110 protein-coding genes, 1 tRNA gene and 1 other RNA gene (2 of these 112 cut by a window edge) are annotated in these 114637 nt (G+C 58.8%); 76 read left to right on the top strand and 36 right to left on the bottom strand.

The window, feature by feature from the left end:
- A protein-coding gene (zapE, locus tag AD669_RS22205; protein ID WP_053123668.1) for a cell division protein ZapE crosses the window boundary here: on the top strand, positions 1-428 show its end. The gene continues 667 nt to the left of window position 1, outside the view; 428 of the gene's 1095 nt are visible here — the last part of the coding sequence; its start codon lies off the left edge, out of view; its stop codon occupies positions 426-428.
- 179 nt (positions 429-607) lie between these two features.
- On the opposite strand, the gene AD669_RS22200 is transcribed toward zapE, so the two are convergent.
- Positions 608-1504 carry a GlxA family transcriptional regulator gene (locus tag AD669_RS22200; RefSeq protein WP_172680158.1) on the bottom strand — a complete coding sequence of 299 codons (897 nt, stop codon included), beginning with the start codon at positions 1502-1504 and terminating at the stop codon, positions 608-610.
- 250 nt (positions 1505-1754) lie between these two features.
- Here AD669_RS22200 and AD669_RS22195 point away from each other — a divergent pair, with 250 nt between their 5' ends.
- Positions 1755-2891 (top strand): acyl-CoA dehydrogenase family protein, encoded by a 1137-nt coding sequence (locus tag AD669_RS22195; protein ID WP_053123664.1) that lies wholly within the window; start codon positions 1755-1757, stop codon positions 2889-2891.
- A 201-nt stretch (positions 2892-3092) separates the two neighbouring features.
- Here the strand turns inward: AD669_RS22195 and AD669_RS22190 are convergent, their stop codons facing one another.
- The gene (locus AD669_RS22190) at positions 3093-4133 is read right to left on the bottom strand and encodes an NADP(H)-dependent aldo-keto reductase (RefSeq protein WP_008080271.1); all 1041 of its coding nucleotides are present in this window, start codon (positions 4131-4133) and stop codon (positions 3093-3095) included.
- Between the two features lie 245 nt (positions 4134-4378).
- Between AD669_RS22190 and rplM the strand changes: the two genes are divergently transcribed.
- From rplM to AD669_RS22155, 7 genes are all read left to right on the top strand, one after another.
- Positions 4379-4807: a 50S ribosomal protein L13 gene (rplM, locus tag AD669_RS22185; RefSeq protein ID WP_019693576.1), complete on the top strand. Its 429-nt coding sequence runs from the start codon at positions 4379-4381 to the stop codon at positions 4805-4807.
- A gap of 14 nt (positions 4808-4821) precedes the next feature.
- Complete coding sequence (gene rpsI, locus AD669_RS22180; protein WP_008080273.1) at positions 4822-5214, top strand: 30S ribosomal protein S9; 393 nt, start codon at positions 4822-4824, stop codon at positions 5212-5214.
- A 269-nt stretch (positions 5215-5483) separates the two neighbouring features.
- A complete protein-coding gene (petA, locus tag AD669_RS22175; protein ID WP_053123662.1) occupies positions 5484-6077 on the top strand; it encodes a ubiquinol-cytochrome c reductase iron-sulfur subunit in 594 nt (197 codons plus the stop codon).
- Positions 6077-7288, top strand: coding sequence for a cytochrome bc complex cytochrome b subunit (locus AD669_RS22170; RefSeq protein ID WP_016985147.1), 1212 nt, complete (start codon positions 6077-6079; stop codon positions 7286-7288). Before petA ends, AD669_RS22170 begins: the two co-directional genes overlap by 1 nt.
- Positions 7288-8067, top strand: coding sequence for a cytochrome c1 (locus AD669_RS22165; protein ID WP_053123660.1), 780 nt, complete (start codon positions 7288-7290; stop codon positions 8065-8067). Before AD669_RS22170 ends, AD669_RS22165 begins: the two co-directional genes overlap by 1 nt.
- A gap of 147 nt (positions 8068-8214) precedes the next feature.
- Entirely contained in the window at positions 8215-8832 is a 618-nt protein-coding gene (locus AD669_RS22160) for a glutathione S-transferase N-terminal domain-containing protein (RefSeq protein WP_047303097.1), read from the top strand.
- Positions 8833-8848: 16 nt separating this feature from the next.
- Positions 8849-9262 carry a ClpXP protease specificity-enhancing factor gene (locus AD669_RS22155; RefSeq protein WP_053123658.1) on the top strand — a complete coding sequence of 138 codons (414 nt, stop codon included), beginning with the start codon at positions 8849-8851 and terminating at the stop codon, positions 9260-9262.
- Between the two features lie 195 nt (positions 9263-9457).
- Here the strand turns inward: AD669_RS22155 and AD669_RS22150 are convergent, their stop codons facing one another.
- From AD669_RS22150 to AD669_RS22135, 4 genes are all read right to left on the bottom strand, one after another.
- Positions 9458-10036: a BON domain-containing protein gene (locus tag AD669_RS22150; protein WP_007917023.1), complete on the bottom strand. Its 579-nt coding sequence runs from the start codon at positions 10034-10036 to the stop codon at positions 9458-9460.
- The gene (locus AD669_RS22145; protein WP_008082788.1) at positions 10033-10626 is read right to left on the bottom strand and encodes a phosphoheptose isomerase; all 594 of its coding nucleotides are present in this window, start codon (positions 10624-10626) and stop codon (positions 10033-10035) included. The genes AD669_RS22150 and AD669_RS22145 overlap by 4 nt, the downstream gene beginning before the upstream one ends.
- A 104-nt stretch (positions 10627-10730) precedes the next feature.
- Positions 10731-11093 carry a YraN family protein gene (locus tag AD669_RS22140; protein WP_053123656.1) on the bottom strand — a complete coding sequence of 121 codons (363 nt, stop codon included), beginning with the start codon at positions 11091-11093 and terminating at the stop codon, positions 10731-10733.
- Entirely contained in the window at positions 11093-12904 is a 1812-nt protein-coding gene (locus tag AD669_RS22135; protein WP_053123654.1) for a penicillin-binding protein activator, read from the bottom strand. Before AD669_RS22135 ends, AD669_RS22140 begins: the two co-directional genes overlap by 1 nt.
- 177 nt (positions 12905-13081) lie before the next feature.
- Between AD669_RS22135 and rsmI the strand changes: the two genes are divergently transcribed.
- The 18 genes from rsmI to lpxC all read left to right on the top strand — a co-directional run bounded on the left by rsmI (position 13082) and on the right by lpxC (position 32636).
- The gene (gene rsmI, locus AD669_RS22130) at positions 13082-13987 is read left to right on the top strand and encodes a 16S rRNA (cytidine(1402)-2'-O)-methyltransferase (RefSeq protein ID WP_082341488.1); all 906 of its coding nucleotides are present in this window, start codon (positions 13082-13084) and stop codon (positions 13985-13987) included.
- A 73-nt stretch (positions 13988-14060) separates the two neighbouring features.
- Positions 14061-14414, top strand: an RNA gene (gene rnpB, locus AD669_RS22520) — RNase P RNA component class A.
- Between the two features lie 402 nt (positions 14415-14816).
- A complete protein-coding gene (gene mraZ, locus AD669_RS22125) occupies positions 14817-15272 on the top strand; it encodes a division/cell wall cluster transcriptional repressor MraZ (RefSeq protein WP_008147486.1) in 456 nt (151 codons plus the stop codon).
- Positions 15269-16216 (top strand): 16S rRNA (cytosine(1402)-N(4))-methyltransferase RsmH, encoded by a 948-nt coding sequence (rsmH, locus tag AD669_RS22120; protein WP_053123652.1) that lies wholly within the window; start codon positions 15269-15271, stop codon positions 16214-16216. Before mraZ ends, rsmH begins: the two co-directional genes overlap by 4 nt.
- Complete coding sequence (gene ftsL / locus AD669_RS22115; protein WP_053123650.1) at positions 16213-16506, top strand: cell division protein FtsL; 294 nt, start codon at positions 16213-16215, stop codon at positions 16504-16506. Before rsmH ends, ftsL begins: the two co-directional genes overlap by 4 nt.
- The gene (locus AD669_RS22110; RefSeq protein WP_172680157.1) at positions 16506-18245 is read left to right on the top strand and encodes a penicillin-binding protein 2; all 1740 of its coding nucleotides are present in this window, start codon (positions 16506-16508) and stop codon (positions 18243-18245) included. The genes ftsL and AD669_RS22110 overlap by 1 nt, the downstream gene beginning before the upstream one ends.
- A complete protein-coding gene (locus AD669_RS22105; RefSeq protein WP_053123646.1) occupies positions 18245-19708 on the top strand; it encodes a UDP-N-acetylmuramoyl-L-alanyl-D-glutamate--2,6-diaminopimelate ligase in 1464 nt (487 codons plus the stop codon). Before AD669_RS22110 ends, AD669_RS22105 begins: the two co-directional genes overlap by 1 nt.
- The gene (murF, locus tag AD669_RS22100; protein WP_053123644.1) at positions 19701-21068 is read left to right on the top strand and encodes a UDP-N-acetylmuramoyl-tripeptide--D-alanyl-D-alanine ligase; all 1368 of its coding nucleotides are present in this window, start codon (positions 19701-19703) and stop codon (positions 21066-21068) included. The genes AD669_RS22105 and murF overlap by 8 nt, the downstream gene beginning before the upstream one ends.
- Positions 21068-22150, top strand: a complete 1083-nt coding sequence (gene mraY / locus AD669_RS22095; RefSeq protein ID WP_008082775.1) for a phospho-N-acetylmuramoyl-pentapeptide-transferase — start codon at positions 21068-21070, stop codon at positions 22148-22150. Before murF ends, mraY begins: the two co-directional genes overlap by 1 nt.
- Before the next feature lie 5 nt (positions 22151-22155).
- Positions 22156-23502 (top strand): UDP-N-acetylmuramoyl-L-alanine--D-glutamate ligase, encoded by a 1347-nt coding sequence (gene murD, locus AD669_RS22090; protein WP_053123642.1) that lies wholly within the window; start codon positions 22156-22158, stop codon positions 23500-23502.
- Entirely contained in the window at positions 23499-24716 is a 1218-nt protein-coding gene (gene ftsW, locus AD669_RS22085; protein ID WP_053123640.1) for a putative lipid II flippase FtsW, read from the top strand. The genes murD and ftsW overlap by 4 nt, the downstream gene beginning before the upstream one ends.
- Positions 24706-25776 (top strand): undecaprenyldiphospho-muramoylpentapeptide beta-N-acetylglucosaminyltransferase, encoded by a 1071-nt coding sequence (murG, locus tag AD669_RS22080; RefSeq protein ID WP_053123638.1) that lies wholly within the window; start codon positions 24706-24708, stop codon positions 25774-25776. Before ftsW ends, murG begins: the two co-directional genes overlap by 11 nt.
- Positions 25769-27229: a UDP-N-acetylmuramate--L-alanine ligase gene (murC, locus tag AD669_RS22075; RefSeq protein WP_053123636.1), complete on the top strand. Its 1461-nt coding sequence runs from the start codon at positions 25769-25771 to the stop codon at positions 27227-27229. The genes murG and murC overlap by 8 nt, the downstream gene beginning before the upstream one ends.
- Positions 27226-28200 (top strand): D-alanine--D-alanine ligase, encoded by a 975-nt coding sequence (locus AD669_RS22070; RefSeq protein WP_053123634.1) that lies wholly within the window; start codon positions 27226-27228, stop codon positions 28198-28200. The genes murC and AD669_RS22070 overlap by 4 nt, the downstream gene beginning before the upstream one ends.
- Before the next feature lie 4 nt (positions 28201-28204).
- Complete coding sequence (locus tag AD669_RS22065; protein WP_053123632.1) at positions 28205-29071, top strand: cell division protein FtsQ/DivIB; 867 nt, start codon at positions 28205-28207, stop codon at positions 29069-29071.
- A 15-nt stretch (positions 29072-29086) separates the two neighbouring features.
- A complete protein-coding gene (gene ftsA / locus AD669_RS22060; RefSeq protein ID WP_053123630.1) occupies positions 29087-30346 on the top strand; it encodes a cell division protein FtsA in 1260 nt (419 codons plus the stop codon).
- Between the two features lie 69 nt (positions 30347-30415).
- Positions 30416-31612, top strand: coding sequence for a cell division protein FtsZ (gene ftsZ / locus AD669_RS22055; protein WP_053123624.1), 1197 nt, complete (start codon positions 30416-30418; stop codon positions 31610-31612).
- A gap of 112 nt (positions 31613-31724) precedes the next feature.
- Positions 31725-32636, top strand: coding sequence for a UDP-3-O-acyl-N-acetylglucosamine deacetylase (gene lpxC, locus AD669_RS22050; protein ID WP_008082763.1), 912 nt, complete (start codon positions 31725-31727; stop codon positions 32634-32636).
- Positions 32637-32784: 148 nt separating this feature from the next.
- Here the strand turns inward: lpxC and AD669_RS22045 are convergent, their stop codons facing one another.
- The 7 genes from AD669_RS22045 to AD669_RS22015 form a co-directional block, all read right to left on the bottom strand.
- Complete coding sequence (locus tag AD669_RS22045) at positions 32785-34293, bottom strand: sensor domain-containing diguanylate cyclase (protein ID WP_053123623.1); 1509 nt, start codon at positions 34291-34293, stop codon at positions 32785-32787.
- Between the two features lie 136 nt (positions 34294-34429).
- Positions 34430-35746 carry an OprD family porin gene (locus tag AD669_RS22040; protein ID WP_053123789.1) on the bottom strand — a complete coding sequence of 439 codons (1317 nt, stop codon included), beginning with the start codon at positions 35744-35746 and terminating at the stop codon, positions 34430-34432.
- Positions 35747-35940: 194 nt separating this feature from the next.
- Positions 35941-36162 carry a hypothetical protein gene (locus tag AD669_RS22035; protein WP_053123621.1) on the bottom strand — a complete coding sequence of 74 codons (222 nt, stop codon included), beginning with the start codon at positions 36160-36162 and terminating at the stop codon, positions 35941-35943.
- Positions 36163-36453: 291 nt separating this feature from the next.
- Entirely contained in the window at positions 36454-37818 is a 1365-nt protein-coding gene (locus tag AD669_RS22030; protein WP_053123619.1) for a heavy metal sensor histidine kinase, read from the bottom strand.
- On the bottom strand, positions 37808-38485 hold the full coding sequence (locus AD669_RS22025; RefSeq protein WP_053123617.1) for a heavy metal response regulator transcription factor: 678 nt from the start codon (positions 38483-38485) through the stop codon (positions 37808-37810). Before AD669_RS22025 ends, AD669_RS22030 begins: the two co-directional genes overlap by 11 nt.
- A 9-nt stretch (positions 38486-38494) precedes the next feature.
- On the bottom strand, positions 38495-41596 hold the full coding sequence (locus tag AD669_RS22020) for a multidrug efflux RND transporter permease subunit (protein ID WP_053123615.1): 3102 nt from the start codon (positions 41594-41596) through the stop codon (positions 38495-38497).
- Complete coding sequence (locus tag AD669_RS22015) at positions 41593-42753, bottom strand: efflux RND transporter periplasmic adaptor subunit (protein ID WP_053123612.1); 1161 nt, start codon at positions 42751-42753, stop codon at positions 41593-41595. Before AD669_RS22015 ends, AD669_RS22020 begins: the two co-directional genes overlap by 4 nt.
- Before the next feature lie 1030 nt (positions 42754-43783).
- Between AD669_RS22015 and AD669_RS22010 the strand changes: the two genes are divergently transcribed.
- The 4 genes from AD669_RS22010 to AD669_RS21995 all read left to right on the top strand — a co-directional run bounded on the left by AD669_RS22010 (position 43784) and on the right by AD669_RS21995 (position 45744).
- Positions 43784-44146, top strand: a complete 363-nt coding sequence (locus tag AD669_RS22010) for a DUF6124 family protein (protein ID WP_053123610.1) — start codon at positions 43784-43786, stop codon at positions 44144-44146.
- Positions 44147-44352: 206 nt separating this feature from the next.
- A complete protein-coding gene (locus AD669_RS22005) occupies positions 44353-44982 on the top strand; it encodes a nucleotidyltransferase domain-containing protein (protein ID WP_053123608.1) in 630 nt (209 codons plus the stop codon).
- Entirely contained in the window at positions 44945-45364 is a 420-nt protein-coding gene (locus AD669_RS22000) for a hypothetical protein (RefSeq protein WP_053123606.1), read from the top strand. Before AD669_RS22005 ends, AD669_RS22000 begins: the two co-directional genes overlap by 38 nt.
- Positions 45365-45504: 140 nt before the next feature.
- The gene (locus tag AD669_RS21995; RefSeq protein WP_053123604.1) at positions 45505-45744 is read left to right on the top strand and encodes a hypothetical protein; all 240 of its coding nucleotides are present in this window, start codon (positions 45505-45507) and stop codon (positions 45742-45744) included.
- Positions 45745-45892: 148 nt separating this feature from the next.
- On the opposite strand, the gene AD669_RS21990 is transcribed toward AD669_RS21995, so the two are convergent.
- The 5 genes from AD669_RS21990 to norR all read right to left on the bottom strand — a co-directional run bounded on the left by AD669_RS21990 (position 45893) and on the right by norR (position 50469).
- Positions 45893-46642 (bottom strand): YkgJ family cysteine cluster protein, encoded by a 750-nt coding sequence (locus AD669_RS21990; protein WP_053123602.1) that lies wholly within the window; start codon positions 46640-46642, stop codon positions 45893-45895.
- An 83-nt stretch (positions 46643-46725) separates the two neighbouring features.
- Positions 46726-47052 (bottom strand): hypothetical protein, encoded by a 327-nt coding sequence (locus AD669_RS21985; RefSeq protein WP_053123600.1) that lies wholly within the window; start codon positions 47050-47052, stop codon positions 46726-46728.
- Between the two features lie 148 nt (positions 47053-47200).
- Positions 47201-47659, bottom strand: a complete 459-nt coding sequence (locus tag AD669_RS21980) for a GNAT family N-acetyltransferase (RefSeq protein ID WP_053123598.1) — start codon at positions 47657-47659, stop codon at positions 47201-47203.
- Between the two features lie 27 nt (positions 47660-47686).
- Positions 47687-48589, bottom strand: coding sequence for a chemotaxis protein CheV (locus AD669_RS21975; RefSeq protein ID WP_053123596.1), 903 nt, complete (start codon positions 48587-48589; stop codon positions 47687-47689).
- 320 nt (positions 48590-48909) lie between these two features.
- Positions 48910-50469, bottom strand: coding sequence for a nitric oxide reductase transcriptional regulator NorR (norR, locus tag AD669_RS21970; RefSeq protein ID WP_053123594.1), 1560 nt, complete (start codon positions 50467-50469; stop codon positions 48910-48912).
- Between the two features lie 164 nt (positions 50470-50633).
- Between norR and hmpA the strand changes: the two genes are divergently transcribed.
- The 7 genes from hmpA (at position 50634) to cyoE (ending at position 58187) form a co-directional block, all read left to right on the top strand.
- Positions 50634-51815 carry an NO-inducible flavohemoprotein gene (hmpA, locus tag AD669_RS21965; protein WP_053123592.1) on the top strand — a complete coding sequence of 394 codons (1182 nt, stop codon included), beginning with the start codon at positions 50634-50636 and terminating at the stop codon, positions 51813-51815.
- Positions 51816-52013: 198 nt separating this feature from the next.
- A complete protein-coding gene (locus AD669_RS21960; protein ID WP_053123590.1) occupies positions 52014-52523 on the top strand; it encodes a disulfide bond formation protein B in 510 nt (169 codons plus the stop codon).
- An 825-nt stretch (positions 52524-53348) separates the two neighbouring features.
- On the top strand, positions 53349-54290 hold the full coding sequence (gene cyoA / locus AD669_RS21955; RefSeq protein ID WP_008084799.1) for a ubiquinol oxidase subunit II: 942 nt from the start codon (positions 53349-53351) through the stop codon (positions 54288-54290).
- A gap of 3 nt (positions 54291-54293) precedes the next feature.
- Positions 54294-56324: a cytochrome o ubiquinol oxidase subunit I gene (gene cyoB, locus AD669_RS21950; protein WP_053123588.1), complete on the top strand. Its 2031-nt coding sequence runs from the start codon at positions 54294-54296 to the stop codon at positions 56322-56324.
- A 3-nt stretch (positions 56325-56327) separates the two neighbouring features.
- Entirely contained in the window at positions 56328-56951 is a 624-nt protein-coding gene (gene cyoC / locus AD669_RS21945; protein WP_042560958.1) for a cytochrome o ubiquinol oxidase subunit III, read from the top strand.
- Positions 56951-57289 carry a cytochrome o ubiquinol oxidase subunit IV gene (cyoD, locus tag AD669_RS21940; RefSeq protein WP_053123586.1) on the top strand — a complete coding sequence of 113 codons (339 nt, stop codon included), beginning with the start codon at positions 56951-56953 and terminating at the stop codon, positions 57287-57289. The genes cyoC and cyoD overlap by 1 nt, the downstream gene beginning before the upstream one ends.
- A gap of 10 nt (positions 57290-57299) precedes the next feature.
- Positions 57300-58187 (top strand): heme o synthase, encoded by an 888-nt coding sequence (cyoE, locus tag AD669_RS21935; RefSeq protein ID WP_053123579.1) that lies wholly within the window; start codon positions 57300-57302, stop codon positions 58185-58187.
- Positions 58188-58251: 64 nt separating this feature from the next.
- On the opposite strand, the gene AD669_RS21930 is transcribed toward cyoE, so the two are convergent.
- A complete protein-coding gene (locus AD669_RS21930; RefSeq protein ID WP_053123577.1) occupies positions 58252-59421 on the bottom strand; it encodes an AAA family ATPase in 1170 nt (389 codons plus the stop codon).
- Positions 59422-59769: 348 nt separating this feature from the next.
- Between AD669_RS21930 and AD669_RS21925 the strand changes: the two genes are divergently transcribed.
- A complete protein-coding gene (locus AD669_RS21925) occupies positions 59770-60261 on the top strand; it encodes a RidA family protein (RefSeq protein WP_034156086.1) in 492 nt (163 codons plus the stop codon).
- 287 nt (positions 60262-60548) lie between these two features.
- Here AD669_RS21925 and AD669_RS21920 read toward each other — a convergent pair whose 3' ends face one another.
- The 3 genes from AD669_RS21920 to AD669_RS21910 form a co-directional block, all read right to left on the bottom strand.
- Entirely contained in the window at positions 60549-61250 is a 702-nt protein-coding gene (locus AD669_RS21920) for a hypothetical protein (protein ID WP_053123575.1), read from the bottom strand.
- Between the two features lie 118 nt (positions 61251-61368).
- The gene (locus tag AD669_RS21915; RefSeq protein ID WP_053123573.1) at positions 61369-62880 is read right to left on the bottom strand and encodes a HAMP domain-containing sensor histidine kinase; all 1512 of its coding nucleotides are present in this window, start codon (positions 62878-62880) and stop codon (positions 61369-61371) included.
- Positions 62877-63587, bottom strand: coding sequence for a response regulator transcription factor (locus AD669_RS21910; RefSeq protein ID WP_053123571.1), 711 nt, complete (start codon positions 63585-63587; stop codon positions 62877-62879). The genes AD669_RS21915 and AD669_RS21910 overlap by 4 nt, the downstream gene beginning before the upstream one ends.
- A gap of 151 nt (positions 63588-63738) precedes the next feature.
- Here AD669_RS21910 and msrB point away from each other — a divergent pair, with 151 nt between their 5' ends.
- The 3 genes from msrB to msrA are packed head-to-tail and all read left to right on the top strand — an operon-like array spanning position 63739 to position 66829.
- Positions 63739-64257: a peptide-methionine (R)-S-oxide reductase MsrB gene (msrB, locus tag AD669_RS21905; RefSeq protein WP_053123787.1), complete on the top strand. Its 519-nt coding sequence runs from the start codon at positions 63739-63741 to the stop codon at positions 64255-64257.
- Positions 64258-64300: 43 nt separating this feature from the next.
- Positions 64301-66109, top strand: a complete 1809-nt coding sequence (locus AD669_RS21900; RefSeq protein WP_053123569.1) for a cytochrome c biogenesis protein DipZ — start codon at positions 64301-64303, stop codon at positions 66107-66109.
- A gap of 15 nt (positions 66110-66124) precedes the next feature.
- Positions 66125-66829 carry a peptide-methionine (S)-S-oxide reductase MsrA gene (msrA, locus tag AD669_RS21895; protein ID WP_053123567.1) on the top strand — a complete coding sequence of 235 codons (705 nt, stop codon included), beginning with the start codon at positions 66125-66127 and terminating at the stop codon, positions 66827-66829.
- A 15-nt stretch (positions 66830-66844) separates the two neighbouring features.
- Here the strand turns inward: msrA and AD669_RS21890 are convergent, their stop codons facing one another.
- Complete coding sequence (locus AD669_RS21890) at positions 66845-67249, bottom strand: GNAT family N-acetyltransferase (protein ID WP_053123565.1); 405 nt, start codon at positions 67247-67249, stop codon at positions 66845-66847.
- 56 nt (positions 67250-67305) lie between these two features.
- A complete protein-coding gene (locus AD669_RS21885) occupies positions 67306-68211 on the bottom strand; it encodes a LysR family transcriptional regulator (protein ID WP_053123563.1) in 906 nt (301 codons plus the stop codon).
- A gap of 102 nt (positions 68212-68313) precedes the next feature.
- Here AD669_RS21885 and AD669_RS21880 point away from each other — a divergent pair, with 102 nt between their 5' ends.
- Positions 68314-69477 (top strand): aspartate aminotransferase family protein, encoded by a 1164-nt coding sequence (locus tag AD669_RS21880; RefSeq protein ID WP_053123561.1) that lies wholly within the window; start codon positions 68314-68316, stop codon positions 69475-69477.
- A 12-nt stretch (positions 69478-69489) separates the two neighbouring features.
- Here AD669_RS21880 and AD669_RS21875 read toward each other — a convergent pair whose 3' ends face one another.
- From AD669_RS21875 to AD669_RS21860, 4 genes are all read right to left on the bottom strand, one after another.
- Positions 69490-69744 carry a prevent-host-death protein gene (locus AD669_RS21875; protein WP_053123559.1) on the bottom strand — a complete coding sequence of 85 codons (255 nt, stop codon included), beginning with the start codon at positions 69742-69744 and terminating at the stop codon, positions 69490-69492.
- 180 nt (positions 69745-69924) lie between these two features.
- A complete protein-coding gene (locus AD669_RS21870) occupies positions 69925-71844 on the bottom strand; it encodes an alkaline phosphatase D family protein (RefSeq protein ID WP_053123557.1) in 1920 nt (639 codons plus the stop codon).
- Between the two features lie 72 nt (positions 71845-71916).
- Positions 71917-72648 carry a hypothetical protein gene (locus tag AD669_RS21865; protein WP_053123555.1) on the bottom strand — a complete coding sequence of 244 codons (732 nt, stop codon included), beginning with the start codon at positions 72646-72648 and terminating at the stop codon, positions 71917-71919.
- 130 nt (positions 72649-72778) lie between these two features.
- Entirely contained in the window at positions 72779-73132 is a 354-nt protein-coding gene (locus AD669_RS21860) for a hypothetical protein (protein WP_053123553.1), read from the bottom strand.
- Positions 73133-73331: 199 nt separating this feature from the next.
- Between AD669_RS21860 and AD669_RS21855 the strand changes: the two genes are divergently transcribed.
- The gene (locus tag AD669_RS21855) at positions 73332-73700 is read left to right on the top strand and encodes a PH domain-containing protein (RefSeq protein WP_053123551.1); all 369 of its coding nucleotides are present in this window, start codon (positions 73332-73334) and stop codon (positions 73698-73700) included.
- On the opposite strand, the gene AD669_RS21850 is transcribed toward AD669_RS21855, so the two are convergent.
- On the bottom strand, positions 73697-74026 hold the full coding sequence (locus AD669_RS21850; RefSeq protein WP_053123549.1) for a hypothetical protein: 330 nt from the start codon (positions 74024-74026) through the stop codon (positions 73697-73699). The two genes, AD669_RS21855 and AD669_RS21850, sit on opposite strands and share 4 nt — an antisense overlap.
- A 135-nt stretch (positions 74027-74161) precedes the next feature.
- A tRNA-Leu gene (locus AD669_RS21845) sits at positions 74162-74246 on the bottom strand.
- 108 nt (positions 74247-74354) lie between these two features.
- On the opposite strand from AD669_RS21845, the gene queA reads away from it, so the two are divergent.
- From queA to AD669_RS21815, 6 genes are all read left to right on the top strand, one after another.
- On the top strand, positions 74355-75419 hold the full coding sequence (queA, locus tag AD669_RS21840; RefSeq protein WP_053123547.1) for a tRNA preQ1(34) S-adenosylmethionine ribosyltransferase-isomerase QueA: 1065 nt from the start codon (positions 74355-74357) through the stop codon (positions 75417-75419).
- Positions 75420-75433: 14 nt separating this feature from the next.
- Positions 75434-76549, top strand: a complete 1116-nt coding sequence (gene tgt / locus AD669_RS21835; RefSeq protein ID WP_164979451.1) for a tRNA guanosine(34) transglycosylase Tgt — start codon at positions 75434-75436, stop codon at positions 76547-76549.
- Between the two features lie 43 nt (positions 76550-76592).
- On the top strand, positions 76593-76931 hold the full coding sequence (gene yajC, locus AD669_RS21830) for a preprotein translocase subunit YajC (protein WP_003227923.1): 339 nt from the start codon (positions 76593-76595) through the stop codon (positions 76929-76931).
- A gap of 65 nt (positions 76932-76996) precedes the next feature.
- Entirely contained in the window at positions 76997-78865 is a 1869-nt protein-coding gene (gene secD, locus AD669_RS21825) for a protein translocase subunit SecD (RefSeq protein WP_053123543.1), read from the top strand.
- Between the two features lie 9 nt (positions 78866-78874).
- Positions 78875-79789: a protein translocase subunit SecF gene (gene secF / locus AD669_RS21820; RefSeq protein WP_053123541.1), complete on the top strand. Its 915-nt coding sequence runs from the start codon at positions 78875-78877 to the stop codon at positions 79787-79789.
- Between the two features lie 120 nt (positions 79790-79909).
- A complete protein-coding gene (locus AD669_RS21815; protein ID WP_053123539.1) occupies positions 79910-80458 on the top strand; it encodes a glycine zipper 2TM domain-containing protein in 549 nt (182 codons plus the stop codon).
- A gap of 228 nt (positions 80459-80686) precedes the next feature.
- Here the strand turns inward: AD669_RS21815 and suhB are convergent, their stop codons facing one another.
- Positions 80687-81505 (bottom strand): inositol-phosphate phosphatase, encoded by an 819-nt coding sequence (gene suhB, locus AD669_RS21810; RefSeq protein ID WP_008084666.1) that lies wholly within the window; start codon positions 81503-81505, stop codon positions 80687-80689.
- A gap of 145 nt (positions 81506-81650) precedes the next feature.
- On the opposite strand from suhB, the gene trmJ reads away from it, so the two are divergent.
- The 21 genes from trmJ to AD669_RS21705 all read left to right on the top strand — a co-directional run bounded on the left by trmJ (position 81651) and on the right by AD669_RS21705 (position 100595).
- Positions 81651-82421, top strand: coding sequence for a tRNA (cytosine(32)/uridine(32)-2'-O)-methyltransferase TrmJ (gene trmJ / locus AD669_RS21805; protein ID WP_008084663.1), 771 nt, complete (start codon positions 81651-81653; stop codon positions 82419-82421).
- A 3-nt stretch (positions 82422-82424) separates the two neighbouring features.
- Complete coding sequence (gene cysE, locus AD669_RS21800; RefSeq protein WP_007916901.1) at positions 82425-83201, top strand: serine O-acetyltransferase; 777 nt, start codon at positions 82425-82427, stop codon at positions 83199-83201.
- 245 nt (positions 83202-83446) lie between these two features.
- Positions 83447-83938, top strand: coding sequence for a Fe-S cluster assembly transcriptional regulator IscR (iscR, locus tag AD669_RS21795; protein ID WP_003227911.1), 492 nt, complete (start codon positions 83447-83449; stop codon positions 83936-83938).
- Between the two features lie 47 nt (positions 83939-83985).
- Entirely contained in the window at positions 83986-85200 is a 1215-nt protein-coding gene (locus AD669_RS21790; protein ID WP_008084662.1) for an IscS subfamily cysteine desulfurase, read from the top strand.
- 101 nt (positions 85201-85301) lie between these two features.
- Positions 85302-85688, top strand: coding sequence for a Fe-S cluster assembly scaffold IscU (iscU, locus tag AD669_RS21785; protein ID WP_007916892.1), 387 nt, complete (start codon positions 85302-85304; stop codon positions 85686-85688).
- Positions 85689-85722: 34 nt separating this feature from the next.
- Positions 85723-86046 carry an iron-sulfur cluster assembly protein IscA gene (gene iscA / locus AD669_RS21780; protein ID WP_003227904.1) on the top strand — a complete coding sequence of 108 codons (324 nt, stop codon included), beginning with the start codon at positions 85723-85725 and terminating at the stop codon, positions 86044-86046.
- Between the two features lie 8 nt (positions 86047-86054).
- Complete coding sequence (gene hscB / locus AD669_RS21775) at positions 86055-86576, top strand: co-chaperone HscB (RefSeq protein ID WP_053123537.1); 522 nt, start codon at positions 86055-86057, stop codon at positions 86574-86576.
- Between the two features lie 51 nt (positions 86577-86627).
- Positions 86628-88493, top strand: a complete 1866-nt coding sequence (hscA, locus tag AD669_RS21770) for a Fe-S protein assembly chaperone HscA (protein WP_053123535.1) — start codon at positions 86628-86630, stop codon at positions 88491-88493.
- Positions 88493-88834 carry an ISC system 2Fe-2S type ferredoxin gene (gene fdx, locus AD669_RS21765; RefSeq protein WP_007916885.1) on the top strand — a complete coding sequence of 114 codons (342 nt, stop codon included), beginning with the start codon at positions 88493-88495 and terminating at the stop codon, positions 88832-88834. Before hscA ends, fdx begins: the two co-directional genes overlap by 1 nt.
- A gap of 14 nt (positions 88835-88848) precedes the next feature.
- Positions 88849-89049, top strand: a complete 201-nt coding sequence (iscX, locus tag AD669_RS21760) for a Fe-S cluster assembly protein IscX (protein WP_053123533.1) — start codon at positions 88849-88851, stop codon at positions 89047-89049.
- An 87-nt stretch (positions 89050-89136) separates the two neighbouring features.
- On the top strand, positions 89137-89562 hold the full coding sequence (gene ndk, locus AD669_RS21755; RefSeq protein WP_007916882.1) for a nucleoside-diphosphate kinase: 426 nt from the start codon (positions 89137-89139) through the stop codon (positions 89560-89562).
- Between the two features lie 28 nt (positions 89563-89590).
- On the top strand, positions 89591-90739 hold the full coding sequence (rlmN, locus tag AD669_RS21750; protein WP_008084652.1) for a 23S rRNA (adenine(2503)-C(2))-methyltransferase RlmN: 1149 nt from the start codon (positions 89591-89593) through the stop codon (positions 90737-90739).
- A 12-nt stretch (positions 90740-90751) separates the two neighbouring features.
- Complete coding sequence (gene pilW, locus AD669_RS21745) at positions 90752-91510, top strand: type IV pilus biogenesis/stability protein PilW (RefSeq protein ID WP_053123531.1); 759 nt, start codon at positions 90752-90754, stop codon at positions 91508-91510.
- Positions 91510-92544, top strand: a complete 1035-nt coding sequence (locus AD669_RS21740; RefSeq protein ID WP_053123529.1) for a RodZ family helix-turn-helix domain-containing protein — start codon at positions 91510-91512, stop codon at positions 92542-92544. Before pilW ends, AD669_RS21740 begins: the two co-directional genes overlap by 1 nt.
- Before the next feature lie 3 nt (positions 92545-92547).
- Entirely contained in the window at positions 92548-93657 is a 1110-nt protein-coding gene (gene ispG, locus AD669_RS21735; protein WP_008084646.1) for a flavodoxin-dependent (E)-4-hydroxy-3-methylbut-2-enyl-diphosphate synthase, read from the top strand.
- A 37-nt stretch (positions 93658-93694) separates the two neighbouring features.
- A complete protein-coding gene (gene hisS, locus AD669_RS21730) occupies positions 93695-94984 on the top strand; it encodes a histidine--tRNA ligase (RefSeq protein ID WP_053123527.1) in 1290 nt (429 codons plus the stop codon).
- Between the two features lie 41 nt (positions 94985-95025).
- Entirely contained in the window at positions 95026-95667 is a 642-nt protein-coding gene (locus AD669_RS21725; protein ID WP_053123524.1) for a tetratricopeptide repeat protein, read from the top strand.
- Entirely contained in the window at positions 95660-96811 is a 1152-nt protein-coding gene (bamB, locus tag AD669_RS21720; RefSeq protein WP_053123522.1) for an outer membrane protein assembly factor BamB, read from the top strand. The genes AD669_RS21725 and bamB overlap by 8 nt, the downstream gene beginning before the upstream one ends.
- 139 nt (positions 96812-96950) lie before the next feature.
- Positions 96951-98420, top strand: coding sequence for a ribosome biogenesis GTPase Der (der, locus tag AD669_RS21715; protein ID WP_053123520.1), 1470 nt, complete (start codon positions 96951-96953; stop codon positions 98418-98420).
- Between the two features lie 247 nt (positions 98421-98667).
- Positions 98668-99816, top strand: coding sequence for a pyridoxal phosphate-dependent aminotransferase (locus AD669_RS21710; protein WP_053123518.1), 1149 nt, complete (start codon positions 98668-98670; stop codon positions 99814-99816).
- Entirely contained in the window at positions 99804-100595 is a 792-nt protein-coding gene (locus AD669_RS21705; protein WP_053123516.1) for an amidohydrolase, read from the top strand. The genes AD669_RS21710 and AD669_RS21705 overlap by 13 nt, the downstream gene beginning before the upstream one ends.
- A 212-nt stretch (positions 100596-100807) precedes the next feature.
- Here the strand turns inward: AD669_RS21705 and leuA are convergent, their stop codons facing one another.
- The 4 genes from leuA to AD669_RS21685 all read right to left on the bottom strand — a co-directional run bounded on the left by leuA (position 100808) and on the right by AD669_RS21685 (position 106174).
- A complete protein-coding gene (gene leuA, locus AD669_RS21700; protein ID WP_053123514.1) occupies positions 100808-102487 on the bottom strand; it encodes a 2-isopropylmalate synthase in 1680 nt (559 codons plus the stop codon).
- A gap of 464 nt (positions 102488-102951) precedes the next feature.
- Positions 102952-103773 carry a peptidoglycan DD-metalloendopeptidase family protein gene (locus AD669_RS21695; protein ID WP_053123512.1) on the bottom strand — a complete coding sequence of 274 codons (822 nt, stop codon included), beginning with the start codon at positions 103771-103773 and terminating at the stop codon, positions 102952-102954.
- Between the two features lie 3 nt (positions 103774-103776).
- Entirely contained in the window at positions 103777-105156 is a 1380-nt protein-coding gene (gene xseA, locus AD669_RS21690; RefSeq protein WP_008082520.1) for an exodeoxyribonuclease VII large subunit, read from the bottom strand.
- A gap of 130 nt (positions 105157-105286) precedes the next feature.
- On the bottom strand, positions 105287-106174 hold the full coding sequence (locus AD669_RS21685) for a LysR family transcriptional regulator (RefSeq protein WP_053123510.1): 888 nt from the start codon (positions 106172-106174) through the stop codon (positions 105287-105289).
- A 100-nt stretch (positions 106175-106274) separates the two neighbouring features.
- On the opposite strand from AD669_RS21685, the gene AD669_RS21680 reads away from it, so the two are divergent.
- From AD669_RS21680 to guaA, 4 genes are all read left to right on the top strand, one after another.
- Complete coding sequence (locus AD669_RS21680; protein ID WP_053123508.1) at positions 106275-107042, top strand: sulfite exporter TauE/SafE family protein; 768 nt, start codon at positions 106275-106277, stop codon at positions 107040-107042.
- A gap of 139 nt (positions 107043-107181) precedes the next feature.
- Positions 107182-107730 (top strand): sugar ABC transporter ATPase, encoded by a 549-nt coding sequence (locus AD669_RS21675; RefSeq protein ID WP_053123506.1) that lies wholly within the window; start codon positions 107182-107184, stop codon positions 107728-107730.
- Between the two features lie 207 nt (positions 107731-107937).
- Positions 107938-109407: an IMP dehydrogenase gene (guaB, locus tag AD669_RS21670; RefSeq protein ID WP_053123503.1), complete on the top strand. Its 1470-nt coding sequence runs from the start codon at positions 107938-107940 to the stop codon at positions 109405-109407.
- A 99-nt stretch (positions 109408-109506) separates the two neighbouring features.
- On the top strand, positions 109507-111084 hold the full coding sequence (gene guaA, locus AD669_RS21665) for a glutamine-hydrolyzing GMP synthase (protein WP_053123501.1): 1578 nt from the start codon (positions 109507-109509) through the stop codon (positions 111082-111084).
- Between the two features lie 69 nt (positions 111085-111153).
- On the opposite strand, the gene AD669_RS21660 is transcribed toward guaA, so the two are convergent.
- The gene (locus tag AD669_RS21660) at positions 111154-114129 is read right to left on the bottom strand and encodes a membrane-targeted effector domain-containing toxin (RefSeq protein ID WP_053123500.1); all 2976 of its coding nucleotides are present in this window, start codon (positions 114127-114129) and stop codon (positions 111154-111156) included.
- 254 nt (positions 114130-114383) lie between these two features.
- Here AD669_RS21660 and AD669_RS21655 point away from each other — a divergent pair, with 254 nt between their 5' ends.
- Positions 114384-114637 carry the start of a multicopper oxidase family protein gene (locus AD669_RS21655; protein ID WP_053123498.1) on the top strand. The gene runs 1123 nt beyond the window's last position, so the window shows 254 of its 1377 coding nt (coding positions 1-254); its start codon is at positions 114384-114386; the stop codon falls past the right edge of the window.

Here is a 114637-nt window from a genome sequence, read left to right as displayed (position 1 = left end):
GCCTGCGCAAGAGCTTCCGCGCGCTGACGCCGGAGTGCACGGCAGCGGTCGAGAACGACGTGCTGATGATCGAGAACCGCGAGATCCGCGCACTGCGTACTTGCGACGACGTGGCCTGGTTCGATTTCCGCGAACTGTGCGACGGCCCGCGTAGCCAGAACGACTACATCGAACTGGGCAAGATCTTCCACGCCGTGCTGCTCAGCGGTGTCGAGCAGATGAGCGTCACCACCGACGACATCGCTCGCCGCTTCATCAACATGGTCGACGAGTTCTACGACCGTAACGTCAAGCTGATCATTTCCGCTGAAGTCGAGCTGAAGGATCTGTACACCGGCGGCCGTTTGAATTTCGAATTCCAGCGCACGCTGAGCCGTCTGCTGGAAATGCAATCGCACGAATTCCTGTCGCGGGCGCACAAGCCTTAAGCGGATTTCGGCAAATAAAAAGGGCCTGCAATTGCAGGCCCTTTTTTATGCGCTGAAGATCAAAAGATCGCATGCTTCGCCAGCTCCTACAGGTATACGCCATTCTGTAGGAGCTGCCGCAGGCTGCGATCTTGATCGTTCCCACGCAGAGCGTGGGAACGATCATCGGGGGGGGAGGGTTAGGCAGCTTGCTGAAACTGCTGCCGATACTGGTTCGGCGACAGCTCGGTGTGCTGACGGAACAACCGCGCAAAGAAGCTCGCGTCGTCGTAACCGACCTCATAACTGATGGTCTTGATGCTCTTGCGGCTGCCCGACAACAAGCCCTTCGCCGTCTCGATGCGCAGCCGCTGCAGGTAATGCAGCGGCTTGTCGCCAGTCGCAGTCTGGAAGCGGCGCATGAAATTGCGAATGCTCATGCCATGCTCGCGCGCCACATCTTCGAAGCGGAATTTGTCGGCGAAGTGCTCTTCAAGCCAATGCTGAATCTGCAGGATGATCACGTCCTGATGCAGCTTCTGCCCGCCAAAACCAATGCGCCCCGGCGAATAGTTACGCTGCACTTCGTAAAGAATATCGCGGGCCACAGCCTGCGCGACGTTGGCGCCGCAGAAACGCTCGATCAAGTAGATGTAAAGGTCGCAGGCCGACGTGGTGCCGCCAGCGCAATACAGGTTGTCGGCGTCGGTCAGGTGCTTGTCCTGATTCAGGTGCACCTTGGGGAAGCGTTCGGTGAAGGCGTTGAAGAAGCGCCAGTACGTGGTCGCCTCCTTGCCATTCAGCAGCCCGGCTTCGGCCAGCCAGAACACCCCGGTGGCTTCGCCGCAGAGCACAGCGCCGCGAGCGTGTTGCTCACGCAGCCACGGCATGATTTGCGGGTAACGGGTGCACAGGGTTTCGAAGTCGTCCCAGAACGCCGGGAGGATGATGATATCGGTGTTTTCCAGACCACCGTCGACGGGGATCACCACATCGCTGAAGCTTGTTACCGGTTTGCCGTCGGGGCTGACGATGCGCGTTTCAAACGCGGGTGTCAGGCCGTGGCCCAGTTGTTTGCCGTAGCGCAGGCTCGCCACATGGAAAAAATCCTTGGCTTGCATGAGGGTGAAGGCGAAAACCCGGTCGATAGCCAGGATGCTGACGCGCCGCAAGGGCGTGGAGACTTGCTTGGACATAATTCAACTTTTGTTTTGTTTTTATAAGGGAAAGTGGTCACCAGACGGCTGGATCGTCTTATTTTTTGTCGGATGTGTCCAGTGTCCTGTGTCGGAGGGGAGGCTTAGTCTCTGAGGGTCATCTCCCTCCAACAAGAAAGAAAGGTGCCGCATGATCCCCAGAACCTTGTTCAGCTCCGAGCACGAATTATTCCGCGACAGCGTACGAACCTTCCTCGAAAAAGAGGCCGTGCCGTTCCATGCGCAGTGGGAGAAACAAGGCCACATTGACCGCAAGCTGTGGAACAAGGCCGGGGAGGCGGGGATGCTCTGCTCGCACCTGCCGGAAGAATACGGCGGGCTGGGGGCGGATTTTCTCTACAGCGCTGTAGTGATCGAGGAGGTCGGCCGGCTGGGCCTGACCGGCATCGGCTTCTCGCTGCATTCGGACATTGTCGCGCCCTACATCCTGCATTACGGCAGTGAAGCGCTGAAACACAAATACCTGCCGAAACTGGTCTCCGGCGAGATGGTCACTGCCATCGCCATGACCGAACCTGGCGCGGGTTCCGACCTGCAAGGCGTGAAAACCACCGCTGTGCTCGACGGCGATGAATACGTGATCAATGGCTCGAAAACCTTCATCACCAACGGCTTCCTCGCGGATCTGGTGATCGTCGTTGCCAAGACCGATCCCAAGGCCGGCGCCAAGGGCACCAGCCTGTTTCTGGTCGAAGTGAATACGCCGGGCTTCGAGAAGGGCAAACGCCTCGAGAAGGTCGGGATGAAGGCGCAGGACACGTCGGAATTGTTCTTCCAGGACGTACGCGTGCCGAAAGAAAATCTGCTGGGGCAGGCCGGGGCAGGGTTTGCTTATCTGATGCAGGAGTTGCCGCAAGAGCGTCTGACCGTAGCGATTGGCGGTCTGGCCTCGGCCGAAGCAGCGTTGCAATGGACGCTGGATTACACCCGTGATCGCAAGGCGTTCGGCAAGGCGATTGCCGATTTCCAGAACACTCGCTTCAAACTGGCAGAGATGGCCACTGAAATTCAGATCGGCCGAGTGTTTGTCGACAAATGTCTGGAACTGCATCTGCAAGGCAAACTCGATGTACCGACGGCGGCGATGGCCAAATACTGGGGCACCGACCTGCAATGCAAGGTGCTCGACGAATGCGTGCAACTGCATGGCGGCTACGGCTTTATGTGGGAATACCCGGTGGCCCGGGCGTGGGCGGATGCGCGCGTGCAGCGGATCTATGCCGGCACCAATGAAATCATGAAAGAGATTATTGCGCGGTCGCTCTGATGATCGTTCCCACGCTCTGCGTGGGAATGCCGCCGGGGACGCTCCGCGTTCCGCTGTGGATGCGACGCGGAGCGTCGCGGGATGCATTCCCACGCGGAGCGTGGGAACGATCAGACTGGCCTCTTCGCGAGCAGGCTCGCTCCCACAGGTGATCACCGTACCTGTGGGAGCGAGCCTGCTCGCGAAACTTTTAGCGGCTGATCAGGGTGCGGGATTCGGATGATCCTTGTGAATCGCCTCAATCCCTTCCAGCACTTCATCGGAAAGCTTCAGATCAAAACTGGCGATGTTGCTGTCCAGTTGTTCAAGCGTCGTCGCACCAATGATGTTGCTGGTGACGAACGGTTGCTGGGTAACGAACGCCAGCGCCATCTGCGCCGGATCCAGACCGTGCTCACGGGCGAGGGCGACGTAACGGCTGCACGCTGCTTCCGATTGCGCATTGAAATAGCGGCTGAAGCGGCTATAGAGGCTCAGACGGCCTTTCGGCGGACGTGCGCCACCTTCGTACTTGCCCGACAGGAAACCAAACGCCAGCGGCGAATAGGCGAGCAGGCCGCACTGTTCGCGGATGGCGATTTCTGCCAGACCCACTTCGAAGCTGCGGTTGAGCAGGTTGTACGGGTTCTGGATCGACACCGCACGCGGCCAGCCACGGGCTTCGGCCAGTGCGAGAAAGCGCATGGTGCCCCACGGCGTTTCGTTGGACAGACCGATGTGGCGAATCTTGCCGGCCTTCACTTGCTCGTCGAGCGCTTCGAGAGTGTCTTCCAGTGGCGTCAGATTGGCTTCGATCTTGTGCTTGTAGCCCAGTTGTCCGAAAAAGTTGGTGCTGCGCTCCGGCCAGTGCAATTGGTACAGATCGATGTAATCGGTCTGCAGGCGCTCGAGGCTGGCATCCACCGCGGCGGTGATGTGTTGGCGGTTGTGGCGCAGGTTTTTATCGCGAATGTAGTCGATGGTGTTGCCCGGGCCGGCGATCTTGCTGGCGAGGATCCAGTCGGCACGATCGCCGCGACTTTTGAAATAATTGCCGATGTAACGCTCGGTGGTGGCGTAGGTTTCGGCTTTCGGTGGCACCGGGTACATCTCGGCGGTGTCAATGAAATTGATCCCGGCTTCCTTGGCGCGTTCGATCTGGGCGAAGGCTTCAGCTTCAGTGTTTTGCTCGCCCCAGGTCATGGTGCCGAGGCAGATTGCGCTCACGTTCAGGTCGGTACGGCCTAGCTGGCGATAGTCCATCGGGTACTCCTTGGGCAAAACAATCATAAAAGCAGGTTGAATTATTTTTCGCAATCTGCATAATTGCCGACCTCTTTCTGCAGTGGAAGTGATGCGCCGCCGCCGAAGAATCTTGCCGTTGAACGGACGCGCCGACCCGAGCCCCCGAAAGCGTCTGTATCCGGCTGCCTTTGACTTGTCAAAGTACGCACTATTCAGTAAGATCCGCCGTCTAATTTACAGGGCGGCCCCTGAGGCTATAAAGAATGAAAACTTTTACTGCTAAACCAGAAACAGTAAAGCGCGACTGGTTTGTCGTCGACGCTGCTGGTCAGACCCTGGGTCGTCTGGCCACCGAAATCGCGAGCCGTCTGCGTGGCAAGCACAAGCCTGAGTACACTCCTCACGTTGACACCGGCGACTACATCGTCGTAATCAACGCTGAGCAGATTCGTGTTACCGGTGCTAAAACCACTGACAAAATCTACTACTCCCACTCCGGTTTCCCGGGCGGCATCAAGTCGATCAACTTTGAAAAGCTGATCGCTAAAGCCCCTGAGCGCGTGATCGAGACCGCGGTTAAAGGCATGCTGCCTAAAAACCCACTGGGTCGCGACATGTACCGTAAGCTGAAAGTCTATGCGGGCGCTGCACACCCACATACTGCTCAGCAGCCCCAAGAACTGAAGTTTTAACGGAATAGTACATTATGTCGGCGACTCAAAATTACGGCACTGGCCGTCGCAAGACCGCAACCGCACGCGTTTTCCTGCGTCCGGGTACTGGTAACATCTCCATCAACAACCGTTCGCTGGAAAACTTCTTCGGCCGCGAAACTGCCCGCATGGTAGTTCGTCAGCCGCTGGAGCTGACTGAGACTGTCGAGAAGTTCGACATCTACGTCACCGTGATCGGCGGTGGTGTAAGTGGTCAAGCTGGCGCAATCCGCCACGGTATCACTCGCGCTCTGATGGACTACGACGAAACCCTGCGTGGCGCTCTGCGCAAAGCTGGCTTCGTTACTCGCGACGCCCGTGAAGTTGAACGTAAGAAAGTTGGTCTGCGTAAAGCGCGTAAGCGTCCGCAGTACTCGAAGCGTTAATTCCGCTTCCACGTTCAAAAAGAACGCCCGCCTCCTCACGGAAGCGGGCGTTTTTTTATGCCTGTGATTTATCAAAGAATTGCGCTGCGACAACTTGCCACTTCCGTAGACCCCCTATACTGCAAGGCTTGAGGGTAAGAGCTCCGGGTAATTCCCTTGTCAGAATTGGGGCTTTTCATTACCATTCGGCAAAATTTTTATAAGTAACATTGATTTATTTAGTAGATGCCTGATTTAACAGGCCACAAAAGCTGATGGGAGAGGACTGAATGAGCAATGACGGCGTGAATGCAGGCCGGCGTCGCTTCTTGGTAGCAGCCACATCCGTGGTGGGTGCTGCAGGAGCGGTGGGGGCTGCGGTCCCGTTCGTGGGGTCATGGTTTCCCAGTGCCAAGGCGAAAGCCGCCGGTGCACCGGTGAAAGTGAATGTCAGCAAAGTCGAGCCAGGACAGCAGATGATTGCTGAATGGCGTGGCCAGCCGGTGTTCATTGTCCGCCGTACCAAGGAAATCCTGGATAATCTGAAAAAGATCGAGGGCCAGCTCTCCGATCCTGAATCCAAAAACTCCACGCAACCCACCTATGTCGACCCTGAAGTGCGATCGATCAAGCCGGAAATTCTGCTGCTGATCGGGATCTGCACACACCTGGGTTGCTCACCGACCTTCCGTCCCGAAGTGGCACCTGCGGATCTGGGTAAAGACTGGGTAGGCGGTTATTTCTGCCCTTGCCACGGTTCCCACTACGATCTGGCTGGCCGCGTCTACAAGTCGCAACCTGCGCCTTTGAACCTGCCAGTTCCCCCGCATTCCTATGAGACCGATGACCTGATTGTCATTGGCGTCGATACGGAGAAAGCGTGATGAGCAAGTTCATGGATTGGGTTGATGCGCGCTTTCCCGCGACGAAAATGTGGGAAGACCATCTCAGCAAGTATTACGCGCCAAAAAACTTTAACTTCTTCTATTTCTTCGGCTCTCTGGCACTGCTGGTTCTGGTCAATCAGATCGTCACCGGTGTCTGGCTGACGATGAGCTACACGCCGTCGGCAGAAGAAGCGTTCGCTTCCGTTGAATACATCATGCGCGACGTCGAGTACGGCTCGATTTTGCGTCTGTTGCACTCGACCGGCGCTTCGGCGTTTTTCATCGTGGTCTATCTGCACATGTTCCGTGGCTTGCTTTACGGTTCGTACCAGAAACCGCGTGAACTGGTCTGGGTGTTCGGCATGCTGATCTACCTGGCGCTGATGGCCGAAGCCTTCATGGGTTATCTGCTGCCATGGGGTCAGATGTCCTACTGGGGTGCCCAGGTGATCATCTCGCTGTTCGGTGCGATACCGGTGATCGGTAACGACCTGACCCAGTGGATTCGTGGTGACTACCTGATCTCCGGCATCACCCTGAACCGCTTCTTCGCCTTGCACGTAGTTGCGCTGCCGATCGTGATTCTCGGTCTGGTGGTGTTGCACATTCTGGCGCTGCACGAAGTGGGTTCGAACAACCCTGACGGCGTCGACATCAAGAAGCACAAAGACGAAAACGGCATCCCGCTGGACGGCATCGCCTTCCACCCGTACTACACCGTGAAAGACATTGTCGGTGTCGTGGTGTTCCTGTTTATCTTCTGCTTCATTGTGTTCTTCTTCCCGGAAATGGGCGGCTACTTCCTCGAAAAACCAAACTTCGAGCAAGCTAACCCATTCAAGACACCAGAGCATATTGCGCCGGTTTGGTACTTCACACCGTTCTACGCAATCTTGCGGGCAATCCCGGACAAGCTCATGGGCGTTATCGCCATGGGCGCGGCGATTGCGGTGCTGTTCGTGCTGCCGTGGCTGGATCGAAGCCCGGTCAAATCGATGCGCTATAAAGGCTGGATGAGCAAAATCTGGCTGGTGGTGTTCTGCATTTCGTTCGTGATTCTCGGCATTCTCGGTGTGCTTGCGCCGACGCCGGAGCGAACCTTGCTGTCGCAGGTCTGCACCTTCCTGTACTTCGCCTACTTCATTCTGATGCCGTTCTACACCAGGCTCGAGAAGACCAAACCGGTTCCGGAAAGGGTGACTGGCTGATGAAAAAGTTATTTTTTGCTCTGATTTTTGCTGCGTTGCCTGTCTTGTCGTTCGCTGCTGAACACGGTGCGGAGCTGGAAAAAGTCGACATCGATGTCGCCGATAAAGCTGCTTTGCAGGACGGTGCGCGCACTTTCGCCAACTACTGCATGGGTTGCCACAGCGCCAAGTTCCAGCGTTACGAGCGCGTTGCCGATGACCTCGGCGTGCCGCACGAACTGATGCTGGAGAAACTGGTGTTCACCGGTGCCAAGATCGGTGATCACATGACCATCGGCATGCAGCCGGCGGACGCCAAAACCTGGTTCGGCGCAGCACCACCGGATCTGACGTTGGTGGCTCGCGTGCGTGGCACCGACTGGCTCTACGGTTACCTGAAGTCGTTCTACGAAGATCCGGCACGCCCATGGGGTGTGAACAACAAGGTCTTCCCGAACGTCGGCATGCCTAACGTACTGGTCGGCCTGCAAGGTCGTCAGGTGGTGGGCTGCAAACAGGTGCAGATCGTCGAAGACGGCAAGAAGCAATATGATCCGTTGACCGGTACGCCGCTGACCCATGAAGCGTGCGATCAATTGACCATCGTGCCGAAATCCGGTGCTCTGAACGAAGAGCAGTTCGATGAGAAGGTCAAGAATCTGGTAACCTTCCTGGCTTACTCGGCTAACCCGGTTAAGCTGCAACATCAGCGCATCGGTACCTACGTCTTGCTGTACCTGGCGTTCTTCTTTGTGTTCGCCTACCTGCTCAAGCGTGAATACTGGAAAGACGTGCACTGATACGCTTCAAAGCATTGCTGTTAATCGCGCGCGCCCAAGGGCGCCTCCGATAACGCAACGTCTGGTTCGCCGGATATTGCGGGAGGCGCCCTCTGGGCGCGCGCGTTTTTCCGGTTCCAATCATTTCAACAAGCGAGGAGGATCGCCATGGGCGTGACCAATCGGTTGGCCTGTTACTCCGACCCCGCCGACCACTATTCCCACCGAGTGCGCATCGTGCTTGCAGAGAAGGGTGTCAGCGCCGAAATCATTTATGTGGAAGCTGGACGTCAGCCGCCTAAACTGATTGAGGTGAACCCTTACGGAAGTCTGCCTACGCTGGTCGATCGTGACCTTGCGCTGTGGGAGTCGACTGTGGTGATGGAATATCTGGATGAGCGTTACCCGCACCCGCCGTTGTTGCCGGTTTATCCAGTGGCGCGTGCCAATAGCCGACTGCTGATTCATCGTATTCAGCGCGACTGGTGTGGTCTGGTGGATCTGATTCTTGATCCAAAGTCCAAAGAGGCCGCGCGTGTCGTGGCGCGCAAGGAGTTGCGTGAAAGCCTGACGGGCGTGTCGCCGCTGTTTGCCGACAAGCCGTTTTTCCTCAGTGAGGAACAAAGTCTGGTGGATTGCTGCCTATTGCCAATACTCTGGCGTTTGCCGATTTTGGGTATTGAACTGCCGCGGCCAGCCAAGCCGCTGCTTGATTACATGGAGCGCTCGTTTGCGCGTGAGGCTTTCCAGGCGAGTCTGTCTGGTGTCGAACGCGATATGCGCTAAGGCTTAAGGAGCCGCTATGAACTCCAGTCGACCTTATTTGGTTCGCGCGCTCTATGAGTGGATTGTGGATAACGATTGCACCCCGCACATGCTGGTCAATTCCGAGTACCCGGCGGTGCAAGTGCCGCAGGGTTTCGCCAGTGACGGGCAGATTGTCCTGAACATCTCGCCAAGTGCCGTACGGCATTTGCACATGGACAACGACGTGGTGACCTTTGAAGGTCGCTTCGGTGGCGTTCCGCACAGCTTGTACGTGCCGATTGGCGCCATCCTGGGGATCTACGCCCGGGAGAACGGTCAAGGCATGGTGTTTGATCTCGAGTCGCCGATGGATGACGAGGAAGAGATCGAGTCGGATGACGACTTGCCACCACCGGACAGCGAACCGCCGCGCCCAACAGGCCGGCCAAGTTTGAAAGTGGTGAAATAAAAAAAGGCGATCCGGATGGATCGCCTTTTTCATGCGCATCTCAAAACTGCATACGCATCTCAAACTGCATACACATCTCAAAACTGTAGGAGCTGCCGAAGGCTGCGATCTTTTGATCCTGATCTTTTAAAGCAAGATCAAAAGATCGTCCGATCGCGGCCCGAGCCTTCGGCAGCTCCTACACGAAGAGGCGTATCAGTCGATGTATTCGAACAGCTTCACAATCTTCTGTACGCCGGAAACGCCCTGCACCAGGTTAGTTGCCTGAGTGGCTTCCTGTTTGGTCAGCAGGCCCAGCAGGTAGACGATACCGTTCTCGGTCACGACCTTGATGCGCGAGCCGGGAATGCTGGCATCGGTGAGCATCTGCGTCTTGATCTTGGAGGTCAGCCAAGTGTCGTTCTGGCGAGCCAGGAAACCGGACGGCGGAATAACCTGCAGCTCGTTATGCACGGTTTTTACCCGTTGAACAGCGGCTGCGGCCTGTTCGGCCTTGGCTTTCAGGTCGGCACGAGGCGTTTGGCCGGCGAGCAGAACAACGCCGTTGAAACTGGTCACGACGATGTGTGAATCGTTGTCCAGCGCCGGGTCGGCCTTCGCCACGTTCACACCCACTTTGGTTTCAATCAACGAGTCGTCGATCTTGCTGCCGAAGGTGCGCGTGCCACGGTCGTCATCGATCGGTGCTTCACGGCTGGCGTTCACCACCGAGGTGCAGCCGCTGATGCCGAGGCACAGGGTCAAGGCCAGAAGGCCAAGGCGATTAGGGGTCATTCTTCACTCCCGAACAGTTGGCTGTCGATCAGATCGCAGAGGCAATGGATCGCCAGCAAGTGGACTTCTTGAATACGTGCAGTGACATTGGCCGGAACGCGAATCTCGACGTCCTCGGGCAGCAACAGCGAGGCCATGCCGCCGCCATCGCGTCCGGTCAAAGCTACGACAATCATTTCGCGATCATGTGCGGCCTGGATCGCTTGAATAATGTTCGCCGAGTTACCGCTGGTCGAAATCGCCAGCAGGACATCGCCTGGCTGACCGAGCGCACGGATCTGTTTGGAGAACACTTCGTTGTAGCTGTAGTCGTTGGCGATCGAGGTGATCGTCGACGTGTCGGTGGTCAGGGCAATGGCCGGCAGGCTTGGGCGCTCGCGCTCGAAGCGGTTGAGCAGCTCCGAAGAGAAGTGCTGGGCGTCACCGGCCGAGCCGCCGTTGCCGCACGAAAGCATTTTGCCTTCGTTGAGCAGGGCGTTGACCATGATCTGGCTGGCTTGCTCGATGTGCGGTGCAAGTACGTCCATCGCCTGTTGCTTGGTGTCGATACTGGCCTGGAAAAGCTGGCGAATTCGGGATTGCATGTCCATCTGTGTGACCTTAAGTAGCGCGGCTATTCGGCACATGAAAGTGCAGCCCGCAAAGCAAAGAGCAAAATTTGTCGGTGGGATTGTCCGGATTGCAGCGCCGACGATCAACTGTCGAAAGCATTCTGCAACCAGTTCAGCTGACTCGGATGGCTGTCGATGGCCACCACGTCGAAGCGGCAGGGGGAATTGGCCCAACGCGACTCGCGCTGAAGAAAATACTGTGCGGCAAAAATCAGTTTCTGCTGCTTGCGCCCATCGATGCTAGCGAGCGCGCCACCCCATTGAGTGTTTTTTCTGTAGCGAACTTCAACGAATACTACTGTATCGCCATCAAGCATGACCAGATCAAGCTCGCCGCGTTTACAAAACCAGTTCTGCGCCAACAGGCGCAGACCTTGTTGTTGCAGATGCTCGAGCGCCTGGCGCTCGGCATCCTTACCGCTTTGCGAGCGTGACCTGTCGGGCATTAGCGCGGGGTGTCCGGCAGGCGCTGCACCTGACCGCTGACGAACTGTGCCCAAGGCAACTGACGCACAACGCGCTGAGTCTGGGTCATGCCGAGGCTGCCCGACTCACCGTCGATGCGGCTGTCCGGCAATGCCTTGAGCTGATCCAGACGCGGTGCCAGGCGATAGGCGTCAACACCCATCGCGTACAGGCGGCCGAGGCTGCCGGCAGCTTGCGGCCACTGTGCAACCACTTGCTGACGCAGTGGGTCGCTGTTGTCCAGCAACCATGGGGTTTCGCAGAAGCGAATGCCGTTCATGTCGTTGTACTGGTTGACGTCGCCGCTGGCGCTGTAAACGTGCGAGGTGGCGTAAACCGGAACATCACCAGCGTACTGGAAGTTAAGGGTTGGCTTGATCTGCTGCGCCTGTTGCGGCGTGGCGGCGAGGAAGATGAACTCGATGTCCTGACGACGCGAAGGCTGTGCGGCGACGTTAGTGCCGGCAGCGTTTTGCAGGCTCTTGGCGCGCGCTTCGCTCTGACGCAGTTGGAACATGTCGGCGATTTGCTGAGCCAGTTGCACCGGCTGATCAACGCGCTCGGTGGCAACGATGGTGCCGCCGTTAGCCTGCCAGTCCTGGCTGAACGCGCGCATGACGCGGTCGCCCCATTCGCCTTTCGGCACCATGATCGCGGCGCGGTGCAGGCCATCAGCACGGGCGCGGCGCGACACTTCGCGGGCTTCGTCTTCAGCAGCCAGACCAAACTGGAACAGTTGCGCCGGGCCTTGATCGCCTTCGCTGTAGTTTAGCGCGAGGGTGGTGATCGGCAATTGCGGGCGAGTGCTCAGCTGTTTGACCAGTGGTTTTTCCAGCGGCCCGACGACCAGTTGCACGCCGTCAGCCTGAGCCTTGCGGTAGAACTCGTCCATCGAGGTCAGTTTCGAGCTGTCGTAGAACTCGATCGCGGGTGGCTTCTGCCCGGCCTGTTGCGCCTGATAGTGCGCCGCCATGAAACCTTCACGCAGTGCTTTGCCGACGGCAGCCAGTTGGCCATCTTGTGGCAGCAGCAGGGCGATTTTGCTCAGGGGCTGGCTGGCCAGTTCCTTGAGTTTGGTCAGCGGCTGCGGCAGGTTGATCGCAGCAGGGTGCTTTGGATTCTGCGCGCGCCAGGTGTCGATCGCAGCTTGCTGCTGTTCCAGCGTACCGGCGGATTTCACCGCCAGTGCCAGGCCCATCCAGCCGCCGAGGTCGTCGGTGGTGTTGGCTTGCAGTTGATCGGTCGGCAGCGAGGCAATCAGTGTCCAGATCGCTTCGTGGTTTTTGCTGGCGGCTTCCCCCTTCAGCATCGGCGCGATAAAGACGCGCTCGCGAGCGGCAGCCAGGGTCTGACCATCGGCTTCAAGGGCACGGGCGTGAACGGTGCCGGTGCGCACTTGCTGCTCTTCAGGCATTTCGCCCAGATGCTGCAGGCTTGGATGGCTCAGAGCGGTCAGCGCGGCTTTCGGCTGATTGCGCGTCATCGCCAGTTCCGCGTTCAGCGTGCTGGCGAAAATCTGCTGGCCGGGCTTCAGTTGCTCCATCGGCACTTGTTGCAGGATTTGCGCGGAGCGTCCGGCATCGCCCTGGTGGTAAGCCAGATCTGCCGCGCTCAGGCGCAACAGGGCAGCTTTTTCCGGGGTACTCGCCTGGCTGGCCTGCGCGAGCAGTTGCTCGATGCTGGCGTCCGGAGTCCGTGGAAGTTCGCCAAGGCTGGAGGAAGGGGAGCTGGCGCAGGCCGCCAATAAGGCAGCGAGGCAGAGGGCAGTGAACAGCCGCAGGCAAGCGATCATGTAAGTGTTCCTGATACTCGATCAAATTAGCGTGGAATTGTACCCAAGCACTGGCCGGGGCGCGATGTTAGTGGCGTGAAACGGTCAATTTAGCTGGAGTAAATGTTGCGGCGCTGCGTTACAGCGTGCAAAACCGTGCTCGGGCAGAGCGCAACGCAAGCCTCGTGACGCGCTACAATGGCCGCTTTTACCGATCATGAGGTGTGCGCTTTGACTGCTCCAGGTTCCCCGAATTCCGCTGCTGGCTCGCTTTATGTGGTGGCGACGCCCATCGGCAACCTGGACGACATCAGCGCCCGGGCACTGAAAATCCTGCGTGAAGTGGCGTTGATCGCTGCCGAAGACACCCGCCACTCGGCGCGCCTGATGCAGCACTTCGGTATTTCCACGCCGCTGGCCGCTTGTCACGAACACAATGAACGAGATGAAGGTAGCCGCTTTATTACCCGTCTGCTGGCGGGCGACAACGTTGCGCTGATTTCCGATGCGGGCACGCCGCTGATTTCCGATCCGGGTTATCACCTGGTGCGCCAGGCCCGTGCCGCCGGGATCGCGGTGGTACCGGTGCCGGGGGCGTGCGCGTTGATCGCCGCGTTGTCGGCGGCGGGGCTGCCATCCGATCGCTTTATCTTCGAAGGTTTCTTGCCGGCCAAGTCGGTCGGGCGCAAGGCGCGACTGCAAGCGGTCAAAGAAGAGCCGCGCACGCTGATCTTCTACGAAGCTCCGCACCGCATTCTTGAATGTTTGCAGGATATGGAAGAAGTGTTCGGTGGTGAGCGTCAGGCACTGTTGGCTCGCGAAATCACCAAGACCTTCGAGACGCTTAAAGGCTTGCCGCTCACGGAACTGCGCGAGTTTGTTGAATCCGACAGCAATCAGCAGCGTGGCGAATGCGTGGTGCTGGTGGCGGGCTGGACGGCGCCGGAGTCTGAAGATGCGGTCAGCAGCGAGGCGATGCGCGTGCTGAATCTGCTGCTCGAAGAGATGCCACTCAAGCGTGCCGCCGCTCTCGCCGCGCAAATCACCGGCGAGCGCAAAAACGTGCTGTATCAGGTCGCGCTGGAGAAACAGAAGGGCGAGTAACCCGTCGCGCAGACAGGTTTTGCGGCTATTAGCGCTTGTTCTTCGGGCGCTCTGCCGTTAACCTTCGCGGCGGAGAGTCGATCGGACAGTCGCTGCCCTCTATGAAAATTAGGGGGGGGAGGAAAGTCCGGGCTCCATAGGGCGAAGTGCCAGGTAATGCCTGGGAGGCGTGAGCCTACGGAAAGTGCCACAGAAAATAACCGCCTAAGCGCTTCGGCGCCGGTAAGGGTGAAAAGGTGCGGTAAGAGCGCACCGCACGTCTGGCAACAGTTCGTGGCTAGGTAAACCCCACTTGGAGCAAGACCAAATAGGGTCCCAAGGCGTGGCCCGCGCTGGGACCGGGTAGGTTGCTAAAGATGTCCAGTGATGGCCATCGTAGACGAATGACTGTTCAAGACAGAACCCGGCTTACAGATCGACTCTCCACCTTTTTCTTTCCCTGCTTGAATCAATAGCAACAGGGCTGTGTAATATCAGCAGACCTGCTCTGAAAGTCCGGCAGCGGCAAACGCAGTAATAGCCATTTCCCACCGTGCTTCAATCAACAGCAGAAGCGCTTTTGTAATACCGAAAAAATCTTACTCTTAACAAATTACTTTAACTTCCGAGCGCAGCTTCCAGTGCTGCATCAAGTTATTGGTCAAAACTATCCGCCAATTTGTCGTTACCCCTCCTTTTATGTTCCTAAATCTCCGTTCTGTAAGGGTTTTCCTTTACTCCGCGCCTTGACGGTGTGGTGGGCGCATTCCTATAGTGTGCGCAAGTGGCGGAAAGTGGCATGAAGTGGGTTTTTTGAGCTCAAAACGATAAAAATTGGAGAAACGCTGACGTGTTTCGCGGAGCTAACGCTATCAGTCTCGATGCAAAGGGCCGTCTCGCTATGCCGAGCCGGTACCGCGACGAGCTCGTTTCGCGTAGTTCCGGCCAATTGATCGTGACCATTGATGCCGTTGATCCATGCCTGTGTGTCTATCCGCTCGATGAGTGGGAAATTATTGAAACCAAGTTGCGCGCACTTCCTTCGCTTCGCGAAGAGAACCGTCGGCTGCAACGTTTATTGATTGGTAATGCCGTCGATCTCGAACTCGATGGCAGTGGTCGTTTTCTGGTTCCACCGCGTCTGCGCGAATACGCCAAGCTCGATAAGCGCGCGATGCTGGTAGGCCAACTGAACAAGTTCCAATTGTGGGACGAGGATGCATGGGACGCGGTATCTGCCGCTGACCTTGCTGCTATTCAACAACCGGGCGCCATGCCTGATGAACTGCGTGATTTGATCCTGTGACTATTGATAGCGGCTTTAACCACATCACCGTACTGCTCGACGAAGCCGTGGAGGCTCTCGCCGTACGTCCTGATGGATGCTATCTGGACGGTACGTTCGGTCGCGGCGGACACAGCCGGCTGATCCTCAGCCAGCTCGGAACAAATGGTCGTCTCATCGGATTCGACAAAGATCCACAAGCGATTGCCACCGGGCAAACGCTAGCGGCCGAAGACGGCCGCTTTGTCGTTGTGCAGCGCAGCTTTGCCGAGCTCGGTTCGGTGGTTGCCGAGCAGGGTCTGAGCGGCAAGGTCAGCGGCATTCTGCTCGACCTCGGCGTCTCTTCGCCGCAGCTCGACGACGCTGAACGCGGCTTCAGTTTCCTCAACGACGGTCCGCTGGACATGCGCATGGATCCGTCCCGAGGCATCAGCGCTGCCGAATTCGTCAACACCGCGCCGGCTGAAGAAATCGCCCGGGTGTTCAAGGAATACGGCGAAGAACGTTTCTCCGGTCGCATGGCTCGTGCCGTTGCCGAACGTCGCGATATCACGCCGTTCGAGCGCACCGCCGATCTGGCCGAAGTGCTCAAGGTCGCCAACCCGGCGTGGGAAAAGGGCAAGAACCCGGCCACCCGTGCGTTCCAGGGTTTGCGCATTCACGTCAACAACGAACTGGGCGATCTGGAAGCCGGCCTCGAAGCCGCGCTGGACGCACTGGAAATCGGTGGTCGTCTGGTGGTGATCAGCTTCCACTCGCTGGAAGACCGCATCGTCAAACTGTTCATGCGCAAATTGGTGAAAGGCGAAGCCGACAACCTGCCGCGCAACCTGCCGGTTCGTCACGTAGCGTTCGAACCGAAAATCAAAGTCCATGGCAAAGCGCAGACGGCCTCCGACGCCGAACTCAAAGCCAACCCACGTTCCCGTAGCGCCGTCATGCGCGTCGCGGAGAAGTTGCGGTGAGCAAGCTTTTCGCCAAGCCATTGCCCGGCGGCAGCTTTTTGATGCTGCTGCTGTTTATCGGCGTGCTCGTGTCGGCCATCGGCGTGTCTTACAGCGCGCACTGGAACCGCCAGTTGCTCAACAATCTTTATAACGAACTCAGCGTGCGCGACAAGGCACAGGCCGAGTGGGGCCGTTTGATTCTTGAACAAAGCACCTGGACCGCGCACAGCCGGATCGAAGTGCTGGCCAGCGAACAGTTGAAAATGCACATTCCGGGCGCGGCTGACGTGAAGATGGTGGCGCCATGATGAAACTCGAAGGCGCACTCTTCCCGTGGCGCTTCCGCCTGATGGTGGCGCTGCTCGGCGTGATGGTCGCAGCAATCTGCTGGCGCATCATCGACCTGCAAGTGGTTGACCGTGACTTCCTCAAAGGTCAGGGCGACGCACGCAGTCTGCGTCACATCCCGATTCCGGCTCACCGTGGTCTCATCACCGACCGTAACGGCGAGCCTTTGGCCGTCAGTACCCCGGTGACCACCCTGTGGGCCAACGCCAAGGAAATGCAGTCGGCCAAAGAGAAATGGCCGGCGCTGGCGGCAGCCCTGGGTCAGGATCCGAAAGCCCTGACCGAGCGTCTCGAAGCTCAGGCCAACAAAGAATTCATTTACCTGGTGCGCGGGCTGACCCCCGAGCAGGGTCAGGCTGTGCTTGATCTGAAAGTGCCGGGCGTTTACGGCATCGAAGAATTCCGCCGCTTCTATCCGGCCGGTGAAGTCACTGCGCACATGGTCGGGTTTACCGACATCGATGACCACGGTCGTGAAGGCGTCGAACTCGCCTACGACGAGTGGCTCGCCGGTGTGCCGGGCAAACGGCAGGTCATCAAGGATCGGCGCGGTCGGCTGATCAAGGATGTCCAGGTCACCAAAAACGCCAAGGCCGGCAAGCCCTTGGCGTTGTCCATTGACCTGCGTCTGCAATACCTGGCCAACCGCGAGTTGCGTAACGCAATCATCGAAAACGGCGCCAAGGCCGGCAGTCTGGTGATCATGGACGTGAAGACCGGCGAGATCCTCGCCATGGTCAACCAGCCGACCTACAACCCGAACAACCGTCGCAACCTGCAACCGGCAATGATGCGTAACCGCGCGATGATCGACGTGTTCGAGCCGGGTTCGACCATGAAAGCCATCTCGATGAGCGCCGCGATCGAATCCGGCCGCTGGAAACCGACCGACACCGTCGAGGTGTATCCGGGTACTTTGCAGATTGGCAAGTACACCATCAAAGACGTTTCGAGAACCGAAGGTCCGGTGCTGGACATGACCGGCATCCTGATCAATTCCAGTAACGTCGGCATGAGTAAGGTCGCGTTCGACATCGGCGGCGAAACCATTTATCGCCTCGCACAGAAAGTCGGCCTCGGCCAGGACACCGGCCTCGGCTTCCCGGGCGAGCGCGTCGGCAACCTGCCGAACTACCGCGAGTGGCGCAAGGCTGAAACCGCAACCCTGTCTTACGGCTACGGTATTTCCGTGACCGCGATTCAGCTGGTGCACGCGTTCTCGGCGCTGGCCAACAATGGTCGTCTCGCGCCGCTGACCCTGATCAAAACCGACAAGCCGCCGCAGACTACGCAAGTGCTGCCGGAAGCCGTCGCGAAAACCATGCAAGGCATGCTCACCCAAGTGATCGAAGCACCGCGCGGTGTATTCCGTGCGCAGGTGCCGGCGTATCACGTGGCCGGCAAGTCGGGTACTGCACGTAAAACATCGGTGGGCACCAAGGGCTACGCCGAAAACTCCTATCGCTCGCTGTTCGCCGGTTTCGGCCCGATGAGCGGTCCGCGTTACGCCATCGTTGTGGTGATCGACGAACCAAGCAAGGCCGGCTACTTCGGTGGTCTGGTATCGGCGCCAGTGTTCAGCCGCGTGATGTCCGGCACCCTGCGTCTGATGAACGTGACCCCGGACAATCTGCCGGCGACACAACAGGCCAACGCCACCCCGGTCATACCGCTGAAAGCCAATGGAGGGCGCGGCTGATGTCATTAAGTCTGAACAAGATATTCCCCCACGCCGGCCACGATCTGTTGATCCGTGAATTGGCGCTGGACAGCCGTAACGTACGCGCTGGCGATCTGTTCCTCGCCGTGCCGGGCGGCAAATTCGATGGCCGTGCGCACATCGCTGATGCACTGCAACGCGGTGCTGCCGCTGTAGCTTATGAAGTCGAAGGCGCCACTGTGCTGCCGATCACCGACGTGCCGCTGATCCCGGTCAAGGGCCTCGCTGCGCAACTGTCGGACATCGCCGGGCGTTTTTACGGTGAGCCAAGTCATCACCTGAACCTGGTGGGCGTGACCGGCACCAACGGTAAAACCAGCGTGACCCAACTGGTTGCGCAGGCGCTGGATCTGCTCGGTCAACATTGCGGCATCGTCGGCACGCTGGGTTCCGGCTTCTATGGCGCACTGGAAAGCGGTCTGCACACCACGCCGAACCCGATTGCCGTACAAGCGACATTGGGCGACCTGAAAAAGGCCGGCGCCAAAGCCGTGGCCATGGAAGTCTCGTCCCATGGTCTGGATCAGGGCCGCGTCACTGCACTGGCGTTCGACGTCGCGGTGATGACCAACCTGTCCCGCGATCATCTGGATTATCACGGCACCATGCAGGCTTACGCCGAGGCCAAGGCCAAGCTGTTCGCCTGGAATGATCTGAAGTGCCGCGTGGTCAACCTCGACGATGATTTTGGCCGGCAACTGGCTGCTGAAAAACGTGAGTCGCGTTTGATCACCTATAGCCTGCTCGACAGCAGCGCCTATTTGTATTGCCGCGAAGCGCAGTTCGACGACCACGGTGTGCGCGCCACATTGGTCACGCCGCAGGGCGAACATCATCTGCGCAGCACGCTGCTCGGTCGCTTCAACCTGAGCAACGTGCTGGCTGCGGTCGGCGCATTGCTCGGTCTGGATTACGCGCTCGACGAAATTCTCAAAGTGCTGCCGAAACTCGAAGGCCCGGCCGGACGCATGCAGCGTCTTGGCGGTGGCACGCAACCGTTGGTGGTGGTCGATTACGCCCACACCCCGGACGCACTGGAAAAAGTACTGACCGCGTTGCGCCCGCACGTCAAAGGTCAACTGCTGTGCCTGTTCGGCTGCGGCGGTGATCGTGATCGCGGCAAGCGTCCGTTGATGGCCGAAGTGGTTGAGCGTCTGGCTGATCAGGTTGTGGTCACCGACGACAACCCGCGCACTGAAGAACCAGCGGTGATTTTCGACGACATCCGCGCCGGTTTCACGGCTGTGGATAAAGTCACCTTCGTCGCCGGCCGTGGTCAGGCGATTGCACAACTGATTGCCGGCGCGTCGGCCGATGACGTGATCGTCCTGGCCGGTAAAGGTCACGAGGACTATCAGGAAATCAACGGCGAGCGCCACGCTTTCTCCGACTTGGTCGAGGCTGATCATGCCCTGACCGCTTGGGAGGTGGCCCATGCTTAAGGCCCTGAAACTCAGCGAACTGACTAACGCCCTCGATGCCCGTTTGATCGCTGGCGATGCCAGCTTCGACGGCGTCAGCATCGACAGCCGTGCGATCCAGCCAGGCCAACTGTTTATTGCGCTGACCGGCCCGCGTTTCGACGGTCATGACTATTTGAATGACGTCGCCGCCAAAGGCGCGGTGGCTGCGCTGGTCGAGCGTGAAGTCGCCGACAGCACCTTGCCGCAATTGCTGGTCAAGGACACCCGTCAGGCCCTCGGCCAGTTGGGCGCCTTGAATCGCGCCGCGTTCACTCAGCCTTTAGCGGCGGTGACCGGTTCCAGCGGCAAAACCACGGTCAAGGAAATGCTCGCGAGCATCCTGCGCACGCGCGGCCCGGTGCTGGCGACCCGTGGCAACCTGAACAATGACCTCGGCGTACCGCTGACCCTGATCGAACTGGCCGCGGAACACACCTCGGCCGTGATCGAACTGGGCGCCTCGCGTCTGGGTGAAATCGCCTACACCGTCGGCCTGACCAAGCCGCACGTAGCGATTCTGAACAATGCCGGCACCGCTCACGTCGGTGAGTTCGGCGGCCCGGAAAAAATCGTCGAAGCCAAAGGCGAAATCATCGAAGGGCTGGCGGCCGATGGCATCGCCGTGCTCAACCTCGATGACAAGGCTTTCGGTATCTGGAAGACCCGCGCTGCCGGTCGCAAGGTGTTGACCTTTGCCCTGAGCAACACGCAGGCGGACTTTTACGCCAGCGACCTGACCACTGATGCGCGTGGTTGCCCGGCCTTCAATCTGCACACACCTGAAGGTGTCGAGCGCGTTCAACTGAACCTGCTCGGCACCCATAACGTCGCCAATTCCATGGCCGCCGCCGCTGCCGCGCACGCCTTGGGCGTGTCGCTGTTCGGCATCGCCACCGGCCTTGGCGCGGTGCAACCGGTCAAGGGTCGCACCGTCGCGCAACTGGCGAAAAACGGCATGCGCGTGATCGATGACACTTACAACGCAAACCCCACCTCGATGTGCGCGGCCGTTGATATACTCGCCGGCTTTTCCGGCCGCACCGTCCTGGTGCTCGGGGATATCGGCGAGTTGGGCGATTGGGCGGAGCAGGGGCACCGCGACGTGGGCGAGTACGCCCGGGGCAAGGTTTCCGCGCTTTACGCCGTCGGGCCAAACATGGTTCACGCCGTCAACGCATTCGGTGAACAGGCGCATCACTTCGGCACGCAAGCCGAGCTGATCCAGGCCCTCGACGCCGAGCAGGACACAAACACCACTATTTTGATCAAGGGTTCGCGCAGTGCAGCGATGGAAAACATCGTTGCGGCTCTGTGCGGATCCAGTCTGGAGAAACATTAATGCTGCTGCTGCTAGCGGAGTATCTGCAACAGTTCTACAAAGGCTTCGCGGTCTTTCAGTACCTGACCCTGCGCGGGATTCTCGGTGTGCTGACCGCGCTGGTTTTGTCGCTGTGCTATGGCCCGTGGATGATCCGCACCCTGCAGAACCGTCAGATCGGTCAATCCGTGCGTAACGATGGCCCGCAATCGCACCTGTCCAAGTCGGGCACCCCGACCATGGGCGGCGCGCTGATTCTGTCTTCGATCGGCGTCAGCACTTTGCTTTGGGCTGACTTGAGCAACCGCTACGTCTGGACTGTGTTGCTGGTGACCCTGCTGTTCGGCGCCATCGGCTGGGTCGACGATTACCGCAAAGTCATCGAGAAGAACTCCCGTGGCTTGCCGAGCCGCTGGAAGTATTTCTGGCAGTCGGTGTTCGGCCTCGGCGCGGCGATCTTCCTTTATATGACCGCGTCCACCCCGGTGGAAACCACGCTGATCCTGCCGATGCTCAAGGACTACAGCATTCCGCTGGGCCTCGGTTTCATCGTGCTGACCTACTTTGTGATCGTCGGTTCGAGCAACGCGGTCAACCTGACTGACGGTCTCGACGGTCTGGCGATCATGCCCACCGTGATGGTTGGCGGTGGCCTGGGCATCTTCTGCTACCTGTCGGGTAACGTGAAATTCGCTGAATACTTGCTGATCCCTTATGTGCCGGGCGCGGGCGAACTGATCGTGTTCTGCGGCGCGCTGATCGGTGCCGGCCTGGGCTTCCTCTGGTTCAACACCTATCCAGCGCAAGTGTTCATGGGCGACGTCGGTGCCCTGGCACTTGGCGCGGCACTGGGCACCATCGCGGTGATCGTCCGTCAGGAAATCGTCCTGTTCATCATGGGCGGCGTGTTCGTGATGGAAACCCTGTCAGTCGTCATTCAGGTTGCGTCCTTTAAGCTGACCGGTCGCCGTGTGTTCCGCATGGCACCGATCCACCACCATTTTGAACTCAAGGGCTGGCCCGAGCCGCGCGTGATTGTCCGTTTCTGGATCATCACCGTGATTCTCGTGTTGGTTGGCCTTGCCACCCTGAAGCTGAGGTAGAACGAGTGTCTCTGATCGCTTCTGACCACTTCCGCATCGTTGTCGGCCTCGGCAAGAGCGGCATGTCCCTGGTTCGCTTCCTGGCGAACCGGGGCACGTCGTTTGCCGTGGCGGACACGCGGGAAAATCCACCGGAACTGGCCACGCTCAAGCGTGACTATCCGCACGTGGAAGTGCGTTGTGGCGAGCTGGACGTCGAATTCCTCTGCCGTGCCGACGAGCTCTACGTGAGCCCCGGCCTGGCACTGGCGACCCCGGCCCTGCAAGCCGCTGCGGCCCGTGGCGTGAAACTGTCCGGCGACATCGAGCTGTTCGCGCGTAACGCGCAGGCGCCGATCGTGGCCATCAGCGGTTCCAACGCGAAAAGCACCGTCACCACCCTGGTCGGCGAGATGGCGGTTGCGGCGGGCAAACGCGTCGCCGTCGGCGGCAACCTCGGCACCCCGGCGCTGGACTTGCTCAGCGACGACATCGAGCTGTACGTGATGGAGCTGTCGAGCTTCCAGCTGGAAACCACTGACCAGCTCAACGCTGAAGTGGCGACCGTGCTGAACATCAGCGAAGACCACATGGATCGCTACAGCGGCCTGCCGGCTTACCACTTGGCCAAGCACCGGATCTTCCGGGGTGCCAAGCAGTTCGTGGTCAACCGTCAGGATGCACTGAGCCGTCCGCTGATGGGCGAAGGCCAGCCATGCTGGACGTTCGGCCTGACCAAACCTGATTTCAAAGCCTTCGGTATCCGCGAAGAAGACGGCGAGAAGTATCTGGCCTTCGAATTCCAAAACCTGATGCCAGTGTGCGAATTGAAGATTCGTGGCGCGCATAACCAGTCCAACGCCCTCGCGGCGCTGGCACTCGGTCATGCGGTCGGCCTGCCGTTCGATGCGATGCTCGCGGCGCTGCGCAACTTCGCCGGTCTCGAACATCGTTGCCAGTGGGTGCGTGATCTCGACGGCGTGGCTTACTACAACGATTCCAAAGCCACCAACGTCGGCGCCGCACTGGCTGCCATCGAAGGCCTGGGCGCGGACATCGATGGCAAGGTCATCCTGATCGCCGGTGGCGATGGCAAGGGTGCCGAATTCAACGATCTGCGTGATCCGGTTAGGGCCAACTGCCGCGCCGTGATCCTCATGGGCCGCGACTCCGACAAGATCGGCGCCGCCATCGGTGATGCCGTGCCACTGATCCGCGCGACCTCGCTGGTCGATGCTGTCGCGCAATGCCGCGCCGCTGCCCAGCCGGGTGACGTGGTGCTGCTGTCGCCAGCCTGCGCCAGTTTCGACATGTTCAAGAATTATGAAGACCGTGGTCACCAGTTCGTCCGCGCTGTGGAGGAATTGGCATGAGCCTGCGCAATATCATCAAACCGTATCCGTCGCCGATCATCACCGGGCGCGGTATCGACCTCGATTTCCCGATGCTCGCCGGTTGCCTGGCGCTGCTCGGTCTCGGTTTGATCATGATCGCCTCGGCGTCCACCGAAGTGGCGGCCGCGCAGTCGGGCAGTCCGCTGTATTACATGATTCGCCACCTTATATATGTGGTGCTGGGTTTGGGCGCGTGTGTCATCACCATGATGATTCCAATTGCTACCTGGCAGCGCCTCGGCTGGTTGATGCTGCTCGGCGCGTTCGGTTTGCTGGTGATGGTGATCGTCCCCGGCATCGGCCGAGAAGTGAATGGTTCGATGCGCTGGATCGGTTTCAGCTTCTTCAACGTGCAGCCGTCCGAAATCGCCAAAGTATTCGTGGTGATCTACCTCGCCGGTTATCTGGTGCGGCGTCAGAAAGAAGTGCGCGAGAGCTGGATGGGCTTCTTCAAGCCGTTCATCGTGCTGCTGCCGATGGCCGGTCTGTTGCTGATGGAGCCGGACTTCGGTGCCACCGTCGTGATGATGGGCGCTGCGGCGGCAATGCTATTCCTTGGCGGGGTCGGGCTGTTCCGTTTCTCGCTGATGGTGGTGTTGGCGGTCGGGGCGGTGGTCTTGCTGATTCAGATGCAGCCGTATCGTATGGCGCGTCTGACCAACTTCGCTGACCCTTGGGCTGACCAGTTCGGCGCCGGTTATCAACTGTCGCAAGCGTTGATCGCCTTCGGTCGCGGTGAATGGCTCGGCGTGGGCCTGGGCAACAGCGTGCAGAAGCAGTTCTACCTGCCGGAAGCGCACACCGACTTCGTGTTCTCGGTTCTCGCTGAAGAGCTGGGCGCGGTCGGTTCGCTGTGCACCGTGGCCCTGTTCGTGTTCGTGTGTATTCGCGGCATGTACATCGGCTTGTGGGCGGAGAAAGCCAAACAGTATTTCGCAGCTTATGTGGCCTACGGCTTGTCGTTCCTGTGGATTGGTCAGTTCCTGATCAACATCGGGGTGAACGTCGGCCTGCTGCCAACCAAGGGTCTGACCTTGCCGTTCCTCAGTTACGGCGGCAGTTCGTTGGTGATCTGCTGTGCCTGCCTCGGCTTGTTATTGAGGATCGAGTGGGAGAGTCGAACCCACTTGGGCAGTGAAGAAATGGAATTCCATGAGAGCGACTTCGCTGAGGAGCCGAATCATGGGCGCTAACGTGTTGATCATGGCCGGCGGAACCGGCGGCCACGTGTTCCCGGCGCTAGCCTGTGCCCGCGAGTTTCAGGCGCGCGGCTACACCGTGCACTGGCTCGGCACGCCACGCGGAATTGAAAACGAATTGGTACCGGCTGCAGGTCTTCAACTTCACCGCATCAACGCCAGCGGTCTGCGCGGCAAGGGCAAGCTGTCGCTGCTCAAGGCGCCGTTCATGCTGCTGAAATCGGTGTGGCAGGCGCGGGCGATCATTCGCCAGTTGAAACCAGTGTGTGTGGTCGGCTTTGGTGGTTATGTGACTGGTCCCGGCGGGCTTGCCGCGAAACTGGCCGGCGTGCCGGTGATCGTTCACGAGCAGAACGCTGTGGCCGGCACCGCCAATCGGTTGCTGGTGCCGTTCGCCGCCCGGGTGTGTGAAGCGTTCCCCGACACCTTTACTCTGTCGGACACCCGCCGTACCACCGGAAACCCGGTGCGCAGCGAGCTGTTCCTCGAAACATCGCGCCCGGCTCTGGCTGGTCGCAAAGCGCGTTTGCTGATCCTTGGCGGAAGCCTTGGCGCAGAACCGTTGAATAAATTGCTGCCTGAAGCCCTGGCCCAAGTCGCTGCCGATTTGCGCCCGGAAGTGTTTCATCAGGCCGGTAAAAACCACGATGAAGTGACTGCGGAGCGCTACCGCGCCGCCGGCGTCGAAGCGCAGGTGCAGCCGTTCATCAAAGACATGGCCCAAGCCTATGGCTGGGCCGACCTGGTGGTGTGCCGCGCAGGCGCGTTGACCATCAGTGAGCTGGCTGCCGCCGGTCTGCCCTCGATGCTGGTGCCTTTGCCCCACGCGATCGACGATCACCAGACCCGCAACGCCGATTATTTGGCCCGTGAAGGCGCAGCCTTCCTGATGCCGCAAAGAACGACTGGTGCCGCGGATCTTGCCGCGCGCCTGACAGAGGTCTTGATGCAACCGCAACGACTCGAAGATATGGCCCAAGCGGCCCGCCGTCTGGCGAAACCCGATGCCACCCGTAGCGTGGTCGATACCTGTCTGGAGGTGGCCCATGGTTGAGAATCAGAAAGCCATGCCGCAACCGGAAATGCGCCGCATCCGTCGCATCCACTTCGTCGGTATCGGCGGCGTGGGCATGTGCGGTATTGCCGAAGTGTTGTTGAACCTGGGCTACGAAGTGTCCGGTTCCGACCTGAAAGCTTCGCCGGTCACTGAGCGTCTGGAATCGTTCGGCGCGCAGATCTTCATCGGCCACCGTGCCGAGAACGCCGCGACCGCCGATGTATTGGTAGTGTCGAGCGCTGTGAACACCTCTAACCCGGAAGTCGCGACCGCCCTTGAGCGTCGTATTCCAGTAGTGCCGCGGGCCGAAATGCTCGCCGAGCTGATGCGCTATCGCCACGGCATCGCCGTCGCCGGTACGCACGGCAAAACCACCACCACCAGCCTGATCGCTTCGGTGTTCGCCGCCGGTGGTCTGGATCCGACCTTCGTCATCGGTGGTCGTCTGAATGCTGCGGGCACCAATGCCCAGCTCGGCACCAGCCGTTACCTGATCGCCGAAGCCGATGAAAGCGACGCGAGCTTCCTGCACCTGCAACCGCTGGTGGCCGTGGTCACCAACATCGACGCCGACCACATGGCGACCTACGACGGTGACTTCAACAAACTGAAGAAAACCTTCGTCGAGTTCCTGCACAACCTGCCGTTCTACGGTTTGGCCGTGATGTGCCTGGACGACCCGGTCGTGCGCGAAATCCTGCCGCTGGTGAAACGTCCGACCGTGACTTACGGCTTCAGCGAAGACGCTGACGTCCGCGCGATCAATGTGCGTCAGCAAGGCATGCAAACCTTCTTCACCGTGCTGCGCCCTGACCGCGAGCCGCTGGACGTTTCCGTGAACATGCCGGGCAATCACAACGTGCTCAACTCGCTGGCGACCATCTGCATTGCGTCCGATGAGGGCGTCAGCGATGAAGCCATCGTTCAGGGCCTGTCGGGTTTCCAGGGTGTCGGTCGACGCTTCCAGGTCTACGGCGAACTGCCGGTGGACGGTGGCCACGTGATGTTGGTCGACGACTACGGTCACCACCCGACCGAAGTCGCGGCCGTGATCAAAGCCGTACGCGGTGGCTGGCCGGAACGCCGTCTGGTGATGGTGTATCAACCGCACCGTTATAGCCGCACCCGCGACCTGTACGACGATTTCGTCAATGTACTGGCCGACGCCAACGTGCTGCTGCTGATGGAAGTTTATCCGGCCGGCGAAGAGCCGATCCCGGGCGCCGACAGCCGCAAGCTGTGCAACAGCATCCGCCAGCGCGGTCAGCTCGACCCGATCTACATCGAGCGTGGCGTTGATCTGGCACCGCTGGTCAAGCCGCTGTTGCGTGCCGGCGACATCCTGCTGTGCCAGGGCGCGGGTGATATCGGCGGTCTCGCGCCGAAGCTGTTGAAAAGTGAATTGTTCGCTGGCGCCGTGGCGGCGTCGGTCGAGGGGAAGTTGAAATGACTGCTGCCTACGCCAAGCTGTTCTCCACCATCGCGCCGAAAGACTTCGGCCGCGTCGCCGTGCTCTTCGGCGGCTTGAGTGCCGAGCGTGAGGTTTCGCTGAAATCCGGTAACGCCGTTCTCGATGCGCTGCAGAGCGCTGGTGTGGACGCGTTCGGTATCGACGTTGGCGCCGACATTCTGCAACGTCTGCTGAGTGAAAAAATCGACCGCGCCTTCATCATTCTTCACGGCCGTGGCGGTGAAGACGGCTCCATGCAGGGCCTGCTCGAAGTGGCCGGCATTCCCTACACCGGCAGCGGCATTCTGGCCTCGGCACTGGCGATGGACAAACTGCGCACCAAGCAGGTCTGGCACAGCCTCGGGATTCCGACGCCGCGTCACGCCGTGCTGTGCAGCGAAGCCGATTGTATTTCTGCGGCGACGGAACTGGGCTTCCCTTTGATCGTCAAACCGGCCCATGAAGGTTCAAGTATCGGGATGGCCAAAGTGAGTTCTGCGTCCGAGTTGATCGACGCATGGAAAGCGGCCAGTACCTACGATTCGCAAGTGTTGGTTGAGCAATGGATTCAAGGTCCGGAGTTCACCATCGCCACCCTGCGTGACCAGGTGTTGCCTCCAATCGCCCTGGGTACACCGCACACGTTTTACGACTACGACGCCAAGTACATCGCCAACGATACCCAGTACCGCATTCCGTGCGGGCTGGATGCCGCCAAGGAAAAGGAACTCATGGATCTCACGGCCAAGGCCAGTGAGGCGCTGGGGATTGCCGGTTGGGGCAGGGCGGACGTGATGCAGGACGCCGACGGGCAGTTCTGGTTCCTGGAAGTGAACACCGCACCGGGCATGACCGATCACAGTCTGGTGCCGATGGCGGCCCGTGCTGCCGGTCTGGATTTCCAGCAACTGGTACTGGCCATTCTGGCCGCCAGTGTTGAAGGCGCAGTCACTCAAGAGGCGCGAGGTTAAGACCATGCAAGGCGCTCAGCTCAGACATCAGCCACCCGCACCCGGCCGCAAGCCGGTACCGCGGGGTGCCAGCCGAATGGTGGCGAAAGAGCCGATGTCCGCGCGCCTGCCGAAAGCCAATTTCGGTTTTCTGAAAAGCCTGTTCTGGCCGGTGCTGCTGGTTGTGCTGGGCTTTGGTACCTACGAAGGGGCAACGCGTTTGCTGCCGTACGCCGACCGGCCGATCACCAAGATCGCCGTGCAGGGCGACCTGAGCTACATCAGCCAGCAAGCAGTGCAGCAGCGCATCGCCCCGTATGTGGCGTCGAGCTTCTTCACCATCGACCTGGCCGGGATGCGCACCGAGCTTGAGCAGATGCCCTGGATCGCCCATGCCGAAGTACGTCGGGTGTGGCCGGATCAAGTGGTGATCCGCCTCGAAGAGCAATTACCGGTAGCGCGTTGGGGCGACGAGTCGTTGCTGAACAACCAGGGCCAGGCGTTTACGCCAAAGGAACTGGCGAACTACGAACACCTGCCACAGCTGTTCGGCCCACAACGGGCCCAGCAGCAAGTGATGCAGCAGTATCAGGTGCTGAGCCAGATGCTGCGGCCGTTGGGCTTCTCGATTGCACGCCTGGAATTGCGTGAACGCGGGAGCTGGTTCCTGACCACCGGTGCCGGCAGTTCCGGCCCCGGCATCGAGCTGCTGCTGGGACGCGGCAATTTGGTGGAAAAGATGCGCCGCTTTATCGCCATCTATGACAAGACGCTTAAAGACCAGATTACGAACATTGCGCGCATCGATCTGCGCTACGCCAACGGCCTTGCTGTTGGCTGGCGGGAACCTGTAGCGCCGACGACAGCCCAACCCGCTGTCGCAAAGAATTAAGAAGAGGCAGGATCCATGGCAAACGTGCAAAGCGGCAAAATGATCGTCGGTCTCGATATCGGCACCTCCAAGGTGGTGGCGCTGGTCGGCGAGGTCTCCGACGACGGCACGCTGGAAATCGTCGGGATCGGTACCCATCCGTCCCGTGGCCTGAAGAAGGGCGTGGTGGTGAACATCGAGTCCACCGTGCAATCGATCCAGCGTGCGATCGAAGAAGCCCAACTGATGGCGGGCTGCCGCATTCACTCGGCGTTCGTCGGCGTGGCGGGCAATCACATCCGCAGCCTGAACTCCCACGGCATCGTCGCGATCCGTGATCGCGAAGTCAGCTCGGCCGACCTTGAGCGCGTACTCGACGCTGCTCAGGCTGTGGCGATCCCGGCTGACCAGCGCGTGCTGCACACCCTGCCGCAGGATTACGTGATCGATAACCAGGAAGGCGTTCGTGAACCACTGGGCATGTCCGGCGTGCGTCTGGAAGCCAAGGTTCACGTGGTCACCTGCGCCGTCAACGCTGCACAGAACATTGAAAAATGCGTGCGTCGCTGCGGTCTGGAAATCGACGACATCATTCTCGAGCAACTGGCCTCGGCCTACTCGGTACTGACCGACGACGAGAAAGAGCTGGGCGTGTGCCTGGTCGACATCGGCGGCGGTACTACCGACATCGCGATCTTCACCGAAGGCGCAATTCGTCACACCGCGGTGATCCCGATTGCCGGTGATCAGGTGACCAACGACATCGCCATGGCGTTGCGCACTCCGACTCAGTACGCCGAAGAAATCAAAATCCGCTACGCCTGCGCCCTGGCGAAACTGGCCGGTGCCGGTGAAACCATCAAGGTGCCAAGCGTCGGCGACCGTCCACCGCGCGAACTGTCGCGTCAGGCCCTGGCCGAAGTGGTCGAACCGCGTTACGACGAACTGTTCACGCTGATCCAGGCCGAACTACGTCGCAGCGGCTACGAAGACCTGATCCCGGCCGGCATCGTGCTGACTGGCGGTACTTCGAAGATGGAAGGCGCGACTGAACTGGCCGAAGAAATCTTCCACATGCCGGTTCGTCTGGGCGTGCCGCACGGCGTCAAAGGTCTGGATGACGTGGTACGCAACCCGATTTATTCCACTGGCGTTGGCTTGTTGATGTACGGCCTGCAAAAGCAGTCCGACGGGATCTCGTTCTCGGGCATCGGCAGCCGCGACAGCTACAGCAACGAAGAGCCACAGGCGCCGTTGCTGGACCGATTGAAGAAGTGGGTTCAAGGCAACTTCTAAAGCTTTACCGCAACACCGCAACAAACATGCAGTAGGCGAAAAAAACTAGAGAATGTAAGGAGAGGGAAAATGTTCGAACTCGTAGACAACATCCCCGCAAGCCCGGTAATCAAAGTTATCGGTGTCGGCGGTGGCGGCGGCAACGCTGTCAACCACATGGTCAAGAGCAACATCGAAGGCGTTGAATTCATCTGCGCCAACACCGATGCTCAAGCGCTGAAAAACATCGGCGCGCGTACCATCCTGCAACTGGGCACTGGCGTGACCAAAGGCCTCGGCGCCGGCGCGAACCCGGAAGTCGGCCGTCAGGCTGCTCTGGAAGACCGTGAGCGTATTGCCGAAGTGCTGCAGGGCACCAACATGGTGTTCATCACCACTGGCATGGGCGGCGGTACCGGTACCGGTGCTGCACCGATCATCGCCGAAGTGGCCAAGGAAATGGGCATTCTGACCGTTGCGGTCGTGACTCGTCCGTTCCCGTTCGAAGGCCGCAAGCGTATGCAGATCGCCGATGAAGGCATCCGCATGCTGTCCGAAAGCGTCGACTCGTTGATCACCATTCCTAACGAGAAGCTGCTGACCATCCTCGGTAAAGACGCCAGCCTGCTGTCGGCTTTCGCCAAGGCTGACGATGTACTGGCCGGTGCCGTTCGCGGTATCTCCGACATCATCAAGCGGCCGGGCATGATCAACGTCGACTTCGCCGACGTGCGTACCGTGATGAGCGAAATGGGCATGGCAATGATGGGCACTGGCTGCGCCAGCGGTCCGAACCGTGCACGTGAAGCCACCGAAGCGGCAATCCGTAACCCGCTGCTGGAAGACGTGAACCTGCAAGGCGCACGCGGCATTCTGGTGAACATCACCGCCGGCCCTGACCTGTCCCTGGGTGAGTACTCCGACGTGGGTAGCATCATCGAAGCCTTCGCTTCCGAGCACGCCATGGTCAAGGTCGGTACCGTTATCGATCCGGACATGCGCGACGAGCTGCACGTGACTGTGGTTGCTACCGGTCTGGGCGCGAAAATCGAGAAGCCTGTGAAGGTCATCGACAATACCGTTCATACCTCGATGTCGACCGCTCAGGTACAACAACCGGCTCCGACCCGTCAGGAAGCGCCAGCGGTAAATTACCGTGATCTGGATCGTCCGACCGTCATGCGCAACCAGGCTCAGGCCGGTGCTGCGGCTGCCGCGAAGATGAATCCGCAAGATGACCTGGACTACCTGGACATCCCGGCATTCCTGCGTCGTCAGGCCGATTGATGGAATGTATCAGGGCTATGAAGGTGATTGGTGTTCAGCAAAGGCTCGGTCTGCTATTATCGCCAGCCTTTGTTGATACCAGTTCGCAATTTGCGCTGAAGCGGCCCAAGCCATGATTAAACAACGCACACTGAAAAATATTATCCGTGCCACAGGTGTAGGCCTGCACTCCGGTGAGAAGGTCTATCTGACCCTCAAGCCTGCGCCTGTCGACACTGGCATTGTGTTTTGTCGCGCTGACCTCGACCCTGTGGTGCAGATCCCTGCCCGCGCGGAAAACGTCGGTGAAACCACTATGTCGACGACGCTGATCAATGGCGACGTCAAAGTGGACACGGTAGAGCACTTGCTCTCGGCCATGGCTGGCCTGGGCATCGATAACGCCTACGTCGAGCTCTCCGCGTCCGAAGTCCCGATCATGGATGGCAGCGCTGGACCCTTCGTATTCCTGATTCAATCGGCAGGCCTGGAAGAACAGGACGCCGCCAAGAAATTCATCCGCATCCTGCGTGAAGTGACAGTGGAAGACGGCGACAAGCGCGCCACTTTCGTCCCTTTCGAAGGGTTCAAGGTGAGCTTCGAGATCGATTTCGATCACCCGGTTTTCCGGGACCGCACCCAAAGTGCAAGCGTGGATTTTTCCAGCACTTCGTTCGTAAAAGAAGTCAGCCGCGCCCGTACCTTTGGTTTCATGAGTGATATCGAGTACCTGCGCAAGCACAACCTCGCACTCGGCGGCAGCGTTGAAAACGCAATCGTGGTCGATGCCGATGGCGTACTGAACGAAGACGGCCTTCGCTATGAAGACGAATTCGTGAAGCACAAGATCCTCGATGCCATTGGCGACCTGTACCTTTTGGGTAACAGCCTGATTGGTGAGTTCAAAGGCTTCAAGTCCGGTCATGCACTGAACAACCAGCTGTTGCGCAAGTTGATTGAGCAAACAGATGCTTGGGAAGTGGTGACGTTCGATGACGCCAGCACCGCACCAATCTCTTACATGCGCCCGGTTGCGGCGGTGTAAGTAAAAAACCTCTCTAGTTTTTTGAAGGCCATCCTCGGATGGCCTTTTTTTATTCTCTTTAAAAAGCCAAAGATCGCAGCCTTCGGCAGCCCCTACACTGGAATGCGATCACCTGTAGGAGCTGCCGAAGGCTGCGATCTTTTGATCTTCAGGCAGCCACCACCACCCGATTACGCCCACCTTCCTTAGCCTGATACAACGCCTTGTCCGCCACAAACAGCAACTGCTCCAGCGTCATCTCACTCGCCGCCGTCCACGTCGCAATGCCGATACTCACCGTCATCGGTCGATCAGCCCCTGCAACCCATGGCAACTGCTCCACCGCCTCGCGAATATGCTCGGCAATCTGCTGCGCGCCCTGGCTATCGGTCTCGGCCAGAATCACCGAAAACTCCTCGCCGCCATACCGCGCCACTAGATCCGCCGGTCGCCGCACATTGTCCGTAATCACCTTGGCCAACGCCTTCAACGCCTGATCCCCAGCCTGATGACCATGCTGGTCGTTGAAGGCTTTGAAGTGGTCGGCATCGATCATCATCACCGACATCGGCTTGCCCGAACGCTGCGCGCGGAACCACTCGTGACGCAGCGATTGATCAAGCATCCGACGATTGGCGACACCGGTCAGCGCATCGGTGGCGGCCAGTTGCGCCAGTTCACGTTCAGCGCGCTGACGTCGGCGCAGTTCGCGGGCGAGCAGCCAGGTCAGCCAGAGCAATCCCACGCAGAGCGCACCAGTGGCGCCACTGATCAACATCGCCGTACGCCGCCACGTCGCAAACACCTCATCGCTGGACAGCGCGACCATCACCGTCAGCGGTAAATTGCCCACCCGCGAATAGGTGTAGAGGCGTTGCTGATGATCCATGCTCGACGTACTGCTGAAACTGCCTTTGCCATCCTTGTCGCGCAAAATCCGGATGACATTGGGCCGGTTGCCGAAGCTTTTGCCGATCGAGTCGCTTTGCAGATAGGGCTTCTGCGCCAGCAGCACACCGTCATCGTCGATGATGTTCAGCGTGCTGCCTTTGCCGATGTCGAGGCTTTTGAACAGTTGATCGAAATAGTCGAGCTTCATCGACGCCACCGCCACCCCGACGAATTCGCCGGTGTCCGAGGAAATGCGTCGGCTGAAACTGATACGCCATTGATTGGCTTCGTCGCAGTCGCAACGGGTCTTGAACGGTCGGCTGATGAACATGCCGACATCGCGGTTGAAGGCGTGGGCGAGGAAGTAATCGCGGTCGGCGAAGTTGCCCGGTTTCGGCTCGACTCTTGAGGAGTCAGCAAGAACATCGCCGTGCTTGTCGAGCAGCAGAATATCGCCCTTGAAGCGCGCAGTGGTGGAACGGTCGAACAGCGCCAGATGGCGGATCTCGGGCGAAACATTTTGCAGGTCATCGCGCTGGGCGGCGGCAATCAAACCTTGCAGGGACAGGTCGTAGAGTTCGACGGTACGCAGCACGTCGGCGTCGATCAACTGGGCGATGGTGGTCGCACTGCGGGTGGCGGATTGCCGAGCGTTAGCGTGCTCGCGGATCAGCAGAAAAGTGACGATGGCTAAAATCGCGATCACGCTGAGCAAACTGCCGCAGATCAGCAGCAGCTCGGGGCGTCCGGTCTTGCCCGAAACGGGAGGGGTACGGCTCGCGATCATGATCGGATTATCGGTTGAGGGGATCTTCTAAGCGTAGGAGCTGCCGAAGGCTGCGATCTTTTGATCTTGTTTTTAAAAATCAGGATCAAAAGATCGCAGCCTGCGGCAGCTCCTACAGGTTCAGTGTTAACTGATCTTAGAAGACGTTGATCGGGTAGTCGATGATCACGCGGTATTCGTCGGTGTCGGTATCAATCGCGCCGTAACCATTGCCACCGCGGTTGGTCGCCCATTGCAGGCGTACCGCGAGGTCTTTGGCCTGGCCACTTTGCACCACGTACTTCAAATCGATATCGCGTTCCCAATGCTTGGCGTTGCGACCCTCGGCGCTGTACCAGTTCGAGTAACCCTGGCTATCCGGATCAACCTTGGTCAAATCCACCGTCCCGCGCGAGTACGACACCGCTGACGTCAGCCCCGGATAACCCACTCCGGCAAAGTCATAGGCGTACTTGAGCTTCCACGAGCGTTCGTTCGGGCCATTGAAGTCCGAGTACTGCTGCGAGTTGTCCAGATAAACGCTGTCGCCCTGGCTGATGTAGTCGAACGGCGTATTACCGTTGACCCGCTGATACGCCGCCGTAACGCTGTGGCTGCCAATACCGACGGTGAAATGCAGGCTGTAGGTGTTGTTGTCGATGTCGCCGAGCAGCGCATCGCCGGTGTCTTGCGTGTGATAAAAGTGCAGGCCCGGGTTGAGGCTGACCAGATCGTTCAACTGCCAAGTGTAATCCAGGTCGTAGTAGTACTGGTTCCAGATGTCCTTGAGTTCGGACGCGTACAGGCTGCTGGTCAAACCCTCGACACCGCTCCACGCCACGCCAGCCCAGTTCAGGTGCTGGCTTTCGTCGCCCTCGGCCAACGTCCCGTAAGAGGTGCCGATGCGTGTGTGACCACTCTGGTTGTACGGCTTGGTGAAACTCGCCTGACCGCCCTCGATCAACCAGCCGTCGAAGCTGTGGTTGCTCAGACTGACACCGCGAAACGTCTGCGGCAGCATGCGCGTGTCACCGCCCGCGATCACCGGGTTGGTGAGGAACAGATCACCAGCCTTCAACTCGGTATCGAACGCACGCATTTTCAACGTACCGCCCGCTGTTGAGAACGAGCCCGGCGCTTTGCCGTTGCCATCGCTGATCGGCAGGATGCTTGAGCCGTCCGTGCCGCCACCGCCGTCGAGTTTCAGGCCGAGCATGGCGTGGGCATCAATGCCGAAACCGACCGTGCCTTCGGTGTAACCCGACTGGAAGATCCCGAGAAACCCCTGGCCCCACTCAATGTTGTCGTCCGCCTGCTGCAAGCGGTTGCGATTCATGTAGTAGTTGCGGGCGTTGAGGTTGAGGCTCGAACCTTCGATGAAACCTTCTTTCGCAGGCTCGTCGGCGTGAACGGCGGGGGCAATCGTTGCGGCAATTGCAATGAACAACGGAGTGAAACGGACTGGGTAACGCACGTGCAATGGAGCTCCTTGGGTCAACTGGCGCCTCTATATTTTGAGGCGCTCGATGTTTCTTGTTGTTACAGACGAACCAAACGGCTTTCAGACCACAACGAAAAAAGGCCGCTGAGAGGCAGCGGCCTGGAATGACGACGGTTGAACGGGAAGAGCCAAACAACCGCGTCGAGGGAAACGGTGCGGTGCGCGACTCAGCTGTCTTTTTCCAGCGATTGAGCCTGGGAAGTTGCAGCCTGAGGGGCCTGCGTGGCGTCTTTGGCCTTGGCCATCATTTCTGCCTGATGCTGGTCATACGCTTGAGCGCGGGCAGAATTCTGCGCCACGAACGCGTGGGATTCTTCAGCCATCGCCATCGGCGACAGGATCAATGAGGACAAAACGAAAGCGCTGGCAATACCCATACTGTTGGACATCTTGAAAACCTTCTCGCTTGGCGAGTGTGCTGTTTGGTGCGGGCAAAGATAGTGTTGCCAAGCGATGGGAAACAGCGCGATTTTCATAAATGACTGTTACAGCAAAAGCAAAGATCACCCCCTTCGGCAGGGTGATCACCGGTTGATCGTTCCCACGCTCTGCGTGGGAATGCCGCCAGGGACGCTCCGCGTCCCTGTGACGCAGAGCGTCACTGGATACATTCCCACGCAGAGCGTGGGAACGATCGTCACTTGTAGGAGCTGCCGAAGGCTGCGATCTTTTGATCCGCTTTAAACCGGCAAATAAATCCCGAAAGTATTCATCCCCCGATCACTGCGCACAAACACATCCCCACCATGCATCAGCGCAATCGCTTTGACGATCGCCAGCCCCAACCCATGGTTATTGCCACTGTTACTACGCGACGCATCCACCCGATAAAACCGCTCGAACAACCGCGGCAAATGCTCACTGGCAATCGGCGATCCCGGATTGGCCACACCAATACTCACCTGATGTTCTTCAACCTCAATCCGCACCTCAATCACCTGACCCGCCTCGGTATGCTGCACCGCATTACTCAGCAAATTGATCAACGCCCGCCGCAAATGCGCGACTTCAATCTGCACCAGCGCATCGCCACTGACCTGCACCTGAACCTGCGCATCTTCCAGAATGAAATCCAGATATTCGAGCGTCGTCGCCACCTCATCAGCCAGCGAAGTCGAGGTGAGTTTGGTCGCCTTATTACCCTGATCCGCACTGGCCAGAAACAACATGTCGTTAATGATCGACCGCAACCGTTCCAGCTCTTCCAGATTGGATTGCAGCACCTCGAAATAATGTTCCGCAGAACGCCCACGGGTCAGCGCCACTTGAGTCTGGCCGATCAGATTGGTCAGCGGCGAACGCAACTCATGAGCGACGTCAGCGTTGAACGACTCCAAGCGCGAATAGGCCAGTTCGACCCGCTCCAGCGTCGAGTTGAAGGAGTCGACAAACTGCTCCAGTTCCGGCGGCAGCGGCGACAGACGCAAGCGCCCAGCCCTGAGCGGCGGTGCCAGTCGCTGTGCTTCGTGAGAGAGTTTGATCAACGGCTTCAAACCAATCCGCGCCACCCAATAACCCAGCGCCGAAGCCATCAACACACCGACAATCGCCAGCCCGATCAGCGCGATCAGCAGGTTGTGCTGAGTCTCATGAAAAGTATCGGTGTCGATGCCGATCATAAAGCGCAGCGGCGGGCGCTGATCCTTGGCCGGGAATTCACTCACCAGCACTTTCAGTGGATAAGGCTGCCCCGGCAATTGCAGATCGCGCGTGCCCAAAGGGCCATTGGTGATCTCGCGGATCTGCGGCGTGAGGTTGCCGTATTCGTATTGCGGATCGCCGCTGCTGATCCAGAAACTGATGCGCTTGTCTTCTTCACCGAGCAGCTTGAGTTTGTTGTTGATCTTCACCCAGTGCTCGGGCGTGCCGAAGCGGCCGACCGTGGATTCGAGCACGCTGTAACGCGCGTCCAGCTCGGCTTCCGGCAGCAAGCCCAAACCTTTATCGACCTGCTGATACAACGCGCCGCCGATCAACAGAAACACCAGCAACGCCACCAGCGTGAACATGCCGCTGAGGCGCAGGGCAATCGAATTACTGGACACCACGGCTCTCCAGCACATAACCCATGCCGCGAATGGTGTGCAGCAGTTTCTCGTCGAACGGCCCGTCGAGCTTGGCGCGCAGGCGCTTGATTGCGACTTCGACGACGTTGGCATCGCTGTCAAAATTGATGTCCCAGACCATCTCGGCAATCGCAGTTTTCGAGAGGATTTCACCTTGTCGGCGAGCCAATACGCTCAGCAGCGAAAATTCCTTGGCGGTCAGATCCAGTCGCGTACCGGCGCGGGTCGCCTTGCGGCTGATCAAATCTATCCACAGGTCGGCAATGCTCACTTGCACCGGTTCATGGCCGCCACTGCGCCGGGTCAGCGCTTGCAAGCGAGCGACCAGTTCGAGGAAGGAAAACGGTTTGCCGAGGTAATCGTCGGCACCGTCGCGCAAGCCTCGGATGCGATCTTCGACGCGCTCGCGGGCGGTGAGCATGATCACCGGGGTTTGCTTGCGCGCACGCAATGCGCGCAGCACGCCGAAGCCATCGAGGCCCGGTAGCATGACGTCGAGGACGATCACCGCGTAGTCGCTTTCCAGCGCCAGGTGCAGACCCTCGATGCCGTCGCGGGCCAGATCCACGGTGTAACCCTGTTCCGTCAGACCGCGGTGCAGATAATCCGCGGTTTTTTCCTCGTCTTCGATAATCAGAACGCGCATGACCCTGCCTCAGTCTGTGGTCGCCAACGCCGGCTGGGGCGCAGGTTTGGGTCTATGGAAAAGTCGCTCGAGCCACAAGTATATGACCGGAGTGGTAAACAACGTCAGCATCTGGCTGACCAGCAAACCGCCGACTACGGCGATGCCTAACGGCTGGCGCAATTCGGCGCCGGTGCCGTAACCGAGCATCAGCGGCAGCGCGCCGAGCAGGGCGGCGAGGGTGGTCATGATGATCGGCCGGAACCGCGTGATGCATGCTTCGAAAATCGCATCCTGCGGCGACAGGCCTCGGTGTCGCTGGGCTTCGAGTGCGAAGTCGATCATCAGGATGCCGTTCTTCTTGACGATCCCGATCAGCAACACCAGCCCGATCAAGGCCATGATCGAAAAGTCCTGGCCGCAGATCCACAGCATGATCACCGCGCCCAAACCTGCCGCCGGCAGCGTCGAAATGATCGTCAGCGGGTGTACGAAGCTTTCATAAAGCACGCCGAGAATGATGTACACCGCCACCAGCGCCGCGAGAATCAGCCACGGCTGACTGGCCAGCGAACTCTGGAACGCCTGCGCCGCACCCTGAAAATTGCCGCTGATGGCGGTGGGCATGCCGATCTCGGCTTTGGCCTGATTGAGCAGAATCACCGCATCACCCAAGGCCACGCCGGGCGCGAGGTTGAACGACAGGTTGGCGGCGGGGAACATGCCGTCGTGGGCAATCGACAACGGGCCAATGGTCGGCGCATCGAATTTGGCCAGCGCCGATAGCGGCACCATCTCGCCACTCAGCGGTGAGCGCAGGTAGAAATAGTTGAGGCTTTCGGCCTTGCCGCGCTGCTTGGTGTCCAGCTCCAGAATCACGTTGTACTGGTTGACCTGGGTCTGGAATTCGTTGATCTGACGTTGACCGAAGGCGTCGTACAGCGCCTCGTCGACGTCGCTGGCGGTCAGGCCGAAACGCGCGGCGGCGCTGCGGTCGATGCTGATGTGGGTGATGCTGCCGCCCAGTTGCAAATCGTTGGAAATGTCGCGGAACGCAGGGTTGCTGCGCAGTTTTTCCGTGAGGCGTTGCGTCCATGTCGCGAGCGTCGCGCCGTCGTTACTCTTCAGCACGTACTGATACTGCGCACGGCTCGGGCCAGAGCTGAGGTTGATGTCCTGGCCTGCGCGCAGGTACAGCACGATGCCGGGGACTTTCATCAGTTGCGGGCGGATGCGGTCGATGAACTGGCTGGCGCTGACGTCGCGGTCGCCGCGTTTTTTCAGGGCGATCCAGAAGCGGCCGTTGGCGATGGTCTGGTTGCTGCCGGAGACACCGACCGAATGGGAAAACGCCTGCACGGCCGGATCGGCGGCGACGATTTCGGCCATCGCCAGGTGTTTTTTCACCATGTCGCCGTAGGAAATATCCGCCGCAGCTTCGGTGGTGCCGAGGACGAAACCGGTGTCCTGCACCGGGAAGAAACCTTTCGGGATAAAGATGTAACCGCCGATGGCCAGCGCCAGCGACAAACCGAACACGCCGATCATCAATTTCTGATGGGCGAGGGCGCGGCGCAGGCCTCGTTCGTACCAGCCGAGCAGGCGTTCGCTGAAGCCCGGTTTGGCGTGGGCGTGATGCACCGGTTTGCGCATGAACAGTGCGGCCAGCGTCGGCGCCAAAGTCAGCGACACCACCACGGAAATCATGATGGTGGAGGTTGCGGTCAGGGCGAATTCCTTGAACAGTCGCCCGACCACACCGCCCATGAACAGCAGCGGAATAAACGCCGCCACCAGCGAGAAACTGATCGAGACCACGGTGAAACCGATCTCGCCGGCGCCCTTGATCGCCGCTTCGCGCATATCGTCGCCGGCCTCAAGGTGCCGGTGGATGTTTTCCACCACCACAATCGCGTCGTCGACCACAAACCCAACGGCCACCACGATCGCCACCAGCGTCAGGTTGTTCAGGCTGAAGCCGAGGATGTACATCAAGGCGAAACTGGCGATCAACGAAACGCCAAGCACCGCCGACACGATCAGGGTTGCCGACAACTGGCGCAGGAACAGCGCCATCACCGCGACCACCAGCATGATCGCGATCAACAGGGTGATTTCGACTTCATGCAGCGAGGCGCGAATGGTCTGGGTGCGGTCGATCAGGGTTTTCACTTGCACCGAGGCCGGCAGCATCGCTTCGAGACCGGGCAGGGCGGCTTGAATGCGGTCGACGGTTTCAACGATGTTGGCGCCGGGTTGGCGCGAGATCACCAGGTTCACCCCGGGTTGGTCACCGGCCCACGCTTGCACGTAGGCATCTTCCGAACCGTTGACGACTTTGGCGACATCGCGCAGGTGAACCGGGGCGCCATCCTTGTAGGAAACGATGAGTTGGCTGTAGTCCTCGGGGTGGAACAACTGGTCGTTGGTCGACAGCGTCGAGATGCTCGACTCGCCGTACAGCGCACCTTTGGCGAGGTTGAGGCTGGTCTGCTGGATCGCCAGACGAATGTCGGCGAGGGTCAGGCCAATCGCCGCGAGTTTGTCTGCCGAGGCTTGCACACGAATCGCCGGACGTTGCTGACCGGTGATGTTGATTTGTCCTACGCCGTCGATCTGACTGATCTGACGCGAGAGCAGGGTTTCCACCAGATCGCTGAGTTCGGTGCCGGGCATCTGCGTCGAGCTGACGCTGAGGATCAACACCGGGCTGTCGGCCGGGTTGACCTTCTTCCACGTTGGCAGCGTCGGCATGTCCTTGGGCAGTTTGCCGGCGGCGGTGTTGATCGCCGCTTGGACTTCTTGCGCAGCGGTGTCGATGCTTTTATCGAGGGTGAATTGCAGGGTCAGCAGGCTTGAGCCCAGCGCACTGCTGGAGGTCATCTGGGTCATGCCGGGGATGGCACTGAATTGCACCTCCAGCGGCGTGGCCACGGACGAGGCCATGGTGTCGGGGCTGGCGCCGGGCAACTGCGCGGAAACCTGAATCGTAGGAAATTCCGCTTCCGGCAGTGGGGCGATGGGCAGGCGCGGGAAGGCAATCAAACCGACCAGCACCAAAGCGATGGTCAGCAGGATTGTGGCGACTGGGTGATCGATGCACCACGTGGAGACGCCTTTGTGCGCCTTCATGGTTTCGGCTCCGCTTGCACCACCTGCGCCGGCTCGGTCATGACTTGCACGGTCGAGCCGGGCTTGAGCCGCGACTGGCCGTCGGTGACCAGCACATCACCGGCCTTCACGCCTTTGATGATGTCCTGGCCGCTGCCCTGATAAACCATCTGCACTTGCACGGCTTCAACCTTGTCGCCGTTCACGCGGTAAACGAAGTGTTGGTCGAGACCGCGTTGTACGACGGTGGGTGGGACGACCAGCGCATCTTTGTCGAGGGCCGTCTGAATTTTTACCGTGACCAGCAGGCCGGGCCAGAGCTTTTGGCTGGCGTTGGCGAATTCGGCTTTGGCGCGGATGGTGCCGGTGTTGGCGTTGATCTGGTTGTCGATCAGGGTCAGGTGACCTTCGCCGAGCAGGTTGCCGGTTTCACCATCGGTGTCGGCGCCGATGTAGGCCTTGACCTGGGCGCGTTGCGGATCGTTGATCAGGCCTTGCAGGGTCGGCAGCATTTGCTGGGGCAGGGAGAACTCAACGGCGATCGGGTCGATCTGGGTGACGGTGAACAGGCCGGCGGTGTCGGTCATGCGCAGGAAGTTGCCTTCATCGACTGTACGAATACCGACGCGGCCGGTGACCGGGGAGCGGATTTGCGTGTAGGAAAGTTGTACCTGCGCGGAATCGATGGAGGCCTGGTTGCCTTGAGCGGTGGCCTTCAATTGGTTGACCAGGGCTTGTTGTTGGTCGTAGGTCTGTTTCGAGATGCCGTCGTCGACGGTGAGCAATTTGTAGCGTTTGAGGTTGACCAGGGCGACTTGCAGTTGTGCCTGGCTTTCGCCCAGTTGGGCGCGGGCCTGGTCGAGGCTGGCGCGGATGGATCGGTCGTCGATGGTGGCCAGGAGGTCGCCTGTTTTGACGAGTTGGCCTTCTTTGACGAGGATTTTGGTGAGGATGCCGTCGATTTGTGGGCGCACGACCACGCTGTGTAATGAGAGTACGGAGCCGATACCGCTGGTGTAGCGGGGGACGTCTTTTTCGCTGACCGCTATGACTCGCACGGGGATTGCTGTGGGGGTGGCGAGTTTGGTCGGGGCGGGTTTCAGGGCGTACCACAGACCTGCGCCTGCGAGGACGATCAATAGGGTAGCGAGCAGGGCTTTGTTCTTTTGGATTCGCATGCGGGTCGGGCGCCGGACGGATTTTGGGCAGGGTTAGGGTCTTTATAAACTTGTTTGGGGGTCAGGAGGGTGACGGCTAGCTGTCGGCGCTGTCAGTTTCGTTGGGTGCATATCCGTTGTTGCGGGTGTTGCTGATTACGGTTCCGCCCTTACGGCGGGTCACTTTTGACAAACGCCTCAAAAGTAACCAAAAACGCTTGCTCCTACGTGCGGCCCGCTCGCTGGGGCTCGGGGTTCCTTCGCTCCGGGATCGATCCGGGGGGCAGCGCCTACGGTTTGCTTCGCTGCACCTCCTCTCGCTGTGTTTGGCTGCGCCAAACGGTCGCTGCGCTCCCACCCCCGGATCAATCCCTCCACTCAGCCTTCCGACGTCGCCCGTGGATCAAGATCAAGAGCTGCACCCGAGCTTGCGCTCATCGTGTTGAGTGGTGAGAAGCAGAAGCGGTGTGCGTTCTGCTTTTGCTCTCCGTAGGAGCAGAGCTTGCTCGCGATGGCGCCCAACCGGCCAATCCATTTAATACAGACTGCACACAATCTCTGTGGGAGCGGGCTTGCCAGCGATGGCGGCCCGCCAGCCGACCATTTTCTTCAGTTGGCGGCAATCTCATGTAGGAGCTGCCGCAGGCTGCGATCTTTTGATCTTGCCTCTGACGTCGAACATCAAAAGATCGCAGCCTGCGGCAGCTCCTACATCGGCAGTGGGTGTTTAAAAGCGTTTCGAAATGGGTGAACCTTCCCACAAGGTTTTCAGGTTGTCCGTCGGACGCGCGCTCTCTAGTCTTGGCTTGTCGCCGAAAACTCGGCGATCGGGTGTGAGAACCCGGGCTAAGTATTATTCCACCTGCAGTATCGTCATAATTGCCGCCAGTTCATTGCTGCCTGCATTTCTATGGCGGCTGTGTGCGGGCGAACTTCGGTTCGGCCGGAAGTGGTGGTTCTTACCCGGTTTCTCACCCTGCACATAGCTGCCACCCAATACGTCGCGTGAGAAACGGCAATTGGTTGGCTCCGATCAGTGAGAACCGATTCCATGACTAAGCCCGTACCCGATCCCCCGCTCGAAACAACAACCCCCCTCGAAGACGCCATCCGCGCCGACGACCAGATCAAAAACCGCGAAGCCATCAAACGCGCCCTCGATTTTTACCTCAGCCCCGACCCGATAAAACCGCGCCTGCCGAGCACGATGTTCCTCGTCCACCCGAACATTGACACTGAAAGCCTGCTCGCCCACGCCTGCGAATCCCTGGCATCGGCCAACGTGATGGCCGGCGATTTCGCCGATCAGCTCAGCCGCCCGCAACGCAGCACGGCGTTGGCCATCCAGCAGATCGTCATGCTTGCCGAATTGGCGGTAAACCGGGCACTGGATCGGGTTGATCCCCAGCCCTGAAACCCCGTAGGAGCTGTCGAGTGCAACGAGGCTGCGATCTTTTGATTTCGTTTTTTTACAAAGCCAAGTCCGGAGCAAAAGATCGCAGCCTTCGGCAGCTCCTACAGTGCCGGTGTAGGCCTCGGGTTTTTCAGTTTCCATCGATAAGTTGATAAGTCCCAAAAAGAGACCTATCGTTCCCTTTTTGGGACTCTTCGGCGGCCGCAATGGAAAGCATCTCTCTAAGCGAAGCGCTGTTCACTAATACTCAGCAAAAAGTGTTGGGCCTGCTTTTTGGCAAACCCGATCGGACGTTCTACGCCAATGAGATCGCGCGTTGGGCGCATGTGGGTAAAGGCAGTCTCATGCGTGAGCTTGATCGCTTGCACCGGGCGGGGGTGTTGCGCATGACACGGGTGGGCAATCAGACCCATTACCAGGCCAATCCCGATTGCCCTGTCTATACCGAGCTTTTGGGCATATCTCGCAAAACTTTTGGCATTGCCGAACCTTTGCGCCAAGCGCTTCAGCCGTTTGCCGGGCTAATTGTCTGGGCGTTTGTCTATGGCTCTATCGCTAAGGACAAAGCAAACACACTCAGTGACATTGATCTCATGCTGATCGGCGAAGGCCTGCACTACAGTGACGTGATGGAACGGCTCATGCCCATGGAAGAGCAACTGGGCCGCCCCATCAATCCGACGCTTTACACCCCGCAAGACTGGGCAGCGAAGCTGGCAGCACAAAACAGCTTTGTTGTGCGGGTGGTGCAGCAGGAAAAAATCGATCTGTTAGGGGCAAACCCTTTGGAGTCCAAGGATGGGCAGCAACGAGAGTCTGGAGAATCTTCTACGTAGCGGCGGACTGAAAGCGGAGCCGCCGGATCACAAGGAGTGTGTCGGCTTGATGCGCTCGGCTGTGGATCGGCTCAAGGATGCGCAAACGTCTACGTTGTCTTTTGCCAGCCGTTTCGACTTGGCTTACAACGCAGCTCACGCCTTGGCCCTGAACGCACTTCGGTTAAGTGGCTATCGATCAGACAAACGTTATCTGGTTTTTCAATGTCTAGTGCACACCGCGCAGGTCAGCAAGGTGCAGGTGCGGTTGTTCGCTTTGTGCCACGAACGGCGCAACCTTGCGGAGTACGAAGGGTACATGGATGAGGATGAAGCGCTGTTGGCGCAACTGCTGGATAGCGCAGCGCAATTGCTCCATACCCTCCAGGAGCAATCGCGTTGAAGTCCGTCATCTTTCTCGTCGAGCCCGTTACCATCCGGCGAACGGCGCAAATCTTCAGGTGCCGACGCGGGGCGTGCAGGTATACTGCGCGCCTTCGCGGCTCACTGTTCGGGCCCGACTTTTTGCTTTCCGGAGCTTTCATGACTTCCCCGACCCAACCGCCGGTTGACGACGCTATCAGCGATGTCCCGGCCGATCTGACTGACGTCAGCGAAACCAAGCCTGCGATCCCGGCGTTCAAGTTCCCGTTCAAGCCCGGCGAATTGGCGGCTGGCAAGGACTCGAATCAGCCGTGGTACAAGAACGGCGCCAAGAACGGCCACACCAAAACCCCGGGCATGGCCCCGCCGGGCACGCGTCGGTCGATGGGTAAGCGCTGAGTGAGATCTGCTTTTTCTGACGGGCCTCTTCGCGAGCAAGCTCGGCTCCTACAGGTTTTGTGTCGTACACAATTGTATGAACACCCTACAACCCCGTAGGAGAAGGCTTGCCCGCGAAGAGGCCATTAGCCTCAGCACAACTCTCGAATCAAGCCGCCCGCAACGAAATAAACGCATACGTCTGCGCCGGCTCTGTCACCACCTGAGCCCCGGCCGCCAGCACTTGCCCGGCAATGTCCTCCCCGGACACATGAAACAACCATTCACTCTGCGCCGTGTTCAGCGGTTGCTCGATCACTTGATCAATCACCGACGCGAACGCGTCCATATTGGGCAGATACGCGGTAAAGCCGTCGCCCTTCAACGCCGTGGTACGAATCCCCAACGTCGCGCAAATCGCATCCTTGAGCCGAATGTCATCACGATCCGCCTGGCGTGAGCGCTGGATCAATTCGACCAGTTCCTGATCCACCAACTCTCCGCCCACAATCAACGCCGGCCCTTGTTCCCAAGACTCTGGCGGGCAATCTTTGGCGGCGGGATTGAGCGGGATATGCGGGTTGATTTCCGCCGGATAAATGCGGCACACCAGTGGGCGACGCTCGTAGATGCGGCAGAGCTTGTCTTCGTCAAGATTCCGGCAAGGCCCGACGTTGTACGCGGCGAAGGTGATTGCCACGTGCGCAGCGGTCGCGCCGCTGCGTACCGCCGCTGAACGACGTTCGGCGTGCTCGCGTTGCTGTGCTGGCAAGCCGAGTCCGTTGCCGAGAAAGGCCTCGACCAACACGATCACTTGACCACCGTCCGCCGCCCACATGCGGGCTTCGGCCAGGGTCAGGGGGACGTGGTGGTCGGTGCAGCATTTGCCGCAGCCTACGCAGGAAAACGTTGTATTCATTGAACGGCCAGTCGCGATTCAGGGCATTAAACGGTGACGGAAAACCACCGCGCTGACCTGAATCGAAGCAAGTTGTGCGCCACTCACTGGGTTTTGGCGGTCGGGCGGATCGAGTCCCACTCGGTGACGAACGCGGTTTTCGACTGCTTGTTGTAGAGGCACAGCTCAGTGCCTTGCTGGCCTTTCATGTGTTTTTGCGGGTAGGTGCCTTGCAGCAGAACGGCGGTGTAGCCGACGCGGTCATCGAATTGCGCGGGGCTGCCGACGGGTTTTGGGGTTTTGAGACCGCTGGCTTTGGTGCAACTGGCGAGGACGGTTTTATCGTAGGCGGCCCAGGCGTCGGGGCTTGAGGCTTGGGCCTGGGAGGCTAGGGCGGTGAGGCAGAGGAGGCTGAGGGTGAGGGCTTTCATGATTGGGCGTCCTTGGTGTGGGTGGCCAAGGTTGGAGTCTGCCCAGACAGGGAAGTTGCCGGTGCTGGCCTCTTCGCGAGCAAGCCCGCTCCCACAATTTGAAATGCATTCCAAATGTGGGAGCGGGCTTGCTCGCGAAAGCGGTAGTTCAGTCCGGCACAATCTCCCGGCGGACTACAACCATCCCGGCACTTTCATACAAGCGCTGCGCCCGCAGGTTGTCTTCCAGCACCTTCAAATCAACAAACCCTTCACGCCGCTGCTGAAACACCTTGAACGCATTCATCAGCAACGCCCGGCCCAATCCTCGACCCTGCGCCCGAGGATGCACCACCAGATTCTTGATATAGGCACTCGTCCAGCACTGCGCCACACCGACAACCCCTTCGCCATCGCAGGCAATAAAGCACAAGCTCGGGTCGTATTCCGGATCGCGCTCAAAGCGTTGCTGCCATTCATCGAGCATCGGCACCCGGCCGCCGCCCTCGCGGTAACCGAGTTGCATCAGGTGATGCACCGCTGGCGCCAGTTCTGCGCGGTAAACGGAAATCTCGATGCCTGAGGGCCATTGCACAGCCGGCACGACTTCAGCCAAGTCGCGCCGCATCAGAAAACAATACGTCTCGCTCAACACTCAATGCCCGTGCGCAGCGACGTGCTTGGCCGCTTCGATCAAACGCTGGGTCAGTTCCGGCGAGGAGAATTTGGTCAACACCGCATTCGCTCCGGCCAGCCGCGCTTTTTCGCTGTTCATCGCGCTGTCGAGCGAGGTGTGCAGCAGCACGTAGAGGTGGGCGAAGTCCGGGGTTTCGCGCAGGGTGCGGGTGAAGGCGTAGCCGTCCATTTCGGACATTTCGATGTCGGAGACGATCAGGTTGATCTGCTGCGCCGTGCCTTGCAGGTCGAGCAGGCAGTCGATGGCTTCCTTGGCGCTGCGCGCGGTGTGGCATTGCAGGCCGAGGTTACGCAGGGTGTGCACCGATTGTTGCAGCGCGACCTGGCTGTCGTCGACCACCAGAATCCGTGCGTTACCGAGGACTTCGGCGTCTTCCATGGTCAGGTCGGTCGGCGCCATTTCGATCTGCGCCGGGGCGATGCTGTGGATGACTTTTTCGATGTCGAGCACTTGCACCAGCGTGCCGTCCACCGAGGTCACGCCAGTGATGTAAGCGCGCGGGCCGCCGGAGCCGAACGGTGGGGGTTTGATGTCGGTGGTCAGGCAGTGGACGATTTTGCTCACGGCTTGCACGTGCAGGCCCTGCTTGGAACGGCTGACGTCGGTGACGATCAGGCAGCCGCCGTCCGGGTCTTCGAGTGGTCGTTCGCCGATCGCGCGGCTGAGGTCGATCACCGAGAGCGAATTACCGCGCAGGGTGGCGATGCCTTTGACGTGCGGATGTGATTCCGGGAGTTTGGTCAGCGGCGGGCAGGGAATGATTTCACTGACTTTCAGCAGGTTGATCGCCATCAGCTTGCCGCTGCGCAAGGTAAACAGCAGAAGCGAAAGTGAATCTGCGCGGGCTTTGGTGGAAGACATATAAACCTTCTGTGGAAAAAGGTGGTGGGCGAGGGTGGGGATCGCCAGGAACTATTGATGCCGGGTTATCGGCGTTAAGGGGTGGGGCTTTAGGTCAGTTGTCGGGTTGGGGTTGGATTCAGAGCCGGATCCAGCGCCCCTCACCCCAGCCCTCTCCCAGAGGGAGAGGGGGCCGACCGAGGTGTCTGGCGTTTTACATCGACCTGAACGACCGAGTCGATTATGGATTCGGTAAAGCAGGTTCACGTCGGCGGACATCGCCAATATCCCCCAATCAGTCCCCTCTCCCAGTGGGAGAGGGCTAGGGTGAGGGTGTGCTTCTAGCCCTTCATACCCAACCGCTTCGCCATCCGCCCAAGATTCGCCCGATCCAGCCCCAGCTCCCGCGCCGCACTCGCCCAGTTATCCTGATTCCGCTCCAGTGCCGCACTGATCAACCGCCGCTGATACTCCTCAGTCGCACTGCGCAAATCACCGTTAATCAACGGCGCCGTCGCGACAACATCAGCAGCCGCGCCGGCAGAGTTATCCACAACCTCACGCGGCAAATCCAGATCCGCTGCACTCAAACTCAAAATCTTCGGCCGCACCTTGCAGTTACCCAACGCCTTCAACGCACTGCGCCCAATCAAATGCTCCAGTTCGCGCACGTTGCCGGGCCAGGTATAAGCGAGCAGCGCTTCCTGCGCATCGCTGTTCAGACGCAGGCTATTAAGGCCCACGCGCGAACGGTTCTGCTCCAGAAAGAAACCGCTGAGCAACAACACATCCCGCCCACGATCACGCAGCGCCGGCACACGCAGCGGGTACACACTCATACGGTGATAGAAGTCGGCACGATAGCGACCGCTGCGTACTTCCTCGGCCAAATCGCGGTTGGTCGCGGCGATCAAACGCACGTCGACTTGATGCTCTTTATCCGAGCCCAAACGCTGCAACTGCCCGCTCTGCAACACCCGCAACAACTTGGCCTGCACCGTCAGCGACAATTCGCCGACCTCATCGAGAAACAGCGTGCCGCCATTGGCCAGTTCAAACTTGCCACGACGGTCGCTGGTGGCGCCGGTGAACGCGCCGCGGACGTGGCCGAACAGTTCGCTTTCCACCAAGGTGTCCGGCAGTGCGGCGCAGTTGAGGCTGATGATCGGTTTGTCGGCGCGCGGGGAGGCGGCGTGGATCGCTTGCGCCACCAACTCTTTGCCGACTCCGGTTTCGCCAGTGATCAATACAGTCAGGTCACTGCCGCCGACCAGGTTGATCTCTTCCACCAAGCGTTTGAGCGCTTTGCTCTGGCCGATCATTTCGCGGTTCTGCTGACCGCTGGCCTGACGGTACACCTCGGCGCGCTGATGCTCGTCTTCGGCACGATTCGCCAGACGCTCGATGCGCTCGGCCGCGTTGACCGTGGCCGAGGCCAGACTGGCAAACGCTTGCAGAGCATCCAGTTCAATCGGCTCGAAACGCTCCGGATCGAGCGCGTCGAGGGTGATCAGCCCCCAGAGTTTTTCATCGACAAACAGCGGGCAGCCGAGGCAGTCGTGGACTTCCAGATGTTCGTCGAGCCCATCGACCAAACCGTCATAAGGATCGGGCAAGTCGCTGTCGGCGGCGAAACGCGTTGGCCCGGCACCGGCCAGAAGGATTTCGAAGCGCGGGTGCTCGCTGACCTTAAAACGGCGGCCAAGGGTGTCGGTACTCAAACCATCGACTGCCAGCGGCACCAGCGATTCACCGTCGAGGCGCAACAACGCGGCGGCATCGCACGGCAGCAGGGCGCGCATGGCTTCGAGCAAGCGTCGATAACGCTCGCCCTCGGGCAGTTCGCGCGACAGGTCGGAGACTAGAGGCAACAGTGCGGTAAGCAGGGATTTGGCGGTCATGGTCGTGTAGTCAAAGAGACAAGATGTAGTCGCGATGACTATAAAACCGTTTGAGTCGTTATGACTACGTATTTCTCAAGCCATTGATTTATAGGCATTAAAAAGTTGGCACGGAAACTGATATGACTCAGATAACTTTTTCAAGAAGCTCAGGAGTCACTCTTATGCTTAGCGTCCAGGATCGTGCCATCGTCAAATCCACCGTGCCTCTGCTGGAAAGTGGCGGGGAAGCGCTGATCACGCACTTCTATCGCATGATGCTCTCTGAATATCCGGAAGTACGCCCTCTGTTTAATCAGGCGCACCAAGCCAGCGGCGATCAACCGCGTGCTCTGGCCAACGGTGTGTTGATGTACGCCCGCCACATTGATCAACTCGATCAGTTGGGCGATCTGGTGGCGAAGATCATCAACAAGCATGTGGCCCTGCAGATTCTGCCGGAGCACTACCCGATTGTCGGTACCTGCCTGCTGCGGGCGATCTCTGAAGTGCTCGGTGACGAAATCGCCACCCCGGAAGTGATGAGCGCGTGGGGCGCGGCGTACGGTCAACTGGCCGACATTCTGATCGGTGCAGAAACAGCCATCTACGACGAGAAAGAACACGCAGTAGGCGGCTGGCGTGGGGCGCGCGACTTTATCGTCGCAGCCAAAGTTGAAGAGAGCGCGGAAATCATCTCGTTCTACTTCGAACCTGCCGACAAAGGCCCGATTCTGGCAGCCGAGCCGGGTCAGTACATCGGCATGAAGTTGATCCTCGATGGCGAAGAAATCCGCCGCAACTATTCGCTGTCGGCGCTGGCGAACAAAGGTCAGTACCGCATCAGCGTTAAACGTGAACCAGGTGGTCGTGCGTCGAATCACTTGCACGATCAACTGCACGTCGGCGCGAGCATTCAGCTGTTCCCGCCATCGGGCGAGTTCACCCTGACGGCCAGCCATAAACCGCTGGTGCTGATCAGCGGCGGCGTGGGCATCACGCCAACATTGGCGATGCTCGAAGCGGCGCTGGAAACCGAGCGTCCTGTGCACTTTATCCACTGCGCGCGCAATGGCGGCGTGCATGCGTTCCGCGATTGGGTGGATGGCTTGGCGGCGCGTCATCCGCAGCTCAAGCGTTTCTACTGCTACGCCGAAGACGATGGCGTGAGCCCGGCGGCGGACAAGGTCGGCATGTTGAGTCTGGAGCAATTGGGCGAGTGGTTGCCGGAACAGCGTGATGTCGATGCTTACTTCCTTGGGCCGAAAGGCTTCATGGGCGCGATCAAGCGTCACCTGAAAGCGCTGGGTGTGCCGGAGAACCAGAGCCGTTACGAGTTCTTCGGGCCGGCTTCGGCTTTGGAGTAACCCCCAGCAAAAGATCGCAGCCTTCGGCAGCTCCTACAGGGAAAGGGTGTAATAACTGTAGGAGCTGCCGGAGGCTGCGATCTTTTGATCCTGGATTTAATGAATCCTTAACCGCTTTATCGTTTATTCCCCCGGTGTAGACTTGCGACAACTTTCAGCCGCACGCCGGCTGAACCATGGACATACAAGGGAAACGCGATGAGCGAGGAAACAATGCGGTTGGGACGTGAGCGGCGCTTTCTGGTGCTGTTGGGCATCATCTGCCTGGCGCTGATCGGTGGGGCGTTGTACATGCAGATCGTGCTCGGTGAAGCGCCATGCCCGCTGTGCATCTTGCAGCGTTATGCGTTGCTGCTGATTGCGATCTTCGCGTTCATCGGCGCGGCCATGCGCACGCGTCGCAGCATCACCGTGTTCGAAGTGCTGGTGGTGATTTGCGCACTGGCTGGCGCTGCCGTCGCCGGGCACCACGTGTACACGCAGTTCTATCCGGCAGTGAGCTGCGGCATCGATGTGCTGCAGCCGATTGTCGATGATCTGCCGCTGGCGAAGATCTTCCCGCTGGGCTTTCAGGTCGACGGTTTCTGCTCGACGCCGTACCCGCCGATCCTCGGCCTGTCGCTGGCGCAATGGGCGCTGGTGGCGTTCGTGTTGGTGGTGATTCTGGTGCCGCTGCTGACCTCGCGTAACCGCAAGGCACTGCGCTGAGTCAACTATTCGGCAAGCAAGCCGATACAGAAAACGCCTCGATTTGCGGATCAGTAAATCGGGGCGTTTTGCATTTCAGAGACTTTGTGAAAACACCGTGACGAACGGCAACGGAGGGTGCGACAGGTGTGCGACATGTTGTCACACGCGGTGTGTCGCAGGGCTTCGCGAGGGGCTGGATTGGCCTCCTGTTACACAAAAACATTGGTCTGTTTCGGCAATTTTCTGCTTTTAAGCACAAACGCTCGAACAGGCAGTTTTAACACGCTCTGGCAAATGGCCAGAGCCCTTGTGTTATCGGACTTTACGCTGATATCGACGTGGGAAAAAGCCATCAGAGCTGTCTGAACTGAGGCGGGTAGACCTACAATTTTTGGTGTTTTTGTTGAGAATCGATTTCGATAACATGTGGAACTTTTGCAAAAATGGCGATGGATTGTTGCTCGAACGGATAAAAATTATTTCGGGATAAGACATGGTGTATAGGGCGCTACCTATCTACAATCGCCCGCACTGAATTCCCGGCACTGTTCAGCCTTTATTAAGGAGGCGAGCAGGAAGTCGGGTGTCGAGTGAGTCGTTAGGCTTCCAAGACACCCAGGTGTCGGTGCCTTCCAACTTTCCGCACCAAATGGAATTGGTCTGTAACTAGGCCTTTGACCACGAATTCGAATAAGAACTCACCGCTGTCCCAGGATTTGTCGAGCGTCTGACGCGAGACGGGCGGCCCTTATTCAATCCAAAGAAAATGCCAACCCTTGGCAGGGTGAAGTGTTGGCGATCAAAACCCAACTGCATTGCGCAAGCTGCTTTAGAGGTCGTGAGATGAGTAAAAACAGGTACCCCAGATTACTAGGCCTAGTGCCGCTGCTCGGCACGTTGTTGCTGGGAGGCTGCAACATGACCTTGCTCAATCCAACGGGCCAGGTCGGCCTGGAACAGCGCAACCTGATCATCACCGCGACCCTGCTGATGCTGTTGGTCGTTGTGCCGGTTATCGTCATGACCTTCCTGTTCGCCTGGAAATATCGCGCGTCGAACAAGAACGCTGTCTACACCCCGAAATGGTCGCACTCGACCAAAATCGAAGTGGCGGTGTGGACCATCCCGGTTCTGATCATCATTGCCCTGGGTTACATCACTTACATCTCGACTCACGAGCTGGATCCGTATCGTCCGATCGAATCCGACGTCAAGCCTGTGACCATCGAAGTGGTCGCGCTGGACTGGAAGTGGCTGTTCATCTACCCGGAACAAGGCATCGCCACGGTCAACAAGATCGTGTTCCCGGCGCACACGCCAATCAACTTCAAGATCACCTCTGACGCTGTGATGAACTCGTTCTTCATCCCGGGTCTGGGCGGCCAGATCTACGCGATGGCGGGCATGCAGACCAAGCTGCACCTGATCGCTGACCGTAACGCTGAAATGGACGGTATCTCCGCCAACTACAGCGGCGCGGGTTTCACCGGCATGAAGTTCAAAGCTATTTCCACCACTCAGGAAGATTTCGACGCCTGGGTAAGTGAAGTCAAGAAGTCACCTAAACAGCTTGATCAAGCTGAATACGCAGCCCTTGCCAAGCCAAGCCAGAACAACCCAGTCGAGCTCTACTCCTCGGTCACGCCGAACCAGTTCCAGATCATCGTCGACAAGTACGAAGGTATGAAGCCGGGCAAGCCGCTGAAGCACGAGAAGAAAGAGAAAGAAGTGGCGGCCACGGAAATTGACTCGAGTTCGCATTCAGCTGCCGGGGCAGAGGAGTAAACGATGTTTGGTAAATTAAGTTGGGAAGCAGTCCCATTCCACGAGCCGATCGTGATGGTGACCATCGCCATGATCGCCCTCGGTGGTCTGGCGCTGTTCGCTGCAATCACCTACTTCAAGAAGTGGACGTACTTGTGGACCGAGTGGCTGACTTCGGTTGACCACAAGAAAATCGGCGTGATGTACATCATCGTCGCCATGGTCATGCTGCTGCGCGGTTTTGCCGACGCCATCATGATGCGTACCCAGTTGGCCATGGCCACCGAGGGTTCGCCTGGCTACCTGCCACCTGAACACTATGACCAGATCTTCACCGCTCACGGTGTGATCATGATCATCTTCATGGCGATGCCATTCTTCACCGGCCTGATGAACCTTGCAGTGCCGCTGCAGATCGGCGCGCGTGACGTTGCGTTCCCGTTCCTGAACTCCCTGAGCTTCTGGCTGTTGGTGTCCGGCGTTGTGCTGATCAACCTGTCCCTGGGCGTTGGCGAATTCGCCAAGACCGGTTGGGTTGCTTATCCACCGCTGTCGGGTCTGCAGTACAGCCCTGGCGTGGGCATGGACTACTACATCTGGGCGCTACAGTTATCCGGGTTAGGTACGACGTTAACCGGGGTTAACTTCCTCGCGACCGTACTGAAAATGCGTACCCCTGGCATGAAACTGATGGACATGCCGATCTTCACCTGGACCTGCACCTGGGCAAACGTTCTGATCGTGGCTTCGTTCCCGATCCTGACCGCTACCCTGGCACTGCTGACTCTTGACCGTTACATGGATTTCCACATTTTCACCAATGAACTTGGTGGCAATCCAATGATGTACGTCAACCTGTTCTGGGCGTGGGGCCACCCTGAGGTTTACATCCTGATCCTGCCGGCATTCGGCATCTTCTCGGAAGTGATCTCGGCGTTCACCGGCAAGAAACTGTTCGGCCACCACTCGATGATCTACGCCTCGGGCGCGATCTCGGTACTGGGCTTCATGGTTTGGCTGCACCACTTCTTCACCATGGGTTCGGGTGCCAGCGTCAACGCCTTCTTCGGTCTGGCGACGATGCTGATTTCCATCCCGACGGGTGTGAAGCTATTTAACTGGCTGTTCACCATCTACCAGGGCCGTCTGCGTTTCACCAGCCAGGTTCTGTGGACTTTGGGCTTCATGGTGACCTTCGCCATCGGCGGCATGACCGGCGTACTGCTGGCCATCCCGGGTGCTGACTTCGTTCTGCACAACAGCCTGTTCGTGATCGCGCACTTCCATAACGTGATCATCGGCGGTGCGGTATTCGGTTACATCGCAGGTTTCGCGTTCTACTTCCCGAAAGCGTTCGGCTTCAAGCTGCACGAAGGCTGGGGTAAAGCAGCGTTCTGGTTCTGGATCTCGGGCTTCTTCGTCGCGTTCATGCCGCTCTATGCTCTGGGCTTCATGGGCATGACCCGTCGTCTGAACGCCACCACCAACCCTGAGTGGGTACCGTACCTGTACGTTGCCATGTTCGGTGCGGTGATGATCGCTGTCGGTATCGCCTGCCAACTGATTCAGCTGTACGTCAGTGTGCGTGACCGCAACAAGCCAGAGAACATTTGCGATCACGGTGACCCGTGGAATGCACACACTCTGGAATGGTCGACCTCGTCGCCTCCGCCGTTCTACAACTTCGCTGTGCTGCCAAAAGCAGACTGCATCGACCCGTTCACCGAAGCCAAGGAAGACGGTACTGCGTACCAGCGTCCGGCCAAGTACGAGCCGATTCACATGCCGAACAACACCGCCACTGGCGTGGTGATGGGCGCACTGTTGACCGTCTTCGGTTTTGCCATGATCTGGCACATCTGGTGGCTGGCCATCGCGAGCCTGGTAGGCACTGTTGTCTACTTCGTGATCCACGCTGCACGTGACGACCAGGGCTATATGGTTCCGGTTGAAACGATCGAACGTATCGAAGCCGAGCAGCACAAGCGTCTGGTCGCGGCAGGGAAAATCCCGGCCAATGCCACCCGTGTTGAAACCTCGTTGGAACAGGCTTAAACCATGTCGAATTTAGTGACCAATGCTGGACACGCCCATGGTGAACATGGGCACGATGACCATCACCACGATTCGGGCGAGATGACCGTATACGGTTTCTGGCTCTACCTGATGACCGACTGCATTTTGTTTGCGTCGATCTTCGCGGTATACGCGGTACTGGTAAACAACGTCGCCGGTGGCCCGTCGGGCCACGACATCTTCGAACTGCCATACGTGCTGGGCGAAACCGCTCTGCTGTTGTTCAGTTCGATCACCTACGGCTTCGCCATGCTGGCGTTGTACAAAGGTAAGAAGCAGCAGGTTCTGGGTTGGTTGTTCATGACCTTCCTGCTGGGCGCAGGCTTCATCGCCATGGAGATCAACGAGTTCCACCTGCTGATCTCCGAGGGCTTCGGTCCTAGCCGTTCGGGCTTCCTGTCCGCGTTCTTCACCCTGGTCGGTACCCACGGTCTGCACGTATCCGCGGGTCTGATCTGGATGGGCATCATGATGTACCAGGTCAACAAGCACGGCCTGACGGCGACCAACAAGACCCGTCTGAGCTGCCTGAGCCTGTTCTGGCACTTCCTGGACGTGGTGTGGATCTGCGTATTCACCGTTGTTTACCTGATGGGGACCCTGTAATGGCTAACGCACACTCCCATGACAGCCACGACGACGCCGGCCACGGCAGCGTCAAGTCCTACGCAATCGGCTTCATCCTGTCGGTGATCCTGACTGCGATCCCGTTTGCTCTGGTGATGTACCCGTCGTTGCCGAAGTCGATCACGCTGATGATCGTTCTGGCCTTCGCCGTGATCCAGGTGGTTGTCCACCTGGTGTACTTCCTGCACCTGGATCGCTCGGCTGCGCAACGTAACAATGTGATCGCCTTCGTGTTCGCCGCGATTGTGATCGTGCTGCTGGTTGGTCTGTCGTTGTGGATCATGTTCAGCATCCACACGTACATGATGGCGAAGTGAGGTAGACCCGATGTCGCTTAAGCACTTTATCCAAATCACCAAACCGGGGATCATTTTCGGTAACGTGCTTTCTGTGGCAGGCGGGTTCTTCCTGGCCTCGAAAGGGCATGTCGATCTGGCGGTGTTTCTGGCAGCCATGATCGGCACGTCCCTGGTCGTCGCCTCCGGTTGCGTGTTCAACAATTGCATCGACCGCGACATCGACCTGAAGATGGAACGCACCAAAAACCGCGTGCTGGTGCAGGGCTTGATCTCCCTGAAACTGGCACTGGTTTACGCGACCATCCTTGGTGTTCTCGGCGTTGCCTTGTTGTACAAGGTGGCCAACCCGTTGGCTGCTCTGTTCGCCGTAATCGGCTTTGTTATCTACGTCGGCTTCTACAGCCTGTACCTCAAGCGCAAGTCGGTTCACGGCACGCTGGTGGGCAGTCTGTCGGGCGCCATGCCGCCAGTGATCGGTTACGTTGCCGTAACCAACAGCTTCGACATGGCCGCGCTGACGCTGTTGGTGATGTTCAGCCTGTGGCAGATGCCGCATTCCTACGCCATCGCGATCTTCCGCTTCAACGATTACCTGGCCGCATCGATTCCGGTGTTGCCAGTGAAGCGCGGCATTCAAGTGGCCAAGAAGCACATCCTGCTCTACATCCTGGCGTTCCTTGTGGCGACCTTGATGCTGACCTTCAGCGGCTACGCCGGCATGAGCTACCTCGCTGTCGCCGCGGCCATGGGCATGTACTGGTTGTACATGGCCTGGACGGGCTACAAAGCGGTGGATGACACGGTCTGGGCACGCAAGCTGTTCGTGTTCTCGATCTTCACCATCACCGCGTTGAGCGTCATGATGTCCCTGGACTTCAAGGTGCCGGCGGAGCTGCTGCTGACGTACGCGCCGTAAGGTTTAAAGGCTTGAAGAAAAACCCCGCACATTGAGAGATGTGCGGGGTTTTTTGTTGGGTGAGTTAAGGGACTCGCCTCATGAACTCATCAAACAGTGGAACAGTAAACGCGATGAGTGCGTATTCAGGGCTGTAGATCATGCCTTTTTTGATCAGGCTGTCGCGTACTGGCCCTAGACTTGTAGCGTTTCTCCCCAGCTTCTTGGCGACGTCCGCAGAGCGTTGCGGCCCCTCTCCCAGCTCAGCCAAACAACGCATGTAATCCCTTTCGGCAGGCGTCGTACGATCAAAACGCACCCTGAAGAATGACTCGTCGAGCTTGCGAATGCTTTCCTCTGTGGCTGCCTGTGCATCCTCTTCAGTAATGATCTGATCTTTTGCAATGTTCCAAGCGGTATAACCCCATTCCTGAAGAAAGTAGGGATAGCCATGGGTTTTCTGAAAAATCTCGCGTAATGCGCCGTCAGATATTCTGGCGCCTTCATCTTCAACGGGATCACGTAAAGCTTTCCAGGCGTCCACTTCCAATAGCGCCCCCAATCGGGGGAACTCGAAAAGTCTCTCGGCATAGCTTTTGGCATCACCTGCCTGCCCGGCGAGCTGCGGCAGCCCCGCACCAAACAAGATTAAAGGTAACGCGGCCTGGTTGATTGCGTGTATTCCGCGGATCAAAGCGCCGAGTTCATCTTTGGAGAGATACTGCAATTCGTCGATCAATATGACGATCGGTTGACCTGCGTCGCGGGCTGCTTCTGCAGTGGCTATCAGGATATCTCGCAAATCATCTTCAAGATTTCCGCTGTCGGCATAACCCGCTTCAGAGTCGCCACCCAGCGTAACCTCCGCTCCCCCGGCTGCAATGGTGATGTTGCCAATGAAGCTGCGGAGGATCCGAATTCCTCTCTTTACGGTCTCAACCGTGTTTTGTACGCGATCAAGACGTAACAGCAATCGGCGTAAAACTGGAATCAGCAGTTGTTTTAGCTCTGCACCATCGTGGGCTTCCTGCATCTCGGCGAGATAGCCTTGAGACACTGCTCTGTCTTTAATTTGATTCAGAAGCACTGTTTTCCCGACGCCCCGCAGTCCCAATACCATTAGAGACTTAGCATGCTTGCCGCGTTTGATTCGTGCGAGTGCGGTGTTAGCCGTTTCCAGTACCTCGGATCGCCCCGCGAGCTCTGGGGGTGAAACGCCGGCTCCGGGATTGAAGGGATTTGTATTCTTGTCCACGGCTTAATCTCATACGAACTTATAGATAGTTATAGTGAGATATGGCTATAACTATAAATAAGTTGCTAGACGGTTGCTCCACAGGCGATGCCGGGAGCAAATTTTGATGTTAGTAACGACCTTGACCGGGGTCGCCGAGAGAGGCAATCGTAGCGATGTGCTGGCCGAGAGTTGATCGCGCAGGTTCGAACTGACAAAGCCTTTAAAATCAGTCACTGGAGAGGCGGTTGCGCAGTGATCCCGAAATCTCTAGATTTGGATCCAAATATTTCGATGGGTTCGTCGGTGTTTTCAGTACGGCGTTCATCTGTCGTAACTCGTGGTTAAATCATAAAAAGGCTGGGCGACATGACTGAGAGGATGACCTGCGACGAACGCTTTATTGCCCTGGCACAAGAGCTGAATTACGACATCTATGGCGAGAACACGGCGGGTGGTAATTACGCGCCGCTGATTCGTCATCATGATGAGTTGTACATCAGCGGGATGGTGCCGCGCACGCACGGCAAGATTCAGTATCCCGGTCGCGTCGGGCTGGAGTTGACGCTCAAGGATGCGCAGGCGGCGGCGAGCATCAGTGCGATGCGCTGTCTGGCGCTGATTGTTGATGCGGTGGGATCGCTGGACAAGATCAAGGCGTTGTTGCGGGTCACGGTGTATGTGAAGTCGACGCCGGATTTCGTCGATTTGAGTGAAGTGGCCAATGGTGCTTCGGATGTGTTCAGCCATGTGCTCGGTGATGCCGGGCGGCATACGCGGACGACGGTGGGGGTGTATCAGTTGCCGAAGAATGCGGCGATTGAAGTGGACATGATTGTGGCGTTGCATCCATCGGCTTGAGTCTGATCTCGCGAATTGCCCTCACCCTAACCCTCTCCCGGGGGGAGAGGGGACTGACCGAGGGGTTCTCAAAATATATGCCGACCTGACAGACCGTGGCGATTGTGGATTCGGCACAGCACGTTCATTTCGGCGTACTTCTACAATATCCCCCAATCGGCTCCCTCTCCCTCGGGAGAGGGCTGGGGTGAGGGGCCTCGGTGTAGGCCATCCCACTAAACCCAAGCCGAAAACCAAAAAGCCCCGCACTGAATCCCAGTGCGGGGCTTTTTCGTCAGCGCTGAAAATTACTGCGCAGCGATGCTGTACCCATCAAACGCTGTCTGCTTCTGCAGTGCAGTGATGATGTTCTTGCGGTTCACGGCCTGCTCGGCGCCGTCGTTATCAACGAAGACTTCGCTTTCCAGTTCCGCCTCTTCGCCTTCACCGACGAAGGTGAAACCGAGGAACTCCAGCGCTTCACGATCAACATTCAGACGCGAACGCGGTGTGCGCAGTGGCAGGGTCACGCTGATGCCGTCTTTGCTGATGGTGAAGATTTCGACTTCTTTCTTCTTCGCAGCCTTGCTCTTGCCGCCGCTCGGGTTGCTGATCGCCTGATGGGTCTGATTCAGCACTTTCAGCGCGAGGCCGTAAACGATTTCCTGGAACGCCGGATCGTCCTTGAAGCTGGACAGGATGCGGCCAATCGAAAACTTGCTGCTCAGGTCTTCAAGGGCGGCGAGGTCGGCGGCTTCGGCGTCTTTCAGTGCCTTGAGTTCGCCCATCAGCTCGTAAGCCTTGTCGTCGTCGAAGCTGTCATGAGCGTGACGGATCGCGGCGCGCAGTTCGCGGATCTGGTCGCTTTCGCGGGTCGACTGGAATGCGTCCAGCACCATCTCGCTGATGATTTTGGCTTGTGGCAGGTGTTGTGAAAGATTGATGGAGTTTTCGTATTCCGCTTTGGACGATTCGGTGACTACGGATTCAGCGGTGTTGAAATCGGACATTGAAATTTCACTACTTTTTAACTTGAGTGGAGATGAGCAAGCCCGAGGGCTTTTTCAGGTCGACTAATTTAGGGGAGCGGGGCGGCGTTGTCACGGAGCAACGGGCCGGCGGTCTCAACTATTTGGCCGGGGTGTGCAGATTCATTGAGCGTACCAACCATTGCTCGGCAGTTTGCTGATCCGTTGGCAGCGAAAAGCGAAACGTCGCGCCGCGCCCATTAACGTCCAGCAACTGAATGTCGCGTCCATGCAATTGCAAGATGCGGTGCACGATGCGCAGGCCCAAGCCGCCATCCCGTCGCGCGCCACCGATATTGAACGGGCGCAGGAACAGCCCTTCGCGCAATTCAGGCGCAATGCCTGGGCCGGTGTCGCTGACCGTAACATCGACCAAAGCGCCATGGGGTTTCAGATCAAGTTCGATTTCGCCGCCCTGTGGCGTGTGCCGCAACGCGTTATCCACCAGATTGGTCAGCACCCGTTCGATCAGCCCAAGGTCGGCGCAGACCGTTGGCAGGTTTGGCACAAACTGCGCCTTGAGTTCGACCTGTCGTGCCTCAGCGGTCAGTTCGAATTTCTGAAAGATATCCTGCACCAGATCGGTCAGGGAGAAACGCTCAAGCACCGGTTGTACAAACCCGTGTTCCAGCCGCACCAGTTCCAGCAGCGATTGCGCCAGCCCGCCGACCTTGCGGCTCTGATCCAGCGCGATGCCCAGATAACGCCGACGTTCTTCCGGTGACAGCGTGGCGTCCTTGAGTGAAAGGGTTTCCAGATAGCCGTGCAGCGAGGCCAGTGGCGTGCGCAGGTCATGAGAAATATTCGCCACCAGTTCGCGGCGTTCCTGATCCTGACGGGTCAATGAGCGCCACTGTTCGCCGAGACGGTTTTGCATCTGCCTGAAAGCCGCGTCAAGAACGGCAATTTCATCCGGGTCGGCTGATTTATCCACAGGCGCCGGCACGGGTTGCGGCGCGCCATCGATATCAAAACGACTGACCGTTTCGGTCAGTCGCCGTAACGGCCGGGTGATCAGATTGAACGCCGTAAGACCGGCGATCAAACACAGCAGCGCGACCAGTCCGATCGACAGCAGCGCAGTGTTGAGCGCGGCGCTGGTCGCCCCGCGTTCGGCGAAACGATCGTGTTCTTCGCTAAGCAACACCACGTACAGATAACCGGCGGGTTTGCCATTGACCTTCAGCGGTGCGGCGCTGAAGACTTTGCGTCCGTCCACGCTGCGCGGATCGTCGCCGAGGATCGGCAATGGCTGGTCGTTGAGCAACTGGCGGATCGGCGCCAGATCGACCTTCTGCCGGAGTATCCGGCCTTCAGGCGCGGCGCTGCCGACAACCTTCCCCTCACCGTCGAGCAAATACACTTCGACACTCGGATTAACCAGCATCAACTGGCTGAACAGTTGGCGCACGGCACCGGGCATCAGGCCGTTGCTGTCCATCAGCACGGTGTCGTGGGCGATGTGTTGCGCCAGATCCCTCGACAACCCTTGCACCACTTCCAGTTCATGCATCTTGCTGGAGCGCACCTGCAGCCATGCCGACGTGCCGCAGCACACCAGCAGCAACACGGCGAAAACGATAGACAGGCGCTGCGTCAGGGTCAGTTTCATGGCTGCTCGGTACCGAATTTATAACCGCGACCCCACACGGTGAGGATGCGCGCCGGCTGTGCCGGATCTTTCTCGATCTTTGCCCGCAGTCGATTGATATGGGTATTGACCGTGTGCTCGTAACCCTCGTGGCTGTAACCCCAAACGGCATTAAGCAGATCCATGCGCGAGAAGACTTTGCCCGGTTGGCGGGCGAAGAAATACAGCAGGTCGAACTCCCGTGGCGTGAGATCCAGGCGCTGACCGTCGAGGCTGACGTCGCGGGTGATCGGGTCGATGCTCAGCCCATCGAGAATGAGGCTGCCGGCGTCCATCTTCAGGTTGCGCGCCATCGCATCGACCCGACGCAACAGCGCTTTGACCCGCGCCACCAGTTCCAGCATCGAAAACGGTTTGGCCAGATAGTCATCGGCTCCCAACTCCAGACCCAGAATCCGGTGAAGTTCACTGGAGCGGGCGCTGGTGATGATGATCGGTGTGTAGCGCGCCATGGCCCGGGCGCGGCGGCAGATTTCCAGACCGTCGACCCCCGGCAACATCAGATCGAGGATCAGCGCATCCCAGTGGCCTTGTTGCAACAGGCGCATGCCCTCGTCGCCGTCGGCGCTGTGGGTCACCTCGAATTGTTCATCCCGCAAATGCAGGCAAATCAGGTCGGCAATGTGCTGGTCGTCCTCGACCACGAGAACGCGTTTGGTCTGTTCCATGAAGCTCAACCCTTCGGCGCGATTGACGCATTGTGCGGGTTTTTCCGGTGGCGAGTTATCACGAATTCGTTAACTCCCTGTGAGGATTTGGCGATCAATCCAAGCCTAGGCTGTGTTCCATGAAGAGCACTTGGAATTTTCGGAGGCGGCCATGTTTTCACGGCGACAGATTCTGTTAGCGGGCGGCGGGCTAGGGGTTGCAGCCCTGGTCGCGGGTGTATTGCCAAAATTGTCGAGCAGCGCTGCAGTGGTCAGCGCAGCGCAGGCGGACGAAATGTTTGAAGTGACGCACAGCGACAGTGAATGGCATTCGATCCTGAGCGACGAGCAATACCAGATCCTGCGCGAAGAAGGCACCGAACGCGCCTACACCAGCCCGCTGAACAACGAGCATCGGGTCGGCACTTTTGCCTGCGCCGGTTGTGATCTGGCGCTGTTTTCCTCCGCGACCAAATTCGACAGCCGCACCGGTTGGCCGAGCTTCTGGGCGCCATTGGAGCGTGCGGTGGCGGTGCGCCAGGATCGATCGTTCGGCATGTCGCGCGAAGAGGTTCACTGCCGGCGTTGCGGCGGTCACTTGGGGCATGTTTTCGATGACGGCCCGAAACCCACCGGTCTGCGTTATTGCATGAATGGCCTGGCCATGACCTTCAAAACCGTGGCGGCGTAAGCCATGAAGCGCGGGCGATCTTCACCTCACACAGGACAAATCTATGTGGCTCTTGGTTCTCGCTTATCTCGGTGGTGTGCTGACGATCGTCAGCCCCTGCATCCTGCCGGTTCTGCCTTTTGTCTTCGCTCGCACCGGGCAGCCGTTTATCAAGAGTGGCTTGCCGCTGCTGGCGGGGATGGCACTGACCTTTGCGCTCGTCGCCTCGTTGGCGGCGGTGGGCGGCGGTTGGGTGGTGCAAGTCAATCAGTACGGGCGCTGGCTCGCGTTGCTGTTCGTTGCGTTGTTCGGGCTGACCTTGCTGCTGCCGCGTGTCGCCGAGCGCCTGACCCGGCCACTGGTGTCGGCCGGCAGTCGTCTGTCGCAAGCCGCCGGGCAGGACAATCGCCCGCGTCCCGGCGCTTCGTTTCTGATCGGGGTCGCCACGGGTCTGCTCTGGGCGCCTTGCGCGGGGCCAATCCTCGGCTTGATTTTGACCGGTGCCGCGCTGCAAGGGGCAAGCATCGCCACTACGCTGTTGTTGCTCGCTTACGCGGCGGGTGCCGCGACCTCATTGGCCGCAGCGCTGTTGCTGGGCGGTAAGGTTTTCGCCTTCATGAAGCGTTCGATTGGTACCGGCGAGTGGATTCGTCGTGGCCTCGGCGCGTTGATGTTGGCCGGTGTGGCAGCGATCGCTTTGGGTCTTGATACTGGCATTCTCGCGCGGATATCGACCGCGTCTACCGGAGGGCTCGAGCAAGCATTGGTTGGCAAGCTTTCAGCAAAAAAACCTGATGCGAACGGCACGATGATGGCGCAGATTCCGCCGGCAGATGAGTTGGCGAACGGCAGCATGATGGCCGCCGGCGGCGCGATGAAAATGGCCGCGAAAGCACCGGGCACGTTGCCGGTTGAAGGCCAGTTGCCGCCGCTCGATGGCGCCGTGCAATGGCTCAACTCGCCGCCGCTGGATGCGCAAGCGTTGAAGGGCAAAGTTGTGCTGGTGGATTTCTGGACGTACTCCTGCATCAACTGTTTGCGCACCCTGCCTTACGTCAAAGCCTGGGCGGAAAAGTATCGCGATCAGGGGCTGGTGGTGATCGGTGTACATGCGCCGGAATTTGCCTTCGAACGCGATGTAGGAAACGTCACCAAAGCCATGAAGGAATTGGGCATCAATTACCCGGTGGCCATCGATAACGACTACAAGATCTGGCGCGCTTTCAACAACGAATACTGGCCGGCGCATTACTTTGCCGACGCCCAGGGACGCATTCGTTACCACCACTTTGGTGAAGGGGACTACGCCGAATCGGAACGCGTCATTCAACAACTGTTGCGTGAAGCCGGTTCGAAAACCGTCACCGATGGCTTGATCAATGCCGACGCCAAGGGTGTGCAACTGGCCCCGGACATGAACGAAGTGCAATCGCCGGAAACCTACTTGGGCTACCAGCGTGCAGAACATTTCGTGCCCGAAACTAGCCTGGTGCCCAACGAAGCTTCCATCTATGTCCCGCCGGCCAATCTGGCCCTGAATGACTGGAGCCTCGGCGGCCAATGGAACGTCGGCGCCGAACGCGCCACCGCCGGTGCCACAGCCAGCCGCATCGTTAACCGCTTCCATGCCCGCGACCTGCATCTGGTGCTCGGGCCGGGCGCAGATGGCAAACCGGTGCGCTTCAAAGTGTCGATTGATGGTCAGGCCCCGGGCGATGCGCATGGTGTCGATGTTTCTCCCGATGGCTCTGGCCAAGTCACCGAACAGCGCTTGTATCAATTAGTGCGGCAGTCCGGCGGCGTGAAGGATCGAACCTTCAGCATCGAATTTCTCGACCCTGGTGTTTCCGCCTACGCCTTTACCTTCGGTTGATCAGGAGTGACAGACATGAAAACCCAATTCACATGGCGTCGTATGTTGCTGGCCGTTGCGGTCGTCGGCGTGATCGGCCAGGTCTCAGCATTCTCCTTCGGCGGCGAAGACGCTGTGGCCATCCCGCCACCCACACTTGATGAAGTCACCCAGGCCCACAGCGAAACCGCCGTGTTCGCGGGCGGGTGTTTCTGGGGCGTTCAGGGTGTTTTTCAACACGTCAAAGGCGTGCAGAAAGCCGTTTCGGGATACGCCGGTGGCGCGGCCAACACCGCTGAATATGAGCGGGTCAGCGGCGGCGATACCGGTCATGCGGAATCGGTGCAAGTCACCTTCGATCCGACGCAAGTCAGCTATGGCGACCTGTTGCAGATCTACTTCTCGGTGGCGCACAACCCGACCGAACTCAACCGTCAGGGCCCGGACAGCGGCACGCAATATCGCTCGGCGCTGTTCCCGATCAATGCCGATCAGCAGAAGGTCGCACAGGCCTACATCACGCAACTCGATGCGGCCCATGCCTTCAGCAAACCGATCGTCACCAAACTGGAAAGCTACAACGGCTTTTACCCGGCAGAGGACTATCACCAGGACTTCCTGACCGAACATCCGAGCTATCCGTACATCGCGATCAACGACATGCCGAAAGTGGCGAATTTGAAGCAAATGTTTGCGGAGCGTTATCAGGAAAAACCGGTGTTGGTGAAGGGCGGTTCGTGATCGAATCAAAGCCCGTTACTTTAGCCTTGGTCGCTCCATCGCAATCACTGACGTTTCAAACCCCAGACTGGCAAAGAACGCTTCAGCTCCGTCACGCCCGGCACGCAGCACCCAGGTGATGTCGGGGTTGTCGCCCATCACATGTTCGACCAGCGCTCGACCCACACCTTCTCGTCGATGGTGGTCATCAACGACCACCATCGACAGGTAACCGTTGGATAAACCGTCGCTGATGCCCCGGGCGAAACCGATAATCTGCGCATCTTTCAGTGCGACTGCCGTTCGCTGCGACTGGCGGATCAGTTGCGCAAAATGCTCAGGTGAGCCGACGCGATGTCCCCAGCCATGCTGTTGCAGAAACAGCCGCACTGATTCGATTTCGCCGGAATGCAAATCACGTACGTTCAGTGTGTTTTCCATTTCAGATTACGTCCTTGTTCGTCGTTATTTCGAGCGTAGTTGAAGCACGCGCGGAGTCAGGATTTCCCCCACATGCGCATGGAAAATTCAACGAAACGCCGCAGCTTCGGCAGTCGATAGCGATCCTGCGCATACAGCAAATGCATCGGTCTGCTCGGTGCATGGTAATCAGGGATGACCTTGACCAGTTTGCCTTCACGCAGATCCTGCTCGACCAGCGCATCCGGCAGCATGACGATGCCCATGCCGTTGCGCGCGGCCTGATGCAAACCGGCGGAGCTGTTGATCAGCATCGGCCCGCTGACGTCGACCATGATTTCCCCGTCCGGGCCGCTGAGGCGCCAGCGTTTTTCCACTGATTGCCAGTCATCGCCGGCCGGATAGGCGAACGACAGGCAGTCGTGCTGCTGCAACTCTTCAGGCGTTTTCGGCATGCCGCGTCGCGCCACGTATTGCGGGGATGCGCACACGGTCAGGGTGTAATCAATCAAGGGCCGGGCGATCAGGTTCGACTCTTCGAAATTTCCCAGTCGAAATGCCACGTCGAGACCGCTTTCCAGCAAGTCCGGGCGGCCATTGGTCAGCACCACATCGAGTTTTACTTGTGGGTACAGCAGCGAATATTCGCTGAGCGCTGGCGCCAGACGTTCGACACCAAAAGTCAGCGGCGCGGTGATGCGCAACATGCCACGCGGTTGATCGAGGGCTTGTTCGGCCAGGGCTTCGGAGTCGGCGACCAGTCCCAGTACTTCCAGGCAGCGCTGATAATAAACGCTGCCAAACTCGGTCAGCCGCTGACGGCGAGTGGTGCGTTGCAGCAGTTGCACGCCCAGCCGTTGCTCCAGCGCGCGCAGGTGGTTGCCGACCATCGTCGTCGACATGTCGCACTGCAACGCGGCCGCCGTCATGCTCCCGGCTTCGACGACTTTGACGTAGACGCTCATCGACTGGAACAGATCCATTATCAAGTCCTGCTTATAAATGATCGAAGTTTTGCCGAGTTTATCCAGTTCAGGTGGCTAACCATACTGCCAGCACACCAACCTGCACTGGAGTTTGAAGTCATGACCGCCGCCCTGATGAACACTTACCAACCGCTAGCCCTTAGTTTCACCAAAGGCCTGGGCACCCGACTGTGGGATCAGGCGGGGCGCGAGTATCTGGACGCGGTTGCCGGGGTGGCCGTGACCAATGTCGGTCACTCGCATCCATGGATCGTTGCCGCGATCAGCGAGCAGGCAGGCTTGCTGCTGCACACCTCCAATCTCTACAGCATCGACTGGCAGCAACAACTGGCAAAGCGGCTAACTGAGTTGTCCGGAATGCAGCGCGCGTTCTTCAACAACTCCGGCGCCGAAGCCAATGAAACCGCGCTGAAACTGGCGCGCCTTTATGGCTGGCGCAAAGGCATCGAACAGCCGTTGGTGGTGGTGATGGCCAACGCTTTTCATGGCCGCACGCTTGGTACGTTATCTGCCAGCGATGGCCCGGCGGTGCGCTTGGGTTTCAATGACCTGCCGGGGGATTTCGTCAAAGTGCCGTTCGGTGATCTCGACGCGTTGGAGCACGTGCGGCAGAAGCACGGCGAGCGCATCGTTGCGATTCTGGTCGAACCTATTCAGGGCGAGAGCGGCGTACAACTGGCACCGCCCGGTTACCTGAAAGCGCTGCGTGAAATGTGCAATCGTCAGGCGTGGCTGCTGATGCTCGATGAAATTCAGACCGGCATCGGTCGCACCGGCCGCTGGTTTGCGTTCCAGCACGAAGGCATCGTTCCGGACGTGATAACACTGGCGAAAGGACTGGGCAATGGCGTGCCGATCGGCGCGTGTCTGGCACGGGGCAGGGCGGCGGATCTGTTCACGCCGGGCAGCCATGGCAGCACGTTCGGCGGTAATCCGCTGGCCTGCCGGGTGGGTTGCACGGTGCTGGATATCATCGAAGAGCAGGGCTTGCTGGAGAACGCGCGGTTGCAGGGTGAGCGTCTGCTGACGCGGCTGCGTGCAGAACTGGCGGACAATCCCAATGTGCTGGCGATTCGTGGATTGGGTTTGATGACCGGTATCGAGTTGAAGCAACCGGTGCGTGATCTGACGCTGATCGCGGCGCGTGATCATGGCTTGCTGATCAACGTCACGCGTGGCAAAACGATACGGCTGCTGCCACCGCTGACGATTGATGAGCGGGAGGTGGAGATGATTTCTCGAGTGATTGGGCGGATCGTTTAGTAGTGATGACTTTCAGTCTTTGATCAATCGCTTGGCTTCGGTTTTTCCGGTGCGCATTTCGTCGATCGATTGAATCAATCGTTCGGCGTTTGCCGGAGAGCGCAGCAAGTAGATGGTCGCGTCGAGTGCGTCGATTTCCGTGAGCGATAGCGTTACAACAGACCCACCTCTTTGCTGGGCTAGCAGCATTGACGCGTAATCTTCACAGTCGCAATCCATCGTTTCCGTCAAATAGTGGCGGGTTGTGCAGGAATTGGTGGTTTGCATTTAACCATCCTTACCCAGTTGTTGTTTCGCAGAACGGCTGACTGCGAGCACATCCAGTATCACTCAAGAGCATTGGAGACGTTTCTGAGAAGGTTGTAATCCTTATCCCGCGTCCCCTGCAGCGAAACCCCTTCGCGATGTCGTCCGCTACCAATCTCACTGTAGGAAAAGCGTCAGGCCTCAGTCCGGATAATCCGTCATATCCGGCGCCAGCATCCGCGTCTTCACCTTTCCGTTCGAGTTGTGCTGAAAGATCTCCCGCGGCTGCCCCTGTTCGTTGAAAAACACCTGGCCGATCCCCGCCGAATTCCACAAGCGTTCTCCAGCCTCTGCATGTTCAGGCGTGTACGGAACAATGCGCATCAGCCGGCGTTTGGTGAACCAGTTCAGCGGTGAACGCGGGGAGTAGAGCCAGCGGTTGAGGCGGTCGAACCATTCCAGCAAGGTTGGCGGAAACTCGTTTTTGATCCCGCTGCTGGTGATCTGCCAGATCCGTGGGCCGGCCTTGCGGTGTCGGATAAGGACTTCGTAGACGAAGGAATAATGCACATCGCCGGACAGCACCACGTAGTTACCCGGTGTACGCGAGTGTCGGAAAATGTTCAGGATCACCTGTGCGGCGCCGCGATGGGCCATCCAGTTTTCCGCGTCGACCAGCAGCGGAAAACCGCACCAACTGAAGACCTTTTGCACGGTTTCGATCAGTTTGACGCCGAAGATCGGTGCCGGTGAAACGATGATCGCCGACGGGTGATCGAGCAGTTCCTGTTGCAGTTCGCTCAAGGCCTCCCAGTCGAGAAGTCCCGACGGTTGCTTGAGCGCCATCTCGCTGCGCCAGCGTCGGGTGCGGGTGTCGATGACTACCAGCGCGGGACTGCTCGGCAGCACGAAATGCCAGTGCTGAAAGCGCAGCAGATCATCGATCAGCGTGTCCTGCACCGGGCTGTCGAGGTATTGATCGTCGCCGCTGGCGCTCAAACCTTGAGTTTGCTTCAGCAGATCCTTGAAGGCGTCCGGGTTATTGCCCCAGCCTTGGCACAACATATAAGCGATCAAAGCGTTGCCGATGATGCGTTTGGAGAACGGATGGCCGTAGGCCGTTTCCTCCCATTGCGCGGACAGATTCCAGTCATCGGTGATGTCGTGATCGTCGAAAATCATCAGGCTCGGCAGATGCGCGAGCGCCCGGGCGACGTTGCCCAGACCTGCTGTGAAGGTATCAATCCGCGTTTGTTCGAGCGTGTATCGTTTGAGGCGTTCGGGCGTGAGTGCTGGCGCTTGCGGATTAACCAGTGTCCACGCGGTTGGCGACCACACCAGCAAGTACATCGCCATGACTTCGGCGAACGTCACCAGGTGATTGTCAGCGCTACTGCTGGTGAAAATCGGCTTACGTGCGCCGCCGAAAAATCGCTCACGCAAAGTCTCGTTGCTCTCCAGCGCCGGTAACAAATCCGCGCGGTGGTAGTAGCTCGCCGGGTGTTCGTAGAGCTTGGCACTGTCGCTGACCACGGCGCCTTCGAGGTGCTCGTCGAACAGGCCGAGACGTGTAATCAATGCATGAATCGCGCGCAGCATTGGCCCGGCGACGTCGTCGGCGTAGACCTGATCGCCGCTCATCATCAACAGCGCCGGGCGTTGTTGCGGGTCGGTTTCGCTGGCCAGCAGTTTGTCGACGCAGAGCAAACCATCCGCCGCCGGGTGATGCGGTTTGCGGCAGGAGCCATGCAGCAACTGATCGATCCGCGAACGCACAACAAGGTTCGGAGTTGTTGCGTTGCCATACAACAGATGCGGCGCCCAATCGGCGATGCCATGGGTGTCGTCAATCAGCAGGTCGTAGTCGATGCGGGTGTCGCAGGGCAGGGCGCTTTCCAGGTTGACATCGATGAGATGAACAAACGCCTGACGGCCTACGGGAATGACGGTGCATTTCGCCGCATCGAGAGGAATCTCTCCTACACCTTGCAGGCGCAAGGTCAGAGACAGTTGGCGCGTGCCGACCAGCCACAACACCAGCCGAGTCGGTTCCAGCCGTCGCAGCAGCGGGCCGGCCAAAACAGGTGGCAGCGGGGTCAGGTCATCAAGGGTTGCGAACATCCGGGGACAAAGCTCAAGGCGCACAGGTCGGCGATGATAGCGCAGCCGGCGCCTTGAACCCTTAAGTGAGGCTTAAGAGTCGGTTTTCTGTAGCTTCAGCGCCAACAGTTGCCATTCACCGGACGACGCCTGTTCTTGTACTGAGCAGTCGAAACGGTAGGTGACATCGTCGCCGTTCATGTTGCGCGCGGTGACGCTGTTGCTGAAGGTGTACACCTGATTCTTGAAGCGCTGGGTGGTGATCGCCTTGCTGTCGGCAAAACGCGCCGAGGCCGGGAAGCGCAAGGTGCTGGTCACCAGCGGACTGCACATGACATAGGCGAGCATCGACTTGTCGCTGTCAGCGTCATGCCCGAGTTTTTTGCTCAGGGCGGTCAGGGCTTTGCGTCCTTGTTCGTCACTTTGATCCAGTACGGTTTTTTCCGAGATCGACGTCGGCGCGCGGCTGGCGTAGTTCGGCAGCAGCGCAGAATCCGGCGGCGATGGCGTGTTGTCCGGTTCAATGGCGGCGAAGTTCGGCGCGTTTTCAAGCGGAGCAGGTGCCGCCGCTGATTCCGATTCAGGCAGCAAAGAAGTCGGTTCGACGTTTTGCACTACGGAGCTATCTACACCCGGCTGTTCCGCTTTGTGCGGGGGTGAAAACAACGAAAACGTGATCGATAGCACCACCAGCCCGACAATGAAACCGCCCGCTGCGCCGACGATATTGCCGTAGAACAGATTCCAGTTGCCGCGGTTCTTCACCACCCAGCGCCACATGAAACCCCAGGCGGCGATGAACGCCAGAAAACGCAGAAACTCCATTCGATCCTTTCCTTAACCTGCAAAAAGCTTGAAGCAGCGCGTGTTGAGACAGCGCGCTGTAGATGGACGGCAAGATATCAAAATCGGTGTCTGCCGCCACGAACACATTCACCGACCGCTCAAACGAACGCTACGTCAGGGCGAAAAACGCCAGTGTAGTGATGCCCGCCGCAGTGCCGCAGAGGGCAGCCAAAAGCTGACGAGCGATTGGGGGTTCAACTTGCGAGCGGCGCGCGACCCACATCCATACGCCGATGAGCGCACCGGCAGTCGCCATCATTTCCATCAGGGTGCCGATAACGCCAGGCACCGGTGGCCGCGCTGAACCGAACAGTCCTGCACACAGTTGCGCACTGGTCAGGCCAACGATCAGCCCACTGATAGCGCCCAACACATTGGCAAGCAACAGATTCCAAGTCCCACGGACTTTGACCACCCACACCCACATCGCTGGCCAAACCACAAAGAACACCAACACATCCATCGAATTTCTCTCCTGAAATCAGCGCGGGTCGAAGCGCTCGATGCCCCAACCGACAGTGGACGGCAAGATAGCAAAATAGTAGCGTCGCGCCACGCTGGTCATCCTGGTAAAGGCTTTCCGGAAGATATTTTTTGTACTAGAAGCGCGTCACTGATACGAAGCACGACCAGGATGTTTTCTCGAACAGAAGGATGGACAGATGATCGACTTCAACAACAAAGGCTTCTTCAAGCTCAAGCAAAACGATGAGTACGCGCAACGCGTGACCGAACTATTGCTCGATGGGGAAGAGGTCATCGACTCCTACAAGTCGATGCGCGATGGCGTGGTGTTTACCAACAAACGCATCATCGCCGTCAACGTTCAAGGCATCACCGGCAGCAAGAAAGACTTCACGTCGCTGCCGTATAAAAACATCGTCGCGTATTCCGTGGAAACGTCGGGAACGTTCGATCTGGACTCGGAACTGGAGATTTACTTTTCGTCGCTGGGGAAAGTGAAATTCGAATTCACCGGGAAGACCTCGATGGTCGAGATTTCGAAGTACATCTCCAAGTACCTGTTCTAAAGAATGTCTTTGAGATAACCCTTCAGCGCGAGGAGCGGCGGATCAAGCTGCTCCAGCGACTGCGCCTGCCTGAGATCGGCTGACAACTTGTGCAGCTCACGCCCCAACGGTTTCTCGACACCGCCCAATGCATCCAGCGCCAGGCCAAGGCACTCATTCATCTTGAATTGAATAGTCTCGACATCGCCACGTTTCACCAACAACTCGAAAATATCCCGCTGGTAGTCACCCATGACCATGTCATCGCGCAGGATCGGGCTCAGGCCCTCTTCCTCGTACGCGAGTTTCAGGGAGAACAGGGCGACTGTTTCCAGTGACGTTTCCATGGTGATGATCCTTGGGGTTTTCGTCGGTCGAGAAGCTGAAGGTCAAAAGATCGCAGCCTGCGGCAGCTCCTACGGGGGCAGGGCTTTATTGCAGGCGAAAAAAAAGGCCTTGCTAAGCAAGACCTTTCTTAATTTTGGTGCCCCGAGGGAGACTCGAACTCCCACTCCTTTCGAAAACGGATTTTGAATCCGCCGCGTCTACCAATTCCGCCATCAGGGCTCAATGGCGGCGAAGTATAGAGATGAGATTACCGTTGGTCAATCACGTTTCATGGTCTATTTTCGATATTTCCGCTAAACTTTCCGGCCCTGCTAGACGAACCCCATCATGCGTGTTGCTGACTTTACTTTCGAGCTCCCTGATTCGCTGATCGCTCGCCACCCTTTGGCCGAGCGTCGCGGTAGTCGCCTGCTGACCCTTGATGGGCCGAGCGGCGCCCTCGCACACCGTCAATTCACTGATTTGCTTGAGCATTTGCGCCCGGGCGATTTGATGGTGTTCAACAATACCCGCGTGATTCCGGCGCGGCTGTTCGGGCAGAAAGCGTCCGGCGGCAAGCTGGAAATCCTCGTCGAACGCGTGCTCGATACGCACCGCGTGCTGGCCCATGTGCGCTCCAGCAAGTCGCCGAAGCCGGGTTCGAAGATCCTCATCGATGGCGGTGGCGAAGCGGAAATGATCGCGCGTCACGATGCGTTGTTCGAGCTGGCCTTCGCTGAAGAAGTGTTGCCGCTGCTCGACCGCGTCGGGCACATGCCGCTGCCTCCTTATATAGACCGTCCGGACGAAGGTTCGGATCGCGAGCGTTATCAGACCGTGTACGCCGAGCGCTTAGGCGCGGTAGCAGCGCCGACGGCGGGGCTGCATTTCGATCAGTCGCTGATGGAGGCGATTGCTGCGAAAGGCGTCGAGACCACGTTCGTCACGCTGCACGTGGGCGCCGGTACCTTCCAGCCTGTTCGCGTTGAGAAGCTTGAAGATCACCACATGCACACCGAGTGGCTGGAAGTCGGCCAGGACGTGGTTGATGCGGTCGCGGCATGCCGTGCGCGCGGTGGTCGAGTGATTGCGGTCGGTACCACCAGCGTGCGTTCGCTGGAAAGTGCTGCGCGCGATGGTGTGCTCAAGCCGTTCAGCGGCGACACCGATATCTTTATCTTCCCGGGCCGGCCGTTCCATGTGGTCGATGCCCTGGTGACCAATTTCCATTTACCGGAATCCACGCTGTTGATGCTGGTTTCGGCATTTGCCGGTTATCCCGAAACCATGGCCGCCTACAAGGCTGCCGTCGACAACGGTTACCGCTTTTTCAGCTACGGTGATGCGATGTTCATCACGCGTAACCCCGCACCTACTGCCCCTAAAGAAACCGGCCCAGAGGAAACAGAATGAGTCGCGAATGTCGCATGTCCTTTGAGCTCCTTGCCACCGATGGCAAGGCCCGTCGTGGTCGCCTGACCTTCCCGCGTGGCACCGTCGAGACCCCGGCGTTCATGCCAGTGGGCACGTACGGCACGGTCAAGGGCATGTTGCCGCGTGACATCGTCGCCACGGGCGCAGAGATGATTCTGGGCAACACCTTCCACCTGTGGCTGCGTCCTGGCACTCAAGTGATCAAGGAGCACGGCGACCTGCACGATTTCATGCAGTGGAAAGGCCCGATCCTCACCGACTCCGGCGGTTTTCAGGTGTTCAGCCTCGGCGCGATGCGCAAGATCAAGGAGGAGGGCGTGACCTTCGCCTCTCCGGTCGACGGCGCCAAAGTGTTCATGGGCCCGGAAGAATCGATGCAGGTTCAGCGCGATCTGGGCTCGGACGTTGTGATGATTTTCGACGAATGCACGCCGTATCCGGCTGACGAAGATGTCGCGCGCGTATCGATGGAGCTTTCGTTGCGTTGGGCTCAGCGCTCGAAAAATGCCCACGGTGAAAACACCGCAGCGTTGTTCGGTATCGTGCAGGGCGGTATGCACCAGGATCTGCGCAAGCGCTCGCTCGAAGGCCTCGACAAGATCGGTTTCGATGGCCTGGCCATTGGCGGTCTGTCGGTCGGCGAGCCGAAGCACGAGATGATCAAAGTATTGGATTATCTGCCGGGCATGATGCCGGCTGACAAACCTCGTTACCTTATGGGCGTTGGCAAACCGGAAGATCTGGTTGAGGGTGTGCGCCGCGGTGTGGACATGTTCGATTGCGTGATGCCAACCCGTAATGCCCGCAATGGGCATCTGTTCATTGATACCGGCGTGCTGAAGATCCGTAACGCGTTCCATCGCCATGATGAATCGCCGCTGGATCCGACCTGCGATTGCTATACCTGCCAGAACTTCTCTCGCGCTTATCTGCATCACCTGGACAAGTGCGGCGAAATGCTGGGAAGCATGCTCAATACCATCCATAACTTGCGCCATTATCAGGTGCTGATGGCTGGTTTGCGCGAGGCTATTCAACAGGGTACATTGGCCGCCTTTGTCGATGCCTTCTACGCCAAACGCGGGCTCCCCGTTCCGCCTTTGGACTGAGTTTTCTGACCCCAAGATTCAACATTTGCAACTGGAGTGCTAAATGAGCTTTTTTATCTCTAACGCCATGGCTGACGCGGCTGCACCGGCTGCTGCCGGCCCAATGGGCGGCGGTTTCGAGTGGATTTTCCTGGTCGGTTTCCTGGTCATCTTCTACCTGATGATCTGGCGTCCACAGGCCAAGCGCGCCAAAGAGCAGAAGAACCTGCTGAGCAGCCTTGCGAAGGGCGACGAAGTTGTGACCACTGGCGGCATCGCCGGCAAGATCACCAAAGTTGCCGATGACTTCGTGGTTCTGGAAGTTTCCGACACCGTCGAAATGAAATTCCAGAAAGGCGCCATCGCCGCCACGCTGCCAAAAGGCACGCTGAAAGCGATCTAAAGGTAACAACTTCTACTCAATCGACGGGGCGCGCAAGGCGCCCCGCGTTCATAACGGGCGGCGTGATGCTGAACAAATACCCTCTGTGGAAATACATTCTGATCCTGGCGGTGCTGGCGGTCGGTCTGATTTATTCCGCTCCCAATCTTTATCCTGATGACCCGGCCATTCAGGTCAGCGGTGCAAGCACTGCGCTGCAAGTCAATCAGGCTGATCTGGATCGCGTGAGCACTGCGCTCAAGGAATCCGGGATCAACGTCAAGGCAGCCACGCTGGCAGCCAACGGCAAGGGCGGTCTGATCCGTCTGACCAAAGCTGAAGATCAGCTGCCGGCCAAAGACGTTGTGCGCAAGGCATTGGGTGATGACTACGTCGTCGCGCTGAACCTGGCACAGACCACCCCGCAATGGCTGCGCAATCTGGGCGCGCACCCGATGAAGCTGGGTCTGGACTTGTCCGGTGGTGTGCACTTCCTGCTGGAAGTGGACATGGACAAAGCCCTCGATGCACGCCTGAAAGTCTACGAAGGCGACGTCAAGAGCCTGCTGCGCAAAGAGAAACTGCGTTATCGCAGCCTGCCGCAACTCAATGGCGCCATTCAGTTGGGCTTCAGTGATGAAGACTCCCGCGAACAGGCCCGTGCGCTGATCCGCAAGAACTTCAACGATTTCGACATTGTTCCGGCCGATCTTAACGGTCAACCGGTACTGCGTCTGGCGATGACCCCGGCGAAGCTGGCGGAAATCCGTGAATACTCCATCAAGCAGAACTTGACCACGGTACGTAACCGCGTCAACGAACTGGGTGTTGCCGAACCGATCGTCCAGCGTCAGGGCGCCAACCGCATCGTGGTTGAGCTGCCAGGCGTGCAGGACACTGCCGAAGCCAAGCGTATTCTCGGCAAGACGGCCAACCTTGAGTTCCGTCTGGCTGCAGAGCCGGGTGCTTCGAAAGCCACTTCCGAGACTTTCGAGTTCCGTGAAGGCAATCGTCCCGCTGCGCAGATCGAACGTGGTCTGATCATCACCGGCGACCAGGTCACTGACGCCAAGGCTGGTTTCGGCGAGCACGGCACGCCTGAAGTGAACATCCGTCTGGATGGTCACGGTGGCGAGCTGATGAGCCGCGCAACCCGTTCGAACGTCGGTCGCAGCATGGCGGTGATCTTCATCGAGCAGCGTCCGGTGACCACCTACGTCAAGCAGATGGTCGACGGCGTCGAAAAAGACGTCGCGGTGCAAACGTTTAAAGAAGAGAAGAAGATCATCAGCCTGGCGACCATTCAGTCGCCGCTGGGTGCTCAGTTCCGCATCACTGGCCTGAACGGTCAGGGCGAGTCGTCCGAGCTGGCGCTGCTGCTGCGTGCCGGTGGTCTGGCTGCACCGATGTACTTCGCTGAAGAGCGCACAATCGGCCCGAGCCTGGGGGCTGACAACATCACCAAAGGTATCGATGCGTCGCTGTGGGGCATGCTGTTCGTGTCGCTGTTCATCATCGCCATCTACCGCTTCTTCGGCATCATCGCTACTGTCGCACTGGCAGTGAACATGGTGTTGCTGCTGGCCTTGATGTCGCTGCTGGGTGCAACACTGACCCTGCCAGGTATCGCCGGTATCGTTCTGACCATGGGTATGGCGGTCGACGCCAACGTGCTGATCTTCTCGCGGATCCGTGAAGAGATCGCCGCCGGCATGACTGTGCAGCGTGCAATCAACGAAGGCTTCGGCCGGGCATTCACCGCGATTCTCGACGCCAACCTGACAACTCTGTTGGTTGGCGGGATTCTCTTTGCCATGGGCACCGGCCCGGTCAAAGGTTTCGCAGTGACCATGTCCCTCGGGATCTTTACCTCGATGTTCACGGCCATCATGGTGACCCGCGCAATGGTCAACCTGATCTTTGGCGGACGTGACTTCAAGAAGTTGTGGATTTAAGGGGCTGCCATGTTACGTACAATCAACTTCATGGGCGTTCGCAACTTCGCGTTCGGCGTCACAGTATTCCTCACCTTGCTGGCCTTGTTCAGTGTCGCTACCAAGGGCATGAACTGGGGCCTGGACTTCACCGGCGGTACGCTCATCGAGCTGACCTACGAGCGTCCGGCCGACGTCACCAAGGTGCGTGAAGAGCTGGTAACTTCCGGTTATCACGAAGCCATCGTGCAGAGCTTCGGTGCAACCACCGATTTGCTGGTGCGCATGCCGGGTGAAGACCCGCAGCTGGGCCATCAGGTCGCGCAAGCGCTGCAGAAGCTCGGCGGTGACAACCCGGCGACGGTCAAGCGCGTCGAGTTCGTTGGCCCGCAGGTCGGTGAAGAGCTGCGCGACCAGGGCGGCCTCGGCATGCTGCTGGCGCTCGGTGGCATCCTGATCTACCTGGCTTTCCGCTTTCAGTGGAAATTCGCGGTCGGCGCCATCGTTTCGCTGATCCACGACGTGATCGTGACCATCGGTATCCTGTCGTTCTTCCAGATCACTTTCGACCTGACGGTACTGGCGGCAGTACTGGCGATCATCGGTTACTCGTTGAACGACACCATCGTCGTATTCGACCGGGTGCGTGAGAACTTCCGTGTCCTGCGCAAGGCGACGCTGATCGAGAACATCAACATCTCGACCACGCAAACCCTGCTGCGCACCATGGCGACCTCGATCTCTACGTTGCTGGCGATCGCGGCACTGCTGTTCTTCGGTGGCGATAACCTGTTCGGTTTCTCCATCGCGCTGTTCATCGGTGTTCTGGCGGGTACTTACTCGTCGATCTACATCGCCAACGTGGTGCTGATCTGGCTGAACCTGAGCACAGAAGACCTGATTCCTCCTGCAAACACTGAGAAGGAAGTCGACGACCGTCCATAACGCGTAGCGTTTTCCCGGTTGTCAGCCAAAAAAGGCGCGAGTTGAACTCGCGCCTTTTTTTATGCTCCAAGGCTGGGAGAAGCGCGGGCGCGTCCCGCATGTGATGGTCAGGAGGTTCATGTGAACAAGTCGTTGCTGGTTGGTGCGGTATTGGGTGCTGTCGGTGTCACTGCCGGGGGTGCTGTTGCCACCTACAGCCTGGTTAAAAGCGGCCCTGAGTATGCGCAGGTTTTGGCCGTTGAACCGGTCAAAACACAGATCAAGACACCACGTGAAGTGTGCAAGGACGTTACGGTTACTCGTCAGGCGCCTGTGAAAGATCAGCACCAGATCGCCGGTACGGTGGTCGGTGCGCTGGCTGGTGGTCTGTTGGGTAACCAGATTGGCGGCGGCACCGGCAAGAAGATTGCCACGGTCGCTGGCGCAGTTGGTGGCGGTTATGCTGGTAACAAGGTGCAGGAAGGTATGCAGAATCGCGACACCTACACCACCACGCAAACCCGCTGCAACACAGTGAATGACATCAGCGACAAGGTCGTTGGTTATGACGTGCGTTATTCGCTGGATGGCAAGGAAGGCAAAGTGCGCATGGATCGTGATCCGGGCAACCAGATTCCGGTCGACAAGGAAGGTAAGTTGATCCTGTCGCAGAACGAGCCGGGCCAGTAACAGGCCGATCGTTTAGAAAGAAGCACCCTGCGGGGTGCTTTTTTTGTGCCCACAAAAAACCGATTTCCGCGTAGGAGCTGCCGAAGGCTGCGATCTTTTGATGTTGGTTTTTAAAAAACGAAGATCAAAAAGATCGCAGCCTTCGGCAGCTCCTACAGGGAGGTTTTGTAAAATTCCAGGCATAAAAAAAGCGCCCCGAAGGGCGCTTTTTTTCGTTTCGCGTAACGCTTAGCGCTTCAGCGAAGCCGGCAGGTGCGGCTGGATCGCCGTCAGAACTGCTTTGAAGCATTTAGTGTTGCCGGCAACGATGTGGCCTTTTTCAAGGAAATCGTGACCGCCGGTGAAGTCGCTCACCAGGCCGCCAGCTTCTTGAATCAGCAGGGCGCCTGCAGCCATGTCCCACTCGGACAGACCCGATTCCCAGAACGCATCGAAACGACCGGCAGCCACGTAAGCCAGATCCAGGCTCGCCGAACCGGCGCGACGGATGCCGGCAGTCTGGCCAACCAGAGCGCGGAACATGCCCAGGTAGTTTTCCAGGTTGTCCATTTGATCGTCACGGAACGGGAAGCCCGTGCCGAGCAGGGCGCCGTCGAGGCTGGTACGACCGCTGACGCGCAGGCGACGACCGTTCAGTTGAGCGCCGCGACCACGGCTGGCGGTGAATTCTTCCTGACGAACCGGATCCAGAACAACAGCGTGTTCCAGGCGACCGCGGTATTTGCAGGCGATGCTGACGGCGAAGTGAGGAATGCCGCGCAGGAAGTTGGTGGTGCCGTCCAGCGGATCGATGATCCACAGGTACTCTTCGCCTTCGATGCCGGTACCGGCGTGCATGCCAGTCTCTTCACCGCGGATGGAGTGGTTCGGGTAAGCCTTGCGCAGCGCGTCGATGATTTTCTGTTCAGCGGCGCGATCGACCTCGGATACATAATCCTTGGCGTCTTTTTCGTCGACCTTGATGGTATCCAGGCGCTCGATGGAGCGGAAGATCAGTTCACTGGCGCTGCGGGCGGCGCGCAGCGCGATATTCAGCATGGGCTGCATGGATGTGTCACCTAAGGTTGTTAAAGAAAGCCGAGCATTCTATCAGAACTTTTCTTCAGGTGAAGGACGCTGTTCGCTTTCATAGCTTAACGGTAGGCTGTTCTGTAAGATTTGCACCCCTTTCCTGTGTCCGAGAGCGCCTCCCTTGCTGCAGAACATTCGTGTTGTCCTGGTCAATACCAGCCACCCCGGCAATATCGGCGGGGCCGCGCGCGCCATGAAAAACATGGGTCTGTCGCGACTGGTGCTGGTCGAACCGCGCCTGTTTCCGCACCACGAGGCCGATGCTCGCGCCTCCGGTGCCGGTGACATCCTTGAAAATGCGCAAGTCGTCGCCACCCTGGAAGACGCGTTGGTCGGCTGCAATCTGGTGCTCGGCACCAGCGCCCGTGACCGTCGTATCCCCTGGCCGCTACTGGATCCGCGCGAATGCGGCACCAAAGTGGTCGAGGAAGCCGGGCAGGGCGCAGAAATCGCTTTGGTGTTTGGTCGTGAAGACTCCGGCCTGACCAATGACGAGCTGCAGCGATGTCACTTTCACGTGCACATCCCCTCCGATCCTGAGTTCAGTTCGCTGAACCTCGGGGCGGCGGTGCAGGTGTTGAGCTATGAAGTGCGCATGGCCTGGCTGGCCGCACAAGGTCAGCCGAGCAAGATCGAGAAAGAAGAAGTGGCCTCGGTGAAAAGCGCCGAGCTGGCGACCATGGATGAGCTGGAGCGCTTTTATGAGCATCTGGAGCAGACGCTGGTCGCTATCGAATTCCTCGATCCCGAGAAACCACGGCACTTGATGGCGCGCCTGCGCCGGTTGTACGGACGCAGCTCGGTCAGCCGGGCGGAAATGAATATTTTGCGTGGCATCCTCACGGAAACCCAAAAAGCGGCCCGTGGTGAGCTTCTAAAGCGGAAGGACTAAATGATGTTTGAGCGTTTGCGTGAAGATATCCAGAGCGTGTTCCATCGAGACCCGGCGGCGCGTAACGCTTTTGAAGTTCTGACCTGCTACCCCGGCATGCATGCGATCTGGATCCATCGACTGGCCGGCATGCTGTGGCGTAACGAGCTGAAATGGCTGGCGCGGCTGGTGTCGAACTTCGGTCGCTGGCTGACCGGGATCGAGATTCATCCCGGCGCCAAGGTCGGTCGGCGCTTCTTTATCGACCACGGCATGGGCATCGTTATCGGTGAAACCGCCGAGATTGGCGATGACGTGACCATTTATCAGGGCGTGACCCTCGGTGGCACCAGTTGGAACAAAGGCAAGCGCCACCCGACGCTGGGCGACGGTGTTGTGGTGGGTGCGGGCGCCAAGGTGCTTGGTCCGTTCACGGTCGGCGCCGGTGCCAAGGTCGGTTCCAATGCTGTTGTGACTAAAGAAGTGCCGCCGGGCGCCACGGTAGTGGGAATTCCGGGGCGGATCATCGTCAAATCCGACGAAGAGCAGGACGCCAAGCGCAAGGCCATGGCCGAGAAGATCGGTTTTGATGCCTATGGCGTCAGCGAAGACATGCCCGACCCGGTGGCGCGCGCCATCGGTCAGTTGCTTGATCACCTGCAAGCGGTGGACGGACGGCTGGAAGGGATGTGCGGCGCGCTGAAGGATCTGGGCAGCAATTACTGTGCGAAAGATCTGCCTGAGCTGCGCGAAGAAGACTTCGCCTGCGTCAAAGGCAAAGACGAATCCAAAGCCAGCTAGCGCCCCTGTAGGAGCTCCCGAAGGCTGCGATCTTTTGACTTTGCTTTCCATAAGATCAAAAGATCGCAGCCTGCGGCAGCTCCTACAGCGGCTTGCGCCGGCCGGTGTGCCATTACGCCGCAGACCCTGCTATCATTCGCGCGCTCTTTTGCGGGTAATCCTGACTAAAGTACTAGGTCTTAAAGTTGACTTAAATACTCGGGAATTGCATACTCGCCCCATTCTGAACTCCGTGGTAACTGTCCATGCGACTGACTACAAAAGGCCGATACGCCGTGACCGCCATGCTTGACCTGGCGTTGCACGCGCAGCACGGGCCCGTGTCCCTGGCCGATATCTCCGAGCGCCAAGGCATCTCCCTGTCCTACCTCGAACAGCTGTTCGCCAAGCTGCGCCGCAGCAACCTGGTTTCCAGTGTTCGCGGCCCGGGTGGTGGCTACCAGTTGTCCCGCGACATGCAGGGCATCCAGGTCGCCCAGGTGATCGATGCGGTAAACGAATCGGTTGATGCCACCAAATGCCAGGGCCAGGGCGATTGCCATTCCGGCGATACGTGCCTGACTCACCATCTGTGGTGCGATTTGAGCCTGCAGATTCACGAATTTCTAAGTGGTATCAGCTTGGCTGATCTTGTAACTCGCCGTGAGGTGCAAGAAGTAGCCCAGCGTCAGGACCAGCGTCGTTGCAACAGCAAGGCGCCACGCCTGGACAAGATTGAAGCGTCCGCCGTCGAATGACAGCCGAAGAGCTAGCGGTACGCCAGCCCTGATTTAGGAGATAGTCCATGAAATTGCCGATTTACCTTGATTACTCTGCGACCACCCCGGTCGATCCGCGCGTTGCGCAAAAAATGAGTGAATGCCTGCTGGTTGACGGAAACTTCGGTAACCCGGCGTCCCGTTCCCACGTATTCGGCTGGAAAGCTGAAGAGTCCGTCGAAAACGCCCGTCGTCAGGTGGCCGATCTGGTCAACGCCGATCCGCGCGAAATCGTCTGGACCTCCGGTGCCACTGAGTCCGACAACCTGGCAATCAAGGGTGCGGCACATTTCTATGGTTCCAAGGGCAAACACCTGATCACCTCGAAGATTGAGCACAAGGCTGTCCTCGACACCATGCGCCAACTGGAGCGTGAAGGTTTCGAAGTGACCTACCTCGAGCCCACTGAAGACGGTCTGATCACTCCGGCCATGATTGAAGCGGCACTGCGCGAAGACACCATTCTGGTCTCCGTGATGCACGTGAACAACGAAATCGGCACCGTTAACGACATCGCCGCGATTGGCGAAATGCTCCGCGCCAAGGGCATTCTGTTCCACGTCGACGCCGCTCAGTCCACTGGCAAGGTCGAGATCGACCTGCAGAAGCTGAAAGTCGACATGATGTCGTTCTCCGCCCACAAAACCTACGGCCCTAAAGGCATCGGTGCGCTGTACGTCAGCCGCAAGCCGCGTGTGCGCATCGAAGCGACCATGCACGGTGGCGGTCACGAGCGTGGCATGCGTTCCGGCACCCTGGCGACTCACCAGATCGTCGGCATGGGCGAGGCGTTCCGTGTGGCCAAAGAAGACATGGCTGCTGAAAACGTCCGTATCAAAGCGTTGAGCGACCGCTTCTACAAGCAGGTCGAGCATCTGGAAGAGCTGTACGTCAACGGCAGCCTGACCGCCCGCGTTCCGCACAACCTGAACCTGAGCTTCAACTACGTTGAAGGCGAGTCGCTGATCATGGCGCTCAAGGATCTGGCGGTATCGTCCGGTTCGGCGTGCACCTCGGCGTCGCTGGAGCCTTCGTACGTGCTGCGCGCCCTGGGCCGCAACGACGAACTGGCACACAGCTCGATCCGCTTCACCTTCGGCCGTTTCACCACCGAAGAAGAAATCGACTACGCCGCGCAGAAAGTCTGCGAGGCCGTTACCAAGCTGCGCGCTTTGTCGCCGCTGTGGGACATGTACAAAGACGGCGTCGATATCTCGAAAATCGAGTGGGCGGCACACTAAATATAGAAGCCGCCAGATACAGATCCTGTAGCGACGCGGCGGTTTACGCAGCGCAGTTGCAGGGTCTCAAGAGCGGCCCTGATGAGTGAGGATTAAGAATCATGGCTTACAGCGAAAAGGTCATCGACCACTACGAAAACCCGCGCAACGTCGGCAAGATGAACGCGGAAGATCCTGATGTCGGCACCGGCATGGTCGGCGCTCCGGCGTGCGGCGACGTGATGCGTCTGCAAATCAAGGTCAACGACGCTGGCATCATCGAAGATGCCAAGTTCAAGACCTACGGCTGCGGTTCCGCTATCGCTTCCAGCTCCCTCGCTACCGAGTGGATGAAGGGCAAGACCCTGGACGAAGCAGAAACCATCAAGAACACTCAGCTGGCCGAAGAACTGGCCCTGCCGCCAGTGAAAATTCACTGCTCGGTACTGGCTGAAGACGCTATCAAAGCGGCTGTTCGCGATTACAAGCAGAAGAAAGGCTTGATCTGACTTTCTGGATTTGGCGACGAGTAAGGAGTCACCGATGGCTATCAGCATGACAGAAGCGGCTGCTCGACACGTGCGGCGCTCCCTCGACGGGCGCGGCAAAGGTGAAGGGATTCGTCTGGGTGTTCGCACCACAGGCTGTTCCGGCCTTGCCTACGTGCTGGAGTTTGTCGACGAGGTGGTTGCAGAGGATCAGGTGTTCGAAAGTCACGGCGAAAAAGTGATCATCGACCCGAAAAGCCTCGCCTACCTGGACGGCACCGAGCTCGATTTCGTCAAGGAAGGGTTGAACGAAGGCTTCAAGTTCAACAACCCCAACGTACGCGGTGAATGTGGCTGCGGCGAAAGCTTCAACATCTGAGGCTTGTCGTGGGTATTCCTTGTCATTTCGCTTTATTCGAGCTGCAACCGAGTTTCCGTCTGGATCTCGAGCAGTTGGCCACGCGCTACCGTGAGTTGGCGCGCGGCGTTCATCCTGACCGCTTTGCCGACGCTTCCGAGCGTGAGCAGCGAACCGCACTCGAGCAGTCTGCACGGCTCAACGACGCCTATCAGACGCTCAAGAGTCCGGCCCAGCGCGCACGCTACCTGCTGACCATCAGCGGGCATGAAGTACCGATGGAAGTCACTGTCCATGATCCCGAGTTTCTTCTGCAGCAGATGCAATGGCGCGAAGAGCTTGAAGACCTCCAGGACAGTGCCGACCTCGACGGTGTCGCGGTGTTCAAGCGTCGCTTGAAAGTGGCTCAGGAAGAACTCAACGAAAGCTTCGCAGCCTGTTGGGATGATGCGGCGCAACGCGAACAGGCCGAACGCCTGATGCGGCGCATGCAGTTCCTCGACAAGCTCACCTACGAAGTGCGCCAGTTAGAAGAGCGCCTCGACGATTAACCCAGTGCCGCTCCGGTCGCACGCCTGATATACAGATAAGTCCTGATCACGATGGCCCTACTGCAGATCGCCGAACCCGGCCAAAGTCCTCAACCGCACCAGCGTCGTCTGGCTGTGGGGATCGACTTGGGCACTACCAATTCGCTGGTCGCTGCGTTGCGCAGTGGTCTTTCCGAACCGTTGGCCGACGCAAACGGGCAGGTCATCCTGCCGTCCGCTGTGCGTTACCACGCCGATCACGTCGAAGTCGGCGAGTCGGCGAAGCTGGCCGCCGCGTCCGATCCTTTGAATACTGTGCTGTCGGTCAAGCGCTTGATGGGTCGTGGTCTGTCCGACGTCAAGCAATTGGGCGACCAGTTGCCGTACCGCTTTGTCGGTGGCGAATCGCACATGCCGTTCATCGACACCGTGCAAGGCCCGAAAAGCCCGGTCGAAGTCTCCGCCGATATCCTCAAGGTGCTGCGTCAGCGCGCTGAAGCGACCTTGGGTGGCGAGCTGGTTGGCGCGGTGATCACCGTTCCGGCTTACTTCGATGATGCTCAACGTCAAGCCACCAAAGATGCGGCCAAACTCGCCGGTCTGAACGTGCTGCGTCTGCTCAACGAGCCGACTGCGGCCGCTGTGGCGTACGGTCTGGATCAACATGCCGAAGGCCTGGTCGCAATTTATGACCTCGGCGGCGGTACTTTCGATATTTCGATTCTGCGTCTGACTGGCGGTGTTTTTGAAGTGCTGGCCACTGGCGGCGACAGCGCGCTGGGCGGCGATGATTTCGATCACGCGATTGCCGGCTGGATCATCGAGAGCGCCGGCCTGTCCGCCGATCTCGATCCGGGCGCACAACGTAATCTGCTGCAAACCGCTTGCGCGGCCAAAGAAGCCCTGACCGACTCGGCCAGTGTTGAAGTGGCCTACGGCGACTGGAAAGCACCGCTGACCCGCGAAGCCTTCGATGCGCTGATCGAGCCAATGGTCGCGCGCAGCCTGAAAGCTTGCCGCCGCGCCGTGCGCGACTCCGGCATCGAGCTGGACGACGTACACGCTGTGGTTATGGTTGGCGGTTCGACTCGCGTTCCTCGCGTTCGCGAAGCCGTTGCCGAAGCCTTTGGTCGTCAGCCTCTGACCGAAATCGACCCGGATCAAGTGGTGGCCATCGGTGCCGCGATCCAGGCCGATACCCTGGCTGGCAACAAGCGCGATGGCGGCGAACTGCTGCTGCTTGATGTGATTCCACTGTCCCTGGGGCTGGAAACCATGGGCGGCTTGATGGAGAAGGTGATTCCGCGCAACACCACCATCCCCGTCGCTCGCGCACAAGATTTCACTACGTACAAAGACGGCCAGTCGGCCATGGCGATCCACGTTCTGCAGGGTGAGCGCGAGCTGATCAGTGACTGCCGTTCACTGGCGCGCTTCGAATTGCGTGGCATTCCAGCGATGGTGGCCGGCGCAGCGAAAATTCGCGTGACCTTCCAGGTCGATGCCGACGGTCTGCTCAGCGTTTCCGCCCGTGAGTTGGGCTCAGGCGTTGAAGCGAGCATTCAGGTCAAGCCGTCTTACGGTCTGACCGACGGCGAAATCGCCAAGATGCTCAAGGATTCGTTCCAGCACGCCAATGACGATAAGGTCGCCCGTGTTCTGCGTGAGCAGCAAGTCGATGCCCAACGCCTGATCGAAGCGGTGCAGGGTGCTCTGGAGGTTGATGGCGAGCGTTTGCTCGACGCCGAAGAGCGCATGGTCATCGACTTGCAGCTGCAGGAACTGGCTGAACTGATGAAAGGTACCGATGGTTACGCCATCGAGCAGCAGACCAAGCGTCTGTCGCAAGTGACCGATGCTTTTGCTGCCCGCCGCATGGATCTGACGGTGAAAGCCGCTCTGTCGGGGCGCAATCTGAATGAAATCGAGGATATCTGATGCCGCAGGTCATTTTTCTGCCCCACGAGAAGTTCTGCCCTGAAGGCATGGTGGTCGAGGCTGCGCCCGGCACATCGATTCTCGAACTGGCCCACGAACACCACATCGAGATGGAAAGCGCCTGCGGCGGCGTCTGCGCTTGCACGACCTGCCACTGCATCATCCGCGAGGGTTTCGACTCGATGGAAGAGGCTGACGAGCTGGAAGAAGACTTCCTCGATCGTGCATGGGGCCTGGAAGCGCAATCGCGTCTGGCCTGTCAGGCTATCGTTGGTGAAGAAGACATCACCGTCGAAATTCCGAAATATTCGCTTAACCATGCGGCTGAAGCGCCGCACTGACTGGTAAGACTGTCATGAGCTACGGTTGGAATGATGTTCAACGTATTGCAGAAGAACTGGCCGAGGCCCATGCCGGCGTCGATCCATATTCTGTAGGTTTTGTCCGTTTGCAGCAGATGATCCTTGATCTGCCTGACTTCGATGGCACTTCTGGCCGTGTCGGCGAGAAGGTGCTGGAAGCGGTTCAGGAGCTCTGGGCCAAAGAATTGGACTGATCGTCTCGCAGGTTAGGCAATACCCAAGAACCCGCGTATAATTCGCGGGTTTAATTTTTCGCAAATTACCGTTTCTGGAGTTACACCATGGCTGTTCAACGCACTTTCTCCATCATTAAGCCTGACGCTGTTGCAAAAAACGTCATCGGCGAAATCACCACTCGTTTCGAAAAAGCCGGCCTGCGCGTTGTAGCTTCGAAACTGAAGCAACTGTCCAAAGCTGAAGCTGAAGGCTTCTACGCTGAGCACAGCGCTCGTGGTTTCTTCGGCGACCTGGTTGCTTTCATGATCTCCGGTCCTGTTGTTGTTCAGGTTCTGGAAGGCGAAAACGCTATCGCTCTGAACCGTGAGCTGATGGGCGCTACCAACCCTAAAGAAGCTGCTGCCGGCACCATCCGCGCTGACTTCGCTGATTCCATCGACGCCAACGCTGTTCACGGTTCGGATTCCGAAGCCGCAGCTGCTCGTGAAATCTCGTACTTCTTCGCAGCTACTGAAGTAACCACTCGCTAAGCATTGGCTTAAGAGTGAAGGTGAATCCATGACTACATCGACTGTAAAAACCAACCTGCTGGGTCTGACTCAACAGGAAATGGAAAAATTCTTCGACTCAATCGGGGAGAAGCGTTTCCGTGCCGGTCAGGTAATGAAATGGATTCACCACTTTGGTGTCGATGATTTCGACGCCATGACGAACGTCAGCAAGGCCTTGCGCGACAAGCTCAAGGTTATTGCTGAGGTCCGTGGTCCGGAAGTGGTCAGCGAGGACATCTCCACCGACGGCACCCGTAAGTGGGTGGTGCGTGTGGCGTCCGGCAGCTGCGTCGAGACCGTGTACATTCCCCAGGGCAAACGCGGCACTCTGTGCGTTTCGTCCCAGGCAGGCTGTGCCCTGGATTGCAGTTTCTGCTCCACCGGCAAGCAAGGCTTCAATAGCAACCTCACCGCCGCCGAAGTCATCGGTCAGGTGTGGATTGCCAACAAATCTTTCGGCAGTGTCCCGGCAACCGTCGACCGTGCCATCACCAACGTGGTGATGATGGGCATGGGTGAGCCGCTGCTGAACTTCGACAACGTCGTCGCCGCCATGCATCTGATGATGGATGACCTCGGCTACGGGATCTCCAAGCGCCGCGTGACCCTGTCCACCTCGGGCGTGGTGCCGATGATCGATGAGCTGGCCAAGCACATCGATGTCTCCCTGGCGTTGTCCCTGCACGCACCGAATGACGCATTGCGTAACCAATTGGTGCCGATCAACAAGAAATATCCGCTTAAGATGCTGCTCGAGTCGTGCCAGCGCTACATGTCGTCCCTGGGCGAAAAACGTGTGCTGACCATCGAGTACACCTTGCTCAAAGACATCAACGACAAGGTTGAACACGCCGTTGAGATGGTCGAGTTGCTGAAAAACATTCCGTGCAAGATCAACCTGATTCCGTTCAACCCGTTCCCGCATTCCGGGTACGAGCGTCCGAGCAACAACGCGATTCGTCGTTTCCAGGATCAGTTGCATCAGGCCGGTTTCAACGTCACTGTCCGCACCACCCGTGGTGAAGACATCGACGCCGCATGTGGTCAATTGGTAGGGCAGGTGCTGGATCGCACCCGTCGCAGCGAACGTTATATCGCCGTGCGTGAGTTGAACGCCGACAGCGATCTGGCACAGAACGCCGCGAACACTAACTAAGAGAGGATCTCTATGTCCCTGCGCTTTGCGCTGCTGTTGCTGTTGGCCAGCCTGTGTGCTGGTTGTGTCCTGTCGGGTGACTACAACCCGATGAAGACCAGCAAGGGCCGCGATGAAGCGCGGGCTGCCTATGTGCAGTTGGGACTGGGATACTTGCAACAAGGCATGACCGAACGGGCCAAGGTGCCGTTGAAGAAGGCGCTGGAACTCGACAGTTCGGATCCAGACGCCAATGCCGCTCTCGGTTTGGTGTTTCAAGCCGAAATGGAGCCTGCACTGGCCGACGAGCATTTCCGCAAGGCCTTGTCCTCGCGTCCCGCCGATGCCCGTATCCTCAACAACTACGGCAGTTTTCTCTACGAAGAACAGCGTTATAAAGAAGCCTACGAGCGTTTTGAACAGGCGGCCGCCGATACCCTGTATCCTGAGCGCTCGCGTGTGTTCGAGAACCTCGGCATGACGGCGGCGAAACTCGGTCAGCGTGATGTCGCGCAGCAGCAACTGGAAAAAGCCTTGCGGCTGAACCGTCAACAACCGCGCGCATTGCTGGAAATGGCTGAGTTGTCCTTCGAAGACAGGCATTATGTGCCCGCGCGTGACTATTACGACCGTTTCAGCCTGCTGACCGAACAAAATGCACGTAGTCTATTGCTCGGCGTTCGGCTGGCAAAAGTGTTTGAAGATCGCGACAAGGCCGCCAGTTATGGCCTGCAATTAAAACGACTCTATCCCGGTACGCCGGAATATCAGCAATACCTGTCGGAGCAATGATGAAAGCGGCGCATCCCGAAGTTGTAGCAGCGAATCGCGTTAACCCCGGTGAGACCCTGCGCCAGGCCCGCGAAAGCAATGGCTGGTCGCTGGCCGAAGTGGCCCTCAAGCTCAACCTCACCGTGACGTCTCTGGGCAATCTTGAAGCCGGTGCTTTCGACAAGCTGCCGGGGCATACCTTTGCTCGCGGTTATATTCGCGCGTATGCCAAATTGCTCGGCATGGATCAGACCGTTCTGGTTCAGCAGTTCGACCAGTCCACCGGCACCGATTCCCAAGGCAGCAACGTTCACGCCTTGGGCCGTATCGAAGAGCCTGTGCGGGTTTCCCATACTATTTTGCGTATCGTCAGCCTGTTGTTGCTGATCGCGGTCATCGGCGGTGGTTTCGTCTGGTGGCAGGATCAGACCTCGCTGCGTACCAAGGACTTCACCAGCCTGACGCCGGAACACGTTGAAGTCGAAGGCGCCGACGGCACCACGCAGATTCACCCGATCGACGAGCCGGAAGACCAGGCGGTCGCCGAAGGTCAGGCCGAGGGCGCGACCGCTCTGGCGCTGCCGCAGTCGGAAACCACCGCGGAATCCACCGGTGCCGAAGCCGCTGCTCCTGCGACATCGACTGCGCCAGCAACGCCGACCGCTCCAGCGGTTGCGCCGTCTGCGCCGGTTCACACGCCAGCGCCAGTGGTTGCCACTCCGGCAACACCTGCTCCGGCTGTGCCTGCCACACCAGCACCAACCACGACTGCACCGATCGCTCCGAGCGTGGCTCCAGTGGCACCAGTGGCTGGCGACGGTCAGGTTTCAATGCAGTTCGTTGCCGATTGCTGGACGCAAGTCACCGATGGCAGCGGCAAAGTGTTGTTCAGTGGTCTCAAGCGTAAGGGCGACAGCCTCGCCGTTGCCGGCAAGCCACCGTTTGCCGTCCGCCTGGGCTACGCTCGCGGCGCGCAGGTCAGCTACAACGGCCAGCCGGTCGATGTCGCTCCGTTCACCAGTGGCGAGACTGCTCGCCTGAAGTTGGGTCAATAAGTCATGCACGGCGAATCTCCAATCAAACGTCGCGTTTCGCGCAAGATCTGGGTCGGCAACGTACCGGTGGGCGGCGATGCGCCGATCGCTGTGCAGAGCATGACCAACAGCGACACCAATGACGTTGCCGCCACTGTTGCGCAAATCAATCGTCTGGAAGCCGCCGGCGTCGACATCGTCCGCGTATCGGTACCGGACATGGATGCCGCCGAGGCGTTCGGCAAGATCAAACAACTGGTCAAAGTGCCGTTGGTTGCCGACATCCACTTCGACTACAAGATCGCTCTGCGCGTAGCCGAACTGGGCGTCGACTGCCTGCGCATCAACCCGGGCAACATCGGTCGCGAAGACCGTGTTCGTGCTGTGGTCGATGCCGCGCGTGATCGCGGGATCCCGATCCGCATCGGCGTCAACGCCGGCTCGCTGGAAAAAGACCTGCAAAAGAAATACGGCGAGCCGACCCCAGCCGCGCTGGTTGAGTCTGCTTTGCGTCACGTTGAACACCTCGAACGCCTGAATTTTCAGGACTTCAAGGTCAGCGTGAAGGCCTCCGACGTATTCATGGCCGTCGAAGCCTACCGCTTGCTGGCGAAAGAAATCGTCCAGCCGCTGCACCTGGGCATCACCGAAGCCGGTGGATTGCGTTCGGGCACAGTGAAATCCGCCGTGGGCCTAGGTATGCTGCTCGCCGAAGGGATTGGCGATACTATCCGCATCTCGCTGGCGGCCGATCCGGTCGAAGAAGTGAAGGTCGGTTACGACATCCTCAAGTCTTTGCATCTGCGTTCCCGTGGCATCAACTTCATCGCCTGCCCGAGCTGCTCGCGGCAGAATTTCGATGTGGTGAAAACCATGAACGAGCTGGAAGGGCGCCTTGAAGACCTGCTGGTGCCGCTGGATGTCGCGGTGATCGGTTGTGTGGTCAACGGCCCCGGCGAAGCCAAGGAAGCCCATATCGGCTTGACCGGCGGCACGCCAAACCTGATTTACATCGACGGCAAGCCGGCGCAGAAACTGACGAATGACAATCTGGTGGACGAGCTGGAAAGGCTGATCCGCCAGAAAGCGGCCGAAAAGGTCGAAGCTGACGCTGCCGTAATTGCGCGCGGCTGACCCTGACTGAAGAGCCGAACGAATTTAAGGATTTAAAGTGAGCAAGTCATTGCAAGCCATTCGTGGCATGAACGACATCCTGCCCGAACAGACTCCCCTGTGGCGTTATTTAGAGGGCACCGTTGCGCGTCTGCTGGATAACTACGGTTACAAGCAGATCCGCATGCCGATCGTCGAGTTCACCGAGCTGTTCAAGCGCTCGATCGGTGAAGTGACCGACATCGTCGAAAAAGAGATGTACACCTTTGAAGACCGCAACGGCGACTCCCTGACCCTGCGTCCGGAAGGCACTGCGGCGTGCGTGCGTGCGGTGCTTGAGCACGGCATCACCGGCGGTGGCCAGGTGCAGAAACTCTGGTACATCGGCCCGATGTTCCGCCACGAGCGTCCGCAGAAAGGCCGTTATCGTCAGTTCCACCAGATCGGTCTGGAGGTGTTCAACCTCGACGGTCCGGACATCGACGCCGAGCTGATCATCATGACCTGGCGCCTGTGGGGCGAGCTGGGTATCCGTGATGCGGTCAAACTCGAACTCAACAGCCTCGGCACCAGCGAGTCCCGTGGGCGTTATCGTGAAGCGCTGGTCGAGTACCTCTCGGCGCACCACGACAAGCTCGACGAAGACAGCCAGCGTCGTCTGAAAACCAACCCGCTGCGCGTGCTCGACACGAAAAATGCCGACACTCAAGCGGTGCTGGTCGATGCGCCGAAGATGGCCGACTACCTGGACGATGAGTCCCGTGCACACTTCGAAGGTCTGAAATCGCGTCTGGATGCCGTCGGCATTCCGTACGTGCTCAATCCGAAGCTGGTGCGTGGCCTCGATTACTACAGCAAAACCGTTTTCGAATGGGTCACCGACAAGCTCGGCGCCCAGGGCACTGTTTGCGCGGGCGGTCGTTACGACGGTCTGGTCGAGCAAATGGGCGGCAAGCCGACCACCGGCGTTGGTTTCGCCATGGGCATCGAGCGTCTGGTATTGATGCTCGAAACCCTTGAGCAGATCCCGGAAGAAATCTCCCGTCAGGTCGATGTCTACCTCTGCGCCTTCGGTGAAGAGGCCGAGCTGGCCGGTCTGGCCCTGGCTGAACGGGTTCGCGATCAACTTCCAAACCTGCGCCTGCAAGTCAATGCCGGCGCCGGCAGCTTCAAAAGCCAGTTCAAGAAAGCCGACAAGAGCGGTGCGCTGTACGCACTGATCCTCGGTGACGACGAAATGGCCCAGCAAGTGGTAGGTTTCAAACCCCTGCGTGGCCAGGGCGAACAACAAAGCATTGCCTGGGATGCGCTCGCCGCTCACCTGGCCACCTGCGTCGTGCAGGGTTGAAGCTGTCTAAACAGCCGATTTAGCGATTAAGGAGTATTGGGGTGTCGAGTACCGAAGACGAACAGTTGGCGGATTTGAAGGACTGGTGGACACGCAACGGCAAACCTCTGGTCACCGGCGGCCTGTTGGCGCTGGTCATCGTGTTCGGCTGGCAGGCTTATCACAAATATCAGGGCAACCAGTCGCAAGGCGCCTCGGTGCTCTATCAGCAATTGCTGGAAACCACGCTGACGCCTGACGGCAAGCCTGATGCTGCCCGCGTTGCGGATCTGGCCGGCAAGCTCAACAGCGAATTCGGCGGTACTGCCTACGCGCAGTACGGCAGCCTGTTCGTCGCCAAAGTGGCGGTCGACAGCGGCAAGCTGGACGACGCCGCGACCGAGCTGAAAGCCATCGTCGACAAACCGGCCAACCCGGCGCTGGGCGAAATCGCCCGTCAGCGTCTGGCACAGGTATTGGGTGCGCTGAACAAAGCTGAAGACGGTCTGAAACTGCTCGACGGCGACGCCGACAAAGCGTTCCTGGCTACTCGCGAAGAACTCAAGGGCGACCTGCTGGTGCAGCTGGGCCGTACCGATGACGCGAACAAGGCGTATCAAAAAGCCAAGGCGGCACTGTCGGATGAAGCGGCGGTCGGTGGCCTTCAAATCAAGCTCGACGACCTGGCCAAAGGGGATGCGTGACGTGATCCGTTGGAAGCATGCAGCATTGCTGGCTCTGGCCCTTCTGGCCGCGGGTTGCAGCAGCAACAGCAAAAAAGAATTGCCACCGGCTGAACTGACCGACTTCAAAGAAGAAGTGGTTCTGCAAAAGCAGTGGAGTCGTTCGATCGGTGACGGTCAGGGCGAAACCTACAACATGCTGGTGCCGGCGATCGACGGTGACACCATCTACGCCGCCGATGTAACCGGCGTGGTGATGGGCATGGATCGCAGCAACGGCGACGTGAAGTGGAAGCAAGACCTTGAACTGCCTGTCTCCGGCGCCGTTGGCGTGGGTTACGGTCTGGTTCTGATTGGTACGCTGCGTGGCGAAGTCGTCGCTCTGGACGCCAGCAATGGTGAAGAGAAGTGGCGCGCTCGCGTCAACAGCGAAGTCCTCGCGCCGCCGGCCAACAACGGCGACGTCGTGGTTGTGCAGACTCAGGACGATCGTCTGATCGGTCTGGATGCCTCCACCGGTACGCAACGCTGGGTGTATGACAGCACGCCGGCCGTTCTGACCCTGCGTGGCACCAGTGCTCCGCTGGTCACCAACCGCCTCGCGGTGGCTGGCCTGTCGACCGGTAAAGTGGTCGCTCTGGATATTTCCAACGGCGTGCCGGTCTGGGAACAACGCATTGCGATTCCGCAAGGTCGTTCGGAACTGGAGCGCGTGGTCGACATCGACGGCGGTCTGCTGTTGTCCGGCGGTACCCTGTACGTTGCCAGCTATCAGGGTCGCGTCGCGGCACTGGATCTGGAAAGCGGTCGTCAACTCTGGCAGCGCGATGCGTCGAGCTACGCCGGTATTGCTCAGGGTTTCGGCAGCGTTTACGTGAGCCTGTCTTCGGGCACTGTTGAAGGCGTCGACGAGCGTTCCACCACAGCATTGTGGAGCAACGATTCGCTGGCTCGCCGTCAACTGTCGGCTCCGGAAGTGTTCTCCAGCTATGTAGCAGTGGGTGACCTGGAAGGTTATCTGCACCTGTTGAGTCAGGTTGACGGCCGTTTCGTCGGCCGTGAGCGCATCGACAGCGACGGCCTGCGTGCCCGTCCGCTGGTGGTGGGTGACACGATTTATGTGTATGGCAACAGCGGCAAACTGGAAGCCCTGACCATCAAGTAACAACTATGCTTGGGGATAACACCCCAGGCAGCTTCACTAGTGGAAGTGAACCTGTTCACTCCCACAGTGTTGCCCCGAGCACCAGCCGCTGCCTCGCAGCGGCTTTTGTATTTTCTGAAATAACGAAGTGGAGAGCCGCATGGTTCCCGTAATCGCCCTGGTGGGCCGACCGAACGTCGGCAAGTCCACCTTGTTCAACCGCCTGACCAGGACTCGCGACGCCATCGTCGGCGACTTGTCCGGTCTGACCCGTGATCGCCAGTACGGTGAGGCCAAGTGGCAAGGGCGTTCCTACATTCTGGTCGACACCGGTGGTATCTCCGGTGACGAGCACGGTATGGACGAAAAAATGGCCGAGCAGTCGCTGCTGGCCATTGAAGAAGCAGATGTTGTGCTGTTCCTGGTAGATGCCAAGGCCGGTTTCACTGCCGCCGACCAGATGATCGCCGAACACCTGCGCAAACGTAACAAGCGTTCCTACGTGGTTGCCAACAAGGTCGACAACATCGACCCGGAAATGGCCCGCGCTGAATTCGCACCATTGGGCATGGGTCACGCGATTCCAATCGCTGGTGCTCACGGCCGTGGCATCACGCAGATGCTGGAAATCGCCCTGGGTGATTTCCCGCGTGATGAAGAAGAGCCGGAAGACGGCGAAGAAGAAATCGTTGCCGAAGGTGAGGAAGCCAAGCGCATTCCTGGCCCGAGTGAAAAAGACGGCATCAAGATCGCCATCATCGGTCGTCCGAACGTCGGCAAATCGACCCTGGTCAACCGTATGCTCGGTGAAGACCGGGTAATCGTTTATGACCAGCCCGGCACCACCCGCGACAGTATCTACATCCCGTTCGAGCGGAATGAAGAGAAGTACACGCTGATCGACACCGCCGGTGTGCGCAAGCGCGGCAAGATCCACGAAGAAGTCGAAAAATTCTCCGTGGTCAAAACCCTGCAAGCGATCAAAGACGCCAACGTGGTGATCTTTGTGATGGACGCCCGTGAAGGTGTGGTCGATCACGACCTCAACCTGCTCGGCTTCGCCATCGAGTCGGGTCGTGCGCTGGTGATCGCGATCAACAAGTGGGACGGCATGACGCCGAGCGAGCGCGACTTCGTCAAGGTCGAGCTGCAGCGTCGTCTGTTCTTCGTTGATTACGCCGACATCCACTTCATCTCGGCACTGCACGGTACCGGCGTGGGCAACCTCTACGCTTCGGTACAGAACTCGTTCAAGTCGGCGGTCACCCGCTGGCCGACCAACCGTCTGACCCAGATTCTGGAAGATGCGGTTGGCGAGCACGCGCCGCCGATGGTCAACAACCGCCGAATCAAGCTGCGTTACGCTCACTTGGGTGGTGCTAACCCGCCAATCATCGTGATCCACGGTAACCAGATCGAGAAAGTGCCGAAGTCGTATGTGCGCTATCTGGAGAATACTTACCGTCGTGTGCTCAAGCTGGTCGGTACGCCGATCCGCATCGAGTTCAAGGGCGGCGAGAACCCGTACGAAGGCAACAAAAACACCCTGACCGACCGCCAGGTCAACAGGAAGCGTCGGATGATGTCGCACAGCAAGAAAGCCGACAAAAAGCGCCGCGACAAGAAGTGATTGAGGTGGCCATTCCTGCCTTGGGGTGGGAATGCTCAATGGCTTCTGTAGGAGCTGCCGCAGGCTGCGATCTTTTGATTTTGCTTTAAAGGCAAGATCAGAAGATCACAGCCTTCGGCAGCTCCTACAGGGTTCGGCGATAAGAAGGGCGCTCACCAGAGCGCCCTTTTTTTATGGGCGCCGGATGGGCTATCCTCGGGCTCTCCCGCGCCGTCGTCAGAGCCGGGTGTTGAGCAGGGAACCCCCGATGATCACCAGTAAGCTGCCGAATGTCGGCATCACTATTTTCACGCAGATGTCTCAGCTCGCGGCGCAGACCGGCGCGATCAACCTGTCCCAGGGTTTTCCTGATTTCGACGGCCCGCAGTCGTTGCGCGATGCGGTCGGTCGGCACATTGCCAGTGGCCACAACCAGTATTCGCCGATGACCGGTTTGCCGGCGCTGCGCGAACAGATTGCGCTGAAAATCGCGCGCAGCTACGGCGTGCGGGTCAACGCCGACAGCGAAGTAACCGTCACTCCCGGTGCGACTCAAGCCATCTTCTGTGCGATTCAGGCGGTTATCCACAGCGGCGACGAAGTCATCGTGTTCGATCCATGCTACGACAGCTATGCACCGGCAACGGAATTGGCGGGCGGTCGTTGCGTGCATGTGCAACTGAACCCGGATGACTTCTCCATCGATTTCGAGCAACTCGCGGCGGCCCTGAGCCCGCGCACGAAAATGATCGTCATCAACACCCCGCACAACCCGAGCGGCGCCCTGATCACCCGCGCGGAACTGGATCAACTGGCAGCGCTGATCCGCGACCGCGACATCTACCTGATCAGCGATGAAGTCTACGAACACCTGGTCTTCGACGGCGTGCCCCACGTCAGCGTGCTCGCGCACGAAGAGCTGTATCAGCGCGCGTTCGTGGTCAGCTCGTTCGGCAAGACCTATCACGTCACGGGCTGGAAAACCGGCTATGTCGTTGCGCCGCCGGCACTGACCGCCGAACTGCGTAAAGTCCATCAGTACGTCAGCTTCTGCGGCGTGACACCGCTGCAATACGCGCTGGCCGATTACATGGCCGAGCACCCGGAGCACGTCGAAGAGTTGCCGGGTTTTTATCAGGCCAAACGCGACCTGTTCTGCGACCTGCTGGCACCGTCGCGCTTCACCTTCAGCCGTGTCGCGGGCACCTATTTCCAACTGGTCGACTACTCGCAGATTCGTCCTGATCTGAGCGATGTCGAGATGGCCATGTGGATGACCCGTGAGCACGGCGTAGCAAGTATTCCGGTGTCGGTGTTCTACCAGAATCCACCGCAAGGCCAGCGCTTGGTGCGCCTGTGCTTTGCCAAGCGCGAGGAGACGCTGCGTGAAGCGGCGGCGAAACTATGCGTGATCTGAGTTTATTACCCGATCTCAATCTGGCGCTGATCCAGACCACCCTGGCCTGGCACGATCGTCAGGCCAACTTCGAGCACTTCGAGCAATTGCTGGAGCAGGCGCGGGGGGCGGATTTGATCATCCTGCCGGAAATGTTCACCACCGGTTTCTCCATGGAGTCAGAAACGCTCGCCGAAGCCGAGAATGGCCCGACCAGCAAATGGCTGCGGGTTCAGGCGGCGAAACTCGATGCGGTGATTACCGGCAGCGTGATTATTCAGGCGGCAGACGGCAGCCATCGTAATCGTCTGTTGTGGGCGCGGCCGGACGGCGAAGTGCTGCATTACGACAAGCGTCACCTGTTCCGCATGGCCGGTGAGCATAATCACTACACGCCCGGCGAACGGCAGGTGCAGTTCGAACTGAAGGGCTGGCGCGTGCGTCCGCTGATTTGCTACGACCTGCGCTTCCCGGTGTGGAGCCGTGATTCGCAGGACACGGATTTGCTGCTGTACACCGCGAACTGGCCGGGTGCGCGGCGTTTGCACTGGAACCGTTTGCTGCCGGCGCGGGCGATCGAAAACCTTTGTTATGTGGCAGCGGTGAATCGCGTTGGCACTGATGGCAAGGGTTTCGCTTATACCGGTGACAGCCAGGTGCTGGATTTTCAGGGCGAGAGCTTGCTGGCGGCGGGGGAGGCGGACGGTGTGTTCAAGGTGGTGCTCGAAGCGGCGCCATTGGCGGCGTATCGCGAGCGCTTTCCAGCGAATCTGGATGCCGATACCTTCGAGTTCACCTGAAAAGCAAAAGATCGCAGCCTTCGGCAGCTCCTACGTTGGGTTGCTGATCGTTCCCACGCTCTGCGTGGGAATGCAGCCCGTGACGCTCTGCGTCACTGGACGCGGAGCGTCCCCTGATTCATTCCCACGCGGAGCGTGGGAACGATCGCCGTCAGCAGACAAAAAAGGCCCCGAAGCTTTAGCTTCGGGGCCTTTTGCATTTCAGCAGTCGTTTACGCCGCTTTCGCCTCAGGCTGGCTCAGCGAGCGGTTCAGCGCGCTGAACAAGGCCTTGAAGCTGGCCGTGGTGATGTTTTCATCGATACCCACGCCGTGCACCGCACGTTCGCCGTTCACACGCAGCTCGATGTACGCCGCCGCTTTGGCGTTGGTGCCGGCGCCGATTGCGTGTTCGTTGTAGTCCATGATCTCCACCGGAATCGGCAGGCCGGCGACCAGTGCTTCCAGCGCACCGTTGCCCTTGCCGCGCCAGTGCAGGTTGGTTTCGCCCTGACCCTTGCTCGCCACTTCCACTTCAACATTGCTGTTGCCGTTTTCTTCCTGCAGGCGATGGCTGACCAGCGCGTACGGGGTGTTGGCTTGCAGGTATTCGCTGATCAACAGCGAGTGAATCTGCTTGGCGGTCATCTCCAGACCGAGACGATCGGTTTCACGCTGCACGACCTGGCTGAATTCGATCTGCATGCGACGCGGCAGGCTGATGCCATATTCCTGCTCCAGCAAGTACGCGATGCCGCCCTTGCCCGACTGGCTGTTGACGCGAATCACCGCCTCGTAGCTGCGGCCGATGTCGGCCGGGTCGATCGGCAAGTATGGCACTTCCCACAGTGCGTCCGGTTTCTGCTGGGAGAAACCTTTGCGGATCGCATCCTGGTGCGAGCCGGAGAACGCGGTGTGCACCAGGTCGCCAACGTACGGGTGACGCGGGTGAACCTGAATCTGGTTGCACTCTTCAACGACTTTGCGCACGCCGTCGATGTCGGAGAAGTCCAGCTGCGGGTCGAGGCCCTGGGTGTACATGTTCAATGCGACGGTGACGAGGTCGACGTTACCGGTACGCTCGCCATTGCCGAACAGGCAGCCTTCGACGCGGTCGGCGCCGGCCATCAGGCCCAGCTCGGTGGCGGCAACGCCAGTGCCACGGTCGTTGTGGGTGTGCAGGCTGATGATAACGCTGTCACGACGATTGATGTTGCGGCCGAACCACTCGATCTGATCGGCGTAGATGTTCGGCGTTGCGCACTCAACGGTGGCGGGCAGGTTGAGGATCATTTTGTGCTCAGGCGTCGGGTTCCACACCTCAATCACCGCGTCACAGACTTCCTTGGCAAATTCCAGCTCGGTAGCGCTGAAGGTTTCCGGCGAGTATTCGAACGTCCACTCGGTGTCCGGCTGCATCGCGGCGTATTTGACGAACAGCTTGGCGGCGTTCACGGCGATGGCCTTGATGCCGTCCTTGTCCTGGTTGAAGACGATGCGACGGAAAGACGGCGAGGTGGCGTTGTACAGGTGAACGATGGCTTTCTTCGCGCCGCGCAGGGATTCGAAGGTGCGCTCGATCAAGTCTTCACGACCCTGGGTCAGCACCTGAATGGTGGTGTCGTCCGGGATGTGGCCTTCTTCGATAAGGGTGCGCACGAAGTCGAAGTCGGTTTGCGAAGCGGCCGGGAACGAGGCTTCGATTTCCTTCACGCCGACTTGCACCAGGGTTTTCCAGAAGCGCAGCTTTTTCACCGCGTCCATCGGCTCGATCAGCGACTGGTTGCCGTCACGCAGGTCGGAGCTGCACCAGATCGGCGCGGTGTCGATGGTCTTCGACGGCCAGGTGCGATCCGGCAGGTTGATGACAGGAAACGCGCGGTATTTCGAAGACGGGTCTTTGAGCATGCTCATCGGGAAATTCCTTATTGTCTGGGCCGAAAAAAGGCGGCCTGCCGGTGTTACGAATATGTTGGGAAAAGCTCTGGGCGAGGCGCAGCGATTCAGCCTGGCAGTCGTGCGCTGACGAGGCACAGGCTGCGGTGCTGGCGAAGCTGAATGAGGGTGTGAGAGGTTTTCATGCCTTCAACCCTAACCGCGAGGGGAGAGGATGGCAAGCAGTCGAAAAAAATTGAGAGGAATACTCGGAAAGCGGGGTTTTGCAGTATTTTATTGCGCAGGATATCGCTGATCGTTGTGATATTTGCGCGAGGTTTGATTGGGGCGCAATCGGGGGTGATGGGGTGCCAGGGGTGTTTGAGTACAGCATAAGCCGCCATCGCGAGCAGGCTCACTCCTACAGTTGATCGTGTTCACAACACCAGTCCAATGTAGGAGTGAGCCTGCTCGCGATGAGGCCATAAGCCTCACCCTATTTTTTAAGGTTGAAACGCGCCAATGAAAATCGCCGGATCCACCCGCGCATCATTGAGGCTGACATTCCAGTGCATATGCGGCCCGGTCGCGCGGCCGGTCATGCCCACCTTGCCCACCACCGCGCCACGCGCCAGTTGCTGGCCGTCCTTCACATCAATCTTCGACATGTGGCAGAACATGCTGATAAAGCCCTGCCCATGGTCGACAAACACCGTGTTGCCATTAAAGAAGTAGTTGCCGATCAGAATTACCTTTCCCGCCGCCGGAGTCTTGATCGGCGTACCTGCCGGCACCGCAAAGTCGAGGCCCGCGTGCGGATTGCGTTCTTCACCATTAAAGAAGCGGCGCACACCAAACTTGCTCGACAGCGGCCCGTTCACCGGCTTGTCCAACAGCAGATTGCTCGGCGTATTCGGGCTGAAACTGCGATAGGCCTTGATCTGCACGGCCAGCTCACCCTCGATGCGCTTGAGGTTCGACTGATCCGGATTGACCTGCTGCTTGTTCTTCAGGGTGATGTGCTGTTCCGGGTATTTCTTGCTGCCGACAGTAAACGGCAGATTACGCCCGCCACTGCTGATCTGCTGCGCACCCGGTTTGACCGTCAACGGCACGCCGACGATTGCCAGCCAGTTGTCCTGTTCCTTGACCACCAGCACCGGTTTGCCTTGATAGGTGGCGGTCGGCGCCTGCGCGGCCGTGCCCAGATCAACCACGGCGACGCCACCCGGCACCGGTTTGTTGAGCATGCGGGTGATGTAGCTGTCGGCATGGGCGTTGAAGGTCAGGCAGAGCAAAAACAGTGGAGCCAGAAAACGCGGCATGGATCAGTCCAGTAAAGAAAGGGTGACAGGCGTCAGGTGATTGTCTTCGACGCGCACTTGCAGTTCGCCTTCGCCGAGTTTGGCTTTCAGGCGCTGGCCGGTGTGGGTCTGCGCGGCGTTACGAATCGCATGGCCGCGCTCATCGAGCAGAATGCTGTAACCACGACCGAGGGTCGCCAAAGGGCTGACCACATGCAGCGTCTGCATCTGACTGTGCAATTGCAGGCGACGGTTTTTCAGGCCTTCACGCATGGCACGCGGCAGACGTTCGGCGAGGCTGTCGAGGCGCTGGCGCAACATCGCCAATTGCCGCCCAGGATGTTGCCCGGCGAGGCGGGTTTCCAGACGGATCAGCCGTTCGCGACGGGTATTGAGGCTGCGCTCGAAGGCCCGGCGCATGCGCATGTCCAGATCATCCAGACGTTGCGCTTGCTGGCGCAGACGTTCGCCGGGATGACGCAGGCGACGCGCCATGCCTTCGAGGCGCAGACGATCACGCATCAAACGGTCACGCATGCGCATGACCAAGCGGCGATGCAGGCTTTCGACCTGGCGGATCAGATGGCTGGAATCAGGCGCGAGCAATTCGGCAGCCGCAGATGGCGTCGGTGCGCGAACGTCAGCAACAAAGTCACTGATCGACACATCGGTTTCATGGCCAACCGCGCTGACAATCGGTGTCACGCAGGCATCGACCGCACGAGCCACGGCCTCTTCGTTGAAACACCAGAGGTCTTCCAGCGAGCCGCCGCCACGGGCGAGAATCAGCGCATCGAAGCCACGGGCATCGGCCATTTTCAGCGCACGAACAATTTGTGCGGTGGCTTCACGGCCCTGTACGGCGGTCGGAATCAGCGTCAACTGAACCTGCGGCGCACGACGGCGGAACACGCTGATGATGTCGCGAATCACCGCACCCGTCGGCGAACTGATAATGCCGATACGCTGCGGATGCGCGGGCAACGGCACTTTACGTTCGGCACTGAACAAGCCTTCGGCGCTGAGTTTTTCTTTCAGCGCATCGAAGGCCAGACGCAGCGCGCCGTCACCGGCAGGCTCCACGGTGTCGAGGATCAACTGATAGTCGCCACGGCCTTCGAACAGCGAGACCTTGCCGCGCACCTTCACCGCCAAACCATCTTTCAACGCCTGGCGCACGCGCGCGGCGTTCTGCCGGAACAGCGCGCAACGCACCTGCGCGCCACTGTCCTTGAGGGTGAAGTAGATGTGGCCGGACGCCGGTCGGGCGAGGTTGGAGATTTCGCCTTCGACCCAGATGTTGCTGAACACGTCTTCGAGCAACACCCGCGCGCGGCCATTGAGCTGGCTGACGGTCAGGACTTCACGGTCCAGGCCAAGTCTTGCAAAGGGATCTTTAATCATGGGGCGCAGTTTAAAGGCATTCTCGCCGTCATTGCACGATCCCTGTAGGAGCTGTCGAGTGAAACGAGGCTGCGATCTTTTGATCTGGTTTTTGAGATCAAGGTCAAAAGATCGCAGCCTTCGGCAGCTCCTACAGGGGAGTGGTGAAGGTCTGGAGGAAGTGGTGGATAAGGGGGCTGGGATTCTGGCGGTAGGCGAGGGCGACGGTGCTTTCGCAGTCGGGATCGCTCAGCGGCAGAAATCGTACGCCGCTCGGTGCAATGTCTTGCATTGATTCCGGCAGCAGGGCAATGCCGAATCCGCCTTGAATCAATTGTAATTGCGTGGTCTTGCGCGACATTACCCGCGCCGCTTTCGGGAAGAAACCCTGGCGCATGCACAGATCGGCGCACAAATAGCTCAGGCCGCCGCGCTGTGGATGGGGAATGGAGATGAAGGCTTCGTCCTTGAGCTGCGCCAGTTCCACCTTATCCAAGGTGGCCAGTCGATGATTCGCCGGTACGGCCAGCAACAGGCGTTCACTAAACAGCGGCACGATCTGAATGCCTTCGCGCTGACGCAGCACTGGCAGGCGCAGCAAACCGACATCGAGGCGACCTTCGGCCAGTTCCTCCAATTGCGCCTCGGAAGACAGCTTGCCGATATCCAGCGACACGCCCGGTTGTTGCTGTAGATAAGCGCCGATATCGCTGAGCAAACGCCCACTGATCGGCACGGTGCTGGAATGGCTCAAACGTAGAGTGCCGAGTTGCCCGTTACCGACTTCGGTGGCCATGACGCTGGCCTTGTTCAGTTCGATCAGCAGATTACGCGCTCGCGGCAAAAACGCTTCGCCCGCCGCCGTGAGTCGCGGCTGACGTGCTGTGCGCTCGAACAGCGGCGTTTGCAGGTGCGTCTCCATGGTCTTGATCTGCCGGCTTAGCGCCGATTGGGCAATGAACAAACGCTCCGCCGCCGCACTGAAACTGCCGCATTCAGCGATCTCAACGAAGTAACGCAATTGACGGGTGGAAAGCATCAGGTATGCCTTTTCGAGATGACTTGGCGATTTTGAAGATATTAGTCGCAAGCGTTGGCGCTGGCTAAAGTCATCTCAGGCTTATTAAGGAAGCGCATCGATGAGCGTGGCGGGTTTGTTGAGTGAGTGGTCGTGGGGCGCGCAAGGCTGGGTGATCATCGGCTTGGGCATCGTGCTGGCTTATATCGTCTTCGGTATCGCCGGGTTCGGCACGGCGTTGGTGGCGGGGCCGATTCTGATTCTGTTCATGCCGTTGTCGAAGATCGTGCCGCTGCTGGTGTTGCTGGATTTCGTCGCGGCGTTCGGCAATCTGCTGCCGTCGCGGCGCGATGTCGCTAAGCCGGAGCTGTTGCGGTTGCTGCCGTGTATGGCGGTCGGTTGTACGTTGGGGGTGATTTTCCTGCTCAACCTCAAGTCCGACCTGCTGTTGCTGTTGATGGGGTTGTTTATCAGCGCTTATGCGATTTACAGCCTGTGGGTGAAAGCGCGGCCGACGCAATTGTCGGCCGGTTGGTCAGTGCCGATGGGCACGGTGGGTGGGTTATTTGGTGCGCTGTTTGGCAGTGGCGGCTTTTTATATGCGATTTATTTGAACAGCCGATTGCCGAAGGAAGCGGCGCGGGCCACGCAAAGTGCGCTGATCAGTTGCAGCACGGTGGTGCGTTTGAGCCTGTTTGCCATCGCCGGGGTGTATGCCGAGCTACCCTTGTTGATGTTGGCGCTGTGTCTGTTGCCGGCCATGGCGTTGGGGTTGTGGGTCGGGCGGCGGTTGACCATGAAGTTGTCGCGCGAGGCGTTTGTGCGATTGGTAACGTGGCTGGTGCTGGCGAGCGGGCTGGCGTTGATCGGGCGCTATCTCAGCACTTGACCGGATTTTGTCAGGGATTAAGCTGCCGGCCGCACTGACGCCATCGCGGGCAAGCCTTGCTCCTACAAGGTTCACATGAGCCCGCGATGGCGGCGGAGCGAGCACCGCAGAAATCCCATTTGACGTCGCAGGCTGCACCATGAATTCGCAAAGCATCATCGTCCCGAAAATCTCCACCCTGCCGGTGCACGAACCCCGGGCCCGGGCGATCGTGCGCTGGCTGGTGCGCAAAAACATCGTCAAGGAAGAGCTGAGCACCTGCGGCCGCACTGGCAATCGCATGGCTTACGCGATTGCCGATGGCGCGCGGGCTGTGGTGCTGCACCCGCAGGCGTTGCCGTTCGGTGAGCCCATCAACGGTCTGGAAATCGTCACCAAACGCTGCATCTATACCCCGGCCAAGGGGTTTCTCGGAGAAGCCGGTTGCGCCGAATGCCGTCGCGAGATCGGCGAGGCACTGTTCGAAAGCCTGGAAGACTGGATGCCTGGGCGCACCGACAACTTCACTTGCCCGGAATGCGGGCACGAAGACGACATCAACGGCTTTCTGTATTTGCAGGAGTGCGGGTTTTCCAACCTCGGCTTCATCTTCAACAATTGGCTGGAGGCGGGTTTCAAACAAAGCTTCCTCGACGAGTTCGCCGACTGGCTCGATCTCCCCGTCAGTTGGGTAAAAGTCGAACTCTGACCCTCAAATATTCCCTGTAGGAGCTGCCGAAGGCTGCGATCTTTTGACGTTGTTCTTCACAAGCCAGATCAAAAGATCGCAGCCTCCGGCAGCTCCTACAAAAAACAGGGTTTTCCGTATATCAATTAGACTGAGTTTTACGTTGATCCGAAGGGGGTGTCTGACTATAATGGCGCGCTTCCATTTTCCCGCTCGGGAGCCCCCGCGATGCTGCGTATCAGCCAAGAAGCTCTGACATTCGACGACATTCTCCTAGTGCCCGGTTATTCCGAGGTGCTTCCTAACGAAGTCAGTCTCAAGACCCGCCTAACCCGTGGCATCGAGCTGAATATTCCTCTGGTTTCTGCCGCAATGGACACCGTTACTGAAGCCCGTCTGGCAATTGCCATGGCTCAGGAAGGTGGCATCGGCATTATCCACAAGAACATGACCATCGAGCAGCAAGCTGCCGAAGTTCGCAAGGTCAAGCGTTACGAAGCCGGTGTAGTCAAGGATCCGATCACCATCGAGGCTGATGCCACGGTGCGTGAACTGTTCGAACTGACCCGTCTGCACAACATTTCCGGCGTTCCGGTACTGCACGATGGCGACCTGGTCGGCATCGTCACTTCCCGTGACGTGCGTTTCGAAAACCGTCTGGAAGCCACCGTCCGTGAAGTGATGACGCCTAAAGAGCGTCTGGTCACGGTCAAGGAAGGCGCGGACAAGAACGACGTTCGTGAGTTGCTGCACAAAAACCGCATCGAACGCGTTCTGATCGTTGACGACAAATTTGCCCTCAAAGGCATGATGACCGTCAACGACATCGAAAAAGCCAAAGCCTACCCGCTGGCCAGCAAGGACGATCAAGGTCGTCTGCGCGTTGGCGCTGCTGTCGGTACCGGTAAAGACACTGGTGACCGCGTCGCTGCGCTGGTCAATGCCGGTGTGGACGTGGTGGTAGTCGATACCGCTCACGGTCACTCCAAAGGCGTGATCGACCGCGTTCGCTGGGTTAAACAGAATTTCCCTGAAGTGCAGGTGATCGGCGGCAACATCGCCACCGGCGCCGCTGCCAAGGCTCTGGCCGAAGCAGGCGCTGACGCAGTCAAGGTCGGTATCGGCCCTGGCTCGATCTGCACCACCCGCATCGTCGCCGGTGTCGGCGTCCCGCAAATCAGTGCCATCGCCAACGTCGCCGCTGCCCTTGAAGGCACTGGCGTGCCGTTGATCGCCGACGGCGGCATCCGTTTCTCCGGTGACCTGTCCAAGGCCATCGTTGCCGGTGCTTCCTGCGTGATGATGGGCTCGATGTTCGCCGGTACTGAAGAAGCGCCGGGCGAAATCGAACTGTTCCAGGGCCGTTCGTACAAGGCGTATCGCGGCATGGGTTCGCTGGGCGCCATGTCCCAGGCTCAAGGTTCCTCCGACCGTTACTTCCAGGATTCCTCGGCAGGCGCCGAGAAACTTGTTCCGGAAGGCATCGAAGGCCGTGTGCCGTACAAAGGCACCCTGAGCGCGATCATTCACCAACTGATGGGCGGTCTGCGTTCTTCGATGGGTTACACCGGCAGCGCCGACATCGAAGAAATGCGCACCAAGCCTGAATTCGTGCGGATCACCGGCGCCGGCATGGCCGAATCCCACGTTCACGACGTGCAGATCACCAAAGAAGCGCCAAACTACCGCGTAGGTTGATGCTTCAAGCAAATCGTTAGACAACCGGGGCTGTTTTATTCAGCCCCGAGTTGTTTCTGTATCACGACTGTTTCTGAATGACTTAGACGAGACTGAATCATGGCCCTCGATATTCACGCTCACCGCATCCTGATCCTCGACTTCGGTTCGCAATACACCCAACTGATCGCCCGCCGCGTGCGCGAGATCGGTGTGTACTGCGAACTGCACCCGTTCGACATGGACGAAGATGCGATCCGCGAATTCGCTCCTAAAGGCGTCATCCTCGCCGGCGGCCCCGAGTCCGTGCACGTCGCCGACAGCCCGCGCTGCCCACAGGCAGTGTTCGATCTGGGCGTACCGGTTTTCGGTATCTGCTACGGCATGCAGACCATGGCCGAGCAACTGGGCGGCAAGGTTGAAGGTTCCGAGCTGCGTGAGTTCGGTTACGCCCGTGTTGACGTAGTCGGCAAGAGCCGCCTGCTCGACGGCATCGAAGACCACATCGATGCTGATGGCCTGTTCGGCCTCGACGTCTGGATGAGCCACGGTGACAAAGTCACCAAGATGCCGGAAGACTTCCACGTCCTCGCCAGCACCCCAAGCTGCCCGATCGCCGGTATGTTCAACGACGCTCGCGGCTACTACGGCGTGCAGTTCCACCCGGAAGTGACCCACACCAAACAGGGCGGTCGCATCCTGTCGCGCTTCGTTCTCGACATCTGCGGCTGTGAAGCCCTGTGGACGCCGTCGAAAATCGCTGAAGACGCCATCGCCAACATCCGCGCACAAGTCGGCACCGACAACGTGCTGCTGGGTCTGTCCGGCGGCGTTGACTCCTCGGTGGTTGCCGCGCTGCTGCACAAAGCCATCGGCGACCAACTGACCTGCGTCTTCGTCGACAACGGACTGCTGCGTCTGCACGAAGGCGAGCAGGTGATGGCCATGTTCGCCGAGAACATGGGCGTCAAGGTGATCCGCGCCAACGCTGAAGAGCAGTTCCTGAACAACCTGGCCGGCGAAGCCGATCCAGAGAAGAAGCGCAAAATCATCGGTCGCACCTTCATCGACGTATTCGATGCCCAGTCGAACAAACTGGACAACATCAAGTACCTCGCTCAGGGCACCATCTACCCGGACGTGATCGAGTCGGCTGGCGCGAAAAGCGGCAAGGCCCACGTGATCAAGTCGCACCACAACGTGGGCGGCCTGCCGGAAGAGATGAACCTGAAACTGGTCGAGCCACTGCGCGAACTGTTCAAGGACGAAGTCCGTCGTCTGGGCCTGGAACTCGGCCTGCCGTACGACATGGTCTACCGTCACCCGTTCCCGGGCCCGGGTCTGGGCGTGCGTATCCTCGGTGAAGTGAAAAAGGAATACGCCGACCTGCTGCGTCGTGCCGACCACATCTTCATCGAAGAACTGCGCAAAGCCGACTGGTACCACAAAGTCAGCCAAGCCTTTGTCGTGTTCCAGCCAGTGAAATCGGTTGGTGTTGTTGGTGATGGCCGTCGTTACGCTTGGGTGGTTGCCCTGCGTGCCGTAGAAACCATCGACTTCATGACCGCGCGTTGGGCGCACCTGCCTTACGAACTGCTGGAAACCGTCTCCGGCCGCATCATCAATGAAATCGAAGGCATTTCGCGCGTTACGTATGACGTGTCGAGCAAGCCGCCTGCGACGATTGAGTGGGAATAATCCCGGTCTGATTGATCGGTGTTAACCCCGAAAAGCCCCGTGAACGCGAGTTCACGGGGCTTTTTTACGTCAGCTGATTTTGATCGGTTTGAACCCCATGATCCGCAACGCAGCCGAGAGCTCGGCAAGGTTGGGGTAACGTCGGCCGCTGATGGGCCAGTTCGGCCGTTCAACGTAATAGAACCCGCCCTTGTTGAGGATCGGCGTTCGTACGATGTTGCCATCGCTGCTGCGATGAATCAGCGTGGCGACGTCGTCGATATTCATCACCGTGCAATCGCCGGGATTGATCAGTGTTTTTTCCAGTGAGTCGGCCAAGGCAACGCTGGCGGGGGTATCGATTTGCAGGCGCAGGTCGCTTTTGACGGGCGATAACGGGCGGGCAAACTCGTCGGTCGGAATGCGCCCGGGATCCGGCTCTATGCCTCGGGCAGTTCCGGCCGGGGTGCTTTCTATACGCAGGCCGATGCCGCCTTCCAGTTCACTTAAACCCGGTACGCCTTCCCAGGTATTGGCATGGCTGTCGCCTACCAGCGCGATCCAGCGATGGGCGCCACGAGCGTTCTGATCCGCCGTGATCACCTCATGCGAAAAGTAATTCATCATCTTCTGGCGGAACGTGCTTTTGTCGACACCGCTCATGCCGGTGCTTCTATAGCTGGCCAGGCAATCGATCGACTGGATGCGGATATGATTTTTTTGCGCCGCTTTGGCCAGTTCGAGGAAGGTGTACTGGCCGCTGGTGTCGGTTTTGAATCCCCCGTCCATGGTCTTCAGGTAGGTTTCCAGCGTTTCCGACATCTTCCCGGTGCGATTGAAAACATCCAGATCGGCTTGATGGAAGTCTGTCAGCACATGCTCCAGATACAGGGTTTTGACGTTCTGTTTACTGAGTGCCGCCATGTTGTCGATCAGAAACTGTTTGCTGCCGACACTGGAGTGATTTTCGCCGATGACCAGCCCGGACGCCGATTTATACAGCTTCTTGATGATCTCTTTCGGCGCAAGTTTCGCCGGCAATTCAGGGATTTCCGGGCGCGCTGGCAGCGTGTGGGACTCCAGAAAGGCATTGGCATCGCGGTATAGCGTCTGGCGTAACGCCTTGAACTCAGCGTGCGGATTACTCCCGTCCGTTTTTGGCAGGGAGGCCATGTAATCTTTGAGCTCGTATTTGGTACCCCGGCCTTGAGCGAGTTCGTTCAGCGCATCGCGTGAAGCGGGTGGAATGTCGTAGGCGGTCGGCGGACTGTCCACGTCCGGTAGCGGTGTTCGGGCGCGACCCCATGGCCACAGCCCGATGCACTTGCCGCCGCCCATCAGGCCCGGACGATTGATCGGTTGCCATTCCCCAGCCTCATCCAGACGAATCGGCAAACTGCGATAGAACGAGTGAGGATTTGCTGGATCAATGATCGCCCAGCCCTTGAGCTCTTTGATGAAGCGAACCAGGTAATAACTGTCGTTGATCAGTACGTAGTGCCCACCACCCGGTGGTTGAAAGATCCCTTGATACTGGCCTTCTTGCGAGACAGGCGATAATCCGTCCAGCACTTCATTGGTCTCGAAAGACTCCAGTAAGTCTGTGCCTTGTTGCCCATAAGCGGGGCCAGGGGCATAACGCGCAATTGGCGGGACATCTGCAATATCTGCAGTCGATTCGTCGATAAGGGGTTCGGTAAACTCGTCCTGAACGCTAAACATTTCGCTCGCTTCGCCAACTTCCGCGACTTCTGCTGCTCCACGCAGGTACGACAGGTTGAACAGCACATCGATGCCGCTGGCGATCGCTCCGATCACCCCGGCCTTGCGATCTGCCTTGCTGGTGCCGTTGATGGCTTGATCGATGTTCATGCCCATGTCGGCCAGTCCCGCACCGACCACTGCCAGCGCAACGGGCCAGCCCACGGCGGCCATGGAGCCGAAAACCCGGAGAAAGGCGTTCAGGTAGCCGATCCACATCTTCTTGCGCAGCTCACCATTGGAATGCAGCGAAAGGTCAGCATCGCTGTGCATGCGCGCCTTGACCGAGTCGCGTAGCCAACTGAACGCGTCACCTGTGATTGCGGTGGTGTTTTGGTTGATCAAGTGGTGATCGCTGGCGCCCCACGTCGAGTACAGCAAGTCGATCATGGCATTCAGACCGATATTGCCATCGTCCTGTTGCTGGGCAGCCAAGGGGAAATGCGCCATGAAGCGTGCGCGATTCTCCGAATGATTGTTTTGCATCAACAACCACCAATGCAGATCGGACTCAGTGGCGAACACATGGAAGCAGTCGAGCTCACCGGGGGTGTAGAGAATCTGCACGCCATTGCTGTCAGCGATGCACAAAATATCCGTGGCGCTGTAGCCGCCGATGTTCAGGGCGCTCACTCGCAGTCCGTCAGCAATAGGCGTTTCGCGTTGCAGAAATGCCAGCGAGACCGGCCAGGCGATATCGCTCGCCACAGCCTTGATCAATGTTTTGAGGTTTTCATTGTTCAGCCGTTCGCCGTCGTGTTCGTCGAGGGCCTTGGCGAGGAAATTCAGTTTGGCCAACGTGCGGAAATCGTCGGCGTGCAGCGTCCAGAACTGCTGCATTTTCGTTCGATAGAGTTCGCTGAAGTTGATCGCCCAAAGGTCTTTCAGCACTTCGCTGGGGCGCAGGCGAACCTCGTTGGTCTCGTTGAAGACCGATGCGTCTGCGCCTTCGCTGTAAAAGCCGCCGTAGCCGTCGAGGAGGTCGGCATTGTCCTGATCGGGAGCGTGAAAGCGTTTGACCACTAGCTCCGCCAGCGTCAGTGACTCCGAAGGTGACGGGTAATGCTCCCAGCCCAGAAAGGCTTTGTCGCTGCTGACGGAGGTGTTGTTGAAGCGGTGCCACCAGACATTTTCGGGATCGATGTCTTTGATACCGTACTTGTCGAGAATGCCCTGGGCCGCTTCGTGAGCCATGTCGTGCAAGTCGGGGCAAGCCTCGGTAAACGGCAGCACCAGCGCGTGCAGTGACTTTTCATCGGCAGGGTTTGGAAGCAGAGATGGGGGCAGGGTTACAGAAATATTCACTTCTCGCTCCTTGAGAAATGGGGGGTAAAAAACTGATCAACACTATGGCTTTTTCAGCGGCGCGAATCTGTAGGGCTGAGGCCATCTGAGCGTGAAGGAAGCAGGGACGCGATCTGTACGAAAGGTTCCCGCACAGGTGGCGAACATGTGTCGCATTGCCACGCCGGCCTTACTGTTTCGCAGTTGCGGGTGTATCGTATTCGCCTTTTAACGGGCCCCCGGGCCTGTCGCTGATACGTGAGGTAGTTGAGTTCATGTCCTTTACCCGTCGCCAAATCCTCGGTGGCCTGGCCGGTCTAGTTGTCGTTGGCGTCGGCGCAGGGGGCGCGTCGCGTTACTGGCTGGGCAAGATGGCCGACGCTGAGGCGGGTCACGATTACGAGCTGATCGCCGCGCCACTGGACGTTGAACTGGTGCCAGGGCACAAGACCGAGGCGTGGGCGTTCGGCCCGTCAGCGCCGGGCACCGAATTACGCGTTCGTCAGGGTGAATGGCTGCGAGTGCGCTT

Source organism: Pseudomonas sp. P1.31 (assembly GCF_001269815.1).
GTDB lineage: Bacteria > Pseudomonadota > Gammaproteobacteria > Pseudomonadales > Pseudomonadaceae > Aquipseudomonas > Aquipseudomonas rustica.
Note: the sequence above shows the minus strand (reverse complement) of the source record. Positions and strands in the feature narration are given on the sequence as shown.

Bases quoted from the DNA above. Each gene is read 5' to 3' on its own strand.
- AD669_RS22195 (WP_053123664.1), top strand. From the start codon at position 1,755: ATGATCCCCAGAACCTTGTTCAGCTCCGAGCACGAATTATTCCGCGAC.
- AD669_RS22190 (WP_008080271.1), bottom strand. From the start codon at position 4,133: ATGGACTATCGCCAGCTAGGCCGTACCGACCTGAACGTGAGCGCAATC.
- rplM (WP_019693576.1), top strand. From the start codon at position 4,379: ATGAAAACTTTTACTGCTAAACCAGAAACAGTAAAGCGCGACTGGTTT.
- rpsI (WP_008080273.1), top strand. From the start codon at position 4,822: ATGTCGGCGACTCAAAATTACGGCACTGGCCGTCGCAAGACCGCAACC.
- petA (WP_053123662.1), top strand. From the start codon at position 5,484: ATGAGCAATGACGGCGTGAATGCAGGCCGGCGTCGCTTCTTGGTAGCA.
- AD669_RS22170 (WP_016985147.1), top strand. From the start codon at position 6,077: ATGAGCAAGTTCATGGATTGGGTTGATGCGCGCTTTCCCGCGACGAAA.
- AD669_RS22165 (WP_053123660.1), top strand. From the start codon at position 7,288: ATGAAAAAGTTATTTTTTGCTCTGATTTTTGCTGCGTTGCCTGTCTTG.
- AD669_RS22160 (WP_047303097.1), top strand. From the start codon at position 8,215: ATGGGCGTGACCAATCGGTTGGCCTGTTACTCCGACCCCGCCGACCAC.
- AD669_RS22155 (WP_053123658.1), top strand. From the start codon at position 8,849: ATGAACTCCAGTCGACCTTATTTGGTTCGCGCGCTCTATGAGTGGATT.
- AD669_RS22150 (WP_007917023.1), bottom strand. From the start codon at position 10,036: ATGACCCCTAATCGCCTTGGCCTTCTGGCCTTGACCCTGTGCCTCGGC.
- AD669_RS22145 (WP_008082788.1), bottom strand. From the start codon at position 10,626: ATGGACATGCAATCCCGAATTCGCCAGCTTTTCCAGGCCAGTATCGAC.
- AD669_RS22140 (WP_053123656.1), bottom strand. From the start codon at position 11,093: ATGCCCGACAGGTCACGCTCGCAAAGCGGTAAGGATGCCGAGCGCCAG.
- AD669_RS22135 (WP_053123654.1), bottom strand. From the start codon at position 12,904: ATGATCGCTTGCCTGCGGCTGTTCACTGCCCTCTGCCTCGCTGCCTTA.
- rsmI (WP_082341488.1), top strand. From the start codon at position 13,082: ATGGCCGCTTTTACCGATCATGAGGTGTGCGCTTTGACTGCTCCAGGT.
- AD669_RS22110 (WP_172680157.1), top strand. From the start codon at position 16,506: ATGAAACTCGAAGGCGCACTCTTCCCGTGGCGCTTCCGCCTGATGGTG.
- AD669_RS22105 (WP_053123646.1), top strand. From the start codon at position 18,245: ATGTCATTAAGTCTGAACAAGATATTCCCCCACGCCGGCCACGATCTG.
- murF (WP_053123644.1), top strand. From the start codon at position 19,701: ATGCTTAAGGCCCTGAAACTCAGCGAACTGACTAACGCCCTCGATGCC.
- mraY (WP_008082775.1), top strand. From the start codon at position 21,068: ATGCTGCTGCTGCTAGCGGAGTATCTGCAACAGTTCTACAAAGGCTTC.
- ftsW (WP_053123640.1), top strand. From the start codon at position 23,499: ATGAGCCTGCGCAATATCATCAAACCGTATCCGTCGCCGATCATCACC.
- murG (WP_053123638.1), top strand. From the start codon at position 24,706: ATGGGCGCTAACGTGTTGATCATGGCCGGCGGAACCGGCGGCCACGTG.
- murC (WP_053123636.1), top strand. From the start codon at position 25,769: ATGGTTGAGAATCAGAAAGCCATGCCGCAACCGGAAATGCGCCGCATC.
- AD669_RS22070 (WP_053123634.1), top strand. From the start codon at position 27,226: ATGACTGCTGCCTACGCCAAGCTGTTCTCCACCATCGCGCCGAAAGAC.
- AD669_RS22065 (WP_053123632.1), top strand. From the start codon at position 28,205: ATGCAAGGCGCTCAGCTCAGACATCAGCCACCCGCACCCGGCCGCAAG.
- ftsA (WP_053123630.1), top strand. From the start codon at position 29,087: ATGGCAAACGTGCAAAGCGGCAAAATGATCGTCGGTCTCGATATCGGC.
- ftsZ (WP_053123624.1), top strand. From the start codon at position 30,416: ATGTTCGAACTCGTAGACAACATCCCCGCAAGCCCGGTAATCAAAGTT.
- lpxC (WP_008082763.1), top strand. From the start codon at position 31,725: ATGATTAAACAACGCACACTGAAAAATATTATCCGTGCCACAGGTGTA.
- AD669_RS22045 (WP_053123623.1), bottom strand. From the start codon at position 34,293: ATGATCGCGAGCCGTACCCCTCCCGTTTCGGGCAAGACCGGACGCCCC.
- AD669_RS22035 (WP_053123621.1), bottom strand. From the start codon at position 36,162: ATGTCCAACAGTATGGGTATTGCCAGCGCTTTCGTTTTGTCCTCATTG.
- AD669_RS22025 (WP_053123617.1), bottom strand. From the start codon at position 38,485: ATGCGCGTTCTGATTATCGAAGACGAGGAAAAAACCGCGGATTATCTG.
- AD669_RS22020 (WP_053123615.1), bottom strand. From the start codon at position 41,596: ATGAAGGCGCACAAAGGCGTCTCCACGTGGTGCATCGATCACCCAGTC.
- AD669_RS22015 (WP_053123612.1), bottom strand. From the start codon at position 42,753: ATGCGAATCCAAAAGAACAAAGCCCTGCTCGCTACCCTATTGATCGTC.
- AD669_RS22010 (WP_053123610.1), top strand. From the start codon at position 43,784: ATGACTAAGCCCGTACCCGATCCCCCGCTCGAAACAACAACCCCCCTC.
- AD669_RS22005 (WP_053123608.1), top strand. From the start codon at position 44,353: ATGGAAAGCATCTCTCTAAGCGAAGCGCTGTTCACTAATACTCAGCAA.
- AD669_RS22000 (WP_053123606.1), top strand. From the start codon at position 44,945: ATGGGCAGCAACGAGAGTCTGGAGAATCTTCTACGTAGCGGCGGACTG.
- AD669_RS21995 (WP_053123604.1), top strand. From the start codon at position 45,505: ATGACTTCCCCGACCCAACCGCCGGTTGACGACGCTATCAGCGATGTC.
- AD669_RS21990 (WP_053123602.1), bottom strand. From the start codon at position 46,642: ATGAATACAACGTTTTCCTGCGTAGGCTGCGGCAAATGCTGCACCGAC.
- AD669_RS21985 (WP_053123600.1), bottom strand. From the start codon at position 47,052: ATGAAAGCCCTCACCCTCAGCCTCCTCTGCCTCACCGCCCTAGCCTCC.
- AD669_RS21980 (WP_053123598.1), bottom strand. From the start codon at position 47,659: ATGCGGCGCGACTTGGCTGAAGTCGTGCCGGCTGTGCAATGGCCCTCA.
- AD669_RS21975 (WP_053123596.1), bottom strand. From the start codon at position 48,589: ATGTCTTCCACCAAAGCCCGCGCAGATTCACTTTCGCTTCTGCTGTTT.
- norR (WP_053123594.1), bottom strand. From the start codon at position 50,469: ATGACCGCCAAATCCCTGCTTACCGCACTGTTGCCTCTAGTCTCCGAC.
- hmpA (WP_053123592.1), top strand. From the start codon at position 50,634: ATGCTTAGCGTCCAGGATCGTGCCATCGTCAAATCCACCGTGCCTCTG.
- AD669_RS21960 (WP_053123590.1), top strand. From the start codon at position 52,014: ATGAGCGAGGAAACAATGCGGTTGGGACGTGAGCGGCGCTTTCTGGTG.
- cyoA (WP_008084799.1), top strand. From the start codon at position 53,349: ATGAGTAAAAACAGGTACCCCAGATTACTAGGCCTAGTGCCGCTGCTC.
- cyoB (WP_053123588.1), top strand. From the start codon at position 54,294: ATGTTTGGTAAATTAAGTTGGGAAGCAGTCCCATTCCACGAGCCGATC.
- cyoC (WP_042560958.1), top strand. From the start codon at position 56,328: ATGTCGAATTTAGTGACCAATGCTGGACACGCCCATGGTGAACATGGG.
- cyoD (WP_053123586.1), top strand. From the start codon at position 56,951: ATGGCTAACGCACACTCCCATGACAGCCACGACGACGCCGGCCACGGC.
- cyoE (WP_053123579.1), top strand. From the start codon at position 57,300: ATGTCGCTTAAGCACTTTATCCAAATCACCAAACCGGGGATCATTTTC.
- AD669_RS21925 (WP_034156086.1), top strand. From the start codon at position 59,770: ATGACTGAGAGGATGACCTGCGACGAACGCTTTATTGCCCTGGCACAA.
- AD669_RS21920 (WP_053123575.1), bottom strand. From the start codon at position 61,250: ATGTCCGATTTCAACACCGCTGAATCCGTAGTCACCGAATCGTCCAAA.
- AD669_RS21915 (WP_053123573.1), bottom strand. From the start codon at position 62,880: ATGAAACTGACCCTGACGCAGCGCCTGTCTATCGTTTTCGCCGTGTTG.
- AD669_RS21910 (WP_053123571.1), bottom strand. From the start codon at position 63,587: ATGGAACAGACCAAACGCGTTCTCGTGGTCGAGGACGACCAGCACATT.
- msrB (WP_053123787.1), top strand. From the start codon at position 63,739: ATGTTTTCACGGCGACAGATTCTGTTAGCGGGCGGCGGGCTAGGGGTT.
- AD669_RS21900 (WP_053123569.1), top strand. From the start codon at position 64,301: ATGTGGCTCTTGGTTCTCGCTTATCTCGGTGGTGTGCTGACGATCGTC.
- msrA (WP_053123567.1), top strand. From the start codon at position 66,125: ATGAAAACCCAATTCACATGGCGTCGTATGTTGCTGGCCGTTGCGGTC.
- AD669_RS21890 (WP_053123565.1), bottom strand. From the start codon at position 67,249: ATGGAAAACACACTGAACGTACGTGATTTGCATTCCGGCGAAATCGAA.
- AD669_RS21885 (WP_053123563.1), bottom strand. From the start codon at position 68,211: ATGGATCTGTTCCAGTCGATGAGCGTCTACGTCAAAGTCGTCGAAGCC.
- AD669_RS21880 (WP_053123561.1), top strand. From the start codon at position 68,314: ATGACCGCCGCCCTGATGAACACTTACCAACCGCTAGCCCTTAGTTTC.
- AD669_RS21875 (WP_053123559.1), bottom strand. From the start codon at position 69,744: ATGCAAACCACCAATTCCTGCACAACCCGCCACTATTTGACGGAAACG.
- AD669_RS21870 (WP_053123557.1), bottom strand. From the start codon at position 71,844: ATGTTCGCAACCCTTGATGACCTGACCCCGCTGCCACCTGTTTTGGCC.
- AD669_RS21865 (WP_053123555.1), bottom strand. From the start codon at position 72,648: ATGGAGTTTCTGCGTTTTCTGGCGTTCATCGCCGCCTGGGGTTTCATG.
- AD669_RS21860 (WP_053123553.1), bottom strand. From the start codon at position 73,132: ATGGATGTGTTGGTGTTCTTTGTGGTTTGGCCAGCGATGTGGGTGTGG.
- AD669_RS21855 (WP_053123551.1), top strand. From the start codon at position 73,332: ATGATCGACTTCAACAACAAAGGCTTCTTCAAGCTCAAGCAAAACGAT.
- AD669_RS21850 (WP_053123549.1), bottom strand. From the start codon at position 74,026: ATGGAAACGTCACTGGAAACAGTCGCCCTGTTCTCCCTGAAACTCGCG.
- queA (WP_053123547.1), top strand. From the start codon at position 74,355: ATGCGTGTTGCTGACTTTACTTTCGAGCTCCCTGATTCGCTGATCGCT.
- tgt (WP_164979451.1), top strand. From the start codon at position 75,434: ATGTCCTTTGAGCTCCTTGCCACCGATGGCAAGGCCCGTCGTGGTCGC.
- yajC (WP_003227923.1), top strand. From the start codon at position 76,593: ATGAGCTTTTTTATCTCTAACGCCATGGCTGACGCGGCTGCACCGGCT.
- secD (WP_053123543.1), top strand. From the start codon at position 76,997: ATGCTGAACAAATACCCTCTGTGGAAATACATTCTGATCCTGGCGGTG.
- secF (WP_053123541.1), top strand. From the start codon at position 78,875: ATGTTACGTACAATCAACTTCATGGGCGTTCGCAACTTCGCGTTCGGC.
- suhB (WP_008084666.1), bottom strand. From the start codon at position 81,505: ATGCAGCCCATGCTGAATATCGCGCTGCGCGCCGCCCGCAGCGCCAGT.
- cysE (WP_007916901.1), top strand. From the start codon at position 82,425: ATGTTTGAGCGTTTGCGTGAAGATATCCAGAGCGTGTTCCATCGAGAC.
- iscR (WP_003227911.1), top strand. From the start codon at position 83,447: ATGCGACTGACTACAAAAGGCCGATACGCCGTGACCGCCATGCTTGAC.
- AD669_RS21790 (WP_008084662.1), top strand. From the start codon at position 83,986: ATGAAATTGCCGATTTACCTTGATTACTCTGCGACCACCCCGGTCGAT.
- iscU (WP_007916892.1), top strand. From the start codon at position 85,302: ATGGCTTACAGCGAAAAGGTCATCGACCACTACGAAAACCCGCGCAAC.
- iscA (WP_003227904.1), top strand. From the start codon at position 85,723: ATGGCTATCAGCATGACAGAAGCGGCTGCTCGACACGTGCGGCGCTCC.
- hscA (WP_053123535.1), top strand. From the start codon at position 86,628: ATGGCCCTACTGCAGATCGCCGAACCCGGCCAAAGTCCTCAACCGCAC.
- fdx (WP_007916885.1), top strand. From the start codon at position 88,493: ATGCCGCAGGTCATTTTTCTGCCCCACGAGAAGTTCTGCCCTGAAGGC.
- iscX (WP_053123533.1), top strand. From the start codon at position 88,849: ATGAGCTACGGTTGGAATGATGTTCAACGTATTGCAGAAGAACTGGCC.
- ndk (WP_007916882.1), top strand. From the start codon at position 89,137: ATGGCTGTTCAACGCACTTTCTCCATCATTAAGCCTGACGCTGTTGCA.
- rlmN (WP_008084652.1), top strand. From the start codon at position 89,591: ATGACTACATCGACTGTAAAAACCAACCTGCTGGGTCTGACTCAACAG.
- pilW (WP_053123531.1), top strand. From the start codon at position 90,752: ATGTCCCTGCGCTTTGCGCTGCTGTTGCTGTTGGCCAGCCTGTGTGCT.
- AD669_RS21740 (WP_053123529.1), top strand. From the start codon at position 91,510: ATGAAAGCGGCGCATCCCGAAGTTGTAGCAGCGAATCGCGTTAACCCC.
- ispG (WP_008084646.1), top strand. From the start codon at position 92,548: ATGCACGGCGAATCTCCAATCAAACGTCGCGTTTCGCGCAAGATCTGG.
- bamB (WP_053123522.1), top strand. From the start codon at position 95,660: ATGCGTGACGTGATCCGTTGGAAGCATGCAGCATTGCTGGCTCTGGCC.
- der (WP_053123520.1), top strand. From the start codon at position 96,951: ATGGTTCCCGTAATCGCCCTGGTGGGCCGACCGAACGTCGGCAAGTCC.
- AD669_RS21710 (WP_053123518.1), top strand. From the start codon at position 98,668: ATGATCACCAGTAAGCTGCCGAATGTCGGCATCACTATTTTCACGCAG.
- AD669_RS21705 (WP_053123516.1), top strand. From the start codon at position 99,804: ATGCGTGATCTGAGTTTATTACCCGATCTCAATCTGGCGCTGATCCAG.
- leuA (WP_053123514.1), bottom strand. From the start codon at position 102,487: ATGAGCATGCTCAAAGACCCGTCTTCGAAATACCGCGCGTTTCCTGTC.
- AD669_RS21695 (WP_053123512.1), bottom strand. From the start codon at position 103,773: ATGCCGCGTTTTCTGGCTCCACTGTTTTTGCTCTGCCTGACCTTCAAC.
- xseA (WP_008082520.1), bottom strand. From the start codon at position 105,156: ATGATTAAAGATCCCTTTGCAAGACTTGGCCTGGACCGTGAAGTCCTG.
- AD669_RS21685 (WP_053123510.1), bottom strand. From the start codon at position 106,174: ATGCTTTCCACCCGTCAATTGCGTTACTTCGTTGAGATCGCTGAATGC.
- AD669_RS21680 (WP_053123508.1), top strand. From the start codon at position 106,275: ATGAGCGTGGCGGGTTTGTTGAGTGAGTGGTCGTGGGGCGCGCAAGGC.
- AD669_RS21675 (WP_053123506.1), top strand. From the start codon at position 107,182: ATGAATTCGCAAAGCATCATCGTCCCGAAAATCTCCACCCTGCCGGTG.
- guaB (WP_053123503.1), top strand. From the start codon at position 107,938: ATGCTGCGTATCAGCCAAGAAGCTCTGACATTCGACGACATTCTCCTA.
- guaA (WP_053123501.1), top strand. From the start codon at position 109,507: ATGGCCCTCGATATTCACGCTCACCGCATCCTGATCCTCGACTTCGGT.